The sequence below is a fragment of the Enterobacter sp. ENT03 genome (assembly GCF_019218745.1).
Lineage (GTDB): Bacteria > Pseudomonadota > Gammaproteobacteria > Enterobacterales > Enterobacteriaceae > Enterobacter_D.
Genome location: NZ_JAHUXA010000008.1, coordinates 1 through 115,343, shown reverse-complemented (window position 1 = coordinate 115,343; position 115,343 = coordinate 1). Strand labels below are relative to the sequence as shown.

At 55.3% G+C, this 115,343-nt stretch carries 103 protein-coding genes, 1 pseudogene and 1 riboswitch (1 of these 105 running past the window's edge); of the genes and pseudogenes, 52 read left to right on the top strand and 52 right to left on the bottom strand.

Features of this window, described 5'->3' with window-relative positions; translation table 11 throughout:
• The 3 genes in view from KW828_RS12450 to KW828_RS12440 are tightly spaced (at most 13 nt apart) and all read right to left on the bottom strand, a layout consistent with a single transcriptional unit that may run on beyond the window.
• Positions 1–975, bottom strand: the 5' portion of a protein-coding gene (locus tag KW828_RS12450; RefSeq protein WP_218336647.1) for a class I mannose-6-phosphate isomerase. 768 nt of this gene lie to the left of the window's left edge; only the first 975 of its 1,743 coding nucleotides appear in the window; the start codon lies at positions 973–975; the stop codon falls past the left edge of the window.
• The gene (locus KW828_RS12445) at positions 972–3,623 is read right to left on the bottom strand and encodes a glycoside hydrolase family 38 C-terminal domain-containing protein (RefSeq protein WP_218336646.1); all 2,652 of its coding nucleotides are present in this window, start codon (positions 3,621–3,623) and stop codon (positions 972–974) included. Before KW828_RS12445 ends, KW828_RS12450 begins: the two co-directional genes overlap by 4 nt.
• Before the next feature lie 13 nt (positions 3,624–3,636).
• Positions 3,637–4,581: a fructose PTS transporter subunit IIA gene (locus KW828_RS12440; RefSeq protein ID WP_218336645.1), complete on the bottom strand. Its 945-nt coding sequence runs from the start codon at positions 4,579–4,581 to the stop codon at positions 3,637–3,639.
• 214 nt (positions 4,582–4,795) lie between these two features.
• Between KW828_RS12440 and KW828_RS12435 the strand changes: the two genes are divergently transcribed.
• Both KW828_RS12435 and dapB read left to right on the top strand, forming a co-directional pair.
• Positions 4,796–5,803 carry a LacI family DNA-binding transcriptional regulator gene (locus KW828_RS12435; protein WP_218336644.1) on the top strand — a complete coding sequence of 336 codons (1,008 nt, stop codon included), beginning with the start codon at positions 4,796–4,798 and terminating at the stop codon, positions 5,801–5,803.
• A 136-nt stretch (positions 5,804–5,939) separates the two neighbouring features.
• Positions 5,940–6,761 carry a 4-hydroxy-tetrahydrodipicolinate reductase gene (dapB, locus tag KW828_RS12430; RefSeq protein ID WP_218336643.1) on the top strand — a complete coding sequence of 274 codons (822 nt, stop codon included), beginning with the start codon at positions 5,940–5,942 and terminating at the stop codon, positions 6,759–6,761.
• 47 nt (positions 6,762–6,808) lie between these two features.
• Here the strand turns inward: dapB and KW828_RS12425 are convergent, their stop codons facing one another.
• Positions 6,809–7,141 carry a hypothetical protein gene (locus tag KW828_RS12425; protein WP_218336642.1) on the bottom strand — a complete coding sequence of 111 codons (333 nt, stop codon included), beginning with the start codon at positions 7,139–7,141 and terminating at the stop codon, positions 6,809–6,811.
• Between the two features lie 73 nt (positions 7,142–7,214).
• On the opposite strand from KW828_RS12425, the gene carA reads away from it, so the two are divergent.
• From carA to folA, 6 genes are all read left to right on the top strand, one after another.
• A complete protein-coding gene (carA, locus tag KW828_RS12420) occupies positions 7,215–8,363 on the top strand; it encodes a glutamine-hydrolyzing carbamoyl-phosphate synthase small subunit (RefSeq protein ID WP_218336641.1) in 1,149 nt (382 codons plus the stop codon).
• An 18-nt stretch (positions 8,364–8,381) separates the two neighbouring features.
• The gene (carB, locus tag KW828_RS12415; protein ID WP_218336640.1) at positions 8,382–11,606 is read left to right on the top strand and encodes a carbamoyl-phosphate synthase large subunit; all 3,225 of its coding nucleotides are present in this window, start codon (positions 8,382–8,384) and stop codon (positions 11,604–11,606) included.
• Positions 11,607–11,792: 186 nt separating this feature from the next.
• Positions 11,793–12,026 carry a YgdI/YgdR family lipoprotein gene (locus KW828_RS12410; RefSeq protein ID WP_218336639.1) on the top strand — a complete coding sequence of 78 codons (234 nt, stop codon included), beginning with the start codon at positions 11,793–11,795 and terminating at the stop codon, positions 12,024–12,026.
• A gap of 142 nt (positions 12,027–12,168) precedes the next feature.
• Entirely contained in the window at positions 12,169–12,699 is a 531-nt protein-coding gene (gene kefF / locus KW828_RS12405) for a glutathione-regulated potassium-efflux system oxidoreductase KefF (RefSeq protein ID WP_218336638.1), read from the top strand.
• A complete protein-coding gene (gene kefC, locus KW828_RS12400; protein WP_218336637.1) occupies positions 12,692–14,557 on the top strand; it encodes a glutathione-regulated potassium-efflux system protein KefC in 1,866 nt (621 codons plus the stop codon). Before kefF ends, kefC begins: the two co-directional genes overlap by 8 nt.
• 91 nt (positions 14,558–14,648) lie before the next feature.
• Entirely contained in the window at positions 14,649–15,128 is a 480-nt protein-coding gene (folA, locus tag KW828_RS12395) for a type 3 dihydrofolate reductase (protein WP_072570504.1), read from the top strand.
• Between the two features lie 52 nt (positions 15,129–15,180).
• Here the strand turns inward: folA and apaH are convergent, their stop codons facing one another.
• The 6 genes from apaH to lptD are packed head-to-tail and all read right to left on the bottom strand — an operon-like array spanning position 15,181 to position 21,907.
• Positions 15,181–16,029, bottom strand: a complete 849-nt coding sequence (apaH, locus tag KW828_RS12390) for a bis(5'-nucleosyl)-tetraphosphatase (symmetrical) ApaH (RefSeq protein ID WP_218336636.1) — start codon at positions 16,027–16,029, stop codon at positions 15,181–15,183.
• Between the two features lie 4 nt (positions 16,030–16,033).
• Positions 16,034–16,411 carry a Co2+/Mg2+ efflux protein ApaG gene (apaG, locus tag KW828_RS12385; RefSeq protein ID WP_218336635.1) on the bottom strand — a complete coding sequence of 126 codons (378 nt, stop codon included), beginning with the start codon at positions 16,409–16,411 and terminating at the stop codon, positions 16,034–16,036.
• 3 nt (positions 16,412–16,414) lie between these two features.
• Positions 16,415–17,236, bottom strand: coding sequence for a 16S rRNA (adenine(1518)-N(6)/adenine(1519)-N(6))-dimethyltransferase RsmA (gene rsmA / locus KW828_RS12380; RefSeq protein WP_218336634.1), 822 nt, complete (start codon positions 17,234–17,236; stop codon positions 16,415–16,417).
• The gene (gene pdxA, locus KW828_RS12375) at positions 17,233–18,219 is read right to left on the bottom strand and encodes a 4-hydroxythreonine-4-phosphate dehydrogenase PdxA (protein WP_218336633.1); all 987 of its coding nucleotides are present in this window, start codon (positions 18,217–18,219) and stop codon (positions 17,233–17,235) included. Before pdxA ends, rsmA begins: the two co-directional genes overlap by 4 nt.
• Positions 18,219–19,505, bottom strand: a complete 1,287-nt coding sequence (surA, locus tag KW828_RS12370; RefSeq protein ID WP_218336632.1) for a peptidylprolyl isomerase SurA — start codon at positions 19,503–19,505, stop codon at positions 18,219–18,221. Before surA ends, pdxA begins: the two co-directional genes overlap by 1 nt.
• Positions 19,506–19,558: 53 nt before the next feature.
• On the bottom strand, positions 19,559–21,907 hold the full coding sequence (gene lptD, locus KW828_RS12365) for an LPS assembly protein LptD (protein ID WP_218336631.1): 2,349 nt from the start codon (positions 21,905–21,907) through the stop codon (positions 19,559–19,561).
• A 197-nt stretch (positions 21,908–22,104) separates the two neighbouring features.
• On the opposite strand from lptD, the gene djlA reads away from it, so the two are divergent.
• The gene (gene djlA / locus KW828_RS12360; protein ID WP_218336630.1) at positions 22,105–22,920 is read left to right on the top strand and encodes a co-chaperone DjlA; all 816 of its coding nucleotides are present in this window, start codon (positions 22,105–22,107) and stop codon (positions 22,918–22,920) included.
• 60 nt (positions 22,921–22,980) lie between these two features.
• Here djlA and hemW read toward each other — a convergent pair whose 3' ends face one another.
• The 5 genes from hemW to KW828_RS12335 are packed head-to-tail and all read right to left on the bottom strand — an operon-like array spanning position 22,981 to position 26,287.
• Positions 22,981–24,117: a radical SAM family heme chaperone HemW gene (hemW, locus tag KW828_RS12355; RefSeq protein WP_218336629.1), complete on the bottom strand. Its 1,137-nt coding sequence runs from the start codon at positions 24,115–24,117 to the stop codon at positions 22,981–22,983.
• Entirely contained in the window at positions 24,110–24,703 is a 594-nt protein-coding gene (locus KW828_RS12350; protein ID WP_088220757.1) for an XTP/dITP diphosphatase, read from the bottom strand. The genes hemW and KW828_RS12350 overlap by 8 nt, the downstream gene beginning before the upstream one ends.
• An 8-nt stretch (positions 24,704–24,711) precedes the next feature.
• Positions 24,712–25,002: a DUF167 family protein YggU gene (gene yggU / locus KW828_RS12345; protein ID WP_218336628.1), complete on the bottom strand. Its 291-nt coding sequence runs from the start codon at positions 25,000–25,002 to the stop codon at positions 24,712–24,714.
• Complete coding sequence (locus KW828_RS12340; RefSeq protein ID WP_088220759.1) at positions 24,999–25,565, bottom strand: YggT family protein; 567 nt, start codon at positions 25,563–25,565, stop codon at positions 24,999–25,001. The genes yggU and KW828_RS12340 overlap by 4 nt, the downstream gene beginning before the upstream one ends.
• Positions 25,566–25,573: 8 nt before the next feature.
• Entirely contained in the window at positions 25,574–26,287 is a 714-nt protein-coding gene (locus KW828_RS12335) for a YggS family pyridoxal phosphate-dependent enzyme (RefSeq protein WP_218336627.1), read from the bottom strand.
• A 16-nt stretch (positions 26,288–26,303) separates the two neighbouring features.
• Here KW828_RS12335 and KW828_RS12330 point away from each other — a divergent pair, with 16 nt between their 5' ends.
• On the top strand, positions 26,304–27,281 hold the full coding sequence (locus KW828_RS12330) for a type IV pilus twitching motility protein PilT (protein ID WP_218336626.1): 978 nt from the start codon (positions 26,304–26,306) through the stop codon (positions 27,279–27,281).
• A 4-nt stretch (positions 27,282–27,285) separates the two neighbouring features.
• On the opposite strand, the gene KW828_RS12325 is transcribed toward KW828_RS12330, so the two are convergent.
• Entirely contained in the window at positions 27,286–29,544 is a 2,259-nt protein-coding gene (locus tag KW828_RS12325; protein ID WP_218336625.1) for an FAD-dependent oxidoreductase, read from the bottom strand.
• Between the two features lie 67 nt (positions 29,545–29,611).
• Between KW828_RS12325 and KW828_RS12320 the strand changes: the two genes are divergently transcribed.
• Positions 29,612–30,310 carry an IclR family transcriptional regulator gene (locus tag KW828_RS12320; RefSeq protein ID WP_218336624.1) on the top strand — a complete coding sequence of 233 codons (699 nt, stop codon included), beginning with the start codon at positions 29,612–29,614 and terminating at the stop codon, positions 30,308–30,310.
• Between the two features lie 125 nt (positions 30,311–30,435).
• Here the strand turns inward: KW828_RS12320 and ruvX are convergent, their stop codons facing one another.
• The 13 genes from ruvX to metK all read right to left on the bottom strand — a co-directional run bounded on the left by ruvX (position 30,436) and on the right by metK (position 43,828).
• The gene (gene ruvX, locus KW828_RS12315) at positions 30,436–30,852 is read right to left on the bottom strand and encodes a Holliday junction resolvase RuvX (protein WP_218336623.1); all 417 of its coding nucleotides are present in this window, start codon (positions 30,850–30,852) and stop codon (positions 30,436–30,438) included.
• Entirely contained in the window at positions 30,852–31,415 is a 564-nt protein-coding gene (locus KW828_RS12310; protein ID WP_218336695.1) for a YqgE/AlgH family protein, read from the bottom strand. The genes ruvX and KW828_RS12310 overlap by 1 nt, the downstream gene beginning before the upstream one ends.
• 116 nt (positions 31,416–31,531) lie before the next feature.
• Entirely contained in the window at positions 31,532–32,479 is a 948-nt protein-coding gene (gene gshB / locus KW828_RS12305) for a glutathione synthase (RefSeq protein ID WP_218336622.1), read from the bottom strand.
• A 12-nt stretch (positions 32,480–32,491) separates the two neighbouring features.
• On the bottom strand, positions 32,492–33,223 hold the full coding sequence (rsmE, locus tag KW828_RS12300; protein WP_218336621.1) for a 16S rRNA (uracil(1498)-N(3))-methyltransferase: 732 nt from the start codon (positions 33,221–33,223) through the stop codon (positions 32,492–32,494).
• Positions 33,224–33,269: 46 nt separating this feature from the next.
• Positions 33,270–33,977 (bottom strand): deoxyribonuclease I, encoded by a 708-nt coding sequence (gene endA, locus KW828_RS12295; RefSeq protein ID WP_218336620.1) that lies wholly within the window; start codon positions 33,975–33,977, stop codon positions 33,270–33,272.
• Between the two features lie 84 nt (positions 33,978–34,061).
• Entirely contained in the window at positions 34,062–34,562 is a 501-nt protein-coding gene (locus KW828_RS12290) for a SprT family zinc-dependent metalloprotease (RefSeq protein WP_218336619.1), read from the bottom strand.
• A 76-nt stretch (positions 34,563–34,638) separates the two neighbouring features.
• Entirely contained in the window at positions 34,639–36,141 is a 1,503-nt protein-coding gene (locus tag KW828_RS12285) for a sugar porter family MFS transporter (RefSeq protein WP_256350141.1), read from the bottom strand.
• Between the two features lie 105 nt (positions 36,142–36,246).
• Positions 36,247–36,981, bottom strand: a complete 735-nt coding sequence (locus KW828_RS12280; RefSeq protein WP_218336617.1) for a fimbrial protein — start codon at positions 36,979–36,981, stop codon at positions 36,247–36,249.
• Positions 36,982–36,993: 12 nt separating this feature from the next.
• Positions 36,994–38,118, bottom strand: a complete 1,125-nt coding sequence (locus tag KW828_RS12275) for a CfaE/CblD family pilus tip adhesin (protein ID WP_218336616.1) — start codon at positions 38,116–38,118, stop codon at positions 36,994–36,996.
• A 20-nt stretch (positions 38,119–38,138) separates the two neighbouring features.
• Complete coding sequence (locus tag KW828_RS12270; RefSeq protein WP_218336615.1) at positions 38,139–40,874, bottom strand: TcfC E-set like domain-containing protein; 2,736 nt, start codon at positions 40,872–40,874, stop codon at positions 38,139–38,141.
• An 84-nt stretch (positions 40,875–40,958) separates the two neighbouring features.
• Positions 40,959–41,456, bottom strand: a complete 498-nt coding sequence (locus KW828_RS12265; RefSeq protein WP_218336614.1) for a CS1 type fimbrial major subunit — start codon at positions 41,454–41,456, stop codon at positions 40,959–40,961.
• Between the two features lie 77 nt (positions 41,457–41,533).
• Complete coding sequence (locus KW828_RS12260; RefSeq protein ID WP_218336613.1) at positions 41,534–42,265, bottom strand: pilus assembly protein PapD; 732 nt, start codon at positions 42,263–42,265, stop codon at positions 41,534–41,536.
• Positions 42,266–42,676: 411 nt separating this feature from the next.
• Positions 42,677–43,828: a methionine adenosyltransferase gene (gene metK, locus KW828_RS12255; protein ID WP_218336612.1), complete on the bottom strand. Its 1,152-nt coding sequence runs from the start codon at positions 43,826–43,828 to the stop codon at positions 42,677–42,679.
• Positions 43,829–44,494: 666 nt separating this feature from the next.
• Here metK and yqgB point away from each other — a divergent pair.
• From yqgB to speB, 3 genes and pseudogenes are all read left to right on the top strand, one after another.
• Positions 44,495–44,605: pseudogene (yqgB, locus tag KW828_RS21905) on the top strand (acid stress response protein YqgB); the annotation flags it as partial.
• 157 nt (positions 44,606–44,762) lie between these two features.
• On the top strand, positions 44,763–46,739 hold the full coding sequence (gene speA / locus KW828_RS12245) for a biosynthetic arginine decarboxylase (protein WP_218336610.1): 1,977 nt from the start codon (positions 44,763–44,765) through the stop codon (positions 46,737–46,739).
• Between the two features lie 94 nt (positions 46,740–46,833).
• Complete coding sequence (speB, locus tag KW828_RS12240; RefSeq protein ID WP_088220774.1) at positions 46,834–47,754, top strand: agmatinase; 921 nt, start codon at positions 46,834–46,836, stop codon at positions 47,752–47,754.
• A 127-nt stretch (positions 47,755–47,881) separates the two neighbouring features.
• Here the strand turns inward: speB and KW828_RS12235 are convergent, their stop codons facing one another.
• Positions 47,882–48,640, bottom strand: a complete 759-nt coding sequence (locus KW828_RS12235; protein WP_218336609.1) for a M48 family metallopeptidase — start codon at positions 48,638–48,640, stop codon at positions 47,882–47,884.
• 277 nt (positions 48,641–48,917) lie between these two features.
• Between KW828_RS12235 and tkt the strand changes: the two genes are divergently transcribed.
• The 7 genes from tkt to KW828_RS12200 all read left to right on the top strand — a co-directional run bounded on the left by tkt (position 48,918) and on the right by KW828_RS12200 (position 56,570).
• Positions 48,918–50,909 (top strand): transketolase, encoded by a 1,992-nt coding sequence (gene tkt / locus KW828_RS12230; RefSeq protein ID WP_218336608.1) that lies wholly within the window; start codon positions 48,918–48,920, stop codon positions 50,907–50,909.
• 303 nt (positions 50,910–51,212) lie between these two features.
• Positions 51,213–51,656 (top strand): PTS mannitol transporter subunit IIA, encoded by a 444-nt coding sequence (gene cmtB, locus KW828_RS12225; protein ID WP_218336607.1) that lies wholly within the window; start codon positions 51,213–51,215, stop codon positions 51,654–51,656.
• A 27-nt stretch (positions 51,657–51,683) separates the two neighbouring features.
• Positions 51,684–53,063, top strand: a complete 1,380-nt coding sequence (locus tag KW828_RS12220; RefSeq protein ID WP_218336606.1) for a PTS mannitol transporter subunit IICB — start codon at positions 51,684–51,686, stop codon at positions 53,061–53,063.
• Between the two features lie 23 nt (positions 53,064–53,086).
• Positions 53,087–54,364 carry a zinc-binding dehydrogenase gene (locus tag KW828_RS12215; protein ID WP_218336605.1) on the top strand — a complete coding sequence of 426 codons (1,278 nt, stop codon included), beginning with the start codon at positions 53,087–53,089 and terminating at the stop codon, positions 54,362–54,364.
• Positions 54,361–55,332: a class II fructose-bisphosphatase gene (gene glpX, locus KW828_RS12210; protein ID WP_218336604.1), complete on the top strand. Its 972-nt coding sequence runs from the start codon at positions 54,361–54,363 to the stop codon at positions 55,330–55,332. Before KW828_RS12215 ends, glpX begins: the two co-directional genes overlap by 4 nt.
• A gap of 15 nt (positions 55,333–55,347) precedes the next feature.
• A complete protein-coding gene (locus KW828_RS12205; protein WP_218336603.1) occupies positions 55,348–55,857 on the top strand; it encodes an MltR family transcriptional regulator in 510 nt (169 codons plus the stop codon).
• The gene (locus KW828_RS12200) at positions 55,854–56,570 is read left to right on the top strand and encodes a nucleoside/nucleotide kinase family protein (protein ID WP_218336602.1); all 717 of its coding nucleotides are present in this window, start codon (positions 55,854–55,856) and stop codon (positions 56,568–56,570) included. Before KW828_RS12205 ends, KW828_RS12200 begins: the two co-directional genes overlap by 4 nt.
• On the opposite strand, the gene thiQ is transcribed toward KW828_RS12200, so the two are convergent.
• The 5 genes from thiQ to KW828_RS12175 form a co-directional block, all read right to left on the bottom strand.
• Entirely contained in the window at positions 56,547–57,248 is a 702-nt protein-coding gene (gene thiQ, locus KW828_RS12195) for a thiamine ABC transporter ATP-binding protein ThiQ (RefSeq protein ID WP_218336601.1), read from the bottom strand. The genes KW828_RS12200 and thiQ overlap by 24 nt on opposite strands.
• Positions 57,232–58,833, bottom strand: coding sequence for a thiamine/thiamine pyrophosphate ABC transporter permease ThiP (gene thiP / locus KW828_RS12190; RefSeq protein WP_218336600.1), 1,602 nt, complete (start codon positions 58,831–58,833; stop codon positions 57,232–57,234). The genes thiQ and thiP overlap by 17 nt, the downstream gene beginning before the upstream one ends.
• Positions 58,809–59,792, bottom strand: a complete 984-nt coding sequence (thiB, locus tag KW828_RS12185; protein ID WP_218336599.1) for a thiamine ABC transporter substrate binding subunit — start codon at positions 59,790–59,792, stop codon at positions 58,809–58,811. Before thiB ends, thiP begins: the two co-directional genes overlap by 25 nt.
• A 33-nt stretch (positions 59,793–59,825) precedes the next feature.
• Positions 59,826–59,926: riboswitch (TPP riboswitch) on the bottom strand.
• A gap of 136 nt (positions 59,927–60,062) precedes the next feature.
• Complete coding sequence (locus KW828_RS12180; protein ID WP_218336598.1) at positions 60,063–60,554, bottom strand: GNAT family N-acetyltransferase; 492 nt, start codon at positions 60,552–60,554, stop codon at positions 60,063–60,065.
• Entirely contained in the window at positions 60,542–60,829 is a 288-nt protein-coding gene (locus KW828_RS12175) for a DUF1778 domain-containing protein (protein WP_218336597.1), read from the bottom strand. Before KW828_RS12175 ends, KW828_RS12180 begins: the two co-directional genes overlap by 13 nt.
• Before the next feature lie 447 nt (positions 60,830–61,276).
• On the opposite strand from KW828_RS12175, the gene KW828_RS12170 reads away from it, so the two are divergent.
• From KW828_RS12170 to KW828_RS12155, 4 genes are all read left to right on the top strand, one after another.
• Complete coding sequence (locus tag KW828_RS12170) at positions 61,277–61,735, top strand: hypothetical protein (protein WP_218336596.1); 459 nt, start codon at positions 61,277–61,279, stop codon at positions 61,733–61,735.
• 446 nt (positions 61,736–62,181) lie between these two features.
• Positions 62,182–63,261 carry a DNA adenine methylase gene (locus KW828_RS12165; protein WP_218336595.1) on the top strand — a complete coding sequence of 360 codons (1,080 nt, stop codon included), beginning with the start codon at positions 62,182–62,184 and terminating at the stop codon, positions 63,259–63,261.
• Between the two features lies 1 nt (position 63,262).
• Positions 63,263–64,222, top strand: coding sequence for a type II restriction endonuclease (locus KW828_RS12160; RefSeq protein ID WP_218336594.1), 960 nt, complete (start codon positions 63,263–63,265; stop codon positions 64,220–64,222).
• Between the two features lie 350 nt (positions 64,223–64,572).
• Positions 64,573–65,142, top strand: a complete 570-nt coding sequence (locus KW828_RS12155) for a DUF4142 domain-containing protein (protein ID WP_218336593.1) — start codon at positions 64,573–64,575, stop codon at positions 65,140–65,142.
• A 39-nt stretch (positions 65,143–65,181) separates the two neighbouring features.
• On the opposite strand, the gene sgrR is transcribed toward KW828_RS12155, so the two are convergent.
• Positions 65,182–66,843, bottom strand: coding sequence for an HTH-type transcriptional regulator SgrR (gene sgrR / locus KW828_RS12150; RefSeq protein WP_218336592.1), 1,662 nt, complete (start codon positions 66,841–66,843; stop codon positions 65,182–65,184).
• A 197-nt stretch (positions 66,844–67,040) separates the two neighbouring features.
• Here sgrR and KW828_RS12145 point away from each other — a divergent pair, with 197 nt between their 5' ends.
• A complete protein-coding gene (locus KW828_RS12145) occupies positions 67,041–68,219 on the top strand; it encodes a sugar efflux transporter (protein ID WP_218336591.1) in 1,179 nt (392 codons plus the stop codon).
• Positions 68,220–68,347: 128 nt separating this feature from the next.
• Here the strand turns inward: KW828_RS12145 and leuD are convergent, their stop codons facing one another.
• From leuD to leuL, 5 genes are all read right to left on the bottom strand, one after another.
• A complete protein-coding gene (leuD, locus tag KW828_RS12140; protein WP_218336590.1) occupies positions 68,348–68,953 on the bottom strand; it encodes a 3-isopropylmalate dehydratase small subunit in 606 nt (201 codons plus the stop codon).
• Between the two features lie 10 nt (positions 68,954–68,963).
• Positions 68,964–70,364 (bottom strand): 3-isopropylmalate dehydratase large subunit, encoded by a 1,401-nt coding sequence (gene leuC / locus KW828_RS12135; RefSeq protein ID WP_218336589.1) that lies wholly within the window; start codon positions 70,362–70,364, stop codon positions 68,964–68,966.
• Positions 70,365–70,366: 2 nt separating this feature from the next.
• Positions 70,367–71,458, bottom strand: coding sequence for a 3-isopropylmalate dehydrogenase (gene leuB / locus KW828_RS12130; RefSeq protein ID WP_218336588.1), 1,092 nt, complete (start codon positions 71,456–71,458; stop codon positions 70,367–70,369).
• Entirely contained in the window at positions 71,458–73,029 is a 1,572-nt protein-coding gene (gene leuA, locus KW828_RS12125) for a 2-isopropylmalate synthase (protein WP_218336587.1), read from the bottom strand. The genes leuB and leuA overlap by 1 nt, the downstream gene beginning before the upstream one ends.
• 92 nt (positions 73,030–73,121) lie before the next feature.
• Positions 73,122–73,208 (bottom strand): leu operon leader peptide, encoded by an 87-nt coding sequence (gene leuL / locus KW828_RS22130; protein WP_129361881.1) that lies wholly within the window; start codon positions 73,206–73,208, stop codon positions 73,122–73,124.
• A 630-nt stretch (positions 73,209–73,838) separates the two neighbouring features.
• Between leuL and leuO the strand changes: the two genes are divergently transcribed.
• The 23 genes from leuO (at position 73,839) to mutT (ending at position 100,957) form a co-directional block, all read left to right on the top strand.
• Positions 73,839–74,783, top strand: a complete 945-nt coding sequence (gene leuO, locus KW828_RS12115; protein WP_218336586.1) for a transcriptional regulator LeuO — start codon at positions 73,839–73,841, stop codon at positions 74,781–74,783.
• A gap of 307 nt (positions 74,784–75,090) precedes the next feature.
• Entirely contained in the window at positions 75,091–76,815 is a 1,725-nt protein-coding gene (gene ilvI, locus KW828_RS12110; RefSeq protein ID WP_218336585.1) for an acetolactate synthase 3 large subunit, read from the top strand.
• Positions 76,816–76,817: 2 nt separating this feature from the next.
• Complete coding sequence (ilvN, locus tag KW828_RS12105; protein ID WP_072570582.1) at positions 76,818–77,309, top strand: acetolactate synthase small subunit; 492 nt, start codon at positions 76,818–76,820, stop codon at positions 77,307–77,309.
• A 180-nt stretch (positions 77,310–77,489) separates the two neighbouring features.
• Positions 77,490–78,494 (top strand): catabolite repressor/activator, encoded by a 1,005-nt coding sequence (gene cra, locus KW828_RS12100; RefSeq protein WP_129361815.1) that lies wholly within the window; start codon positions 77,490–77,492, stop codon positions 78,492–78,494.
• Positions 78,495–79,101: 607 nt separating this feature from the next.
• Positions 79,102–79,560 carry a division/cell wall cluster transcriptional repressor MraZ gene (gene mraZ / locus KW828_RS12095; RefSeq protein WP_218336584.1) on the top strand — a complete coding sequence of 153 codons (459 nt, stop codon included), beginning with the start codon at positions 79,102–79,104 and terminating at the stop codon, positions 79,558–79,560.
• Positions 79,561–79,562: 2 nt separating this feature from the next.
• Entirely contained in the window at positions 79,563–80,504 is a 942-nt protein-coding gene (gene rsmH / locus KW828_RS12090; protein ID WP_218336583.1) for a 16S rRNA (cytosine(1402)-N(4))-methyltransferase RsmH, read from the top strand.
• Positions 80,501–80,866: a cell division protein FtsL gene (gene ftsL / locus KW828_RS12085; RefSeq protein WP_088220800.1), complete on the top strand. Its 366-nt coding sequence runs from the start codon at positions 80,501–80,503 to the stop codon at positions 80,864–80,866. Before rsmH ends, ftsL begins: the two co-directional genes overlap by 4 nt.
• A gap of 15 nt (positions 80,867–80,881) precedes the next feature.
• Complete coding sequence (gene ftsI, locus KW828_RS12080) at positions 80,882–82,648, top strand: peptidoglycan glycosyltransferase FtsI (RefSeq protein ID WP_218336582.1); 1,767 nt, start codon at positions 80,882–80,884, stop codon at positions 82,646–82,648.
• A complete protein-coding gene (gene murE / locus KW828_RS12075) occupies positions 82,635–84,122 on the top strand; it encodes a UDP-N-acetylmuramoyl-L-alanyl-D-glutamate--2,6-diaminopimelate ligase (RefSeq protein WP_218336581.1) in 1,488 nt (495 codons plus the stop codon). Before ftsI ends, murE begins: the two co-directional genes overlap by 14 nt.
• The gene (gene murF / locus KW828_RS12070; protein ID WP_218336580.1) at positions 84,119–85,477 is read left to right on the top strand and encodes a UDP-N-acetylmuramoyl-tripeptide--D-alanyl-D-alanine ligase; all 1,359 of its coding nucleotides are present in this window, start codon (positions 84,119–84,121) and stop codon (positions 85,475–85,477) included. The genes murE and murF overlap by 4 nt, the downstream gene beginning before the upstream one ends.
• The gene (gene mraY, locus KW828_RS12065; RefSeq protein WP_072570598.1) at positions 85,471–86,553 is read left to right on the top strand and encodes a phospho-N-acetylmuramoyl-pentapeptide-transferase; all 1,083 of its coding nucleotides are present in this window, start codon (positions 85,471–85,473) and stop codon (positions 86,551–86,553) included. Before murF ends, mraY begins: the two co-directional genes overlap by 7 nt.
• A 2-nt stretch (positions 86,554–86,555) precedes the next feature.
• Positions 86,556–87,872 carry a UDP-N-acetylmuramoyl-L-alanine--D-glutamate ligase gene (gene murD, locus KW828_RS12060; protein ID WP_218336579.1) on the top strand — a complete coding sequence of 439 codons (1,317 nt, stop codon included), beginning with the start codon at positions 86,556–86,558 and terminating at the stop codon, positions 87,870–87,872.
• Positions 87,872–89,116, top strand: a complete 1,245-nt coding sequence (ftsW, locus tag KW828_RS12055) for a cell division protein FtsW (protein ID WP_218336578.1) — start codon at positions 87,872–87,874, stop codon at positions 89,114–89,116. Before murD ends, ftsW begins: the two co-directional genes overlap by 1 nt.
• Positions 89,113–90,180 (top strand): undecaprenyldiphospho-muramoylpentapeptide beta-N-acetylglucosaminyltransferase, encoded by a 1,068-nt coding sequence (murG, locus tag KW828_RS12050; protein WP_218336577.1) that lies wholly within the window; start codon positions 89,113–89,115, stop codon positions 90,178–90,180. The genes ftsW and murG overlap by 4 nt, the downstream gene beginning before the upstream one ends.
• A gap of 55 nt (positions 90,181–90,235) precedes the next feature.
• The gene (gene murC, locus KW828_RS12045) at positions 90,236–91,711 is read left to right on the top strand and encodes a UDP-N-acetylmuramate--L-alanine ligase (RefSeq protein ID WP_218336576.1); all 1,476 of its coding nucleotides are present in this window, start codon (positions 90,236–90,238) and stop codon (positions 91,709–91,711) included.
• Positions 91,704–92,624, top strand: coding sequence for a D-alanine--D-alanine ligase (locus KW828_RS12040; protein ID WP_218336575.1), 921 nt, complete (start codon positions 91,704–91,706; stop codon positions 92,622–92,624). Before murC ends, KW828_RS12040 begins: the two co-directional genes overlap by 8 nt.
• 1 nt (position 92,625) lies before the next feature.
• Positions 92,626–93,459, top strand: coding sequence for a cell division protein FtsQ (gene ftsQ / locus KW828_RS12035; protein WP_218336574.1), 834 nt, complete (start codon positions 92,626–92,628; stop codon positions 93,457–93,459).
• On the top strand, positions 93,456–94,712 hold the full coding sequence (ftsA, locus tag KW828_RS12030; RefSeq protein ID WP_072570610.1) for a cell division protein FtsA: 1,257 nt from the start codon (positions 93,456–93,458) through the stop codon (positions 94,710–94,712). The genes ftsQ and ftsA overlap by 4 nt, the downstream gene beginning before the upstream one ends.
• Before the next feature lie 62 nt (positions 94,713–94,774).
• On the top strand, positions 94,775–95,926 hold the full coding sequence (gene ftsZ / locus KW828_RS12025; protein ID WP_088220811.1) for a cell division protein FtsZ: 1,152 nt from the start codon (positions 94,775–94,777) through the stop codon (positions 95,924–95,926).
• 100 nt (positions 95,927–96,026) lie between these two features.
• Positions 96,027–96,944 carry a UDP-3-O-acyl-N-acetylglucosamine deacetylase gene (gene lpxC, locus KW828_RS12020; RefSeq protein WP_129361820.1) on the top strand — a complete coding sequence of 306 codons (918 nt, stop codon included), beginning with the start codon at positions 96,027–96,029 and terminating at the stop codon, positions 96,942–96,944.
• Positions 96,945–97,233: 289 nt separating this feature from the next.
• Positions 97,234–97,737 carry a secA translation cis-regulator SecM gene (secM, locus tag KW828_RS12015; RefSeq protein WP_218336573.1) on the top strand — a complete coding sequence of 168 codons (504 nt, stop codon included), beginning with the start codon at positions 97,234–97,236 and terminating at the stop codon, positions 97,735–97,737.
• A gap of 61 nt (positions 97,738–97,798) precedes the next feature.
• Positions 97,799–100,504: a preprotein translocase subunit SecA gene (gene secA / locus KW828_RS12010; protein ID WP_218336572.1), complete on the top strand. Its 2,706-nt coding sequence runs from the start codon at positions 97,799–97,801 to the stop codon at positions 100,502–100,504.
• 60 nt (positions 100,505–100,564) lie between these two features.
• Positions 100,565–100,957, top strand: coding sequence for an 8-oxo-dGTP diphosphatase MutT (gene mutT / locus KW828_RS12005; RefSeq protein WP_218336571.1), 393 nt, complete (start codon positions 100,565–100,567; stop codon positions 100,955–100,957).
• Here mutT and yacG read toward each other — a convergent pair.
• Genes yacG through coaE form a run of 3 tightly spaced genes read right to left on the bottom strand, consistent with a single transcriptional unit; the run spans position 100,954 to position 102,521 of the window.
• Entirely contained in the window at positions 100,954–101,148 is a 195-nt protein-coding gene (yacG, locus tag KW828_RS12000) for a DNA gyrase inhibitor YacG (protein ID WP_218336570.1), read from the bottom strand. The two genes, mutT and yacG, sit on opposite strands and share 4 nt — an antisense overlap.
• A gap of 9 nt (positions 101,149–101,157) precedes the next feature.
• Positions 101,158–101,901, bottom strand: a complete 744-nt coding sequence (zapD, locus tag KW828_RS11995) for a cell division protein ZapD (RefSeq protein ID WP_218336569.1) — start codon at positions 101,899–101,901, stop codon at positions 101,158–101,160.
• Positions 101,901–102,521, bottom strand: a complete 621-nt coding sequence (coaE, locus tag KW828_RS11990; RefSeq protein WP_218336568.1) for a dephospho-CoA kinase — start codon at positions 102,519–102,521, stop codon at positions 101,901–101,903. The genes zapD and coaE overlap by 1 nt, the downstream gene beginning before the upstream one ends.
• Positions 102,522–102,779: 258 nt before the next feature.
• On the opposite strand from coaE, the gene KW828_RS11985 reads away from it, so the two are divergent.
• A complete protein-coding gene (locus KW828_RS11985) occupies positions 102,780–103,823 on the top strand; it encodes a GMP reductase (RefSeq protein ID WP_218336567.1) in 1,044 nt (347 codons plus the stop codon).
• Between the two features lie 32 nt (positions 103,824–103,855).
• Here KW828_RS11985 and hofC read toward each other — a convergent pair whose 3' ends face one another.
• The 4 genes from hofC to nadC all read right to left on the bottom strand — a co-directional run bounded on the left by hofC (position 103,856) and on the right by nadC (position 107,950).
• A complete protein-coding gene (gene hofC / locus KW828_RS11980; protein WP_218336566.1) occupies positions 103,856–105,058 on the bottom strand; it encodes a protein transport protein HofC in 1,203 nt (400 codons plus the stop codon).
• Positions 105,048–106,433, bottom strand: a complete 1,386-nt coding sequence (gene gspE / locus KW828_RS11975; protein WP_218336565.1) for a type II secretion system protein GspE — start codon at positions 106,431–106,433, stop codon at positions 105,048–105,050. Before gspE ends, hofC begins: the two co-directional genes overlap by 11 nt.
• Complete coding sequence (gene ppdD / locus KW828_RS11970; RefSeq protein WP_218336564.1) at positions 106,430–106,879, bottom strand: prepilin peptidase-dependent pilin; 450 nt, start codon at positions 106,877–106,879, stop codon at positions 106,430–106,432. Before ppdD ends, gspE begins: the two co-directional genes overlap by 4 nt.
• Positions 106,880–107,056: 177 nt before the next feature.
• Positions 107,057–107,950 (bottom strand): carboxylating nicotinate-nucleotide diphosphorylase, encoded by an 894-nt coding sequence (gene nadC / locus KW828_RS11965; protein WP_218336563.1) that lies wholly within the window; start codon positions 107,948–107,950, stop codon positions 107,057–107,059.
• An 88-nt stretch (positions 107,951–108,038) separates the two neighbouring features.
• Here nadC and ampD point away from each other — a divergent pair, with 88 nt between their 5' ends.
• Both ampD and ampE read left to right on the top strand, forming a co-directional pair.
• Entirely contained in the window at positions 108,039–108,602 is a 564-nt protein-coding gene (gene ampD, locus KW828_RS11960) for a 1,6-anhydro-N-acetylmuramyl-L-alanine amidase AmpD (protein ID WP_218336562.1), read from the top strand.
• A complete protein-coding gene (gene ampE / locus KW828_RS11955) occupies positions 108,599–109,453 on the top strand; it encodes a beta-lactamase regulator AmpE (RefSeq protein ID WP_218336561.1) in 855 nt (284 codons plus the stop codon). The genes ampD and ampE overlap by 4 nt, the downstream gene beginning before the upstream one ends.
• Before the next feature lie 47 nt (positions 109,454–109,500).
• Here ampE and KW828_RS11950 read toward each other — a convergent pair whose 3' ends face one another.
• The 4 genes from KW828_RS11950 to KW828_RS11935 form a co-directional block, all read right to left on the bottom strand.
• Entirely contained in the window at positions 109,501–111,054 is a 1,554-nt protein-coding gene (locus KW828_RS11950) for a glycoside hydrolase 43 family protein (RefSeq protein ID WP_218336560.1), read from the bottom strand.
• The gene (locus tag KW828_RS11945) at positions 111,047–112,504 is read right to left on the bottom strand and encodes a glycoside-pentoside-hexuronide (GPH):cation symporter (protein WP_218336559.1); all 1,458 of its coding nucleotides are present in this window, start codon (positions 112,502–112,504) and stop codon (positions 111,047–111,049) included. The genes KW828_RS11950 and KW828_RS11945 overlap by 8 nt, the downstream gene beginning before the upstream one ends.
• Positions 112,505–112,717: 213 nt before the next feature.
• Entirely contained in the window at positions 112,718–113,668 is a 951-nt protein-coding gene (locus KW828_RS11940; RefSeq protein WP_218336558.1) for a family 43 glycosylhydrolase, read from the bottom strand.
• Between the two features lie 10 nt (positions 113,669–113,678).
• Positions 113,679–115,073, bottom strand: a complete 1,395-nt coding sequence (locus KW828_RS11935) for a glycoside-pentoside-hexuronide (GPH):cation symporter (protein WP_218336557.1) — start codon at positions 115,071–115,073, stop codon at positions 113,679–113,681.
• Between the last annotated feature and the right edge of the window lie 270 nt (positions 115,074–115,343).

The window sequence follows — 115,343 nt, the reverse complement described above, 5'->3', positions numbered from 1 at the left end:
ATGCTGACCGCCGATGGTGTCGAGAAAATCAAAGCGGATCGGGAACTCTGCGCCAAAGCGGGCGTGAACTTTCTCGCCAAGCAGCGCGCGGGGTTGCAGCAGCACCAGATCCTGAGCGGGGATCTCGATCCGCACATCGCCAAACCGTAGCAACAGGCTGTTTTCCTCGGGCACGCAGTCAAAACACCAGGCATAGTTTGGTTTTGTGGGATCGAGATCGAATTGCTGTTTCATCCACTGGCCGCCCCACACGCCAGGGTCAAAAAAGGGCATCACGCGAAACGGCTGCTGCGTGGTCTGCGTAAGCCCGGCACGCAACGCCTCGCCGCTGACCAGCGCCGGGGCATCGCCTGTGGTGGTGTCGAGCAGATAATCGGCGCGTTTGAGCAACGGCGTTTTGTGACGGTCGAACACCCGCCATTCAATAAAAAAGGCGCGTTTGTAGCGGCGCAGAATGTCCTCATCGTGATTATCCACGCCCCAGTTGCCCAGCTCACCGCTGCGCATGCGCTGCTGAATTTCCCAGCGCGGCAGATCGGCGTACACCAGCACATCGCCAGGGTGCACCAGCGCCGCGCCGGGGCCATAGATCACCGTCAGCCCGTCACGGGCTTCGCTCACCTGCTTGCGCAGCGCCTGGAGTTTTTCGCTATCAAAGAATTCCACCAGCTGGTGGCAGGAGAGCACGCCAAACACCCGGTCGTCCGTCAGATGGCGCGCCAGCAGATCGTGCAGGGCCTGCGCATCCCGGCGGGCGCTCTCCACGTTAATCACCCGCGTGGCGTTAAGCGCCGGCAGCAAGGTTTCTTCCAGCTCGCGCAGCCGCACGCCGGGATAACAGTCGATCACCAGCACGCCGTCTGTCGGGCAACTGGCATTCAACGCCTCCGCGATGCTCGCCCGGCCCGACCAAGCCTGATGGTCATAGCCGTGTACGCGCACTTCCGGGTACTTCTCATAGGTCGGGCCGGTCATTGTTGTTCTCCTGTGATAATCGCCAGCGTCAGGTAATCGCCGGGGGCGATTGCCACGTCATCCCGCCACGCCGTGCGCTGGGTTTCATTTAATGACAGCTGATAAATCCGGCTGCCCGGCGGAACAGTCAGTGAACCGCTTTCTGGCTGCGGCGTGGGGTTAAACAGCCGTAGCAGGGTTTCACCGGCGCGCGTGCCGGGGCGGCACATGCTGAGGAACAGCCGCGGGTTGTCGCAGGCGATGAGCTCTGCCTGCGGCGGCAGGCCGTGGGGCGCAATCGGCAGGGTGAAGCGTTCCAGGCGCTCCTCAAAGGTATTGAGTTTTTGCAGCTGATAGGTAAGGGAGTGCTCGCGGTAAGTTTTACAGGCACTGAAAATCGCCGCCGCATCCTGCGGCCCATCCAGCAGCAGCGCATAGTCGAACGCCATTTCCTGCAACATTTGCGCATCCGGCGTTTCAACGACTTTGTTGTTGATGCCGGACGCCCGGCCAGGCCGCCACAGGGTATCGTCTTTACCGAGCAGGCCGACGCTGCGAAACAGCGTCAGGGCCAGGGTATCGCTCTCCGGCAGCACTTCGTACTCTTTAATGCCTTTGGTCATCACGCCGAAAAAGTGCTGTTCATATTGCAAATAGACCACGTTTTCCAGCGTGTAGATCGGCATCGGTTTTTCCACAAAACCCTGCTCGCGCCAGTGTGCAACGTAAGGGTTCACTGTTTCGCGGCGCAGCACGCTGAACCCCTGATCGGCCCAGGAATATCTGGGTTGCTGCACCGGGGTTTTCAGATGCACCCGGAAACGGTGCTCGGTGGCGGCGTTGATCAGCTGATGATGCACGCGCACAAAACCTTCGCCGTCGCGCAGCTCCAGCGTGGTGGCAATGGCCATTTTTTGGCGGGCGATCCCCGCCTGGCGTTCCGCCATGTTCGCTGGCAAGAGCAGTGACGAACGCAACGTCAGGCGCGATAGTGGCGCGCTGGTTTCACAGGTGACAAAGAGGAATTCGCGACAGGTTAGCGGCTGCTCCTCTGCCAGCGGCGCGAAGTCGAATTCATCGCCGTCGTCGCCGCAATCGACAAAGGTTAAGAAATCTTCCACGCGCTGGCCGGTCTGTTTGTTCTCCAGCGTCAGCACGCCACCGGCAAGGCTGATGCGGTAACGGGCGTTCTCAATCACCGGTACCTCGCATCGCGACAGCCATGCGCAGGCCCGCTTTTCCTCCACCCGCAGGGTCTGATACCCCAGCCCCGGCAGCGACGGCGGGCGAAACAGGATCTCACTGCGGTAGTAGTCAGCCACCGGTTCAAGCTTTTCCCCTGCAGCAGTGACGATCACCACCTGGCCGCCGGACAGTTTTTCCTGTTGCAGCACGGTGGTTTCCACTGTCACGCCGTTATGCGTCAGGGTGAAGTCGGTTTTTTGCGTGAAGATCACCGCACGGATAAACGAGGGCAGCGGGCTAATGTCGCAGTTAAACACCACCAGCAGATGCGCATCCTCCAGCTGGCGGGCAATCTGCGTGCTGATCTTTTTCTTCAGCACGTTAAGCAGACTCAGCGCTGAGCGCTCGACGCTGATCAGCCGGTTTTTGATGTTCTGATTCACCGCATCGGCGTTGGTAGCCTCGATGCCGTTATGGGCGTGAGCGGCGAACAGCGTTTTCCACATGCTGTCGATAACCGGCTGCGGGTAGGTCACGCCGAGGTGCGAGGCGAGGGCCATCAGCGGCTCCAGCTGATCAATCAGCAGATGTTCCGTCTGCCAGGTCTGGCGTTTGATGTCGTAGCGCGTGGAGTGACAGGTGCGGTGAATGCGCGATTTCTGGCAGGCCACCAGCTCGCCGTCAATAACGTTGCTGAAGGGCGCGTCGGCCCAGGCGTCGCGCAGATAACTTTCGTAATCGGTCAGGCGGAAGTGATACGGCATATCCAGCGCATTCAGCGCTTTTACCGTCTGCGGGAACTGCGCGTTGACCAGCACCTGATCGCCCCCGGCAGGCAGCAGCAGTTTGTCAGTGCTGCGGTTGAGATCGGTTAAGCGCGCCAGGATCGGCAGCAGCCGCTGCTGAAGGTATTCCGGGTCGCTGGACAAGAATTTCCCCGGCCCGTAGCCGAAGTACAGGCAACAGGCAGGCAGCGTTTTTTGATTCGGCGCGCGCCACAGAAAATTCAGATCGCCGTTAAGCTGGTCGGTATACACGCCGCGCTGCAATACCGCGTAGTCGATCCCCAGATCGCCGAAAATCGCCGGTAAATAGGCATGTTGCCCGAAAATATCCGGCAGATAACCGATGTTCATGGAATGCCCGAAGCGCTGTGCCGTCGCCATGCCGTACTGCAAATTGCGGATCAGGGACTCGGTGCGGATCAGCAGGGAATCGCACTGCGTGTACCACGGACCAACAAACAGCCGCCGCTGGCTAATGAGCGCCTCCAGCCGCGGGGCGTTTTCCGGGCGCACCTGTAAATAGTCGTCCAGTACCACCGCCAGCCCGTCAAAGGTGAAGGAGGGGAATGTCGGATCGCGCTCCAGCAGGTCGATGAGATAATCCATATTCTCCACCAGCAGAATATGGGAGTCTTCGCAGGTGAAATACCATTCCGCATCCCAGTGGCAGTGCGCGACCACGTAAACGTCTTTTTTCATCGTTCTCTCTCTGCTATTCAATGTGCATTTTTCCGGCGCGGATCAGCGCATAGCGCACGAAGATGTTGGCGAAGGCGATAAATGCCACCCCCGCCACCATGCCGGACAGGTAGGCGGGCAGGTTCTGCACCAGCGGCCAGCCCCAGATGGCGGGCAGCGGATACCACTGCACCGATCCCAGGGTGATGGCGGTCAGCGCGCCGATCACCGCTCCCGTGATGTTGATAGAAATGGTGATCAGCGGGTTTTTCAGCATGAAGGGGATCGCCCCTTCGCCGATGGCGAGAAAACCGAGGATCAACGAGGTGGTGCCGGTGATGCGCTGGTTTTCATCGAACACGCGCTGACGGACGATAAGGCGGTCGAGCAGCGTTGCCAGCCCGATACCAATGGGCGGGATCACGATCCCCAGCACGCGGGCGGTCAGAGGAAAGATATGATCGGCAGCGAGGCCAATGGCGATCGCCCCGGCGGATTTATTGACCGGCCCGCCGAGATCAAAGGCGGTGAGGGAGGCGATGATCGCCGCCAGCATCAGCGTACTGCTGCTGCCGTGCGCCACGATCATCTGCTCATCCATCAGCGACAGGCTGAGGGTGGAGAGCAGGCGCAGATGCCCGGCGTCATCGCCGAATGGCACCGCCAGCAAAAAGATCAGCTCCACCTGATCTTCACCGTCCAGGGTGGGCCAGTCGCACACCGGCTGGGTCACGCGCGCCACCGCAAAGGCGGGGCGGGCAACCACGGCAGATTTACCGTGAGGAATGGCGACGCCCTGTTCAAAGCCGGTTTCCGACAGCTTTTCCCGCTGCCAGACCGCCTCCAGAAATGCCGCTTTGTCGCTGACGTTGCCTTCTTCATACAAACGCTGGCACAGCCGATCCAGAATGGTCGCCCGATCGCGCCATGGCTGATCCAGCAGGATCAAGCGCTCAGATGTGATACTGCGTAATGACATAACCCCTCCCCATCAATGACGTCCGTGCCTTGCTGCGCGGGTGATCGTTAATCAGGTTAATCGATTAACTTGAAAATTGAATGCTGGTTAACGCGATTAACCCGCCAGAATCGGCATTAATGCCGCAGTTACGGCCAGGAATGTGAGGGCTATCACCGGACGATAGCTTCTGCTAGGGTTATTCGATTAACCTTAAAATGATGAGGAACAGGCGATGGCGACGATCACGCTGGCGCAGGTGGCAAAGAACGCAGGGGTATCGACGGCGACGGTTTCCATGGTGCTGCGTAACCGGGGGCGTATTTCTCAGGCTACACGCGAACGGGTGCTAAAAGCGCTGGATGAGTCGGGCTACGTTTATAACCAGACGGCGGCCAACCTGCGCAACCGCCGCAGTAATCAGGTGGGGCTGCTGCTGCACGACATCACCAATCCGTTTTATGGCGAAATGACCGCCGGGTTGAGTCACGAAATGGAGCGCCACGATCTGCTGCTGTTTCTGGCCAACAGCGAGGAATCCGGCGAGCGGCAGCAAAAGTTTGTCGATTCCCTGATGCGCAATAACGCCTGCGGCATGGTGCTGTGCGCCGCGCGGGAAACGCCGACGTCATTCTATGACGCGCTTAAGCGTCGAAATATTCCGGCGATTATGGTGGTACGCCCGGCCAGCGATCCCGATTTTGATTATGTCGGCACCGATAATTTTCTCGGTACGCAAATGGCGACCCGCCACCTGCTCAGCCTCGGACACCGGCATATTGCCTTTATCGGCGGCAACGCCAGTTCCGGTACGCGGGCGCAGCGCATCGGCGGCTTTACCAGCACGCTGCTTGCGCAGGGCATCTCGCCGGAACCGGCCTGGCTTGTGACCTCGCAGGCCAGCCAGAGCGATGGCGCGCGCGTGGCGCAGGCGCTGCTGACACAGTACCCGCAGATCACCGCGGCGGTCTGTTATCAGGATATTGTGGCCCTCGGCGTGATGCAGGCGCTGCGAAAAATGGGCCGCGAAGTGGGGCGGGATTTTGCGCTGGTGGGCTTTGACGATATTACCGAAGCGGCGCTGGTGCAGCCGGCGCTGACGACGGTGTCGGTGGCCGCAAAAGAGATTGGTCGTAAAGCCGGGGAGCTGCTGTACAGCCGCATTCAGGGTAACGATGAGCCGCCGCAGCGCATTATTTTACCCCCGGCGCTGGTGGTCAGGGAGTCGTGCGGCTTTCGCTGATCATCATGCCTTTTACTGATATTTTCCGCCGTATATCATTAAATTCTAATATCGGCGTTTTTGGCTGGTCGCCCCGCCTGGGGCTGGTTAATCTGAAAACGATTTTTAAGCATTTCATTAACAAAAGAGTCCAACTATGCAAGAGGCAAACATCCGCGTAGCCATCGCGGGAGCCGGTGGTCGTATGGGTCGCCAGCTGATCCAGGCGGCACTGGCAATGGAAGGCGTCGCGCTCGGCGCGGCCCTTGAGCGCGACGGGTCGTCCCTGCTCGGCAGCGATGCGGGTGAACTGGCAGGCGCGGGCGCATCCGGCGTCACCGTGCAGTGCGATCTTGAAGCAGTGAAAGACGATTTTGACGTCTTTATCGATTTTACCCGCCCGGAAGGCACGCTGGCGCATCTGGCTTTCTGCCGCGAGCACGGCAAAGGCATGGTGATCGGCACCACCGGTTTTGACGACGCGGGCAAAGCAGCCATCAGCGAGGCCGCGCGGGACATCGGTATTGTTTTTGCGGCGAACTTCAGCGTCGGCGTTAACGTCATGCTTAAGCTGCTGGAGAAGGCCGCCAAAGTGATGGGTGATTACACCGACATCGAAATTATCGAAGCGCATCACCGCCATAAAGTGGATGCGCCATCAGGCACGGCGCTGGCGATGGGCGAAGCCATCGCTCAGGCGATGAATAAAGATCTGAAGGATTGCGCCGTGTACAGCCGGGAAGGGTATACCGGCGAACGTGTACCGGGCAGCATCGGTTTTGCCACCGTGCGCGCGGGCGATATTGTGGGTGAACACACCGCGATGTTTGCCGATATTGGCGAGCGCATTGAGATCACCCATAAAGCCTCCAGCCGGATGACCTTCGCCAATGGTGCGGTTCGCTCGGCGTTGTGGCTCAAAGATAAACGAAACGGGCTTTTTGATATGCGTGATGTGCTTGATCTTAACAGTTTGTAGCGTTTTTTACCTGTCGTGATGTGGTTGTGGTAATCATAATCACTTGATTACATGGGGCAATAATTTATTGCCCCTTTATTTTTGGCTTTCATAGTAAATTTTAACCAAACCGGTAAAAGTGACGGTTTTCCGCCGTTTATTTGTTTCAGTAATGTAAATTTTGACCATCTGGTCTGGTTTTGCAGAGTGCTCAGTAAAAATTCCCACTTATCCTGACGCGCAAGCGTTTTCCTGCCTGATATAGCTGATCTTTTTATTGCCTTGCGCCTTCCTGTGCCGCCAGTGGCGCAAAAACATAAATAAAAATGGCTAATCGGGTAGACTTTTATCTCACCAGTCTCTAGAATGCCGCCGTTTGCCGAAAATTCGCGGGTAAGCAAATTTGCATTGATTCATGCGCTCATTATGAATTAATATGCAAATAAAGTGAGTGAATATTCTCTGGAGGGTGTTTTGATTAAGTCAGCGCTATTGGTTCTGGAAGACGGAACCCAGTTTTACGGTCGGGCCATAGGGGCAACAGGTTCGGCAATTGGGGAAGTCGTTTTCAATACTTCAATGACCGGTTATCAAGAAATCCTCACTGATCCTTCCTACTCCCGCCAAATTGTTACTCTTACTTATCCTCATATCGGTAATGTCGGCACCAATGCTGCTGATGAAGAATCCTCTCAGGTTCATGCGCAAGGCCTCGTCATCCGTGACCTGCCGCTGATTGCCAGCAACTACCGTAATACTGAAGATCTCTCTTCTTACCTGAAACGCCATAACATCGTGGCGATTGCCGATATTGATACCCGCAAGCTGACACGTCTGCTGCGTGAGAAAGGGGCGCAAAACGGCTGCATCATCGCCGGTGATAACCTCGATGCTCAGCTTGCGCTGGAAAAAGCGAAAGCCTTCCCAGGGCTTAACGGGATGGATCTGGCAAAAGAAGTGACCACCCGCGAGCGCTATAGCTGGACGCAGGGGAGCTGGACGCTTGAAGGCGAACTGCCGGAAGCCACCGCCGAAAGCGAGCTGCCGTTCCACGTGGTGGCCTACGACTACGGCGCGAAGCGCAACATTTTGCGTATGCTGGTGGATCGCGGCTGCCGTCTGACGGTTGTTCCGGCACAAACTCCGGCGGATGAGGTGCTGAAAATGAACCCGGACGGCATTTTCCTCTCCAACGGTCCCGGCGACCCGGCACCGTGCGATTACGCCATCGAGGCGATTAAAACCTTCCTTGATACCGATATTCCGGTGTTCGGCATCTGCCTCGGCCATCAGCTGCTGGCGCTGGCCAGCGGTGCCAAAACCGTGAAGATGAAATTCGGTCACCACGGCGGCAACCACCCGGTGAAAGACGTTGAAAACAACGTGGTGATGATCACAGCCCAGAACCACGGTTTTGCGGTAGACGAGTCCACCATGCCGTCAACGCTGCGCGTGACGCACAAATCGCTGTTCGACGGCACGTTACAGGGCATCCATCGTACCGACAAACCGGCGTTCAGCTTCCAGGGACACCCGGAAGCCAGCCCCGGCCCGCACGATGCCGCCCCGCTGTTCGACCACTTTATTGAACTGATCAAGACTTACCGTTCTGTCGCCAAATAATCAGGAGCCATAAAAGCCATGCCAAAACGTACAGACATAAAAAGCATCCTGATCCTTGGCGCTGGCCCGATTGTTATCGGCCAGGCCTGTGAGTTCGACTATTCCGGTGCGCAGGCGTGTAAAGCGCTGCGCGAAGAGGGTTACCGCGTCATTCTGGTTAACTCCAACCCGGCGACCATCATGACCGACCCGGAAATGGCCGATGCCACCTATATCGAGCCGATCCACTGGGAAGTGGTACGCAAAATCATCGAAAAAGAGCGCCCGGACGCGGTGCTGCCGACCATGGGCGGCCAGACGGCGCTGAACTGCGCGCTGGAGCTGGAACGTCAGGGCGTGCTGGCAGAATTCGGCGTCACCATGATTGGCGCGACCGCAGATGCCATTGATAAAGCCGAAGATCGCCGCCGTTTCGACATCGCCATGAAGAAGATTGGCCTCGATACCGCGCGCTCCGGCATTGCGCACAATATGGAAGAAGCGCTGGCGGTGGCTGCTGACGTGGGTTATCCGTGCATTATCCGTCCGTCCTTTACCATGGGCGGCACCGGCGGCGGCATCGCGTATAACCGTGAAGAGTTTGAAGAAATCTGCGCCCGCGGCCTCGATCTTTCCCCGACCAAAGAGCTGCTGATCGATGAGTCGCTGATTGGCTGGAAAGAGTACGAGATGGAAGTGGTGCGCGATAAGAATGACAACTGCATTATCGTCTGCTCCATCGAAAACTTCGACGCCATGGGCATTCACACCGGCGACTCTATCACCGTTGCGCCGGCGCAGACGCTGACCGACAAAGAGTATCAAATCATGCGTAACGCCTCGATGGCGGTGCTGCGTGAAATCGGCGTGGAAACCGGTGGCTCTAACGTCCAGTTCTCAGTGAACCCGAAAAATGGTCGCCTGATCGTTATCGAAATGAACCCGCGCGTCTCCCGCTCTTCGGCGCTGGCCTCGAAAGCCACCGGCTTCCCGATTGCCAAAGTAGCGGCGAAACTGGCGGTAGGTTACACGCTGGACGAACTGATGAACGACATCACCGGTGGTCGTACTCCGGCGTCGTTCGAGCCGTCCATCGACTACGTGGTGACCAAGATCCCACGCTTTAACTTCGAAAAATTCGTCGGTGCCAACGACCGCCTGACCACGCAGATGAAATCGGTGGGTGAAGTGATGGCGATTGGCCGCACCCAGCAGGAGTCGCTGCAAAAAGCGCTGCGCGGTCTGGAAGTGGGCGCGACCGGCTTCGATCCGAAAGTAAGCCTCGACGATCCGGAAGCGCTGACCAAAATCCGCCGTGAACTGAAAGACGCCGGTGCCGAGCGTATCTGGTATATCGCCGACGCATTCCGTGCCGGGCTGTCCGTGGATGGCGTGTTCAACCTGACCAACATCGACCGCTGGTTCCTGGTACAGATTGAGGAGCTGGTGCGTCTGGAAGAGAAAGTCGCGGAAGTGGGTATTAACGGCCTCGACGCGGATTTCCTGCGCCAGCTTAAGCGTAAAGGCTTTGCCGATGCGCGTCTGGCGATGCTGGCGGGCGTGCGCGAATCCGAAGTGCGCAAACTGCGTGAGCAGTACAATCTGCACCCGGTGTATAAGCGCGTGGATACCTGCGCGGCGGAGTTCTCCACCGACACCGCTTACATGTACTCCACCTATGAAGAAGAGTGCGAATCGAACCCGAACCCGGATCGCGACAAAATCATGGTGCTGGGCGGCGGGCCGAACCGTATCGGTCAGGGCATTGAGTTTGACTACTGCTGCGTGCACGCCTCGCTGGCGCTGCGCGAAGACGGCTACGAAACCATCATGGTGAACTGTAACCCGGAAACCGTCTCCACTGATTACGACACCTCTGACCGTCTGTACTTCGAGCCGGTCACGCTGGAAGACGTGCTGGAAATCGTGCGTATCGAGAAGCCGAAAGGCGTGATCGTCCAGTACGGCGGCCAGACGCCGCTGAAACTGGCGCGTGCGCTTGAAGCCGCAGGCGTACCGGTTATCGGTACCAGCCCGGATGCCATCGACCGTGCGGAAGACCGCGAGCGTTTCCAGCAGGCGGTTGACCGTCTGAAGCTGAAACAACCGGCGAATGCTACCGTGACGGCCATCGAAATGGCGGTTGAGAAAGCGAAAGAGATTGGCTATCCGCTGGTGGTGCGCCCGTCTTACGTGCTCGGCGGCCGCGCCATGGAAATCGTCTACGACGAAGTGGATCTGCGTCGCTACTTTATGACCGCCGTCAGCGTCTCGAACGACGCGCCGGTGCTGCTGGATCGCTTCCTGGATGATGCGGTGGAAGTGGATGTCGATGCCATCTGCGACGGCGAAATGGTGCTGATTGGCGGCATTATGGAGCACATCGAACAGGCTGGCGTTCACTCCGGTGACTCCGCCTGCTCTCTGCCAGCCTACACGCTGAGCCAGGAAATTCAGGACGTGATGCGCCAGCAGGTGCAGAAGCTGGCCTTCGAACTGCAAGTGCGCGGTCTGATGAACGTGCAGTTTGCGGTGAAAGACAACGAAGTCTACCTGATTGAAGTGAACCCGCGTGCGGCGCGTACCGTGCCGTTCGTCTCCAAAGCCACCGGCGTGCCGCTGGCGAAAGTGGCGGCGCGCGTAATGGCAGGTAAATCGCTGGCCGAGCAGGGTGTGACCAAAGAAATCATCCCGCCGTACTACTCGGTGAAAGAAGTGGTGCTGCCGTTCAACAAGTTCCCCGGCGTTGACCCGCTGTTAGGGCCAGAAATGCGCTCTACCGGTGAAGTGATGGGCGTCGGCCGCACCTTTGCAGAAGCTTTCGCCAAAGCGCAACTGGGCAGCAACTCGACCATGAAGAAAACCGGTCGCGCCCTGCTCTCGGTGCGTGAAGGGGATAAAGAGCGCGTGGTGGATCTGGCGGCAAAACTGCTCAAGCAGGGCTTTGAGCTGGACGCCACCCACGGCACCGCGATTGTGCTCGGTGAAGCCGGTATCAACCCGCGTCTGGTGAACAAGGTGCATGAAGGCCGTCCGCACATTCAGGATCGCATCAAGAATGGCGAGTACACCTACATCATCAACACCACCGCAGGCCGCCAGGCGATTGAAGATTCCAAACTCATTCGCCGCAGCGCGCTGCAATACAAAGTGCATTACGACACCACGCTGAACGGCGGCTTCGCCACCGCGATGGCGCTGAATGCCGATGCCACCGAGAAAGTGATTTCGGTGCAGGAAATGCACGCGCAGATCGGGAAGTAATTGTCACCCTGCCACCCGGTAAACGTGCGTTGCCGGGTGGCGCTTCGCTTATATCGCCCTCATGCTTTGCCCGCCACTATTTTGTATCCCATTCAGAGTGTTCTGTGTTTTCTCCCGCCCTTAGAGGTTTCAACTACAGTTAAAGCATCTGGAACGAAAATTCACTGAAAACGCGGGGAGAACACCATGCGACATAAACTTTTACTGGCTTCACTTTTTGCTGCGACTACCATGATGTCGGTTGCCGGTTGCTCATCTAACCAGGCGGTAAAAACCACCGACGGCAGCACCATCGTTACCGACGGTAAACCGGAAGTCGATAAAGACACCGGTATGGTTTCTTACAAAAACGCTGCAACGGGTCAGACAGAACAAATCAATCGTGACCAGTTGAAAGGCATGAGCGAACTGGATAACTGATCCATCCTGAGGTTACCAGAGCGCCCTGTTGCCGCAATGCAACGGGGCGTTGCTTTGTAAACGAATTGTAGGTTTTCGCTGTTAGCGCAACGATTAACTGTCTACACTCAGGGCTTAAAAGTCCCCTGCAGACAGGTTATCCATGATCCTCATTATTTATGCTCATCCCTATCCGCGGCATTCGCATGCGAACAAGCGGATGATCGAGCATGCCGCCACGCTCGATGGCGTCGAGATCCGCTCCTTATACGAACTTTACCCCGATTTTGATATTGACATCGCTGCTGAACAGGCTGCGGTGGAACGTGCCAATCTTATCGTCTGGCAGCATCCGATGCAGTGGTACGGCGTACCGCCGCTGTTAAAACTGTGGATGGACAAAGTGTTGTCTCACGGCTGGGCCTACGGTGAGGGCGGTCACGCGCTACACGGCAAACAGCTGCTTTGGGCAGTCACTACCGGCGGCGGTGAACATCACTTCGAACTGGGGGGGCATCCGGGGTTTGACGTGCTCTCGCAGCCGCTCCAGTCGACGGCGCTGTATTGCGGCCTGCAATGGCTGCCGCCTTTTGCCATGCACAATACCTTCGTTGAAGATGACGAAACCCTTCAGGCGCAGGCGCGCCACTACAAACAACGTCTGATGGACTGGCAGGAGACACATCATGGATAGTCATACGCTGATCCAGGCGCTGATCTATCTGGGATCCGCCGCGCTTATCGTGCCGGTCGCCGTGCGCCTCGGCCTCGGCTCGGTGCTCGGTTATCTCATCGCGGGTTGCATCATTGGCCCGTGGGGATTACGGCTGGTGACGGATGCGCAGTCGATTTTACATTTCGCGGAAATCGGCGTGGTGCTGATGCTGTTTGTCATCGGCCTTGAGCTGGATCCCCGCCGACTGTGGAAGCTGCGCGCCTCGGTATTTGGCGGCGGCGCACTGCAAATGCTCACCTGCGGGCTGCTGCTCGCTGGCTTTTGTATCGCGCTGGGCTTGCGCTGGCAGGTAGCGGTGCTGATCGGCCTGACGCTGGCGTTATCGTCCACCGCCATTGCCATGCAGGCGATGAACGAGCGTAACCTGATGGTTTCGCAGATGGGACGCAGCGCCTTTGCCGTGCTGCTGTTCCAGGACATCGCGGCCATCCCGCTGGTGGCGATGATCCCGCTGCTGGCGGTCAGCGGTGAAGCGACGACCGCCAGCGCCTTCATGCTTTCGGCGCTAAAAGTGGTCGGCGCGCTGGCCCTGGTGGTGCTGATTGGCCGCTATGTGGCGCGTCCGGCGCTGCGCTTTGTGGCACGATCCGGCCTGCGGGAAGTATTCAGCGCCGTGGCGCTGTTCCTGGTGTTTGGCTTCGGCCTGTTGCTGGAAGAAGCCGGATTGTCGATGGCGATGGGCGCGTTTTTGGCCGGGGTGTTGCTGGCCAGCTCCGAATATCGTCATGCGCTGGAGAGCGACATCGAACCTTTTAAAGGCTTGCTGCTGGGGCTGTTTTTCATTGGCGTCGGCATGTCCATCGATTTTGGGACGCTGGTCAGTCATCCGCTGCGTATCGCGGTGCTGCTGCTGGGCTTCCTGATGATCAAAACGCTGGTGCTGTGGTTGATCGCCCGCCCGCTTAACGTGCCAGGAAAACAGCGCCGCTGGTTCGCTGTGCTGCTGGGGCAGGGGAGTGAGTTTGCGTTTGTGATCTTCGGCGCGGCGCGGATGGCCAACGTGCTGGATCCGGAATGGGCGAAAGCGCTGACGCTGGCGGTGGCGCTGTCGATGGCCGCGACGCCGATCCTGCTGGTGCTGCTGACGCGGCTGGAAAGCGCGGCGGTCGGTCAGCCACGTGAGGCGGATGAAATTGATGAAGAACAGCCGCGGGTGATCATTGCCGGGTTTGGTCGTTTCGGGCAGATCGCCGGGCGTCTGTTGCTCTCCAGCGGCGTGAAAATGGTGGTACTGGATCACGATCCTGACCACATCGAAACGCTGCGTAAGTTTGGCATGAAGGTGTTTTACGGCGATGCCACGCGGGTGGATCTGCTGGAATCTGCCGGGGCGGCGAAAGCGGAAGTGTTTATCAACGCCATCGACGATCCAAAAACCAATCTGCAACTGACGGAGCTGGTGAAAGCGCATTTCCCGCACCTGACGATTATCGCCCGCGCCCGCGACGTCGATCACTACATTCGTCTGCGCCAGGCTGGTGTCGAAAGACCGGAGCGTGAAACCTTCGAAGGTGCGCTGAAACTGGGCCGTATGGCGCTGGAAGGATTAGGGCTGGGGCAGTATGAAGCGCGCGAGCGCGCCGATCTGTTCCGCCGCTATAATTCACAGATGGTGGAAGAGATGGCGGACGTCGACAATGACACCCAGTCGCGCGCGGCGGTGTATAAACGCACCAGTGCGATGCTGAGCGAGATCATCAGCGAAGATCGCGCGCACCTGTCGCTGATTCAGCGCCATGGCTGGCAGGGCACGGAAGAGGGAAAACATACCGGCGATCCGCGGGATGAACCGGCAGTGAAGCCATCAGCAGAATGAAAAATTTTATCATTCTTTACCCTGTCGCCAGTCGACGTGAGAATGCGCTTTACGTATAGTGGCGACAATTTTTTGCACCGGGATACATTCAATGATCAGTCTGATTGCGGCGTTAGCGGTAGATCGCGTTATCGGCATGGAAAACGCCATGCCGTGGAACTTGCCTGCCGATCTCGCCTGGTTTAAACGCAATACCTTAAATAAACCTGTGGTGATGGGCCGTCTGACCTGGGAGTCCATCGGACGCCCGCTGCCGGGACGTAAAAATATCGTCATCAGCAGCAATCCGGGGACTGACGATCGTGTGCAGTGGGTGTCGTCTGTGGATGAGGCGATTGCCGCCTGCGGCGACGCGGAAGAGATTATGGTGATCGGCGGCGGTCGGGTTTACGAGCAGTTTCTGCCGAAAGCTCAGCGTCTGTATCTGACCCATATTGATGCAGAAGTGGAAGGGGATACGCATTTCCCGGACTACGAGCCGGACGACTGGGAATCCGTTTTCAGCGAGTTTCACGACGCCGACGCGCAGAATTCCCACAGCTACTGTTTTGAGATTTTAGACCGCCGGTAAAACCACTCTCACTCTGACCCTCTCCGTTGGGAGAGGGCAGGGTTGAGCGGGGTCAGAACGACGCCGCTTCGTTCTCGCCCAAATCCAGCTGGCGATTCGACGGCTGTGCGAAATATGTTTTATCTTCCCAGCGCAGACAGGTCAGTACCCCGCCCCAGCAGCAGCCCGTATCCAGCGCATAAACGCCTTCCGGCGCGCCTTTTCCTTCCAGCGATGCCCAGTGACCAAAGGCCACGCTGTACTCGTCCGTCACCGGGCCAGGAATGGCAAACCACGGCTTGAGCGGCGCAGGGGCGTTCTCCGGCACGTCTTTACAGTACATATCCAGCTGCCCGTTCGGGAAGCAGAAACGCATGCGGGTAAAAGCATTGCTGATGAAGCGTAAACGCGCCAGCCCCGCCAGCTCCGGCGTCCAGTTGTTCGGCATGTCGCCGTACATGGCATCGAGGAATAACGGGTAGGTGTCGCTGGCCAGCACGGATTCGACGTCTCTGGCACAGGCGATCGCCGTTTCCAGATCCCACTGTGGCGTAATGCCCGCGTGCGCCATCACCAGCTTTTTCTCTTCGTCCACCTGCAACAGCGGCTGACGACGCAGCCAGTTGATTAGCTCGTCGGCGTCCGGCGCTTCCAGCAGCGGGGTAATGCGATCTTTCGGCTTGTTACGACTGATGCCCGCATACACGCCCAGCAGATGCAGGTCGTGGTTGCCCAGCACCATGCGCACGCTGTCGCCGAGTGATTTCACAAAGCGCAGCACTTCCAGCGATGCCGGGCCGCGCGCCACCAGATCGCCCGTCAGCCACAGTGTGTCCGTCTGGGGAGAAAACTGTACCTGCTTTAATAATGCGATCAGTTCATCGTAGCAACCGTGAATGTCGCCAATAAGGTATGTAGACATGTGATTAATGAATCAGTGTTGGAACGGCGAGTCGGAAAACCGGGATGGCAATGCGGAAGGCATTCCCCTGAGCATCGATCATTTCATAATGACCCTGCATGGTGCCCAGCGGCGTTTCAAGCACCGCGCCGCTGGTGTACTGATAGTCGTCGCCGGCGTCGATATGCGGCTGTACGCCAACGATACCTTCGCCCTGGACTTCGGTTTCACGGCCATTGCCGTTGGTGATAAGCCAGTATCGCCCGAGCACTTGCACAGGCGTCCGCCCCAGATTTCGTATGGTTACGGTGTAAGCAAAGACATAACGTTCAAGCTCCGGTGCTGACTGAGACTCGATGTAAACGCTCTGTACCTGAACACATACGCGGGGCGAATTGATCATGACTTAACTCTCCTTCGGCGGCGCATTATCAATAAGGTAATTCGCCAGCTGGCAGTATTGCGCCACAGAGATGTTCTCTGCACGGGCGCCAGGGTCAATACCCAGTGAGGTGAGCACCTCTACGCTGAACAAATTACCGAGGCTGTTACGGATCGTTTTACGACGCTGGTTAAACGCTTCGGTCGTGATACGGCTCAGCACGCGAACCTCTTTTACCGGATAAGGCGGCGTGGTGTGCGGCACCAGTCTGACGACCGCAGAATCCACTTTCGGCGCTGGCGTAAAGGCGGTCGGCGGCACTTCAAGTACCGGGATCACCTGGCAATAGTACTGCGCCATCACGCTTAACCGACCATACGCTTTACTGTTTGGCCCTGCAACCAGGCGATTTACCACCTCTTTTTGCAGCATAAAATGCATATCGGCAATGGCACCAGTATAGCTAAACAGGTGGAACATCAACGGCGTGGAGATGTTATACGGCAGGTTACCAAAGACGCGCAAAGGCTGGCCGAGGGTCGTCGACAGCTCCGCGAAGTTCATCGTCATGGCATCTTGCTGATAAATCGTCAGTTTAGGCGCCAGGAACGGATGCGTTTGCAGACGGGCCGCCAGATCGCGATCCAGCTCGATCACGGTCATTTTATCCATGCGCTCGCCGACCGGTTCGGTCAGCGCGCCAAGGCCGGGGCCGATTTCGACCATTGCCTGACCGGGTTTGGGGTTGATCGCCGAAACGATACTGTCGATCACAAAGTGATCGTTGAGGAAGTTTTGCCCGAAGCGTTTGCGGGCAAGATGGCCCTGATGGACTCTCGTATTCATTGAGTATTAATAATCATTTTGATGGCGAGATTAAGCGCCGTAATAAAACTGCCGACCTCGGCTTTCCCCTGGCCTGCCAGTTCAAGGGCAGTACCGTGGTCAACCGAGGTGCGAATAAAGGGCAGGCCGAGCGTAATATTTACCCCGCGGCCAAAGCCCTGGTATTTTAGCACAGGCAGGCCCTGATCGTGGTACATCGCCAGCACCGCATCAGCGTGGTCGAGATATTTGGGCTGGAACAGCGTGTCGGCGGGTAATGGACCGCTGAGGTTCATCCCCTGCGCCCGCAGTTCCTCGAGGACCGGAATAATGGTGTCGATCTCTTCCGTGCCCATGTGACCGCCTTCCCCGGCGTGCGGGTTCAGGCCGCAGACCAGCACGTGTGGTTCACGGATGCCGAACTTCGTGCGCAGATCGTGGTGCAGAATGGTGATCACATCGCGCAGCAGCGACGGGGTGATCGCGTCTGCCACCGCTTTAATCGGCAGGTGCGTTGTTGCCAGCGCGACGCGTAATTCTTCCGTCGCCAGCATCATCACCACTTTGCTGGCCTGCGCGCGTTCTTCAAAGAACTCGGTGTGACCGGTAAAGGGCACGCCAGCGTCGTTGATGACGCCTTTGTGTACCGGCCCGGTCACCAGCGCGGCAAATTCGCCGTTCAGGCAGCCGTCGCAGGCTCGTGCAAGGGTTTCCACCACATAGGCACCGTTCGCCACGGACAGTTGACCCGGTATGACGGGTTCACGCAGCGCCACAGGTAACAGCGTTATGGTACCGGCGCGTTGCGCCTGCGGGGGATTGTCGGGTTGCCAGGGGAGCAGAGAAAGCGACAGACCGAGCTGGGAGGCCCGGTCTGTGAGAAGTTCTGCGTCGGCGCAGACCACCAGTTCCATCGGCCAGTCGCGCTGGGCGAGCTGGACGACGAGGTCGGGGCCAATCCCGGCGGGTTCGCCGGGAGTGATAACGACACGCTGCACGTTCATTAGTTGCTCAGAATTTTCACGTAAGCGCTGGCGCGTTGTTCCTGCATCCAGGCTGCGCCTTCTTCTGACATTTTACGGTTCATCAGCATGCGGTACGCACGATCTTTCTGCGCCGCATCGGTTTTATCAACGTTGCGGGTATCCAGCAGTTCGATCAGATGCCAGCCGAATGAGGAGTGAACCGGTCCGCTGATCTGGCCTTTGTTAAGTTTCGTCAGCGCATCGCGGAACGCCGGATCGAAAATGTCCGGTGCAGCCCAGCCCAGATCGCCGCCCTGATTAGCGGAGCCTGGATCCTGAGAGAACTCTTTCGCTGCATTGGCAAAGGTGGTTTTGCCACTCTTAATGTCGGCGGCGATCTGTTCAATCTTCAGACGGGCCTGTTCGTCGGTCATGATCGGCGACGGCTTAAGCAGAATGTGACGCGCATGAACTTCGGTCACGGAAATGTTCTGGCTCTGACCACGCAGATCGTTCACTTTCAGGATATGGAAGCCCACACCGGAACGAATTGGACCGATAATGTCGCCTTTCTTCGCCGTGCTTAACGCCTGCGCAAAAATAGACGGCAGTTCCTGAATGCGGCCCCAGCCCATTTCGCCGCCTTTCAGCGCCTGCTGGTCGGCAGAATAGGTGATCGCCAGTTTACCGAAGTCATCACCGCCACGCGCTTGCTCAACAATAGAGCGCGCCTGGCTTTCCGCTTCGTTCACCTGATCGGCGGTCGGGTTTTCCGGCAGCGGGATCAGGATGTGGCTCAGGTTCAGCTCGGTGCTGGCATCGTTCTGATTGCCAACCTGCTGCGCCAGGGATTCCACTTCTTGCGGCAGAATCGTCACGCGACGGCGCACTTCGCCGTTACGCACTTCGGAGATCAGCATCTCTTTGCGGATCTGGTTACGGTAGGTGTTGTAGTTAACCCCATCGTAAGCCAGACGGCTACGCATCTGATCGAGCGTCATATTGTTCTGTTTCGCGATGTTTGCGATCGCCTGATCGAGCTGCTCGTCAGTGATCTTGACACCCATTTTGGTGCCCATCTGCAAAATGATTTGATCCATGATCAATCGTTCAAGGATCTGGTGACGCAGCGTGTTGTCATCCGGTAATTGCTGACCCGCCTGGCCGGCATTGAGTTTCACAGACTGCATCAAACCATCAACGTCACTTTCTAAGACCACGCCATTATTGACGACGGCAGCGACTTTATCGACAACCTGTGGCGCAGCGAAACCGGTGTTCGCAACCATAGCGAGACCGAGCAGCAGCGTTTTCCAGTTCTTCATACTTTTTCCATTTCCATTAACCGCAATGCGGATTACGTTGCAAATCAACGACATTACAAAGTAGAACGATAAGGCAGAATGTTCGAACGCAGCATCTGCTGAGTGCCCAGACCGTAGTTAGAGCTCAGGCCGCGCAGTTCGATGTTAAAGCCGATAACTTTATCGTATTTGCTCTGGTTGTTTTGATTATCCCAGCCGTTCAGCTTGCGTTCATAGCCAACGCGAATAGCGTAACAGCAGGAGCTATATTGCAAACCGACCATCTGGTCTGCCGGTTTGCTGGTATTGGTATCAAAATAGTACGCGCCGACAACTGACCAGCGGTCAACGATCGGCCAGCTTGCTGCACCGCCAACCTGCGAGATGCCTTTATTATACTGCTCAGACGTCGCAAAGTTCGGTAACGTTGCCTGGATATACTCCGGGCTGGCGTAGCGATAGCTCAGCTGTAACACACGGTCTTCGTCACGACGGTATTCCGCCGTTGCGCTGCTGGTCGCCACGTTGTCGAGACGTTTATCGTACTGCAGTCCGCCACGCAAACCCCAGCGATCGGTGATGCGCCAGTAAGTGTCGCCCGCCCAGACCAGCGAACCGGTGTTGTTATCTTTTTCCCAGTTAATATTGTCATCCCCGGTACGGGATTCTGAGAAATAGTAGATTTGACCAACAGAAACGTTAAAACGTTCAACCGATTGATCATCATAAATGCGCGACGTAACGCCAGTGGTGATTTGGTTGGCGGAGGCTATGCGGTCCAGGCCGCCATAGGTCCGATCGCGGAACAGACCACTGTAGTCAGATTGCAGCAGCGATGAATCATAGTTCTGGATATTGCTCTGGTCACGATAAGGGACATAAAGATACTGCGCACGCGGCTCCAGCGTCTGGGTGTAGTTTTCCGCCCAGTTCATATCGCGCTCGAACACCATTTTGCCGTCAACTTTAAACTGCGGCAGCACACGACTTACCGAGCTTTCAAGTTCTGTATTTCTTGCGGCGTTGTAGTCGTCATAGTTACTTTGCTGGTAATGGGTCGCCATCACCTTCGCTTCGGTGTTCAGACTTCCCCATCCGTTCGACAGCGGCAGGCTAATCGTCGGTTCGAGGTGGACACGCGTGGCTTCCGGCATATTGTCTTTAGTGTTCACGAAGTGAACCGCCTGAGCATAAACACGGGTGTCAAAGGGGCCGACATCGTTCTGATAATAGTTCACGTCCAGCTGTGGCTGGGCGGAATAGGAACTGCGGTTTTGCGTATCAAAGACCTGGAACTGCTTGGTTGACACCGTGGCATTGAAGTTTTCAATACCATAGCCGACGCTGAATTTTTGCGTCGCGTACCCATCGGTACTGGAACCGTACTTAGAATCAAAGTCGTTAAAGTACGTCGGATCGCTAACTTTTGTATAGTCAGCGCTGAAACGCCACACCTGATCCACTACCCCGGAATGTTGCCAGTAGAACAACCAACGATGACGATCGCTCTCGGTCGGGTTTTCGTCCTGATACACATCATCAGACGGCAGATAATCAAACTCGATCAGGCCAGCACCTGCTTTCGTCAAATAGCGGAACTCGTTTTCCCACTGAATATTGCCACGCTTGTGAATATAGTGCGGCGTGATGGTGGCATCGAAGTTCGGCGCGATGTTCCAGTAATACGGCAGGTAGAACTCAAAATAGTTCGTGGTAGTGTATCGGGCATTCGGGATCAGGAAACCTGAACGACGTTTGTCACCGATCGGCAACTGCAAATAGGGGCTGTAGAACACTGGCACCGGACCGAGCTTAAAGCGCGCGTTCCAAATCTCCGCAACCTGCTCTTCGCGGTCATGGATCACTTCCGAGCCCACCACGCTCCAGGTATTTGAACCCGGCAGACAGGAGGTAAAGGTGCCGTTATCGAGAATGGTATAGCGGTTTTCACCACGCTGTTTCATCAGGTCGGCAGTCCCACGACCCTGACGTCCCACCATCTGATAATCGCCTTCCCAGACGTTGGTATCTTTGGTATTCAGATTCGCCCACGCTTTCGGACCTTTCAGAATGACCTGGTTATCGTCGTAATGTACGTTACCCAGTGCGTCGACGGTGCGCACGGGATCGGCCTGGCCTTCCGCCACCTGCTGATGCAGCTGCATCTCATCGGCCTGCAAACGGCTGTTACCCTGCTGGACATCAACCTTGCCGGTAAAGACGGCATCGTCAGGGTAATTGCCTTTCGCATGATCTGCGTTAATGGTGACGGGCAGAGCGTTAGTATCCCCTGTCACCAGAGGGCGGTTATAGCTCGGTACGCCCAGCATACACTGCGAGGCAAGATCGGCCGCCTGTCCGTACTGGCTGTACAGAGCAGAGGCAATCATCGTGGCCAGAAGGGTGGGAATACGTTTATTCATACGTTGTATTTGTTGTTCCGTCATCAGTGGCTTTACGGCTTGCAAACAGTCAGAGACTAACTTACTCACCTTCGCAGCGCTAGTGTTAATCCTGCCCGTAATCGAGCCTGCTAAAGAAGGCTGTGCCTGTGCACGGCATAGAATGACGGGTATGATAATGCAAATTTTAGCCGACGGCATGACGATTTGGGGAGTATATGCAGTATTGGGGAAAAGTGATTGGTGTCGCCATCGCCTTATTGATGGGCGGGGGCTTCTGGGGCGTGCTCCTCGGGCTATTGATCGGGCATATGTTTGACAAGGCACGCAGCCGTAAAATGGCGTGGTTTGCGAATCAACGTGAACGTCAGTCGCTCTTTTTTGCCACCACCTTTGAGGTGATGGGCCATTTAACCAAATCCAAAGGCCATGTGACGCAGGCTGATATTCAGGTGGCGAGCCTGTTTATGGATCGTATGAATCTGCATGGCGACTCACGTGCCGCCGCGCAGCAGGCGTTTCGCGTCGGTAAAGCGGATAACTATCCGTTGCGTGAGAAAATGCGTCAGTTCCGCAGCGTCTGCTTTGGGCGTTTCGATCTGATACGGATGTTTCTGGAAATTCAGATCCAGGCGGCGTTCGCAGACGGCTCGCTGCATCCCAACGAGCGTGAAGTGCTGTACGTGATTGCCGAAGAGCTGGGCATTTCCCGCATGCAGTTCGACCAGTTCTTACGCATGATGCAAGGCGGCGCGCACTTTGGCGATGGCTACCAGCAGCAACAGTCTGGCGGCGGCTGGCAACAAGCGCAGCGCGGACCCACTCTGGAAGACGCCTGCAATGTGCTGGGGGTGAAACCTGACGCCGACGCTACCACCATCAAGCGCGCCTATCGTAAGCTGATGAGCGAGCACCACCCGGATAAGCTGGTTGCCAAAGGGCTGCCGCCGGAAATGATGGAGATGGCGAAGCAAAAAGCGCAGGAGATCCAGAAAGCCTACGAGCTGATCAAAGAAGCAAAGGGATTTAAATAAGCAGGCAGGCGTTCCCCTCACCCTGACTCTCTCCCGATGGAAGAGGGCCGGGGTGATAGACTATTCCGCCAGAAACAGTTCCAGCAGGGAATTGAGGAACAGCTTACCCTGTTCGGTGATCTGCCAGCAGGTTGCCGACTCGCTCAGATAGCCACGCGCAATGGCCTTATCGATTTGCGGGCGGATAACCGCTTCATCAAGACCGGTGTAGCGCGTAAACTCCGCGCGCGGCGCGGCTTCCAGCAGGCGAAAGCGGTTCATAAAGAACTCGAAAGGTTTATCTTCTGCCGCGACATCATGCTGCTTATCAAGGTACGTACCCTGCATATAGCCGCGCGGATGGCGCGTTTTGGCGGTACGTAAAATCCGCCCGTCCGGGAAAGTCACTTTGCCGTGCGCACCGCAGCCAATGCCCAGATAGTCACCAAAGCGCCAGTAGTTAAGATTATGCTGGCACTGATAGCCCGGCTTCGCGTAAGCCGAGGTTTCATACTGCACATACCCCGCAGCCGTCAGCAGCTTGTCACCCTGTTCAAAAATATCCCACAGCGAATCATCATCCGGTAATACCGGCGGACGCGAACCAAACAGCGTGCCAGGCTCAATGGTCAGCTGATACCAGGAAAGATGCGGCGGGTTGAGGGCAATCGCCTGGCGCAAATCATCCAGCGCTTCTTCCAGCGATTGATCCGGCAGACCATGCATCAAATCGAGGTTAAAACTGCGCAGCCCCAGCCCGGCGGCGAGATGCGCCGCCCGTTTTGCTTCTTCCGGCCCGTGAATACGGCCCAGACGACGCAGCTTCTCATCGCTAAAGCTTTGCACGCCAATAGAAATACGATTAACGCCCGCCCGCTGGTACTCAACAAAGCGGTCTGCTTCCACCGTGCCGGGGTTAGCTTCCATGGTAATTTCAGCATCAGCGGCGAGGTTCAGACGCGCCCGCACGCCATCAAGCAGGGTTTGCATCGCCGGGCCGGAGAGCAGGCTCGGCGTTCCGCCACCGATAAAAATGGTCTTCACTTCACGATCCTGCGCATAGGCCACGTCGGCATCCAGATCGCGTAGCAGATGCGCCACATAGTCATCGTGCGGCACTTCGCCCTTTAACGCATGCGAATTGAAATCGCAGTACGGGCATTTCTGCACGCACCAGGGAATGTGAATATAAAGACTCAGAGGTGGCAAATTAGCCATTACGCAGCGCTTCCAGTAACAGTTTCAGCGCCTGACCACGATGGGAAATGGCGCTCTTTTCTTCGCGGGTAAGTTCCGCAGCGGTTTTGCCCAGCGAAGGGACAAAGAAAATCGGATCGTAACCAAAGCCGCCGCTTCCGGCCTGCTCGCGGGTGATCACCCCCTGCCAGCTGCCGTGACACACCAGCGGCGTTGGATCGTCAGCATGGCGCATATACACCAGCACACAATGGAACTGCGCCTGGCGTTTGTCGTCCGGTACGTCCTGTAATTCTTCGAGCAGCTTTTCGAGATTCTGCTGATCGCTGGCATCAACGCCGGAAAAACGCGCGGAATAGATCCCCGGCGCGCCGCCCAGCACGTCGACGGCCAGACCGGAGTCATCGGCCAGCGCCGGTAAACCCGTCACTTTCGCCGCATGGCGGGCTTTGATGATCGCATTTTCAATAAAAGTCAGGCCAGTCTCTTCGACGGAATCGACGCCGAGTTCAGTCTGCGCCACCACATCGAGGCCGAAATCATTCAACAGCGAGGCAAGCTCGCGCACCTTACCGGCGTTACCGGTAGCGAGAACAACTTTTTGCATAGCGGATCCTAATTCAGTAATGCCGCGACGTCAGTCGGGATAGTTTGCGGATGAATAATTCTAACCTGCTTATGGCGGCCCAGTTCGCCTTTTTCAATCACCACCTGGCTTTTGGCGACGCGGAACTGTTTGGCGAGATATTTCACCAGATGCGCATTGGCCTGGCCGTCCACCGGCGGGGCAGTGATGGCGACTTTTACTTCGTCGCCATGCAGCCCGACAATCGCATCCCGGCTGGCTTTCGGCTGAATATACAGCCGTAAAACCAGCCCGTCTTCACAGGTGCTGACGGCACTCACAACGCCATCCACAGCCCTGGCAGCAGCATGTCGCCGGTTGACTGCAACACTTCGGCGATACCCATATTGAGCACATACAGCAACAGCACGAGGATCATCGGTGAGAAATCAATACCGCCCATGGAAGGCAGCAGGCGGCGGATCGGGCGCAACAGCGGATCCGCCAGCTGCATCAGCACGAATTCAACCGGGCTACGCCCCTGGCTGACCCAGCTCATGATCGCCATCGCCAGCAGCACCCAGAAAATCAGCAGACCGATGGTTTTAAGCAGGATCAGCACGGCGGCGATCCAGATAATGGGCTGGAAGGTCACCACCATAAACAGCACGATGGCTTTCAGCACGCAAAGCAAAAACGCCACCAGCAGGGAGGCGCTGTCAATCGGGCCCATCGCCGGGATCACCCGACGCAGCGGCCCCACCACCGGCTGGGTCACTTTAACGATAAACTGCGACAGTGGATTGTAAAAATCCACGCGGGCACACTGCATCCAGATGCGCAGCAACAGGATCATCGTATAGAGCTCAATGACCGTCGAGAGCAGGAAAGTCAACGTCTTCATGGCGTTCCTCAGTTTTCCTTATTTTTTGTGTAATCGCGCGCACCAAAGATAGCGGTTCCGATGCGCACCATAGTGCTGCCTGCCGCGATAGCGGCGTCCATATCGTCCGACATCCCCAGTGAAAGGGTATCGACGGTGGGATAACGCGCTTTGAGCGCGTCAAATGCTACAGCCATTTGCCGTGCCACCGCAAACTGCCTTTCATAATCTGACGCAGGGGCCGGGATCGCCATTAGCCCGCGCAGGCGCACGCCGGGCAATTCCGTCACCTGTGCCGCCAGCGCATCCAGCTCGCTCAAGGCGATGCCGGACTTGCTTGCTTCGTCACTAATGTTTATCTGGATCAGGATGTTAAGCGGCGCGAGCGTCGCCGGGCGCTGCTCGCTAAGGCGGCTGGCAATGCGCAGACGATCCACCGTATGACACCAGTCAAAATGCTCTGCCACCAGACGGCTTTTGTTGGACTGCAACGGGCCGATAAAGTGCCACTCCAGACCGCTGACGCCTGTCTCCTGAAAGTGCAGGATCTTGTCGACGCCTTCCTGAACGTAATTTTCGCCAAACGCGCGCTGGCCCGCAGCGACCGCTTCTGCGACCGCGCTCGCAGGTTTGGTTTTACTCACTGCAAGCAACGTAACTTCTTCTGAAGCACGGCCGCAACGTGTTGCCGCCGCTGAGATTTTATCCCGGACCTGTGCCAGGTTATGCGCTATATCGTTCATATTTCCAGGAGGCTTTATGGATATGGAAGAGATCGTGGCCCTTAGTGTAAAGCATAACGTCTCGGATCTACACCTGTGCAGTGACGGCCCGCCGCGCTGGCGACGGCAGGGCAGGCTGGAGGCTGCGCCTTTTCCACCGCCGGATCCCGACGCGCTGTTACAGGCCGCTCTGGATGAGCAGCAGCGTGAGGAGTGGCGCACCCGGCGGCAGGTGGATTTTGCCCTTTCGCTGACCCACCATCGTCTGCGTGCCAGCGCGTTTCGCCATCATCGCGGCACCTCGCTGGCGTTGCGCCTGTTGCCGGATCGTTGCCCGACGCTGGCAGCGCTGGAGACACCGCCGCTTCTGAACACGCTGCTGGCACGGGAAAACGGTTTGATCCTGGTGACCGGAGCGACGGGCAGCGGTAAATCTACGACGCTGGCGGCGATGGTCGACGCGCTTAATCACTCGCTGCACGGCCATATTCTGACGCTGGAAGATCCGGTGGAGTTTGTGCATCAGAGCGTGCAATGCCTGATCCAGCAGCGGGAAATTGGCCCGCACTGCGGCTCGTTTGCCGACGGGCTACGGGCCGCGCTGCGGGAAGATCCCGATGTGATTTTGCTCGGCGAGCTGCGCGATAGCGAAACCATCCGTCTGGCGCTGACGGCAGCGGAGACCGGGCATCTGGTGCTGGCCACGCTGCACACCCGCGGTGCGGCGCAGGCCATCGAGCGGCTGGTGGACACCTTTCCGGCGCAGGAAAAAGATCCGGTGCGCAGTCAGCTGGCGGGCAGTTTACAGGCGGTGCTGGCGCAAAAGCTCGAAGCCGACAGGCAAGGGGGACGGGTGGCGCTGTTTGAACTGCTGGTGAATACGCCGGCGGTGGCGAATCTTATCCGCGAGGGGAAAAACCACCAGTTGCCCGGCATGATGCAGACCGGACAACAGGCGGGCATGCTGACCTTTGCCCAGAGCCACCAGCAGCGGGTGGCGCAGGGCAGGCTGTAGTGGCTCAGCGTACGTTCAGGGAATACACGGCGGGCAGCGCACCGGCGGTGGCGACGATCTCCAGACGCAGGCGCTGGGCGGTTCGCGGCGCGTCAAAATGGTGTTCGCACACAGAGCGGTGATTATTATGCACTTCAGCAAGCAGCTGCTCATCGGCCCACAGACGATAATGGGTGATGCAGTGCGGCGTCACGGCCTGGTGATGGCCCATCTGCACCGTCTCCATGGCGTTATCAAAATCGTGATCCTGCACAAGCGTCAGATGCCGGAATGCGTGCGGTGCGGGCCACTGCCAGGTGACCTGCGGCGCAGGATCCTGCGCGTCGGGCACCCAGGCGTTGCTGTATTGCTCCGGGCGCAGCCGTCCGTTGAGCAGATTATCCGGGCTGAAACAGCGCAGCGGCGGATCGAGTTGCAGGGCGGGCATCACCTGATGCGGACGGCGGCGCGGCAGCCAGAAGTCAAACTCATCAACGCCGTAATCGCCGTCGGCGACCTGGCGGGTCTGCTTCGCGACGCGGGCATTCAGGCTGTTAAAGACGGTCATCACTCCCGGCAGCGCTGCATCGGTGAGTGCGATCTCAACATCGTCGTGCGCCTCAAAGGCGACGAAAACATACTGATCGCGGTCGCTCTGCCAATTGAAGGTGCAACAGTGCTCGTCCTCACCGGCGACATGCAGCACGCACTGGTCGTAATGGAGTTCCGGCGTGAAGTTGCCCGAACGGGCGCTGCCCATCAGCGTCACATTCACCGTCCGGCGCTGGCGGGCGCGCAGGGTAACCGTGACTTCCGGCAGCGATGCCCCGGCTTTAACGGGGAGCAGCAGCGCCATGCTGGCAGAAAGCGACTGCCACGCGCCGTTGGGCGGCAACTGACTGAGCTGATATTCGCTGCTGGTGGAAACGCTGGCACCTGCTGCCGGGTCGGTCAGTTGCTGGCGTGGGATGTAACAGCCGGTGGCCTGCAAATGCTGCTGGAGCGCGCCAATATTGTCGTGATCGGCAAGCTGACGCGGGGTGAATCCCTGCTGGTGACACAGCGCGGCGGCGCGGCCCACCACTTCCCCCAGCAATCCGCAGGTACACATCACGCGGGCGCTGCCAAAGGCGACGTGGGTGGCGGAAATCAGACGTCCCGTTAAGAACAGGTTATCCAGTGAGCGGCTGTAAAGGCTGCGATAGGGAATGGTATAGGTGCCTTTGCTGTGAAACTGTCGACAGCCGTCGTGGGTGCTGTACACCCCGTCAGCCGGATGTAAATCAATTGACCAGCCGCCGTAGGCCACGGCGTCGTAGTGGTCGCGCTGCTCAATAATGTCCTGCTGGCACAGCAGATGGTCGCCCACAAAGCGACGGCTTTCGCGCTTGCCGGGGATCGCGCCGACCCATTCAATGGTCATGTTGGCCGCTTCCGGGAACTGGCCGGAGTTTTTAATATGATCCCAGACGCCCCAGACGATTTTCCACAGTTCCCATTTGATGTCCTCGCTTTCGTGCACGGTGTCGAGCCGTCCACCCCATTCCAGCCACCACAGATCGCAGCCGTTCAGCGTCGAGGTCAGCCGCTTATAGCGCGGGATGGCGGTAATGTCAGGCAGCGCGAACGAGGGCGGAATAAACTGCACCGGGCCGTCGGTCTGTTTGGTGTAGAAATAGATCGAATGCCCGAGCTTGTGGCCGAAGTTATCGCCAGGAGCCATTTTTTCCCCCAGCTCCGCCATCTCTTCAGCGCCTTCCCGATACTCTGCGCCTGCCAGATAACCCAGCACGCCATCGCCGGTGGCATCACAAAACTGGCTGGCAGCCACCTCATAAAAGGTTTCGTTGATCGGGTTAAAGGCTTTGACCTGGTGAATGCTCTGCTGAGACGCCTCCACTTCAAACACCGCGGTGTTAAGCAGCAGCGTCAGCCCTGGCTGGCTTTTCGCCAGATCCAGCAGCACCAGATCGAACATCACCGGGTTGCCCTCTTTGTTGCGCCAGAGGTTCTCTTCGAGGATCTCGCCCATGATGCCGCCTTCCCGCGACCAGCGGTTATTGTTGCCCATGTGCGAGGTGGCACCGTTAGCCCACAGCCGCACTTCGCTGGACGCGTTACCCCCCAGCACCGGCCTGTCCTGGATCAGAACCACCTGTAGTCCGTCCCGCGCTGCGGCCAGCGCGGCGCAGAGTCCGGCAAGCCCGCCACCGGCCACCAGCAGGTCGGTTTTCAGCTGCACCGTGGGAAAGGTTCTCGCATCACGCTGGGGAAAGATTTTCATTATCTTGTTTCCTTTTGTTCTGACGGTAAAATCGACGTTCTGAACGCAAAATGGAATGGGTGCCGCTATGTCGTCTCAACCGAATCAAAGTCTGATTGACGGCATCCGCTGTCTGCAATACCTCGTCTCCAGCGGTCGTGCTATAGGCTGTCGCGAGCTTGCGCGCCTGATGGGTATCAACACCACCCGCGTTAACCGTCTGCTGATGACCATGGCGTCTATTGGCCTGACGATGCAGGACGAACAGCGGCGCTATCTTCCCGGCCCCGGTATTCACGCGCTGGCGGCCCAGGCCATTCGGGGGTCGGCCCTGTTTTCCCAGGCGCTGCCGTTACTGGAGCGCCACGCCCCCAAAGACATCGTGGTGGCGATGGGCGTGCTCTGGGAGGACCAGGTGATTTACATCTATCACTCCAGTCCCGACCGACAGGGCAGTCAGGCGCTGGCGGGCTTCCATATGCTGCCCGCCTGGCAATCGGTCATTGGCATGTCGCTGCTGGCGGCGGAAAGCGACGAGACGCTGACCGCGCGTTTTTCACCGGAACAGTGGCAACTGCTTGGCCCCCATGTGGCGCAGCAGCGCTCACGCGGACATGTGATCTGGCATCACGAGGACGGCGAAGTCTCCATGGCCCGCCCGCTTGGTTTACACTCGGCGGCGCTGGCGTTTGCCGGCATGTGGCAGCCTGCGGATGACCAGATCGCCGCCCGTCTGGACGCGCTAAACCAGCTCTGTATCCAGCTCACGCAAAAGAGTGAGCAATGAATCAGGGATACACTGTTTCTTTTATAGATACACTCTGCGAAATGCAAAAAGCATGGCCGCAAAGTGTGAGGGGGATCGAGGGAATTGTCCCCGCTGGCGTTTATGCGCCGCGGGGAAGGGCGGGATCAGTAGTGTTGTTCGAAGTAACTTTCGAGGATGATCACCGCTGAGGCGGAATCCACATTCCCTTTGGTGAGCGAGCGGAAGCCGCCGTGCTCAAACAGCCCGGAGCGGGCTTCAACGGTGCTCAGACGCTCGTCGTGCAACTGGATCTTCACGCCGAAACGGCCGTGGATCTTATTGGCAAAGTTACGCGCCCGGGCGGTCAGCGGCTGCTCGGTGCCGTCCATGTTTAACGGCAGGCCCACCACCACTTCATCCGGCTGCCACTCTTTCAGCAGTTTTTCAATCAGCTTCCAGTCCGGCGTGCCGTCCTGCGCTTTGATGGCGGTTAGTGGCCGTGCAGTGCCGGTAATGCGCTGGCCAATCGCCACGCCGATACTTTTCGTTCCGAAATCAAATGCCAGTAATGTGCCGCTCATCAGGCATGCCCCGCAACGCCAGGCATGGTGGAAATATCAATGCCGATAAGTTTTGCGGCCTCGCGCCAGCGATCGGCAATCGGCGTTTTGAAGAGGATATTCTGGTCTGCGGGGGCCGTCAGCCAGGCGTTATCGAGGATCTCCTGCTCCAGCTGGCCTTTGTCCCAGGAGGAGTAACCCAGCGCCACGAGGACGTCTGTCGGCTGGTCATCGGTGCCTAAGGTTTCCAGCACATCGCGGGAAGTGGTGATCACCGTGTTATCGGAAATGCGGATGCTCGAGGCAAATCGGGACGGCGGCGTATGCAGAATAAAGCCGCGATCTTCCGCCAGCGGGCCGCCGAGGAATACCGGTTTATCCAGGCGGATCGCCGGATTGCGCGACTCCGGCTGAATTTTAAGTTTCTCAAGCACACCCTCAACCTTGAGGTTTTCCAGCGGCTTATTGATGATGATCCCCATCGCACCTTCATCGTTGTACTCGCAGATGTAGACAACAGCACGACGGAAGATGGGATCCTGGAGAGCAGGCATGGCAATCAGAAAGTGATGCTGTAAATTTATTGTCAAGGTTCTGTTTCCGGTTCAAAAAAGCAGCAAGCGACCAGTATGCGGGGAAAGCAGCGTGCTGTCACTAGTCAGACACAGGCGGGTTCCCTCCCGCCGGATGGCGATGCAGGTTACTGACCGAGACGCTTTTCGATGGCGTCCATCAGCATTCCGGTGATGGAGATCGGGAAGACGGCTTCGATTTCACGAATGCAGGTCGGGCTGGTGACGTTGATTTCGGTCAGGCGGTCACCAATGATGTCGAGGCCCACAAAAATCAGCCCTTTGGCTTTCAGCGTCGGGGCGACGCGGCGGGCAATATCCCAGTCGCTGTCGCTGAGCGGACGCGGCTCGCCACGACCACCGGCGGCCAGATTGCCACGGGTTTCACCGCCCTGCGGAATACGCGCCAGGCAGTACGGTACCGGCTCGCCATCCACCACCAGTACGCGCTTGTCGCCGTCTTTGATCGCGGGCAGATAGTTTTGCGCCATGCAGTAACGGCTGCCCAGCTCGGTCAGCGTTTCGGCGATCACCGGCAGGTTAGGATCGCCTTCTTTCACGCGGAAAATCGAGGTGCCGCCCATGCCATCCAGCGGTTTTAGGATGATGTCGTGATGTTTTTCCCAGAACGCTTTCAGCTGTGCCTTGTTGCGGGTAACCAGCGTTTCCGGGGTCAGATCGGCAAACCAGGCGGTGAACAGCTTTTCGTTACAATCGCGAAGGCTCTGCGGCTTGTTGACGATCAGCGTGCCTTTTTCTTCCGCGCGTTCAAGGATATAGGTGGCGTAGATAAATTCGGTGTCGAACGGCGGATCTTTACGCATCAGCACGACGTTAAGGGACGCCAGGTCAATATCCTGCTCGCTGCCAAACTCGTACCATTTATCGTAGTTTTGCTCAACGGAGAGCAGACGCGTGCGGGCGCGGGCTTCACCGTTGATCAGGTAAAGATCCGCCATTTCCATATAATGCAGCTCGTAGCCGCGACGTTGTGCTTCCAGCAGCATAGCGAAGCTGGAATCTTTCTTGATGTTGATGTCTGCGATGGGATCCATCACGATGCCGAGCTTGATCATTCTTCTTCTCCTTTACCCCAAATCGCCGAAGCGCACTTGCAGTGCAGTAATCGCGGTGAGCGCGGTCGTTTCAGTGCGCAAAACACGTGGTCCCAACAGAATATCAGTAAACTGGTAACGTGCGGTCATGGCGATTTCCTCGGCGGACAACCCGCCTTCCGGGCCGATCAGCAGACGAATACGGCTTACTGGTAACGGCAGCGTGTTAATGCTGGCGCTGGCGCGCGGATGTAAATTCAGCTTAATGCCCTCGTCAGGCTCGGCGCACCAGGCTTCCAGGTCCATCGCCGGACGGATTTCCGGGATCACATTGCGACCACACTGTTCACAGGCAGCGATGGCGATTTTCTGCCACTGCTGGATCTTCTTGTTCAGGCGTTCAGCATCCAGTTTAACGCCGCAGCGCTCAGAAAAAAGTGGCGTAATGAGGCTTACCCCCAGTTCGATCGATTTCTGGATGGTGAATTCCATTTTTTCGCCGCGGGACATCACCTGGCCCAGGTGTATATGCAGCGGCGATTCGCGATCGTCGGTTTCCCCTGAGAGAACGCTGACCTCAACGCTTTTTTTATCCGCGCGAAGGATTTCTGCGTCAAACACCTGGTTACTGCCGTCGAACAGCTGTACCTGCTGACCGGCGGTCATGCGCAGTACGCGCCCCACATGGTTGGCGGCGTCATCGTTCAGCGCCACCTGTTGTCCGACAGTTAATGATCCAGGGTGAAAAATGCGGGGTTTACGCATGCTCTGCACGTCCGTTTAATCGTTCAATAATACCCGCCAGTGTAAGTTAGCTCTTTTGTGCCTGACAAGCGCGCAGCACGTAAGGGTTATGATGCCCCTGCACGGCGGCGATACGACGGTCGCGCTCGCATTCCCAGCTGGTCACCGGATAGAGTTTATCCCACGCGGTGAAAAGCTGCGTCTGCTGACGGGACAACGTAAGCTGATACTGGTCGCGCATGTAGAACCAGGTGCGTGCGATAGCGCCTCTGGCGCGGGCAGGCGGCTCCGCCAGCTTCGCTTTAAAGTCGATTTTCATCGGGCACTGGCCGTACTGACCTTCGCCGCCGTTCCACTGGCTGTACATGAAGTTGCCGCGATCGCCGTTCACTTCGCCTACGGAAGGTTGCAGGTTATGCATATCGCTTTCCATCTGGCGATAGACCGGATCTTTGCTGCAATTTTTGCGGCCGCCGTCTTGCCAGCACTGGCGCTGATGGCCGAACTGCCAGGCGGGCACAACGTGTTCCCACTCGACGCGACTGGCGCGGTTTTCGTTTTTACGCACTTTATAGCCACAGGACGCCAGATCGACGATGCCTTTTTTACCCTGCCAGGTAATTTTGCAGCCACAGTAAAAATCACCGGGCGCGTCGGCGTTCACTTTGACGCTCGCGGCTTTTGCCTGCGAGAAATTGTTGATACTCCCGGCAATACCGGGAAAGGAAACGCTGCCAGCCAGTAAAAGGGCAGCAAAAGCAAGATGACGGGACATAGCCTGCTCCATATCTGAGTGTGTCCGCACCCTAGCGAAAGCGGTTGTCAGATGCAATCAGTCAGAGCATAAAAGTTCCGAAAATCAGGCCTCCGCCACCAGCGGCTCGCCACAGTGTACGCAACGATAGACGGCTTCACCGCGCAGGATCTTATTGTGGCGGCGCACAGTGAGCTGGTGCTGCTGACACTGGCAACGATAGGGGAAGGTATTGCGACGCACCGACGCCAGTTCAAACTGATGAGTGCGTCGCGCCGGAACGCCGAGCACGCTTTCCATCATCCATTTCCACTCTTTGCCGTGCGGCGGCACGCGGCCAAAATGCTTCCACACCAGCAGATGCGCCAGTTCATGGGGCACCACCTCATCAATAAAAGCCTGCTGATTTTCCATCAGCAGCACGGCATTCAGGCGGATCTCATAGCTTTCCAGCCACGCAGTACCGGCGGCGGTTCCCCGTTGCTGGTACACCAGCGCAGGTTCGGGATAATCGCGGTTGAGTTTCTGATTTGCGAGGGCAAGCTTATCGCGCAGGCTGCGCATTACGGCCTGTTGAATGGCGATGGGGAGGCGGGTGGTTTTCATAACGGCAGAGAATAGTGCGCGGCAAAGGCAAGTGCAAGAAGGGCGTTGCCGGGTGGCAACGCCCTGAGGCGAACAATCAGTCGTGAGAGCCAATCTCGCGAAGTTTGCGGCCTTTCATCAGGTTGCGCTCGATATGCTCCAGCGACACATGCTTGGTTTCCGGCACCAGCCAGAGCGTCAGCACGATAAAGAACACGTTCAGACCTGCATACACCCAGAAGGTGTTGGCGTTGCCCAGGGTGTTGAGCATGGTCAGGAAGGTCGCACCGACGATCATGTTAGCGATCCAGTTGGTGGCGGTAGAGCAGGTAATACCGAAATCGCGGCCTTTCAGCGGCTGGATCTCCGAACACAGTACCCAGATCAGCGGACCCGCACTCATTGCAAAACCAACGATGAACATCAGCAGCATACCGACAGCCACATACTGCTCAGTCGGGGTATCAATGCCCACATGCATCATGGTGCCCAGTACGCCCATGCCGACCGCCATCACCAGGAAGCCCAGCGTCAGGGTCGGTTTACGGCCCCAGCGATCCACCAGACCGATGGCGATAAAGGTCGCCAGGACGTTGGTCACACCGACGATAACGGTGCCCCACATCTGCTCGGTGGTATTGGAATAACCCGCCAGCTCAAAAATTTTCGGCGCGTAATACATGATCACGTTCATACCGGTGAACTGTTGCATCACCTGCAGCAGGATGCCGAGGAACACGGCGCGGCGGAAGTTGCTGTTTTCTTTAAACAGCGCCCAGCCGCTCTGCTTAACCTGCAGGCTTTCACGGATCTCATCCAGTTCGTTTTTTGCTTCTGCACTGGTGTCGCGCAGGCGCAGCAGCACGCGCTCGGCATCATGGAAGCGGCGTTTAGCGGCGTACCAGCGCGGGCTGTCCGGCAGGAAGATCACGCCAATCAGCAGCAGGATGGCCGGGATGATGATCACGCCCAGCATCCAGCGCCATGCGCCGCTGTAGCTGAAGGCGGTGTCAGACAGATACGCCCCCAGAATACCGATGGTGATCATCAGCTGGTACATGGAGATCATGCTGCCACGGATTTTTTCCGGCGCGATCTCAGACAGGTACAGCGGTGCGGTATAAGAGGCCACGCCGACCGCAAGGCCGAGCAGGACGCGGGAGAGGATCAGCACTTCGACGTTTGGCGCGGCGGCTGAGAACAACGAACCGATAACAAAGAGTACAGCACCAATCATCAGGCTCTTTTTACGCCCGAGACGGAATGACAGCCAGCCGCTACCCACAGCACCTACGGCCGCCCCGAACATCATGGAGCTGACCACCCATTCTTGTGTGTGCGGGCTAATTTTAAACTCATCGGTAATGAAGGGCAGCGCCCCTGCGATGACACCAATATCAAGGCCAAACAGCAGGCCAGCCAGTGCGGCGAGGAAACAGACAAAGAAGGTCATTGCCTTATTTGATCGTCCCTTTTTTTTATTGTCAGGCATGATGCCCTCCCGTGAATTATCTGTCTTATCGAGGTCATTAATTGCTATGCAGACGACGTAAATGTAATCGCTTACACAATTGTCAAGAAATGTGAGTCTCGTAAACATAGCACTAAGGGTGGGCAGGGCAAGACGTGGATCATGTTTTCAGACTAAACCGAACGGGTGGTCATGCGGGACTCCGTTACGCCATGAAATCGTTTTCATAGGGACTCAATTGACGGCAATATTGAGGGTCGCACGTTCGCCGGTCTCTTCGTTAAGGTGCTCCAGCGACAGGGTGCCGCGGGTGAACGTCGCGAGGCCAGGCACGGTGGGTTTCCAGGCTTGTCCGGCATAAATATTTTTTTTCACCTGCGTCCAGCGGCAGACCTTGTCGTGGCACAGTCCGATGCGCTGTAGCGCAATATGTACATTTCCACGGTTCAGTAACTCCCCCGTCGCAGGCTGATAATGCATGGCGATAACGGGCTGAGCGGGTGGGACCATCACCACAACGCCCCAGGCCAGCGTAACGGCAAGATCGGTCGCCCATGTCGTGGCGGTTTCCGGACGATGCCATTGTTCCGGTGTCATTGACTGAAACCAGACCCGGTAGATTTTTTCCTGTTGGGGCGTATCCAGGTTGATAAAGCGGATTGTCTGGCTGTTGCCCGCCGGAAGCGCAAATTTAACCGGTGTCACCACCAGACTATCTTGTTGTCCCAGCCTGACCGGGATCTCTTTTTCCTGCGCCGTGCCGGGATGGCTAATTTCCACGGCTCTGCCCTGTATATATTCGGCGTCCGTGCTTTTTGAAGTAATAGTGACCTGGCCCGCGTAACGTGGCGTCACCTTAATCTTCATCGGTTCAACCTGAATAGCAGCCAGCAAGCTGGCTGAGGCGAGCAGACAGCCGGTAAGCACTAACGCACGGTACACATTTATTCGCAGCGTTATTCGCAGCATTGAAAACCCCTTTTACAGTTGAGGCGTGAAATTAATACGCAGCGTTCCGCGATAGCGTCCGGCAGATTTACTGCTGATGCTGAATTCAGGCGTTTCCAGTTTTAAGGGGGCCGGGATGCAAATCACCGGCTGCGGAATATTGGGTAAATGCACCTGGCGAATTTGCGCCTGATTTAAATTATCCAGCGTAAGATCTTCTCCGCGTCTGACCGGCAAAGACGTGTTGTCGGTGGGGGAACGCAGACTGAGCGTGTAATCGATCCGGTCCTGAATATTCTGTGCATCGCCGCCTTCCCGGTAGACGGAAAACAGCGCGCTGTCTCTGCCTGCGGCTGCGCCGGTATCCTGGAAATTCAACACGAAGCTGCTGCTGTTACCGCCGTAACCATCGTATAAACACATATCCAGATTGGTCATACCGCGCAATTTGCTGTGATTGACCTGGGTACCTGGCAGCGGGCGTAAATTTAAATCGATCTGCGGCTGCGCTTCACCAAATTCAGGCAGATAAATAGCCTGGTTGCTGTTGTCTGTGACGTTAAGCGTAATGTCTGCCTGCCAGTTATATTTTGTACTGTCATGGTTGCTGTGTAGCGTAATATTAAGCCTGGCTTTCCATATGCCGCCTACCGGTATTTTTTTAAGTTCGTCGGGGGCGATATGAATATCCAGCGCGACCCCGGAAGTATAAGTGGATCCACAAATATTTTGCCCGCTGGCGTTCATGGGTTTTTCATCCCCATATCGTCCCCCTTCGCTGCCGCAATAATCGGCTGGCACCCATTCTGAACGCCGTGTAGCCGAAAGTTTTATTACTTGCGACGCACCGCTGCGCTGTTCGACAAATTTTTGGGAAATCACCATATTCCATTCCCCGTTATGCGCGACACGTGTTGGACACATTCCATGTTCAGGATCGGTTTCAGAATTACAGGTCCAGAAATTTAGCCCCCATTTGCTTTTATTGTTGGTATCGTAGCCGCCGGAGGTGTCATCCCAAATTGATAATTTGGCAATGGCTCCCGAGCGGTCATAGGTGGTTGAGACGGCAATGTCTTGCGCCGTGGGGGGCAAGATGTTTGCCCAGGTAACGCGGGCAAAGCATATCAGCAATATCAGGGCTGTTAATTTTTGCATTCTGTTCATCGGGATGCTGCTCATTGAGATTCTGTTGAAGAAAGCGTTGCCTGTTTCCGGGCGGAAACAAGTTCTTGTATTTTGGCGGGTAACAACGCATTGGCTTGTGCGGTACAGACGGTTTTTCCGACATAACGCACCACATCTCGGGCGGTCTGGATGGTGACCGGGCAGCGATAAATCGCGTTGCCCTGCTGCACATATAACGTTTTCGCCAGGTGATTGAATGTCGCGCTAAAGCCGCCATCCTCCGCGCCATCAAACAGCGAGGCGTTAAGCATGGCCTGGGGCACTAATGGGCTGCCGTCCGTCATCACCAACTGGCCGACAAAGGTGTACTGCGATTCCACCGTCACGTCGCGGATCTTCATTTTTCCCGGTAACAGGAACAACGGCTGGCTGCCGGCACCGGCTGAAATGCTTGACTGGCTGCCTTCGCTGAGTTCGCGGCTTTCATTGACTGACACGCGGCTTTGCTCAAAACCACCCACCGGGAACAGCGCTTTGCTGTCGGGGGACAGTTTGGCGAACCCGCCGCCATCGACGGCGACATCCACCAGGGCATCGCTGTTGTGCGTGTCTTCTTCTTCATCTTCTGCAGGATTTTTTACCCGCACAGCCACCGCGCCGCCTGGCGTACCGTTGCCGCCCGGTCCCCAGTAGAGGCCGGATCGGGAAAGCGCCAGCGAGGAGCTGTAACTCCCGGAAACCGAGGTCTGATGCGTTTTCAGTTGATTGTCATAACTATCAGAAAGGGTCAGGTTGCTTTCACCATAGCGGCCATTCAAACGCCCGTGGATAGCGGCATTCGTGTTATCCGTATTGGTACCACCAACATCAATCCCCAGCTCACGATCGTTGCGGTTGCCCCAGTCCCAGTTCTGGCTGGCGTTATAGGTGACTTCGCTGCCCCCGGACTGGCTGTGGCGATAATCAGAGCTTAACGAGGTGCTGCTGCGTATCTGCGCGGCATTGTTGGTGGCGTGCGTCAGGCTGAAGCCGGCATAGACCCCATTATCGTTATCCTGACTGTTGTTGCTCTGTCGGTGATAGCCCCCAAAGCGCGTGGTTAACAGCATGCTATTTATACTGAACGTTTTATTGAGGCTAAGCTGCCAGGTTTCAGACGTCGTTTGTGCGCGGGTATTGTTAATCAGCGCGTCGTCAAAAGGCTGACTGGCGTCATACCAGCCTGGGCTGGAATAGAAGCTTTCATTTTTGTTCAAGGTGTAACCAATGGACGTCGACCAGCTTTTTACCGGTACCGAAAGGGTGGCGCTCAGGGAGGTATAGCAGCCGATGTCAGCGTATGCATCCGGCTGCGCATTGCCTGCGGTGCAGCTTTTGCCCTGCGCATCATCACGATAGAGGCTAAACGAAAAGCCGTCGTTATAGCTGATCTGCTGCTTATTCCCGCTGGAGCCTTCGCTACCTTTGAAATAGCTGACCTCGCTACTGAGCACGCCGTCAATGAACGCGCCATGGAAGCCGTGCGTCCATTGCAGGCCAGCTTCGCCGTAATTTTCGCCCGCAATACTGGCAAGGCCGGTGGTCGAGGTGAATTCGGCAAAAAGAGGGATTTTAAGTCCAGCCTGTAAAACCGTATCTCGCGGTTCATCGCTGTCATCGCGGTCGCTATAGGCCGCGGTCGTGGTTGCGGTTTCGCCAAGCTGTAAAAACCATTGTAAATAGCCGTCGCTCAGTTGCCCCGTTTTTGTAAAGGGCTGGATTTCGCTGCGCACAAACTGGTTATTTTCATAAATATTCAGCGTGACGGCATAGCTGCCAGCCGGGAACGTCGAGGTATCAAGGGTGTTTGAACCGCTGTCTAAATAGAAGGTGCCCAGTAACTGATTACCGCGAAAAGCATCCACACGGGATTTAGTCGCTAACAGTACCAGCAGCGGCGAGCCTTTACTGGCTTCCTGAGCGTTAAGATAACTTAGCGTGGTGCCAACTCGTATTCCGTCGATGGCATCGAGCGGCAGGAGCGCGAAGTTAATATTTCCGCCGAGGTTGCTGGAGAGATCGCGGGCATCCATGCGCCCGGCCTGCACGTAATGACGTACACCCAGACCCTGCCGGTAGTACAAATCATTGATGTTTATCGTCTGGCTATTGCCGTAATCGCCTTTCCAGGTGTTGAGCGCCCAGTCCACACCCAGATAACTGTTGCTTAATACGCCCAGCGAGCCGGAACCCTGTACCGAAAAATTTTGTGAGTCCTGCTGGGACGACATGTTAATCAGCTGCTGGTGGATAAAGGCATTTTCCGTCTGCCGGGTTGGGGTATAGTAGAGCGCTTTTTTATCTGCTTCGGGCAGCAATAATTTGCTGGCAAAAATATCGACGGCGTTATTATTTTCATCATAAATAATCGCCAGGCTATCGGTGTCTAAATACCCGCAACCCGCTGCGTTGGCATTGCTGCTACAGGCAAGATTACCGTGACGCGCGAGCGGCGCAGACAATAGCTGTAATGCCTGCTGATATAATGGCGAATCTGATGGCTGCTGGAAATTAAGCGCTTTAATCAGTGCCTGGGGATCTTTAAACTGAACGCTGTCGAGTGTGACCGTCGCTTCAAATAACCCTGTGGACTGGCCGAGAAACTTTACGTCAAGCCAGGTATCCTGGCCGGTGACTAATTCCTCAAAACCTTCCGGAACCGTGCTTTGTGAAAAAACGGGTTGGGAAAGTGATAAAATAAATAGAGCCAGACAAGGAAATAGTGATTTCCATAATGCTGAAAACATATCCTTATCTCTGTTGTTCGAAAGAAATATCGACCTGCAAGCAGGTCGATATAGGTTAGTAAGACATCGTAATAGCTGGCTGTATTATTCGGTAGCCTGGGTCAGAACAATACTGACAATCCCACTGTAGTTAGCGGAAGGCAGTACAGCCTGAGTCGCCTGGCTAATGACCAGCGGCTGGATAATAGAGCCGTTGATGCTGTCACCATTCGGGAACAGCGTGGCGGCAGCCACGGTCACAGGTGCCGTCGTCAGCACACTGTTGCCGAACTTCACGTTCAACGGAACTGCGGGTTGTGCGCCAACGGTATCCGTTAATTGTGCGGTGCCTGCCAGGCTAATTTTGATGTCTTTTGCTGCATCGTTAGTAAAAATTTTGGTCTGCTGAGTCACTGGCTGCAAACCAGTACCCGGCATATAGCCCATCGTCAGTGTTGAAGGTAAAACCGCCCCTGTTTCAGTCGTCAGATCCAGGGTGGCATCAACATTTGCCGTTACCGTAATATCTTTCTGTACTGCCATAGCGTTAGCAGCCAGGCCCATAATTATAGCAACCAGCATTGGTTTGATGAAAGTTTTCATATATATCCTTAAGTTTGAATGTGCATATCAATATGCGCTTAAATTAAACCGACAAATGGGAGTTACTTTACTGCTTACTACTTAAGAAATTCCTTTTCGCCAGAGGTGTTATCTACCCAGTTGGTATACTTAATCCGTACAGCGGCATACTTTTTCCCGTTAAATATTTCAGCGGGTAAAGCACGTTGCTGTCCTGGATAGATAGCTTTTTTAACCTCTTTGCTCCATGTACATCCAGCATCGGTATTCACCTCAGGGCAAATACCGATACTCGAAACTTTGATATGTATATTTCCGGTGTTCGCTAACTGGAAATTAACCGGGTTATAGGTGAATTCAATTTTTGGTTGGGCTGGCGGCACGGAAACCAGTAAACCCCAAATCATATTAACGCCTAAATTTGCTTGTTTTTCACTTTGGCCTGCGTTTTGATCGAGGCTATTCACGCTTTCAAAATAGACGCGATAGAGCGTTTCCGTCTGCACGGGCTGCATATTGACGAGGCGGATGACTCGTGTGGCGCCAGGCGATAACGCAAATTTTGCAGGTGCGACCATCAAACCCTTTCCCGCCGTCGAATTAACGACGACCTCATTTTCTTGTGCAGTACCAGGATTATTAATTTTTTTAATTAATGTTTTCACAAATTCTGTTTTATCAGCATTTGTGAAGACATTAATCTGCGCATTTCCATGGCTGTCCAGTTTTGTCGCAATCGGGTAAATGGTCACCCCGGCTATCGTGTCGCCAGAAAAGATGGCTAAGAGCGACACCAGGGCAAGTATTTTATATTCATGAGATCTATTCATTGTTTACGTCGATAGAGAATAAAATAAATAACATTGTTTGTTAATGCGGCAGAGAATAGCTACGGCTGATGATTGCGTCAATCCATCACCGGTGAAGTATAAATATTAAAAATAGGACAAGTGATTTTTTATAACATTTGATGTTTTTTTAGATTATTTTAAATAATTGATTGTTCAGGTTTTTACTTGCTAGTTGTATGTCTTTTTGTTGCAATTTATTTGATGATTTCACAATAGTTAGAAATACTTAAAAATAAATTTAATTTATAAATGATTATTCTGGCAATGGCAATTGAGTGAGGATTTTCTCACTTAAGTGATTAATTTATAAAATGTATTAAAATTGCGGGCAAAAAAAATCCGGCTAAAAGCAGCCGGACTTATTAAAGACCTTAATAAGGCAAGTCGGTGTTATAAACCCGCAGCTTCACGCAGCACAGCGGCTTTGTCGGTCTTTTCCCATGGGAAATGTTCGCGACCAAAGTGACCGTATGCGGCGGTTTCTTTGTAGATCGGGTGCAGCAGATCCAGCATCTGGATCAGACCATACGGACGCAGGTCGAAGAATTCACGTACCAGCAGTGTCAGCTGCTCGGAAGCGATTTTCTCGGTGCCAAAGGTTTCCACCATGATGGACGTCGGCTCGGCCACGCCAATCGCGTAGGACACCTGAATCTCACAGCGATCCGCCAGACCCGCCGCCACGATGTTTTTCGCAACATAACGTGCCGCGTAGGCCGCAGAGCGGTCAACTTTCGACGGATCTTTACCAGAGAACGCGCCGCCACCGTGACGCGCCATGCCGCCGTAGGTATCAACGATGATCTTACGACCGGTCAGGCCGCAGTCACCCATCGGGCCGCCGATAACAAAACGGCCGGTCGGGTTGATGAAGAATTTGGTGGACGCGTTCAGCCACTCTTGCGGCAGAACCGGCTTGATGATCTCTTCCATCACGCCTTCCTGCAGGGCTTTCTGATCAATATCTTCCGCATGCTGCGTGGACAGCACTACGGCATCGATACCGACGATTTTGCCGTCGTCATACTGGAAGGTGACCTGGCTTTTTGCATCCGGACGCAGCCACGGCAGGGTGCCGTTTTTACGCACTTCAGCCTGACGCTGCACCAGACGGTGGGCGTAGGTGATCGGCGCTGGCATCAGCACGTCGGTTTCGTTGGTTGCATAACCAAACATCAGACCCTGGTCGCCCGCGCCCTGTTCCAGCGGATCGGCACGGTCAACGCCCTGGTTGATGTCCGGAGACTGCTTGCCAATCGCGCTCAGTACGGCGCAGGAGTTGGCGTCAAAGCCCATATCGGAATGGACATAGCCGATGTCGCGCACGGTTTTACGCGTGATTTCTTCGATGTCGACCCATGCGCTGGTGGTGATTTCGCCACCGACCAGAACCATCCCGGTTTTCACATAAGTTTCGCAGGCGACGCGTGCTTTCGGATCCTGTTCGAGGATCGCGTCCAGTACGGCATCGGAAATCTGGTCAGCGATTTTATCAGGATGTCCCTCTGAGACAGACTCTGATGTAAAAAGGTGTTTTGCCATGTTCTAAGTCACCCTGGGGTAATGGTATAAGCTCAAACTCTGTGCCGGGGCCGTCGAGGCGGCATGCAGGTAAATGACACAGGAAGTCTAAGTGTTAATCTGTATAGATGGATTAACATCTGGACGGCTATTTTAGGTCAATTCTTGAGCCTATTTCCAGCCTTTTTTGAGATTCGTCGCATTCTTGAATTCGCGCTGGCGGCGAATTTTACTTATATCGTTGCCGGAGCTGCTTTTTTATTTTGCATTTTCACCCCTTTGACGGTATAAAACGCCGCACGCGGCTTATACCTCTGCGGCACGTTAAGTCGGGGTATAAAAAAAGCGCACGACAGCTGTTCGTGTCGCCACTTCCAGCCGGGTTGAGCAGTTAAATTCGCTTGGGCTTATCGCTGACCCTTTCCGGCTAGCGTGGAGGTGATACCAGATAATGAACCGTTGTTTACCGCTAAATCTGCCATGCCGTCCGGCTGTGCATCTGTCTCCCGCTACTCATATATCTTCATTGCAATCCTGCCGATGTTTAACCCATCTCGGTGCTTCTCAGGACTCCAGAGCCGGTAAGGCCCTGTAATACCTGAACAAGGGCGCTCCTGTCGATCAGGGGTTTTCTCGTGGTTTCGCTGAACCGTCATCATCTGGTTCGGGCACGTGTTATAGAATGATATGAACAAGAAACCGGTCGCGCAGTCGGCGTGTCAGCAGAGTCTGCTGGATACACAGTCTGTTTATGGGTTGTTATCGCAGGGTTACGCTGCGATAGTAGTCAACTGTTTTATACCCTTCGTCTTTCATGCTGCAGGGGCGTTAGCTTTCCTCGCTCCCCCCAGTCACGTACTACAAGTACGCTCCTGGGGATTCGCTGCGTTGCTGCCTTCCTGCAACATGAAATCCATTGGGTATACACTTTTTAGACAACAAGTTGAGGTTCGCTATGTCTGACGACATGTCTTCGCCATCCCCTTCGTCAGCAGGCGAACAGGGTGTACTACGTTCCATGCAGGAGGTAGCCATGAGCTCCCAGGAAGCCAGCAAAATGCTGCGCACTTATAATATTGCCTGGTGGGGCAATAACTACTACGACGTCAACGAACTGGGCCATATCACCGTTTGCCCGGATCCTGACGTACCCCAGGCGCGCGTTGATCTTGCTGAACTGGTAAAAGCCCGTGAAGCGCAGGGGCAACGTCTGCCTGCACTGTTCTGCTTCCCGCAGATCCTGCAGCACCGCCTGCGCTCGATTAACGCTGCCTTCAAGCGTGCGCGCGAATCCTATGGCTACAATGGCGACTACTTCCTGGTCTACCCGATTAAGGTTAACCAGCATCGTCGCGTCATTGAGTCCCTGATCCACTCCGGCGAACCGCTGGGTCTGGAAGCCGGTTCCAAAGCGGAACTGATGGCGGTGCTGGCCCATGCCGGTATGACCCGCAGCGTGATCGTCTGTAACGGTTATAAAGACCGCGAATACATTCGTCTGGCGTTAATCGGTGAAAAGATGGGCCACAAGGTCTATCTGGTGATCGAGAAGATGTCCGAGATCGCTATCGTACTGGACGAAGCCGAGCGTCTGAACGTCATCCCGCGCCTTGGCGTGCGTGCGCGTCTGGCCTCCCAGGGCTCCGGTAAATGGCAGTCCTCCGGCGGTGAAAAATCCAAATTTGGCCTCGCGGCAACCCAAGTGCTGCAACTGGTGGAAATCCTGCGGGAGCGTGGTCGTCTGGACAGCATTCAGCTGCTGCACTTCCACCTCGGCTCGCAGATGGCGAACATTCGCGACATCGCTAACGGCGTGCGTGAATCTGCCCGTTTCTACGTTGAACTGCATAAGCTGGGCGTGAATATACAGTGCTTCGACGTGGGTGGTGGTCTGGGCGTGGACTATGAAGGTACGCGCTCGCAGTCCGACTGCTCCGTCAACTATGGCCTGAACGAATACGCCAACAACATTATCTGGGCGATTGGCGATGCCTGTGAAGAACACGGCCTGCCGCATCCGACGGTGATCACCGAGTCTGGCCGCGCCGTCACCGCGCACCATACCGTGCTGGTGTCGAATATCATCGGCGTGGAGCGTAACGAATACACCGAGCCGACTGCGCCGTCTGAAGACGCGCCGCGCGCGCTGCAAAGCATGTGGGAAACCTGGGGCGAAATGCACCAGCCGGGTACCCGCCGTTCGCTGCGCGAATGGCTGCATGACAGCCAGATGGATCTGCATGATATTCACGTCGGCTATTCATCCGGCGCGTTCTCGTTGCAGGATCGCGCCTGGGCGGAACAGCTTTACCTGAGCATGTGTCATGAAGTGCAGAAGCAGCTGGATCCAAGCAACCGCGCCCATCGCCCGATTATCGATGAGCTGCAAGAACGTATGGCGGATAAGATTTACGTCAACTTCTCGCTGTTCCAGTCGATGCCAGATGCATGGGGTATCGATCAGCTGTTCCCGGTGATGCCGCTGGAAGGACTTAACCAGGCGCCGGAGCGTCGTGCCGTGCTGCTGGACATTACCTGTGACTCGGATGGCGCTATCGATCACTATGTGGATGGTGACGGTATTGCCACCACCATGCCGATGCCGCAGTACGATCCGGAAAACCCGCCGCCGCTGGGCTTCTTTATGGTGGGCGCGTATCAGGAAATTCTCGGCAACATGCATAACCTGTTCGGTGATACCGAAGCGGTGGACGTGTTTGTCTTCCCGGATGGCAGCGTGGAAGTTGAGCTGTCAGATGAAGGCGATACCGTCGCCGATATGCTGGAATACGTGCAGCTGGATCCGAAAACGCTGTTAACGCATTTCCGCGATCAGGTGAAACAAACCGATCTGGATACGGATCTGCAACAGCAGTTCCTCGAAGAATTCGAAGCCGGACTGTACGGGTATACCTACCTGGAAGACGAGTAATCGACGCCCGCTTCACCCTTCATCCCTTTCTCGTCGGGTTTAACGACGCGGAGGGGATTTTTTTTATATCGACTCTACGAAAGAGGTCACAAACATGAGCACCTTAGGTCATCAGTACGATAACTCTCTGGTATCTAACGCCTTTGGTTTTTTACGCCTTCCGATGAACTTCCAGCCGTATGACAGTGATGCTGACTGGGTGATCACCGGTGTGCCTTTTGATATGGCGACCTCTGGTCGTGCCGGTGGCCGTCACGGTCCGGCGGCGATTCGCCAGGTTTCCACCAACCTCGCCTGGGAGCACAACCGTTTCCCGTGGAACTTCGACATGCGCGAGCGCCTGAACGTCGTCGACTGCGGCGATCTGGTGTATGCCTTCGGCGATGCGCGCGAAATGAGCGAAAAATTACAGGCCCACGCGGAAAAACTGCTGGCTGCCGGTAAACGTATGCTCTCCTTCGGCGGTGACCACTTCGTGACGCTGCCGCTGCTGCGCGCCCATGCGAAACACTTCGGTAAAATGGCGCTGGTGCATTTCGATGCGCACACCGACACCTACGCGAACGGCTGCGAGTTCGACCACGGCACCATGTTCTACACCGCACCGAAAGAAGGTCTGATCGATCCGCATCACTCCGTGCAGATCGGTATCCGTACCGAGTTTGATAAAGACAACGGCTTTACCGTGCTGGATGCCTGCCAGGTGAACGATCGCAGCGTGGACGACATTCTCGCCCAGGTGAAGCAGATCGTTGGCGATATGCCGGTCTACCTGAGTTTTGATATTGATTGCCTGGATCCGGCCTTCGCACCGGGCACCGGTACGCCGGTGATTGGCGGGCTGACATCCGATCGCGCCATTAAACTGGTGCGCGGTCTGAAAGACCTGAACATCGTGGGTATGGACGTGGTGGAAGTAGCACCGGCTTACGATCAGTCTGAGATCACGGCGCTGGCCGCTGCGACGCTGGCGCTGGAAATGCTGTATATCCAGGCCGCCAAGAAGGGCGAGTAATCGGGCTATTTTACTCGCCATTATGGGCCAGGGCAGTGCTCGCCATCCTCACGTACTACGTGTACGCTCCGGTGGCTGTGCGCTGTCCTGACCCAGACTGGCTTCGCCAATTACGCCCGAAATAGATTTATTTGATGCCGTCTGCCGCCATACGGTCGCGAATATGCTGCGCACGCGCTTCGGAAGCCGGGTGATCATCAAACATCGAACTCTGACGTCCTGCTTCCAGTTTTGACAGCTTCTCAAAGCTGGTGGCCAGACCGGCCGGGTTGATGCCGCGTTTGCGCAACAGATCGTAAGAGTAGTCATCCGCTTCGGCTTCCTGACGCTGGGAGAACTGGGAGTTGACCAGTTTTTCACCCAGATCGCCAAGCTGCGACTGCGACAGGCTACCCACTACGCCACCGGCAGATGCCGCCGCCACGCGCACGGCGTTGGTGCCTAGCGCCACCTGCATGCCGCGTTTAACATGGCCAAGCGCCACGTGACCCATTTCATGGCCAATGACCGCTTCAACTTCATTGTCGTTCATCATATCCATCAGGCCGCTGTAAACGCGGATGCAGCCGTTCGCCATCGCGAAAGCGTTCACATCTTTAGTCTGGTAAACCTTGTAGTTCACCGCCTGACCATTAATGTTATCGCCTAATGCGTTGGCGATTTTCGCCAGACGCTGACTGTAAGCACTGCTCGCCGGGGCGATAGTCGCTTTGCTGTCCATCTCTTTACAGGCTTCATTGCTTAATGCAATCACCTGCTGATCGCTTAATGAGTACGCCTGGAACGCTTCTGCGCCGGAGCTCATCAGGCCGTTAGAATCCATGTTCTGGCAGCCGGTCAACGCCGTTGCCACACCCAGAGCCAGCAATGCTGTGCGAATCTTCATGTCTTATCTTCCGCAATGATTAATGCATGTTTTGATAGTCGCCACGCCTGAACGAAGCGGGCAGGTGCGCTGAGTATAAAGAAAATTACGCGAGGGCGGTGAGCGTTTGCGCAACTTGCGAGCGTGATCCAGAGATTTCTGAAGCGGCAAAAGGATGCTCCATGTACATGAGTTGCCGCTTGGGTTACATTGTTGTCACTTTTTTCCGGCGTAGCCCATTCCGCGCTGTAGTCAAGTCGCCAGGGCATGGCCTTTAACAGTCCGATCTGGAGTCAAAATGTCCTCACGTAAAGAGCTTGCCAACGCTATTCGTGCGCTGAGCATGGACGCAGTACAGAAAGCCAAATCCGGTCACCCGGGCGCCCCGATGGGCATGGCAGACATCGCCGAAGTCCTGTGGCGCGATTTCCTGAACCATAATCCACAAAACCCGTCCTGGGCTGACCGCGACCGCTTCGTGCTGTCTAACGGCCACGGCTCCATGCTGATTTACAGCCTGCTGCACCTCACCGGCTACGACCTGCCGATTGAAGAGCTGAAAAACTTCCGTCAGCTGCACTCCAAAACTCCGGGTCACCCGGAAGTGGGCTACACCGCTGGTGTGGAAACCACGACTGGCCCGCTGGGGCAGGGTATTGCTAACGCAGTCGGTATGGCTATCGCTGAGAAAACCCTCGCGGCGCAGTTTAACCGCCCGGGCCACGACATCGTCGACCACTACACCTACGCGTTCATGGGCGACGGCTGCATGATGGAAGGCATCTCCCACGAAGTTTGCTCTCTGGCAGGTACTCTCGGCCTGGGCAAACTGGTGGCGTTCTATGATGACAACGGCATCTCTATCGACGGCCACGTAGAAGGCTGGTTCACCGATGACACCGCAGCACGTTTCGAAGCCTACGGCTGGCACGTGGTGCGCGGCGTGGACGGTCACGATGCTGACGCGATCAAACGCGCCATCGAAGAAGCCAAATCGGTTACCGACAAACCGTCCCTGCTGATGTGCAAAACCATCATCGGTTTCGGTTCACCAAACAAAGCTGGTACCCATGACTCCCACGGTGCGCCGCTGGGCGACGCTGAAGTGGCGCTGACCCGCGAACAGCTGGGCTGGAAACACGCCGCCTTCGACATCCCGCAGGACATTTATGCCCAGTGGGACGCGAAAGAAATGGGCGCGGCGAAAGAAAAAGCATGGAACGAGAAATTTGCTGCCTATGCGAAAGCTTTCCCGCAGGAAGCCGCTGAATTCACCCGTCGTATGAAAGGTGAAATGCCGGAAGATTTCGCCGCAAAAGCGAATGAATTCATTGCCAAACTGCAGGCAAACCCGGCTAAAATCGCCAGCCGTAAAGCATCCCAGAACGCCATCGAAGCCTTCGGCCCGTGGCTGCCAGAATTCCTCGGCGGCTCCGCAGATCTCGCACCAAGCAACCTGACCATCTGGTCTGGCTCGAAAGCGATTAACGAAGACGCCGCAGGCAACTACATCCATTACGGCGTGCGCGAATTCGGTATGACCGCCATCGCTAACGGTATCTCTCTGCACGGCGGTTTCGTGCCGTACACCTCCACCTTCCTGATGTTTGTGGAATATGCCCGTAACGCGGTGCGTATGGCGGCGCTGATGAAACAGCGTCAGGTGATGGTTTACACCCACGACTCCATCGGTCTGGGCGAAGACGGCCCGACGCACCAGCCGGTCGAGCAGATCGCGTCTCTGCGCGTCACACCGAACATGAGCACCTGGCGTCCGTGTGACCAGGTTGAATCCGCAGTCGCGTGGAAATATGGCGTTGAGCGTCACGACGGCCCGACCGCTCTGATCCTCTCCCGTCAGAACCTGGCGCAGCAGGAGCGTACCGAGCAGCAACTGGCAGACATCGCCCGTGGTGGTTATGTGCTGAAAGACAGCGACGGCCAGCCGCAGGTGATCTTCATCGCCACCGGTTCCGAAGTTGAGCTGGCAGTGGGCGCATGGGAAAAACTGACGGCCGAAGGCATCAAAGCCCGCGCGGTTTCCATGCCGTCTACCGATGCGTTCGACAAGCAGGATGCCGCCTACCGCGAATCCGTGCTGCCGAAAGCCGTGTCTGCGCGTGTAGCAGTTGAAGCGGGTATCGCTGACTACTGGTACAAATACGTGGGCCTGAACGGCGCTATCGTTGGCATGACCACCTTCGGTGAGTCTGCCCCGGCAGAGCTGCTGTTTGAAGAGTTCGGCTTCACAGTCGATAACGTGGTAAGCAAAGCTAAAGCTCTGCTGTAATCGTTGTTGCTAAGAAACGGGTCGCTCAGGCGGCCCGTTTTTTTGTATGATGAATATCACAAAATTTAACCAACGCAACCCTAATAAAGTGATATGCATTGCATATATAAATTTTTATATTTATCTGTATTTTAGATGTTGATCACTTTTATGCTGTTGCTTATTCTTAACTTCTTAATTTATAAGAAATTAAGAATGAGCATTTTCCTCATTCCCCGCTATTTCCCCTGTTTGCTTTAACAAAACGCTGCGAGTATTTTATTTGTACCGTTCAACGGTATCTGAAATAAAACAGGAGGCAGTATGCGGTTAAAGGATTATTTCCCGGAGGGCGCTGTCAAAATAAAGGAATCGGCAAGCGACTGGCAGCACGCTATCGATTTATCTATGGCAGCACTACTTGCTCTTGGATATATTCGTGATGATTATATTAAATCGATTAAAGAGGCTACATTAAACAACGGTCCTTATTATATGCTGGCACCTGGCATTGCCATGCCCCATGCAAGACCGGAGTGTGGCGCGTTAAAGACGGGGGTGTCATTAACGTTACTCAGACAACCTGTACTTTTTGATGTAAATAATGATCCGGTTAAAGTATTAATAGGTCTGGCAGCATTCGATTCCGATTCGCATATTAACGCCATTCAGGCGTTAAGCGAGTTGCTTTGTGATGAAGGTAATATACAAAAACTGCTTAACGCGCAAAGCGAAAAACAGATTAAAGATATTCTATCTCTCGTCTGACGAGTCTCTCCTTTACAGGAAAATATTATGGAACATAAGTCTGCTCGTGCAAAAGTCCAGGCTTTTGGCGGATTTTTGACGGCCATGGTCATCCCCAATATCGGCGCATTTATTGCCTGGGGTTTTATTACTGCATTATTTATTCCTACCGGCTGGATGCCGAATGAACAATTCGCCAGAATCGTCGGTCCGATGATTACTTATTTGTTGCCCGTGATGATAGGTTCAACCGGCGGGGCGCTTGTTGGCGGTAAGCGTGGCGCGGTGATGGGCGGCATCGGCAGTATTGGTGTCATTGTCGGCGCTGATATTCCGATGTTTCTGGGCGCGATGATCATGGGGCCGTTAGGCGGCCTGATGATTAAGAAGATCGACAAAGCACTGGAAAATCGCATACCCGCAGGCTTTGAGATGGTCATTAATAACTTCTCTCTGGGGATTGCAGGCATGGCGCTGTGCCTGCTGGGATTTGAAGTTATCGGGCCGGCGGTGCTGATTGCCAATAACATGGTCAGAGAAAGCATTGAGTCGCTGGTTCATGCTGGCTACCTGCCGTTGCTTTCCGTAATCAATGAACCGGCGAAGATCCTGTTCCTGAATAATGCCATCGATCAGGGGGTTTACTATCCACTGGGAATGCAACAGGCATCGGAAGCCGGGAAATCCATTTTCTTTATGGTGGCCTCGAATCCAGGGCCTGGGCTAGGGCTACTGCTCAGCTTTACCCTTTTTGGCAAAGGCATGGCGAAGAAATCAGCGCCTGGCGCGATGATTATTCATTTCCTCGGTGGGATCCATGAGCTCTATTTCCCGTATGTGTTGATGAAACCCTTAACCCTGATCGCCATGATTGCCGGGGGCATGAGCGGAACCTGGGTATTTACGATGTTAGACGGTGGACTGGTGGCTGGCCCAAGTCCGGGATCCATTTTCGCTTACCTGGCATTAACACCGAAAGGGGCTTTCTTCGCCACTATTACGGGGGTCGCAACAGGAACCGTAGTGAGCTTTATTATTACGTCCTTTATTTTGAAAATGGATAAGAGTGGTGAAGCGGAAAGTGAAGATACCTTTACTGATTCTGCTGATGCCGTGAAAACCATGAAGCAGGAAGGCGCGTTTTCATATCGTCATGTCAAACGCATCGCTTTTGTCTGTGATGCCGGTATGGGATCCAGCGCCATGGGCGCGACGACATTTCGTAAGCGGCTGGAAAAAGCGGGGTTAACCATAACTGTCATGCATTATGCCATCGAAAATGTCCCGGCAGATGCCGATATTATTATCACCCACGCCAGCCTTGAAGGACGCGTTAAACGGGTAAGTAATAAACCGTTAGTGCTGATAAAAAACTATATTGGCGACCCGCACCTTGACGAGTTATTTAGCCATTTGACCGCAAAATAGTCATTCTGACTTCTGGAGTCGATATGAAAACGAAAGTTGCTGCGATATACGGCAAGCGGGACGTACGCATCCGTGAATTTGAACTGCCCGCAATTACAGAAAATGAACTGCTGGTCAGCGTTATTTCCGACAGTGTGTGTCTCTCTACCTGGAAGGCGGCTTTATTGGGCAGCGAGCATAAGCGTGTCCCGGAGGATCTGAAAAATCATCCGGTGATCACCGGACACGAATGCGCAGGTATTATCGTTGAGGTGGGAAAAAATCTCTCTGATAAATATAAGAAAGGGCAGCGTTTTGTTTTACAGCCCGCAATGGGATTACCGTCTGGCTATTCTGCCGGCTACAGCTACGAATATTTTGGCGGTAACGCTACCTATATGATTATTCCCGAAGTGGCGATTAATCTGGGTTGTGTATTACCGTATGACGGCGATTATTTTGCCGCTGCATCCCTGGCTGAGCCGATGTGCTGCATTATTGGTGCCTACCATGCCAATTACCACACCACACAATATGTTTATGAACACCGCATGGGCATCAAGCCCGGAGGCAATATCGCGCTGCTGGCCTGCGCCGGGCCGATGGGTATTGGCGCTATAGACTACGCCATTAACGGCGGTATCAAACCGGCACGTGTTGTGGTGGTGGATATCGACGAAAAACGTCTGGCGCAGGCGCGTAAACTGCTGCCCGTCGAATTAGCGGCGGCGAAAGGCATCGAACTTATTTATGTCAATACGACAGGCATGGATCATCCGGCGACGGCGCTTCGCGCCCTGACCGGTAATACCGGCTTTGATGACGTCTTCGTTTATGCGGCGGTACCCGCCGTGGTTGCGATGGCCGATGAACTGCTGGCTGAAGACGGTTGCCTGAACTTTTTCGCTGGGCCAACGGACAGCAACTTCAAAGTGCCGTTTAACTTCTACAACGTGCATTACAACCGCACGCATGTGGTCGGCACGTCTGGCGGTTCCACGGATGATATGAAAGAAGCCATTGCGCTTAGCGCCAGTGGGCAACTCCAGCCGTCATTTATGGTGACACATATCGGCGGGCTGGATGCGGTGCCGGAAACGGTGCTGAACCTGCCGGATATTCCCGGCGGCAAGAAACTTATCTACAACGGCGTGACGATGCCTTTAACGGCGATTGCTGATTTTGCAGAAAAGGGCAAAACCGATCCACTGTTTAAAGTGCTGGCGGAGAAGGTCGCGGAAACGCACGGCATCTGGAATGCGCAGGCGGAAAAATACCTGCTGGCGCACTTTAACGTGGACATCGGGGAGGCGGCGCAATGATGGCTCTGGCGTGGCCGCTGCTACGTATTACGGAACAGGCGGCACTCGCTGCCTGGCCGCAAACCGGTTGTGGCGACAAAAATAAAATCGACGGGCTTGCTGTCACCGCGATGCGGGATGCGCTCAATACGCTCGCTATGCAAGGTCGCGTGGTCATTGGCGAAGGTGAAATTGATTGTGCGCCGATGCTGTATATTGGCGAAAGCGTGGGGACGGGCACCGGGCCTGCGGTGGACATTGCGGTCGACCCTATTGAAGGCACCCGCATGGTGGCGATGGGGCAAAGTAATGCGCTGGCGGTGATGGCGTTTGCACCATCGGGCAGTCTGTTTCATGCGCCAGATATGTACATGAAAAAGCTGGTGGTGGGCCGACAGGCGCGCGGTGTGCTTAACCTCGCGTTGTCCCTGACCGATAATCTTCGTAACGTGGCGGAGGCGCTGGGTAAACCCCTGGCTTCGCTGCGCATGGTGACGCTCGATAAGCCGCGTATGCGTCCTGCAATTGAAGAGGCGATGCAGCTGGGTGTCAAAGTGTTCGCCCTGCCGGATGGGGATGTGGCCGCAAGCGTACTGACCTGTCATCCCGATACTCTGTTTGACGTGATGTACACCATTGGCGGTGCGCCGGAAGGGGTGATTTCTGCCTGTGCCGTTAAAGCATTAGGGGGCGATATGCAGGTGGAACTTATCGACTTTTGTGAAGCGAAAGGGGATGCGCCTGCGCATCAACACATTGCCCGGCGCGAGCGTCGTCGCTGTGCGGAGATGGAGGTCAGGGTAAATCACCTCTATTTACTGGATGACCTGGTGAAGCAGGACGACATTCTGTTTTGCGCCACAGGCGTGACCGACGGTGATTTGCTGAAAGGCATTCGTGATCACGGGGGCAGATTGCAGACCCAAACATTACTCATCAATGGCGCAGAGCGAACGTGTAATATAATAGATTCCCTGCATTGCTGGTGATCTAACGAGAAACGAATGACGACGCTGACAGAAGATGATGTGCTGGAGCAACTTGAGATCATGGAGGACTTACGCGCCTTTATGGTTACGGCGAATGACATTTTGTTGCGTGCCATCCGTCATTTTTTGCCGTCGTTATTCGTTAACAATGATGCAGAAATCGTCGAATACGCCGTAAAACCGCTGCTGGCGCAAAGTGGTCCGCTGGATGATGTTGATGTCGCGATCCGTCTGATTTATGCGCTGGGGAAAATGGATAAATGGCTGTATGCCGATATTATGCATTTTTCCCAGTTCAGCCAGTATCTGGCGGAGCTGGCGCACGTTCCCGGCTATGGGGATGAGGTTGTCTGGGATTTCATCAGCAACATGAACAGCATCACCACCAATACGTCGCTGTATAACGCGCTGAAAGCGATGAAATTCGCGGATTTTGCCGTTTATTCAGAGGCGCGGTTTAGCGCGATGGTCAAAACCGCGCTGGCGCTGGCAGTAACGACGATCGTAAAGGAACTTACGCCGTGAAAATAACGCTCCACATCAATGGACTGACAACCACCGCCAGCTATGACGAGGCGGAAATTGAAACCGTGCATAAACCACTATTACGCCGCCTGGCGGAACTTACCTCCGCGCATCACCGGACGATTGTTTTTCTCAGCGCGCCACCGGGAACCGGCAAGTCTACGTTAACCACATTCTGGGAATACCTCTGCGCGCAGGATCCGGCGTTGCCGGAGCTACAGACGCTGCCGATGGATGGCTTTCATCACTATAACGACTGGCTGGAGGCGCATCAGCTTCGCGGCGACAAAGGCACGCCTGCGACCTATGACGTTGACAAGCTGGCGCAGGCATTAGCGCGCATCCGCCGCGGCGAGGGGAACTGGCCGCAGTATGATCGCCAGCGCCACGATCCGGTTGAAGATGCTATCGCCGTAACGGCACCGCTGGTGATCGTCGAAGGCAACTGGCTGCTGCTGGACGACCCCCGCTGGCAGGCCGTGCGGCAGTATTGCGATTTTTCAATCTTCATTCGCGCGCCGCAGTCAGCGTTAACCGCGCGGCTGGTGGCGCGCAAAATGGCCGGAGGTTTAAGCCGGGCGCAGGCAGAAGATTTTTATCAGCGCACCGACGGGCCAAATGTTGTCACCGTGCTGACTCACAGCCAGGCGGCAGACGTGACGCTCATAATGGACGAGAGCGGGAAGCTGTTACTGCGCGGCGATCCCCAGTAATGCCGAGGCGGGCGACTGCCCGCTCACCAGCGCCTGCGTGCTGCCGTCCCAGGCAATGCGCCCGTCGGCGATCACCAGCGAGCGCGGGGCGATGCGCAGCGCATCTTCCACACTGTGCGACACCATCAGCAGCGTCAGGTTCTGGCGCTGACACACCTCGTTAACCAGCACCAGCATCTCCTGACGCAGCGCCGGATCAAGCGCGGAAAACGGCTCATCCAGCAGCAATACCGGCTGTTCGCGTACCAGACAGCGCGCCAGCGCCACACGCTGACGCTGCCCGCCGGAAAGCTGCCCGGGCAGGCGATCGAGCAGATCTTCCAGCCCCATCTGCGCGGCAATGGCCGCCAGGGTGGCGCGCTGGGCGTCGTTAAGTTTTAAGCCGGGATGCAGCCCCAGACCAATGTTCTGCCGCACCGTCAGATGGGTGAACAGGTTGTTTTCCTGGAACAGCATCGACACCGGGCGGCGCGACGGCGGCGTACGCGTATAATCCTGGTTTTCCAGCACAATGGTGCCGCTGTCCGGCTGTAAAAATCCGGCGATCAGATTCAGCAGCGTGCTTTTCCCCGCGCCGCTCGGCCCGAGGATCGCCACCTGTTCACCCCGCTCGATAGTCAGCGTAAAGCGCATGGGCAGGTGATGGTAAAGCCAGGTGGTATCAGTCAGTTTTAGCATGGCGACCCGGAAGTTTTTCAATCACGGTGAACAGGATAAAGCACAGCGCCAGCAGCAGCAGCGCCGTCACGGCCCCGTCCTGGCTGCGATAAGAGCCGATTTGCTGATAAAGGTAAAACGGCAGCGTACGGAAATCGTCATTGCCGAACAGCGCCACGACGCCGAAATCGCCAATCGACAGCACACAGGCAAACGCCAGCGCCTGCGCCAGCGGACGTTTCAGCGCGCGCAACTCCACCACGCGCAGCCGTTGCAGCCCCGCCAGGCCGAGAGACTGGCACAGCAGCGTATAACGGGCGGCGACATCGCGCATCGGGTTTTCCAGTACTTTGAGCGCGTAGGGGATGGCCATCAGCGCGTTAGTAAAAATCACAATGCCGTCAGCGGAGTCCGGCAGGCCGGTGGCGTTGTTAAGCAGTAAAAAGAAGCCGGTTGCCAGCACAATCCCGGGCATCGCGAGGATCAACATGCCGGACAGCTCCAGCGCCTGTCCGGCGAAGGGCTGCTGGCGGGCGCGCAGTTCGCGGCTGCTCCACAGCAGCATCATGGTCAGGATCACACACAGCACCCCGGCGCACAGCGCGATGCGCAGCGAGGTCCAGGTCGCCTGCCACAGCACCGGCTGCGCCAGTACGTCCAGCAGACTGCGGTTGAATCCCCCGACAATGACCGCGATCAGCGGCGGCAGCAACAGCAACAGGGCGAGCACGATCAGCGTGCTATCGGCAAGTCGGCGGAACAAGCTGTCCTGCGGATCGCGCCAGCCGGTGATGTGATTTGTGCCGACGGCAATGGCTTTGCTCAGCCGCTGGCTTAACAGCACCAGCCCGAGGCAGCAGATCATCTGCACCAGCGCCAGCAGCGCCGCGCGGCCCGGTTCAAAGTCGTAACTTAACGCCTGATAAATTGCCAGCTCAATGGTGGTGGCCTGTGGCCCGCCGCCCAGCGACAGCACCGTCGCAAAGCTGGCAAAGCAGAGCATAAAGATCAGCGCCGCCACCGGCGGGATTTGCCGCCGCAGCCAGGGCCATTCAACAAAGCGGAAAAACGCCCAGCCGCGCATCCCGAGCTGGGCGGCAAGCTGGCGCTGCTCGCCGGGGATCTGCTCCAGCGCCTGTAACAGCAGGCGGGTCGCCATCGGCAGATTAAAAAAGACGTGGGCCAGCAGGATCCCTTGCAGGCCATAAGGCGAAAACGTCCAGTGCGATCCGAAAATCTGCGCCAGCCAGCCCTGACGCCCATAGACGCTGAGAATGCCGAACACCGCCACCAGCACCGGCAAAATCAGCGTCATGGCGCACAGGCGTAACAGCATTTGCCGCCCCGGAAAGCGGCGGCGGTACAGGGCGCGGGCAAGAAAAATCGCCGGAACCACCGACAGCAGGGCCGACAAAAACGCTTGCCAGAACGAGAAGCGCACCACGTGCCACAGATAACTGTCCTGCCACAGCGCGGCGACGTCCGTTACCGGCGCATTCAGCCACAGCGCAAAAAAGGCCGCCAGCGCCACCGCCACCATCAGCGTGGCCGCGGCAGCACCGGGCAGCAGCCAGCCGGGGATTAACGGCTGACGGCGCGTTGCCATGCACTGATCCAGTCGGCACGCTTCGCGGCAACATCCTGCGGGGAGTATTCCAGCGTGGTGGCCGGTTTCACCAGTTGGTCAAAGCCCGCGGGCAGCGCCACGCTGGTTACCGGATACATCCAGTTGCCGGTGGCGATGGTGTTCTGGAACGCCGGCGTCACCATAAATTTCAGGAACTTATCTGCCAGCTCCGGCTGCTTGCTGGCGGCAGTGCGGGCGGCAACTTCCACCTGCAAATAGTGCCCTTCGCTAAAGCCCGCCGCGGCGTAGTTGTCTTTCTTCTCTTCAATAGAGTGATACGCCGGGGAGGTGGTGTAGCTCAGCACCAGGTCGCTTTCGCCTTTCAGGAACAGGCCGTAAGCTTCGCTCCAGCCTTTGGTGACGGTGACGGTTTTGGCAGCGAGTTTTTGCCAGGCGTCCGGGGCGTTATCGCCATAGACTTTTTGCATCCACAGCAAGAGGCCGAGGCCTGGCGTGCTGGTGCGCGGATCCTGGTAGATCACACGCCATTTCTGATCGCTTTCCACCAGTTCTTTCAGGCTTTTCGGCGGATTTTTCAGTTTGTTTTTGTCATAGACGAAGGCGAAATAGCCGTAATCGAACGGCACAAAGGTGTCGTTTTTCCAGCCGCCCGGCACCTTGACCGCATCATTTGGGATGTCGCTCTTGGCGAACAGTTTAGTTTGCGTGGCGGCTTCCAGCAGGTTGTTATCCAGCCCCAGCACCACGTCGGCTTTGCTGTTTTTGCCTTCCATGCGCAGACGGTTGAGCAGCGAGACGCCATCTTCCAGCGCCACCAGTTTTAGCTCGCAGTTACAGTCTGCTTCAAAAGCTTTTTTAACTTTCGGGCCAGGGCCCCAGTCAGCGGCAAAGGAGTCGTAGGTGTAAACGGTGAGCACAGGTTTGGCAAAGGCGGGCGCGGCAATCAGCAGCAGGAACGGCAGACATTTTTTTAACACTTTGCACCTCAATAAAAGAGAGTGGCAAAGGACTTGAGCGGTAGCCTCAAATCCCTTCGCCGGCGTTATCCGGATCAGGTTCGACGGGTATTTTCTCAGCACACGCGTGTCGCGCAGCACCCCGTTGAGCACGGCGCTAGTGTAATGATTTTGTTGCCGGGCAGCAATGAGGGATGGCGGGGGCGAGGCCCGGGCAGAAACACGCTGTGCGTTACTGATGATTTACAGTTACGGAGTTGAACAAATCTGGCGCAGGGAGCTTGTGCTGGCCTAAAGGATTTCGGGTAAGCGGAGGAAAAGTGTATTTTCCTGCGTATTCGAAACTACAAAGCCATGATGCAGGTAGAAGTTTTTCGCCGCGTCTGAGAGGGCATGAACCATAATTGCGCGCACACCTATGTTTTCAGCCACACGATAAATGCGTAAAACGGCATCATGAAGTAAATCCGCGCCCAGACCTTTGCCGTGGTAACTCGCATCGACTGCAAGACGTGCCAGGATAATGACAGGGATAGGCTCAGGCATGTTTCGCCGTAAGCTGCCGGGCGCAATGGCGTGAGTCACGCTACCGGTAGCCAAGGAGTAAAATCCCACCACCTGTGACGTCTTTCCCCGGCATACCACAAATGTTCTGGCCGCACCGGTAGAGTGATTTTTTAATCCCCGGTGCCTGATCCATTCATCCAGTACTGCTTCCCCACAATGGAACTCAGAAAGAATATGTGAAGCGTTAAGTGGTTGCGGTGCAGTTACTTTTCCCACTGGGGTTTTCTCGCCAGTAGTGCATCCAGCGCCGGATTAGCGGTGACCGGGGCGTCCAGCATAGTGATAAATTCAGCGTATTGCTCGTCATTAAGATTGAACATCCGACGATCAAGGATGACGTTTTCAGCGGCCTGACAAGCTGTCTCAAGTATAAAATCAGTCCGTGATTTATGAAGAATACTGGCAGCGGTATCGATTAGCGCTCTCTGCGCTTCTTTAGCCCTAATATTGAGCTGAACATCTGATTTCATGGTGACCCCGTTGTATAGCAAGTGATATACAAATTTTAACCTTAACGTATAGCAAACGCTATACGCTGGTGCATATTACTTTCTCTGTACTGATTTAACATCAAACCACATGCTGTTGGAGTTGCCGCCCATAGTTAAGGGCAGGTTTTAAAGGCCTTTGCGAGGCGCGCCGCAAATCGTACTGACAAATCCGCTTGCCGTTGATCGTGTCTGACAGTAGCATCTTCCCGCACCTGCAAAATCAGGTGCCGGGATTGGTCTCCTGCATATCATACCTGCGACATATGACGCGTAAGCGTCTTTCTTATGTCGTGCGTTTGGCTACATCTCTATGGTGGGCTGGACGGGGGCGCTGCAAGGCGCGCCGGTGTCGGTATGGCCGGTAAGACCAACTCCGTTCAGTCCACCACCCGTAAGATTGGTCTCTTCGGTGGCGGAATATACATTCACATACCGGAGGCTGCCCTTATGGCTACGACCCTCAACCAGACTCACCCGCTTCTTACCGTTCCCTTCACCGCAGACACGGATTTCACCGTGCTGGCGGATCACTGCGAGCATTTTGCTGAGGCGCTGATCGAAAGCGACGATCCGGCGCTATGCCTCGCTATGTGTGGACGGCTCAACGCCTGCCTGATGCTGCTGCAACCCACGCTCAACGAGGTTATTCCACCGCATCTGGTTTCATCGCTGACGGTGGATACGCCACCCGATGAACTCCCGCATTTCGAACCGGAATCTGATCTGCTGTGTGAGTACTGCCTGACCTTAACGCGTCTGTTGAACAGTCAGTCATTACCGCCGGATATGGAGAAAATCCTGACCGGGCTGTTGTGTGAACTGGTGTGGTATTTCACCGATATTATGAAAGCGCCGCGCTGGGTGCGGAGTGGCGGCGGTGTACCAGCAAAAGAGATAATCTTATAGAAGCGCAGCATGATAATCCCCACTGACAGGTGGGGGCTTAAATTACAAATTCATTCACGGTAAAAATATTGCATGCCGGGGATGATTTAAATCCCCGTTAGTATTAATAAACCATTACCCTCTTTACTCACCGTTTGAGCGCAAATTTAAATCTAGAGATAAGAACCACACTTGCATGATATAAATAAAAGAAAGAGCCTGTCCGATTGTGGGTAAATATCTTCGGGTTTAAACACCTAATATTCAATGCAAAAATAGATTGTATTATATCTCATATGTTGTATTATATGTTTCATGTGAATTTTTTATAATGGTAGGGTATGGGGGGTGTTTCTAACCTCCATTTAATTAAAGCAACTGTATATATTTTTAAAAAAATCATGTTGCTGACTTACCTAAGTGTTAGCTTGAAATATGATTTATCTAAACGATAACCTTGGTGATTTATGAGTTTCTTTAATAATGAGTTATGTGTAAATGGGAAATTTCAGGCAGGCGTTTTTCCTAAAACTCGCTATCAGGGTAGTAAATATAAATTAACAAAGTGGATAGAAGATTCCTTGTCTACCATAGAATTTGAGACAGTGCTTGATGCTTTTTCCGGTACTTCTTCTGTGGGGTATATGTTCAAAAGCATGGGTAAGTCTGTTATTGCCAACGATAAACTGCAGTTTAATTATCAAATTGCAAAGGCATTCATTGAAAACCCCTCGGTCACGCTTGATGAGAAAGATTTAGAGTTTGTTCTAAAAAAAGATCCGTCCTTTGTTTATAACAATATTATAAGTAATAATTTTGAAGGAATATATTATCTGCCCGATGAGAATATATGGCTGGACGTCGTCGTGCAAAATATCCATAGAGTAAGCGATGAATATAAAAAAGCGTTATTATTTTGGGCATTGTTTCAATCCTGTCTGTCTAAAAGGCCCTATAATCTATTTCATCGTAATAATTTAAATGTCAGAACTGCTGATGTAAAAAGAACTTTTGGTAACAAAGCTACCTGGGATAAGCCTTTTGAAGCCCATTTTCTAAATTTCGTTACGCAGGCAAATTTGGCTGTTTTCGATAATCATAAAAAAAATAAAGCTGTCAATTATGATGTTATCGATATATGCCCTGATAAAATAAATGCTGATTTGGTTTATTTCGATCCGCCTTACGTACCCCAAAAAGGAAGTCTGACCATGTACATGGATTTTTATCATTTCCTTGAGGGAATTACTTCTTATGATTGTTGGGAATCGAAAATAGATCACTCGAGTAAAAACAAAACAATATTAAAGGTGAAATCTGCATGGGAAGACAGGAAGCTTATTTCAACGGAGTTTTTTAAATGTCTGGAGACATTTAAGGAGAGTAAAATTGCTATATCTTATAGGGAGGATGGCATTCCTAATATTGATGATATAGTCCTTTTTTTAAAATTCTTGGGTAAAGCTGTAGACGTTAAACATGTAGATTATAAATATGCATTATCAAAAAAAACTAATGTCAGAGAAGTTTTAATTGTAGGGGTTTAATATGGATTTCCATGATAGATTTGTTGAGTTTTTGCCGGAATTAAAAAAAGCTTTGACTGTTGAAGGAACTACTGATTGGTCAGTTAAAGGCTTTATTGATACTTACAGGAATATATACTCTATCACGACCGATACCAAAGTTATATCTAAAGTAATAGAAATAATGATATTCCCTTACCTGCTGCGATTTGCTAAGGAGAATAATTTAAAGATTAGGTTGCCTCCTCATCAGAATTATTATCCTGATGTTACGTTTATAGACTCTGAAGGAAACAAGTATGCTATTGACTTAAAAACGACATACAGGATTACCGATGACTCTGTTAACGGTATGACGTTGGGCGCGTTTACGGGTTACTTTAGAAACAGGTCATCATACAAAAATGCACTTTTTCCCTATGAAGTTTATAAAAAACATTATGTTCTGGGGGTTATCTATTCTCGTAGTGACATAGATAGTATAACCAACTTGTTGATCGAAAAGGGGTTTAAACTTACCAGCTCGAAACGTAAGCTCTTGATTACATACATGAACAACGCAGACGATGATAACTGGAACTTATTGGCTAGTGGGTATTCAGAGAATATTTCAGAATACAGAAGTCAAATAGATTCTTATTTGGTTGATGAGCTTGAATCTTATACTTTAGATAATTTTGAAGGAATAGTCTCGGTTGCAAGAAGGTTCGAGTTCTTTTTTCAAGAGAAATGGAAGCTCGCAGTTGATCGGCCCGGAAGTGGTAATACAAAAAACATTGGTTCCGAGACGCTAATTAAAAGGCTTATGAATGGAGAAGGGCTTTTTTTTAGAGAGTATGGTGACAAAGGTGAAGTGGAGTTTGATAAATACTGGATGCAATATCAAACTAAAGATATGGCCAGAATATTGGGGCAAGACGAGCCAATCTATAAAAATCTACAGACTTTTAAGCTCTGGTTACTTTCCCTGCAGAAAACTTAACGTAGCGAAAGAATGAGAATATCGTTTAAGGAGTATAAGGGCTACGGTGGTGCAAATCAGGCTGATTTAAAAAGAAGCCCCAGCGTATTCATGCGCGATCCAAGCATACTGCGCTGACCATTGTTGGTCAGCCAGTTGTAGTATCGCGCGGTTCGCCAGCAAAAGCTTAACCATCACTCTTTCCGCACCCTTTCTCCCCTCATTTTCTGCTGCCCTTTGTAAGATTGGTAACTAAAACTGCTGTATCTGACCGTTCGACTATACTCAATTGTGCCGTTGTCAGTTACGCAGGAGGCTGCGCGCAGATAATTACCTCACATCACCCTACCCATGACCCTCTGGAGAATCACATGCAAAAGAGCAAAACCTTGAAAGGACTGCTGGCCGTATCAGCAGTGGCAGCGATGTTCACCACCCTCGGCGTGCAAGCCCAGACGCAGACGAGCAGTGCAACGGGTGACGCCGCCAGCCAGACCGCATCGGGCACGAAGCTCAGCTCCGGCGATGAAAAAGCTGTGAAGGATATGGCACAGGCCAATATCAATGAAATTGCAGCGGGTAAGCTCGCGCTGAGCAAGGCGCAAAGCAGTGACGTCAAAGCCTACGCGCAGAAGATGGTTGACGATCATGGCGCGGCCCTGACCAAAGTCCAGGCGGTCGCTAAAGAAAAAGGGGTAACACTGCCGACGGTGCCGGATGCCGAGCACAAGGCGATGGCCGCGAAGCTGGAAAAACAGAGCGGCGACGACTTTGACAAAATGTATATGGAAAACGCCGGAACGAAAGACCACAAGATGGTGCTGTCGAAGCTACAGAGCGACGCTAAGATGATCAAGGACCCGGATGTGAAGGCGCTGGCCGACGCGCACACGCCGGTCGTTGAGCAGCACCTGAAGTCTGCCGAGCAGATGACGAAGTAAACGGGTCATTCGCTGGGCCAGGGTCCACCGACATTCTCCTCACGGATCCGGCGGTGCAAACCAGGCGGATTTAAAGTCAAACCATCCCAGCGTATTCATGCGTAATCCACGCATACTGCGCTGACCGTTGATGGTCAGCCAGTGGTGGATCAACGGCACAATCGCGCGGTTCGCCATCAGTTGCTGGCACCAGGTCGCCAGATTCATGTCGCCTGCGCGCCAGTGCGCGGCATCCTGTTGCCAGTCGCGGGGAATGCACTGCTGGATCAGCGGCACTTCGTATAAATGCGTGAACAGCGAGAAATCGAGCGGCAGCGTGAAGTTGGCGCTGTTGAGCCAGATGTCGCTGGTCACCTCGCCGCTGTGCCACTCCTCGTACTCCACTTCCCGGATTTCCAGCCGCACCTGGTGCTGCGCCAGCAGGGCGATCATCGAGCGGGCAATAACTTTGTGCTCCTGATGTTCCCGGTAGTAGGTCAGCGTGAGGGACTCCAGCCCGGCAGGTTTTTCGATTTCGCTGCCGCCCGGTCGCGCGTGGTGCCAGCGCGGCAGCAGACCGTACGCCGGAAACCAGAAGCGCTGATAGTGCTCGTCGCCGTGATACAGCAGGCTGGCGGGGGAGAGCACATGGCTGATCCAGTCCCGGACCGCCGGGTTGTTGCCCCTGGGCGTGCGGGCATCAAACAGCAGATAATAGCAGCCCTCTTCAAGGCGGCTCTCGACGGCTTTTTCACCCTCGCCGGGGCCTTCCAGCGTCAGGCCGCCGCTGGGATCGTCGTTCACTTCCGGCAGCACCCAGACGTTCACTTCATCAATAAGCGCGCGAAAGCCAAAGTAGTCGTCAAAGGCCTGGATCTTCAGCTGGCTGTTGTTGTTACGGGTGACGGCATAGGGGCCGGTGCCGACCGGCAGGCTGGCGAAACTGCTCATCGACTGCCATTCATGTGGCAGGATCATCGACTGCACATGGCCTAACAGCCACGGTAGCCAGCTGTCCGGCTCGGCGAGATGAATGTCCAGCGTCCACGGCGTGGGGGAGACGATCTGCGTGATATGCGAATAGAGCGGAAAGGCGTTGATGCGCTCAAGGGAGGTGATGACGTCGCGCATTTCCAGCTCGCGCCCGTGGTGAAAATGAATGCCGGGCCGCAGATAAAATCGCCAGTGCAGCGGGGAAAGTTGCTGCCAGTGATGGGCAATATCTGCTTCCAGTTCCCCGTTTTCCTCATTTACGCGCGTCAGGGCGCTGAAGATCTGGCGGGCGATATGGGATTCGGAGCGTCTTAACGCCGTGCCGGGCAGCAGATTGCGCAGCGGGCGGTAATAGAGCACGCGCAGAATGTGGCGGCCCTGGCGAAAACTGCGCCCCAGGTGCGACACCAGCATCTGACGCACGGCGGTTTTGTCGCCCACCAGTTGCACCAGCTGATCGATGCGATCCTGCTCCAGCAGATCTTCCGCCCGCTGCTGTTGTAGCGCCAGTCCGGTATAAAGAAAGGTAAGGCGTGAGCGCTTACCCCGTCCGGCTTCCGCTTCCCAGGTGAGCCAGCCACGTGCCTGCATGGTGTTGAGCAGGGTACGCATATGGCGGCGCGAACAGCTCAGCAGTTCGGCCAGTTCGCTCAGCGTGGTTTCCTGAGTCGCGCCGTCGCAACACTGCCACAGACGGATGAATTGTTGTTGCAGACGACCTGACGACATAAAAGGGGAACTCCTGACGAAAACTCATCAATTTATTAATCCCTATATTAAGCCAATACTGAACGTCGTTGGAAGCGGGGAGGGCTGTTACAGCATTCGCTTCCAGCATGTGTGACTGAGTATTGGTGCTAATCGCCACGCCAGCAGGTATTATCTGCTGGCTTTTTTCATTGTTTGCGCGCTCAAAAGGACGAATTATGCTGTGGCTTATGACGATGGGCAGACGTCTGAACGGGGTCTATGCCGCGTTTATGATCGTTGCCTTTATGATGGGGATCGCCGGCGCCTTGCAGGCACCGACGCTCAGTCTGTTTCTCAGCCGTGAGGTCGGCGCGCAGCCGTTCTGGGTCGGTCTGTTTTACACCGTCAACGCCATCGCCGGGATCCTGGTGAGCCTGTGGCTGGCAAAACGATCCGACAGCCGGGGCGATCGCCGCAAACTGATCATGCTGTGCTGCGCCATGGCCATCGGCAATGCGCTGCTGTTTGCTTTCAACCGCCACTATTTAACGCTGATAACCTGCGGCGTGCTGCTGGCCTCCATCGCCAATACCGCCATGCCGCAGCTGTTTGCCCTTGCGCGTGAATATGCTGATAACTCGGCGCGCGAAGTGGTGATGTTCAGCTCGGTGATGCGTGCGCAGTTGTCGCTGGCGTGGGTGATTGGCCCGCCGCTGGCCTTTATGATCGCGCTGAATTACGGCTTTACCACCATGTTCTGCATCGCCGCCGGGATCTTCGCCGTCAGCCTGGCGCTGATTGCGCTGATACTGCCGTCGGTGGCGCGGGTGGAGCAGGCGGCTGATGTGCCGGTCACCCGCGTCAGCGGCTGGGGCGACAAAAACGTGCGCCTGCTGTTTATCGCCTCCACGCTGATGTGGACCTGCAACACCATGTACATCATCGATATGCCGCTGTGGATCAGTGCCGATCTGGGGCTGCCGGATAAGCTGGCGGGGATACTGATGGGCACGGCGGCAGGGCTGGAAATCCCGGCGATGATCCTCGCCGGTTTCTACGTGAAACGGTTCGGTAAACGTCGCATGATGACCCTTGCGGTAGCGGCGGGCGTGCTGTTTTACATCGGCCTGATTTTCTTCCACAGCCAGGTGGCGCTGCTCGCCCTGCAACTGTTTAACGCCATTTTCATCGGCATTGTCGCCGGGATCGGCATGCTGTGGTTCCAGGATCTGATGCCGGGCCGCGCGGGATCGGCGACCACGCTGTTTACCAACAGTATTTCCACCGGCGTGATTTTAGCCGGGGTGATCCAGGGGGCGCTGGCGCAAAGTTATGGTCACGGGGTGGTGTACTGGGTGATTGCCGGGATTTCTGTGGTGACGCTTGGCATTACCAGCCGGGTGAAGGACGTGTAGTCTGGTGGAATGTGCCGGGTGGCGGCTGCGCCTTACCCGGCCTACAACTTCACGCGTAGGCCCGGCAAGCTTGCGCCGCCGGGCAAGAATGGTAGGCCGGATAAGCAAAGCGCCATCCGGCAACGGGATCAGCGCATAAACGCCGGTTGTTTTGCTTCGTAAGTCGCAATGGCGTCGTTGTGCTGCAAGGTCAGGCCGATGCTGTCCAGCCCGTTCAGCATGCAGTGGCGGCGGAAGGCGTCGATATTGAAGCGGTAGGTTTTATCTCCGGCCTTCACTTCCTGCGCTTCCAGATCCACTTCAAAGGTGATCCCCGGATTTGCCTTCACCTGTTCAAACAGTTCATCCACTTCGGCATCGCTTAATGTCACCGGCAGCAGCTGGTTGTTGAAGCTGTTGCCGTAGAAGATGTCGGCGAAGCTCGGGGCGATCACCACTTTGAAACCGTAGTCGGTCAGCGCCCAGGGGGCGTGTTCACGGGACGAGCCGCAGCCAAAGTTTTCCCGCGCCAGCAAAATCGACGCGCCTTTGTAAACCGGGAAGTTCAGCACGAAGTCCGGGTTGGGCTGTTGCCCTTTGTCATCCAGGAAACGCCAGTCATTAAACAGATGCGCGCCAAAGCCGGTGCGGGTCACTTTCTGCAAAAACTGCTTCGGGATGATCGCGTCGGTATCGACGTTGGCGGCATCCAGCGGAACCACCAGGCCGGTATGTTGAATAAATTTCTCTGCCATGATGGTGTCCTTATTTCAGGTTGCGAATGTCAGCGAAGTGACCGGTGACGGCAGCGGCTGCCGCCATGGCCGGACTTAACAGGTGCGTGCGTCCGCCGCGTCCCTGACGTCCTTCGAAGTTACGGTTGCTGGTAGAAGCACAGCGCTCGCCGGGGTTCAGGCGGTCGTTGTTCATCGCCAGACACATGGAGCAGCCCGGCAGACGCCATTCAAAACCGGCTTCGATGAAAATCTTGTCCAGCCCTTCCGCTTCCGCCTGGGCTTTCACCGGGCCGGAACCTGGCACTACCAGCGCTTGTACGCCTGGTGCGACTTTGCGCCCGCGGGCGATGTCGGCGGCGGCGCGCAAATCTTCAATGCGTGAGTTGGTGCAGGAGCCGATAAACACTTTGTCGATCGCCACGTCGGTCAGCGGCACGCCCGGTTTCAGCCCCATATAGGCCAGCGCTTTTTCAGCGGAGGCGCGTTCGACCGGATCGGCAAAAGAAGCCGGATCGGGAATAATATCGTTCACCGAGATCACCTGGCCGGGGTTCGTTCCCCAGGTTACCTGCGGGGCGATCTCTTCAGCGCGCAGGGTGACCACGCGGTCAAATTGCGCGTCATCATCGGTTTTGAAGGTGGACCAGTACGCCACCGCTTCGTCAAAATCCTTGTCTTTCGGCGCGTGCAGACGGCCTTTCACGTAGTTAAAGGTGGTTTCATCCGGCGCGACCAGGCCCGCTTTCGCACCCATCTCAATCGCCATGTTGCACAATGTCATGCGGCCTTCCATGCTCAGGGCGCGGATCGCGTCGCCGCAAAACTCCACCACATAGCCGGTGCCGCCGGCGCTGCCGGTTTTGCCGATGATCGCCAGCACGATGTCTTTCGCGGTGATCCCCGGCGCCGCCTGGCCGGTGACTTCAATCTTCATGGTTTTCGCGCGGCCCTGTTTCAGGGTCTGCGTCGCCAGTACGTGTTCCACTTCTGAGGTGCCGATGCCGAACGCCAGCGCGCCAAAGGCACCGTGGGTGGCGGTGTGGGAGTCGCCGCAGACGATGGTCATGCCCGGCAGGGTGATGCCCTGTTCCGGCCCCATCACGTGCACGATCCCCTGATACGGGTGGTTCAGATCGTAAAGTTCGACGCCGAAGTCGTTGCAGTTCTTGATCAGCTCCTGCATCTGGATACGCGCCATTTCGCCGGAGGCATTAATGTCTTTGGTCTGCGTGGAAACGTTGTGATCCATGGTGGCGAAGGTTTTACCCGGCTGACGTACCGGGCGCTTGTGGGCGCGCAGGCCGTCGAACGCCTGTGGTGAGGTCACTTCGTGCACCAGATGGCGGTCGATATACAGCAGCGGGGTTTCGTCTGGCGCTTCGTAGACAACGTGCGCATCAAACAATTTTTCATACAAGCTCTTAGCCATGATCACACCCCTTCGGAAACATAACGGGCAATAATGTCGCCCATTTCATCGGTACTGACAGCGGCAGCGCCGTGGGCCAGGTCGCCGGTACGCACGCCTTCTTCCAGCGCGCGGTTAATGGCAACTTCAATGGCCGTGGCGGCCTCGTTCGCGTCCAGGCTGTAGCGTAACAGCAGCGCCAGCGACAGGATCTGCGCGATCGGGTTGGCGATATTTTTCCCGGCGATATCCGGCGCGGAGCCACCGGCCGGTTCGTACAGACCAAAGCCCTGCTCGTTCAGGCTGGCGGACGGCAACATACCCATTGAGCCGGTGATCATCGCGCATTCGTCAGAGAGGATGTCGCCGAACAGGTTGGAGCACAGCAGGACGTCAAACTGCGACGGATCTTTAATCAGCTGCATGGTGGCGTTATCGATGTACATATGCGCCAGTTCAACGTCCGGGTATTCCTGCGCGATTTCGTTAACGATTTCACGCCACAGGATCGACGACTGCAAGACGTTCGCTTTATCGATGGAGGTCACTTTGTGGCGGCGTTTACGCGCCGATTCAAAGGCGATACGCGCGATGCGTTCGATCTCAAAACGATGATACACCTCGGTGTCGAACGCTTTTTCGTGCTGACCGCTGCCTTCGCGGCCCTTCGGCTGACCAAAGTAGATGCCGCCGGTCAGTTCACGCACGCACAGGATGTCGAAGCCGTTCCCGGCAATATCGGCACGCAGCGGGCAGAAAGCTTCCAGCCCCTGGTACAGCTTTGCCGGACGAAGGTTGCTGAACAACTTAAAGTGTTTGCGCAGCGGCAGCAGCGCACCGCGCTCTGGCTGCTGGGCTGGCGGCAGGTTTTCCCATTTCGGGCCGCCGACGGAGCCGAACAGCACCGCATCGGCCTGCTCGCAGCCTTCGACCGTCGCCTGCGGCAGCGGATTGCCGTGGCGGTCAATGGCGATACCACCCACATCGTAGTGGCTGGTGGAAATACGCATGTCAAAACGGTTACGGATCGCGTCCAGTACTTTCAGGGCTTGCGCCATCACTTCCGGGCCAATACCGTCGCCCGGCAAAACTGCAATATGATAATTTTTAGACATCACACGGTTTCCTGATTGTTTTCTTTAATGGCTTTGCGTTGCAGTTCTTTTTCGACTTCGTTAGCACGCCAGATATTGTTCAGCACGTGCACCATGGCTTTGGCGGAGGATTCGACGATATCGGTGGTCAGACCCACGCCGTGGAAACGACGCCCGTTATAGTTCGCCACGATGTCCACCTGGCCCAGCGCGTCTTTGCCGTGACCTTTGGCGGTTAACTGGTATTTCACCAGTTCGATGTTGTAGTCGGTAATACGGTTGATCGCCTGGTACACCGCGTCAACCGGGCCGTTACCGTTAGCGGCTTCGGCTTTGACGTCATCGCCGCAGACCAGCTTCACGGAGGCGGTGGCAATGGCGTTGGAGCCAGACTGCACGCTGAAGTAATCCAGACGGAAATGCTCCGGCTCTTCCTGCTGCTTGTTAATAAAGGCTAAGGCTTCCAGATCGTAGTCGAATACCTGGCCTTTTTTGTCTGCCAGCTTCAGGAAGGCGTCGTACAGGTTGTCCAGGTTGTAGTCGCTTTCTTTATAACCCATTTCGTCCATGCGGTGCTTCACCGCGGCACGGCCAGAGCGGGAGGTCAGGTTCAGCTGCACCTGGTTCAGACCGATGGATTCCGGGGTCATGATTTCGTAATTGGAACGGTTTTTCAGCACGCCGTCCTGGTGGATACCGGAGGAGTGGGCGAAGGCGCCGGTGCCGACAATCGCTTTATTGGCCGGGATCGGCATGTTGCAGATCTGGCTGACCATCTGGCTGGTGCGCCAGATTTCCTGATGATTGATGCGGGTGTGCAGCTTCATGATGTCCTGGCGCACTTTGATCGCCATGATCACTTCTTCCAGTGAGCAGTTACCGGCACGCTCGCCGATACCGTTCATTGCGCCTTCTACCTGACGCGCACCGGCGTTTACCGCAGCGATGGCGTTACCCACCGCCAGACCCAAATCGTCATGGGTATGCACGGAGATAATGGCCTTATCAATGTTTGGCACGCGTTCATACAGGCCGCTAATGATATTGGCGAATTCGAAGGGCATGGTGTAGCCGACGGTATCAGGAATATTAATGGTTCTGGCCCCGGCGTTAATCGCCGCTTCCACCACGCGCGCCAGGTCTTCAATCGGCGTGCGGCCTGCATCTTCACAGGAGAATTCCACATCGTCGGTGTAGTTACGGGCGCGTTTAACCATGTAGACCGCGCGCTCAATGACTTCATCCAGCGTGCTGCGCAGCTTGGTGGCGATGTGCATTGGGGAGGTAGCAATAAAGGTATGAATACGGAAGGCTTCCGCGACTTTCAGCGACTCCGCCGCCACATCAATATCTTTCTCAACACAGCGCGCTAAGGCACAGACGCGGCTTTTTTTCACCTGGCGGGCGATGGTCTGCACGGATTCGAAATCGCCAGGGGAAGAAACAGGGAACCCGACTTCCATGACGTCAACACCCATACGTTCCAGCGCCAGTGCGATTTGCAGTTTTTCTTTCACACTCAGGCTTGCCTGTAATGCCTGTTCACCGTCACGTAACGTGGTATCGAAAATAATGACTTGTTGCTGGCTCATGGTTTAGGTCCTTGTCTGTCTGAGGGCGCTTTGCTACGAGCATAAAAAAACCCGCGCAATAGCGCGGGTTCGTTATTCTACCGGGAGATGACTTAATTCTGTGTGTCGCCCACCAGTCCACCGCGCAATGAAGATGCGTTTAGTAGTAGTAGACCGGCGAAACGAATGTGACGAATCATGTGTCATGCTCCAGATGAATACAATATACCTCTAGTGGTACTGGATACGTTATGTGATGTCAACCCCCGCTTCGGCAAATCACCTTTTTTAACCGCGTCTGCTGACTGGCGAGATGAGGTAATTGTGCTGTATGCGGCAGCTAAGCCAGTGACATCTTTTTTGGGGAAAATGGTGCGTTTGCATTTTGTGACAAATGCACATGACTGTTTATGTTTACTTGTAAAACGACATGATAAGAACCCCGTTTGTATCACCATGATTTTACATTACTTGTTTCTGAGCCTGGTTTTATCTTAACGTTTTATTGTTAACTATTTTGTTGGTTATGTTAATTTGCCAAAGCGTCATTGTTTTGAGTTAAGAAATACTAAAACAGATCTTAAATAAAAGTGGTTATGAATATTCACGGTATGTATGTTTTTATTTGCCGCAACTTGCATGATGAATGTATTGATCGCAAATCAGCCAGATTGATTACTAAATTTAATCTCTTGACTCATCAATAAATCTTTATGTATTCCTATTTTGTAAAAATCTTCTTTTTCTTGTTTCATATGCATGGTAAATAATATTTCACGAAATTATTACTGCATAAGTAAAGGGAGGTTGGCGTGACAGTGGAGTTCAATATGCCAGAAGAAAACATTATCAATATTAATCCATCCGAAGCGACGAAACCAAAGCTGCGAATGGTCGACCTTAATTTACTCACGGTATTTGACGTGGTGATGCAGGAGCAAAATATCACCCGCGCCGCGATGCATTTGCAGATGTCGCAACCCGCGGTCAGTAACGCCGTTGCCCGTCTGAAAGTGATGTTCGATGATGAACTGTTTGTCCGCTATGGTCGCGGCATCCAGCCAACCGCCCGCGCTTTCCAGCTGTACGGCTCAGTTCGTCAGGCGTTGCAGCTCATTCAGAATGAACTGCCAGGCGCGGGTTTTGAACCCATTAACAGCGCGCGGGTGTTTAATTTATGTGTTTGTAGCCCTCTGGATAATTATCTGACGTCGGTGATTTATAATCGCGTCGAAGAAATGGCCCCGAATATTCATTTAGTCTTCAAATCTTCCCTCAATCACAATACGGAACATCAACTGCGCTATCAGGAAATTGAGTTCGTGATTGGTTACGAAGAGTTTCGTCGCCCGGAGTTTTCCTGTATTCCACTGTTTAAAGACGAAATGGTGCTGGTCGCCAGTAAAAAACATCCGCGCCTGATTGGACCATTAAGAGAAAGTGATGTGTATAACGAAGAACATGCGGTTGTCGCACTGGATCGTTATGCCTCATTTAGCCAGGCCTGGTATGACACGCCAGAAAAACAGCGCTGTATCGCTTATCAAGGGATGGCATTAATTAGTGTTCTGAATGTGGTATCGCAAACGCATCTGGTCGCCATTGCCCCGCGCTGGTTAGCGGATGAATATGCCGATAAATTAGAACTCCAAATTTTGCCGTTACCGTTGAAACTTAATAGTCGCACCTGTTTCCTTTCCTGGCATGAAGCGGCAGGGCGCGATAAGGGCCATCAATGGATGGAGGAGTTGTTGGTTTCCGTTTGCCGTCGTTAAGGATCAGTATCGGTATAGTGTCAGATTTATTCTGCTAAAAATTCATAATGCGATATTTTCTACTAATGCATTTTTAACGTGGCCGTCAGCGCGGCGTTAAAAATGCATGATTACCTGTCACACTCCGCTTTACCGTGATGATGAGTCATCGTCTTTACTTATCATGGTGTATTCTTCTTTTTAACCTTCGCCGACCTCTTAATTCTACTTCCTGATGACCGTCGGGCTAAACGTTTGCCAATTGCCTGCCTCATTTTGAGCGGTTAAGGTGATCCTCAAATAACAAAATAATGCCTGGAGGCAAACCATGGAGATGTTGTCTGGAGCCGAGATGGTCGTCCGGTCGCTTATCGATCAGGGCGTAAAGCAAGTATTCGGTTATCCCGGAGGCGCCGTCCTTGATATTTATGATGCCTTACATACGGTAGGGGGCATTGATCATGTGCTGGTGCGCCATGAGCAGGCGGCGGTGCATATGGCGGACGGGCTGGCACGTGCGACCGGGGAAGTCGGGGTCGTGCTGGTGACCTCAGGGCCGGGTGCCACTAACGCCATTACCGGTATCGCTACCGCGTATATGGATTCCATTCCGCTGGTGGTGCTGTCCGGTCAGGTGGCGACCTCGCTCATCGGCTATGATGCTTTCCAGGAGTGCGACATGGTGGGGATCTCCCGCCCGGTGGTAAAGCACAGTTTCCTCGTCAAGCAGACGGAAGACATTCCCGGTGTGCTGAAAAAAGCGTTCTGGCTGGCGGCGAGTGGCCGTCCGGGGCCGGTGGTGGTCGATTTGCCAAAAGACATCATGAACCCGGCGAACAAATTCCCCTATGTCTGGCCCGAGTCGGTCAGCATGCGCTCTTATAATCCGACCACCCAGGGCCACAAAGGCCAGATCAAACGCGCGCTGCAAACGCTGATCGCGGCGAAAAAGCCGGTGGTCTACGTCGGCGGCGGGGCGGTGAATGCGGCCTGTGAAACGCAGCTACGCACGCTTATCGAAAAGCTCAACCTGCCGGTGGCCTCGTCGTTAATGGGGCTGGGGGCGTTCCCGGCAACACATCGTCAGGCGCTCGGCATGCTGGGTATGCACGGCACCTACGAAGCCAACATAACGATGCATCACTCTGATGTCATTTTTGCCGTCGGCGTGCGTTTTGACGATCGCACCACTAACAACCTGATGAAGTACTGTCCCAACGCCACCGTGCTGCACATCGACATCGATCCCACGTCCATTTCCAAAACCGTGGCGGCGGATGTGCCTATTGTCGGCGATGCGCGGCAGGTGCTGGAGCAGATGCTGGACCTGTTGGCGCAGGAAGAGAGCAGTCAGCCGCTGGACGATATTCGCGACTGGTGGCTTCAAATCGATCAGTGGCGCGCCCGTCAGTGTCTTAGATATGACACCAGCAGCGAAAGCATTAAACCACAGGCGGTGATCGAAACCATCTGGCGCTTAACCCAGGGCGAGGCGTATGTGACCTCCGACGTCGGCCAGCATCAGATGTTTGCCGCACTTTATTATCCGTTTGATAAGCCTCGTCGCTGGATCAACTCCGGCGGCCTCGGCACCATGGGCTTTGGCCTGCCCGCGGCGCTGGGCGTAAAAATGGCGCTGCCGGACGAAACGGTGATCTGCGTGACCGGCGACGGTAGCATCCAGATGAACATTCAGGAACTCTCCACCGCGCTGCAATACGAGCTGCCGGTGCTGGTGCTGAACCTGAACAATGGTTATCTGGGGATGGTGAAGCAGTGGCAGGACATGATTTATTCGGGTCGCCACTCCCAGTCGTACATGACCTCGCTGCCTGACTTCGTGCGCCTCGCCGAAGCCTACGGCCATGTCGGGATACGCATCACGCAGCCCGCCGAGCTGGAAAGTAAACTGGCCGAGGCGCTTGCGCAGGTACGCAATAATCGCCTGGTGTTTGTGGATGTGATTGTCGACGGCAGTGAACACGTTTATCCGATGCACATTCGCGGCGGCGGCATGGATGAGATGTGGTTAAGCAAAACGGAGAGGACCTGATTATGCGCCGGATATTATCTGTGTTACTGGAAAACGAATCCGGGGCGTTGTCCCGCGTGATTGGCCTGTTTTCCCAGCGCGGCTATAACATTGAAAGCCTGACCGTGGCTCCCACTGACGATCCCACGCTCTCCCGCATGACCATTCAGACGGTGGGCGATGCTAAAGTGCTTGAGCAGATCGAAAAGCAGCTGCACAAGCTGGTAGACGTACTGCGCGTCAACGAACTGGGGCAGGGCGCGCACGTTGAGCGCGAGATCATGCTGGTGAAAATCCAGGCCAGCGGATACGGACGCGAAGAGGTGAAACGCAACGCCGAGATCTTCCGCGGGCAGATCATTGACGTGACGCCGTCGATTTACACGGTTCAGCTCGCCGGCACCAGTGACAAGTTGGACGCCTTTCTCGCCACCATCCGCGATGTCGCCAAAATTGTTGAAGTGGCACGCTCCGGCGTCGTGGGTCTGTCGCGCGGCGATAAGATCATGCGTTAAGGCGATAGCGTCAGCATAATTCCCGGCCCGACACTCGTTGTCGGGCTTTTTTTTGCGAATACCATTGAAACCATGCGCGAAAGCGGTTGCCGCAGTGACTTTTCTGCGTTTAGATGTTATGGAATTTAACCTATATCCTCAAAAAGGTTATGGAGTATCTTTTTTTCTTGAGAGGCAATTGTGAAACTGGATGAAATCGCCCGGCTAGCCGGCGTCTCGCGTACCACAGCGAGCTATGTCATCAACGGTAAAGCGAAGCAGTATCGTGTCAGCGATAAAACCGTCGAAAAAGTCATGGCCGTTGTCCGTGAGCATAACTACCATCCGAATGCGGTAGCGGCCGGGCTGCGTGCAGGACGTACGCGATCGATTGGGCTGGTGATCCCCGATCTGGAAAACACCAGTTATACGCGGATTGCAAACTATCTGGAGCGCCAGGCGCGGCAGCGCGGTTATCAATTACTGATTGCCTGCTCGGAAGATCAGCCGGATAACGAAATGCGTTGTATTGAACATCTGCTGCAACGTCAGGTCGATGCCATTATCGTCTCCACCTCATTACCCCCCGAGCATCCTTTTTATCAGCGCTGGGCCAACGACGCCTTCCCGATTGTCGCCCTTGACCGTGCGCTGGATCGTGAACACTTCACCAGCGTGGTCGGTGCCGATCAGGACGACGCCGAAATGCTCGCCGCAGAGTTGCGAACTTTCCCGGCTGAAACGGTTCTGTATTTAGGCGCGCTGCCGGAGCTGTCGGTGAGCTTTCTGCGTGAGCAGGGTTTCCGCACGGCATGGAAAGATGATCCCCGTGAAGTGCAGTACCTCTATGCCAACAGTTATGAGCGGGAAGCTGCCGGTCAACTGTTCGAAAAATGGCTGGAAACACATCCGATGCCACAGGCACTGTTCACCACCTCTTTTGCGCTGTTACAGGGCGTGATGGACGTCACGCTGCGCCGGGACGGCAAATTGCCGTCAGATCTGGCTATCGCTACCTTTGGCGACCACGAACTGCTCGACTTCCTGCAGTGCCCGGTGCTGGCTGTGGCGCAACGTCACCGGGATGTGGCAGAGCGCGTGCTGGAGATCGTGCTGGCCAGCCTGGATGAACCGCGCAAGCCGAAGCCAGGCCTGAGCCGTATTCGCCGTAACCTTTACCGCCGCGGCGTGTTAAGCCGTATTTAACCTGTATTTAAAGGCAGCTGCGGCTGCCTCTTCTCTTCCTGTTTCCTTAATTAATAACCTTCCCTTAAGAATCGGATTAATCCATGAAAATGCCAGGGACGTTAATATGGCGGCCACTAAATGATTTGTTAGCCGCGTTAAACCCTAATAAGAAGTAAGTATTCGTTTATTTTGAATTGTTTTGTTACATCCATATCTCATTTGCTGAATTAACAGCCACTTTTCATCGCCTCTTTTTTTAATTGCGCTTATGGCAGCGGAGCCGTGCTACACATAGCCTCAACGGGTGCTGTCATCTGGATGCAATATCGCTTAAAATGCCGCCCGCGTCGCAAACTGACACTTTATATTTCAACGCTGATAAGAAAGTGTGAGGCAACGCTCGTGAGGATATTGGGTTTATTTTCTTACAAATATTCATGACGTTAATTTGCAGCGCAGGGTGGGCAAAATTTCCCCAACGCTGATTACCGTCATTAACAGGAATGCTTTTAATCCTGTTAGCGTCAGTGCTGGCTTGACAAGCTTTTCCTCCGCTCCGTAAACTCCCTCAGTGGAGAATTGTGGGATAAAGTGGTGAAAAGCGTCAGGGTGAGGTGAAGCTGGCATGTTCCGTGGGGCAACATTAGTCAATCTCGACAGTAAAGGCCGGCTCGCTGTGCCTACCCGTCATCGGGAATTTCTGGTCGAGCACGCTTCTGGTCAATTGGTTTGTACCATTGATATTCATCACGCCTGTCTGCTGCTTTATCCTCTCCCTGAATGGGAAATTATTGAGCAAAAATTATCGCGTTTGTCGAGCATGAACCCGCTGGAGCGACGTGTGCAGCGCTTATTGCTGGGCCACGCCAGCGAATGCCAGATGGACAGCGCGGGCCGTTTACTGATACCGCCCGTTTTACGGCAACACGCCGGACTAAACAAAGAAGTGATGCTGGTCGGGCAGTTTAATAAATTTGAACTGTGGGATGAAACGACCTGGTATCAACAGGTCAGGGAAGATATCGACGCTGAGCAATCTGGTGCTGAACAACTTTCAGATCGATTGCAGGATTTGTCTCTATAACGATGATGGATAATTTTAAACACACTTCAGTCCTGCTGGATGAAGCCGTTAATGGCCTTAATATTCAGCCGGACGGCATTTACATCGACGGCACCTTTGGCCGCGGTGGGCACTCACGCCTGATCCTTTCTCAACTGGGGGCGGAAGGTCGCTTACTGGCTATCGATCGCGATCCTGAAGCGATTGCTATTGCCAACACCATTGATGATCCGCGTTTTTCTATTGTGCATGGTCCCTTTTCCGCACTGGCAGACTACGTCGCCGAGCGCGGGCTGACCGGCAAGATTAACGGCATTCTCCTTGATCTGGGCGTTTCTTCTCCGCAGCTTGACGATCCCGAACGTGGTTTCTCGTTTATGCGCGATGGTCCGCTGGACATGCGCATGGATCCCACGCGCGGCCAGTCAGCTGCCGAGTGGCTGCAAAAAGCGGAAGAAGCCGACATCGCCTGGGTGCTGAAAACCTTTGGTGAAGAACGCTTCGCTAAACGTATTGCCCGCGCCATTGTCGAGCGTAACCGTCTCGATCCGATGACCCGCACCAAAGCGCTGGCGGAAGTCGTTGCTGCCGCTACGCCGATTAAAGATAAGTTCAAACACCCCGCGACCCGTACCTTCCAGGCGGTGCGCATCTGGGTTAACAGTGAGCTGGAAGAGATTGAGCTGGCGCTAAAAAACTCGCTCGACGTGCTGGCCCCGGGAGGCCGGCTTTCCGTCATAAGTTTCCACTCCCTTGAAGACCGTATTGTGAAGCGTTTTATGCGTGAAAACTGCCGCGGTCCGCAAGTGCCGGCGGGATTACCGATGACGGAAGCGCAACTCAGTAAGCTGGGTGGCCGTTATCTGCGAGCCTTAGGCAAGTTGATGCCGGGCGATGAAGAAGTGGCCGAGAATCCACGTGCCCGTAGTTCAGTTCTGCGTATTGCAGAGAGGACGAACGCATGATCGGCAGAGTGACAGAGACCTTCAGCAAAGTTAAAGAATCGTTAGGAAGCACCGAGCGCCATGCCTTGCCTGGCGTGATCGGCGACGATCTTTTGCGGTTTGGGAAACTGCCACTCTGTCTGTTCATTTGCATCATTATCACGGCGGTCACGGTGGTCACCACCGCGCACCACACGCGCTTACTCACCGCACAGCGCGAACAGCTGGTGGTAGAGCGTGATGCGCTGGACATCGAATGGCGCAACCTGATCCTTGAAGAGAACGCGCTCGGCGATCACAGCCGGGTTGAGCGGATCGCGACAGAAAAGTTGCAGATGCAGCATGTCGATCCTTCGCAAGAAAATATTGTAGTGCAAAAATAAGGATTTACCCGACGCATGAAAGCAGCGGCGAAGGCACAAAAACCGAAACGCCAGGAAGAACAAGCCAACTTTATCAGTTGGCGTTTTGCGTTGCTTTGCGGTTGCATTTTACTGGCGCTGGCATTTTTGCTGGGGCGCGTAGCATGGTTGCAGATCATCAACCCGGATATGCTGGTGCGACAGGGCGATCTGCGCTCGTTGCGCGTACAGGAAGTCTCCACCTCGCGCGGGATGATCACCGACCGTTCAGGCCGCCCGCTGGCGGTGAGCGTACCGGTCAAAGCGATCTGGGCCGATCCGAAAGAGCTGCATGACGCAGGCGGCATTTCACTGGATAACCGCTGGAAAGCGCTCTCCGATGCGTTGAACATGCCACTTGATCAGCTCGCGGCGCGGGTCAATGCCAACCCGAAAGGGCGCTTTATCTATCTGGCGCGTCAGGTCAACCCGGATCTGGGCGACTACATCAAAAAACTCAAGCTGCCGGGCATTCACTTACGTGAAGAGTCACGCCGCTACTATCCTTCCGGGGAAGTCACCGCTCACCTCATTGGTTTTACTAACGTTGACAGCCAGGGTATTGAAGGCGTCGAAAAAAGCTTTGATAAATGGCTCACCGGCCAGCCGGGTGAGCGTATTGTGCGTAAAGACCGCTACGGTCGTGTGATCGAAGACATCTCTTCTACCGACAGCCAGGCGGCCCACAACCTGGCGCTGAGTATTGATGAACGCCTGCAGGCGCTGGTTTATCGTGAACTGAATAACGCCGTCGCCTTTAACAAAGCCGAATCAGGCAGCGCGGTGCTGGTGGACGTGAACACCGGTGAAGTGCTGGCGATGGCGAACAGCCCCTCTTACAACCCGAACAATCTCACCGGCACGCAGAAAGATGTCATGCGTAACCGCACCATCACCGACGTCTTCGAACCTGGCTCGACCGTCAAACCTATGGTGGTGATGACGGCGCTACAGCGCGGCGTGGTGCGGGAAAATACGGTGCTTAATACCGTGCCTTATCGGATTAATGGCCACGAAATCAAAGACGTGGCGCGTTACAGCGAATTGACCCTCACCGGGGTATTGCAGAAGTCGAGTAACGTCGGTGTTTCAAAGCTGGCGTTAGCGATGCCGTCCTCAGCGCTGGTAGAAACTTACTCGCACTTTGGACTGGGAAAGGCGACCAATTTGGGGTTGGTCGGAGAACGCAGTGGCTTATATCCTCAAAAACAACGGTGGTCTGACATAGAGAGGGCCACCTTCTCTTTCGGCTACGGGCTAATGGTAACCCCGTTACAGTTAGCGCGAGTCTACGCAACGATTGGCAGCTATGGCGTTTATCGTCCACTGTCGATTACCAAAGTTGATCCCCCGGTGCCGGGCGAACGTATCTTCCCGGAATCCATTGTGCGCACGGTGGTGCACATGATGGAAAGCGTGGCACTGCCTGGCGGCGGTGGCGTGAAAGCGGCGATCAAAGGCTACCGCATCGCCATCAAAACCGGCACAGCGAAAAAAGTCGGTCCGGACGGGAAGTACATCAATAAATACATTGCTTACACCGCAGGCGTTGCGCCCGCCAGCCAGCCGCGTTTCGCGCTGGTGGTGGTGATTAACGATCCGCAGGCGGGTAAATATTACGGTGGCGCCGTTTCCGCGCCGGTGTTCGGTGCCATCATGGGCGGCGTTCTGCGCACCATGAACATCGAACCGGATGCGCTGGCGACGGGCGAGAAAAGTGAATTTGTGATTAATCAAGGCGAGGCAACAGGTGGCAGATCGTAATTTGCGCGACCTACTCGCTCCGTGGGTATCAGCACTGCCTGCGAGAGCACTTCGGGAAATGACACTCGACAGCCGCGTGGCGGCGTCGGGCGATCTCTTTGTGGCCGTGGTTGGCCATCAGACGGACGGGCGTCGTTATATCCCGCAGGCGATTGCACAGGGTGTTGCCGCTATTATTGCCGAAGCGCAGGGTGAAGCCACCGACGGCGAGGTGCGTGAAATGCACGGCGTGCCGGTGATCTACCTGAGCCAGCTTAATGAACGCCTCTCCGCGCTGGCGGGGCGTTTTTACGATGAGCCGTCAGATCGGTTGTGCCTGATTGGCGTTACTGGCACCAACGGTAAAACCACCACCACGCAGCTGATCGCCCAGTGGGGCCAGTTGCTCGGCGAAACCAGCGCCGTGATGGGCACCGTCGGTAACGGTTTACTCGGCAACGTCATTCCTACTGAAAACACCACCGGCTCTGCGGTCGATGTGCAGCATGTGATTGCTGGTCTGGCAGAGCAGGGCGCGACGCTGGCCGCGATGGAAGTCTCTTCCCACGGTCTGATCCAGCACCGTGTAGCGGCGCTCAAATTCCGCGCCAGCGTGTTTACCAATTTAAGCCGTGATCACCTTGATTATCATGGTGATATGGAACATTACGAAGCCGCGAAATGGCTGTTGTTTTCCGCGCACCAGTATGGCGAAGCCATTGTAAACGCCGATGATGAAGTGGGCCGCCGCTGGCTCGCCAAACTGCCGGATGCGGTTGCCGTGTCGATGGAAGACCACATCAATCCGAACTGCCATGGGCGCTGGTTAAAGGCGACTGACGTGAAATATCACGACAGCGGCGCGACCATCTGTTTTGACTCCTCCTGGGGCGAAGGCGAAATTGAAAGCCGTCTGATGGGCGCGTTTAACGTCAGCAATTTACTGCTGGCGCTGGCAACGCTGCTGGCGCTGGATTTCCCGTTGAGTGAACTGCTGAAAACCGCCCCGCGTCTGCAACCCGTTTGCGGTCGTATGGAAGTGTTCACCGCGCCGGGTAAACCGACCGTGGTGGTGGATTACGCTCATACGCCGGATGCGCTGGAAAAAGCCTTACAGGCAGCGCGTCTGCACTGCACCGGTAAACTGTGGTGCGTGTTTGGCTGCGGCGGCGATCGCGATAAAGGCAAACGTCCACTGATGGGCGCTATTGCCGAGCAGTTCGCCGACATCGCCGTGGTGACCGACGACAACCCGCGTACCGAAGAGCCGCGTGCCATTATCAACGACATTCTGGCCGGTATGCTGGACGCAGGCCATGCCCGTGTCGTGGAAGGCCGCGCGGAAGCAGTAACCAATGCCATTATGCAGGCCAAAGAGAATGACGTGGTGGTGCTGGCGGGCAAAGGACATGAAGATTATCAGATTATTGGCACCAACCGTCTGGATTACTCGGATCGCGTGACGGCTGCCCGTCTGCTGGGAGTGGTCGCATGATTAACGTAACGTTAAGCCAGCTTGCCGGGATCCTGAATGGCGAACTGATCGGTGCGGATCGGACTATTGATGCGGTGACGACCGACACGCGAAAACTGACGCCCGGCTGCCTGTTTGTGGCCCTGAAAGGCGAACGTTTTGACGCGCATGATTTTGCCGCGACCGCCAAAGACGGCGGCGCAGGCGCGCTGCTGGTGAGCCGCAAGCTGGAATGTGATTTACCGCAGCTGCTGGTGAAAGACACCCGTTTAGCCTTTGGTGAACTGGCCGCCTGGGTACGTCAGCAGGTGCCAACGCGCGTTGTCGCGCTGACCGGCTCTTCCGGCAAAACCTCGGTTAAAGAGATGACCGCGGCGATCCTCAGCCAGTGCGGCAACACACTTTATACCGCCGGCAATCTGAATAATGACATCGGTGTGCCGATGACCTTGCTGCGCCTGACCCCGGAGCATGAATTTGCGGTGATCGAACTGGGTGCCAACCACCAGGGCGAAATCGCCTGGACGGTGGGGCTGACCCGCCCGGAAGCGGCGCTGGTGAACAATCTGGCCGCCGCGCATCTGGAAGGTTTTGGATCGCTGGCCGGTGTGGCGAAGGCCAAAGGTGAGATCTTCACCGGGCTGCCGCAAAACGGCGTGGCGGTCATGAACGCGGACAATAACGACTGGCTTAACTGGCAGAGTGTGATTGGCGATCGTAAAACCTGGCGTTTTTCCCCGAATGCTACCAACAGCGACTTTACTGCCACGAATATCCATGTGACCTCTCACGGTACGGAATTCACCTTACAGACGCCGACCGGCAACGTCGACGTGCTGCTGCCGCTGCCGGGTCGTCATAACATTGCTAATGCGCTGGCTGCGACCGCGCTGTCTATGGCGGTGGGCGCGACGCTGGAGGCGGTGAAAGCCGGTCTGGCACAGCTGAAAGCGGTTCCGGGGCGTTTGTTCCCGATTGCGCTGGGTGAAAACCAGCTGCTGCTGGATGACTCCTATAACGCCAACGTCGGCTCCATGACCGCCGCCGCGCAGGTGTTGTCTGAAATGCCGGGCTACCGCGTGATGGTGGTAGGCGATATGGCCGAGCTTGGCGCAGAAAGCGAAGCCTGCCATGCGCAGGTTGGTGCCGCCGCGAAAGCCGCCGGCCTTGATCGGGTCCTGAGCGTCGGCACAGCCAGTAAAATCCTTAGCGACGCCAGCGGTGTGGGCGAGCATTTTAGCGATAAGTCTGCCGTCGTGACGCGCCTTAAGGCGCTGATTGCAGAACATCAAATTATCACCATTCTGGTGAAAGGTTCACGTAGTGCTGCCATGGAAGAGGTAGTACACGCATTACAGGAGAATGGGACATGTTAGTGTGGCTGGCCGAGCATCTGGTCAAATATTATTCTGGCTTTAACGTCTTTTCCTATCTGACGTTTCGCGCCATTGTCAGCCTGCTGACCGCGCTGTTCATCTCGTTGTGGATGGGCCCGCGCATGATTGCCCGTCTGCAAAAACTCGCTTTTGGTCAGGTCGTCCGTAACGACGGCCCAGAATCGCACTTCAGTAAACGTGGTACGCCAACCATGGGCGGGATCATGATCCTGACCGCGATTGTGATTTCCGTACTGCTGTGGGCCTATCCGTCCAACCCCTACGTCTGGTGCGTACTGGTGGTGCTGGTGGGTTACGGCATCATTGGCTTTGTGGATGACTACCGCAAAGTAGTACGCAAAGACACTAAGGGGCTGATTGCCCGCTGGAAGTATTTCTGGATGTCGGTGATTGCCCTGGGCGTGGCGTTCGCGCTGTACCTCGCCGGTAACGACACACCAGCCACGCAGCTGGTGGTGCCGTTCTTCAAAGACGTGATGCCGCAGCTGGGCCTGTTCTATGTGCTGCTGGCCTACTTCGTGATTGTCGGCACCGGCAATGCGGTCAATCTGACCGACGGCCTGGATGGCCTTGCCATCATGCCTACGGTGTTTGTCGCCGGGGGATTTGCGCTGGTAGCCTGGGCCTCCGGTAACATGAATTTCGCCAACTATCTGCACATTCCTTATCTGCGTCATGCCGGTGAGCTGGTGATCGTCTGTACGGCTATTGTCGGCGCAGGCCTTGGCTTCTTATGGTTCAACACTTATCCGGCGCAGGTCTTTATGGGTGATGTGGGTTCGCTGGCGCTGGGCGGCGCGCTGGGCATTATCGCCGTGCTGCTGCGTCAGGAGTTCCTGCTGGTGATCATGGGCGGCGTCTTTGTGGTGGAAACCCTGTCGGTGATCCTGCAGGTCGGCTCGTTTAAATTGCGCGGCCAGCGAATTTTCCGCATGGCACCAATTCATCATCATTACGAACTGAAAGGCTGGCCGGAGCCGCGCGTGATCGTGCGCTTCTGGATTATTTCGCTGATGCTGGTCCTGATCGGACTGGCAACGCTGAAGGTGCGTTAATCATGGCAGATTACCAGGGCAAAAAAGTCGTCATCATCGGGTTAGGTTTAACCGGCCTGTCCTGCGTGGACTTTTTCCTTGCGCGCGGTGTGACGCCGCGAGTGATGGACACGCGCGTGTCGCCGCCGGGGCTGGATAAGCTGCCGGAAACGGTGGAACGCCATCTTGGTAGTCTGAACGACGACTGGCTGCTGGCCGCCGATCTGATTGTCGCCAGTCCGGGCATGGCGCTGGCGCATCCATCGCTTAGCGCGGCTGCGGATGAAGGCGTGGAGATTGTCGGCGACATCGAACTGTTTTGCCGTGAAGCGCAGGCGCCCATCGTCGCCATTACCGGATCAAACGGGAAAAGCACCGTCACCACCCTGGTGGGCGAGATGGCGAAAGCCGCGGGCATGGATGTTGGCGTCGGCGGAAACATCGGCTTGCCTGCGCTGATGCTGCTGGACAGCGCCTGTGAACTGTACGTGCTGGAACTGTCGAGCTTCCAGCTCGAAACCACCTCCAGCCTGCACAGCGTGGCAGCGACGATCCTCAACGTCACCGAAGATCATATGGATCGCTATCCGTTTGGCTTACAGCAGTACCGCGCGGCGAAACTGCGGGTCTATGAAAATGCGAAAGTCTGCGTGGTGAACGCCGACGATGCACTCACCATGCCGGTACGCGGTGCGGATGAGCGCTGTATCAGCTTTGGCGTAGATGTGGGCGACTATCACCTCAACCGCCAGCAGGGGGAAACCTGGCTGCGCGTGAAGGGTGAAAAAGTGCTGAACGTAAAAGAGATGAAGCTCACCGGACAGCATAACTACACCAATGCGCTGGCCGCGCTGGCGCTGGCGGATGCCGCAGGCATTCCACGTGCCAGCAGCCTGAAAGCGCTGACCACCTTCACCGGCCTTGCGCACCGCTTCCAGCTGGCGCTGGAGCATAATGGCGTGCGCTGGATCAATGACTCCAAAGCCACCAACGTCGGCAGCACCGAAGCGGCGCTGAACGGCTTGCAGGTGGCCGGCACACTGTATTTACTGCTTGGTGGCGATGGCAAATCGGCGGATTTCACGCCGCTGACGTGTTACCTGACGGGCGATCGTGTTCGCCTGTACTGCTTTGGTCGCGATGGCGCGGAACTTGCCGCGCTACGTCCGGATATTGCCGTGCAAACGGAAACCATGGAACAGGCGATGCGCCTGATCGCGCCGCAGGTGAAAGCCGGCGATATGGTGCTGCTGTCTCCCGCCTGCGCCAGCCTCGACCAGTTTAAGAATTTCGAACAACGGGGTGATGTCTTTACCCGTCTGGCGAAGGAGTTAGGCTGATGCGTTTATCGCTCCCGCGCCTTCGACTGCCGCGCCTGCCGGGGATGGGTATCCTTGGCTGGATTGGCTCGGCGCTTCGCGGCTGGGTGATGGGGTCACGTGAGAAAGACACTGACAGTCTGATCATGTACGACCGCATGCTGCTGTGGCTCACGCTTGGCCTTGGTGCGGTCGGGTTTATCATGGTGACCTCAGCGTCGATGCCGGTCGGCCAGCGTCTCACCAACGATCCGTTTTTCTTCGCCAAGCGCGATGCGCTGTACCTGTTCCTGGCGTTTTGTCTGGCGGTGATCACGCTGCGGCTGCCGATGACGTTCTGGCAGCGCTACAGTTCGGCGATGTTAATTCTCGCCATTATCATGCTGCTGCTGGTTCTGGTGGTGGGCAGCTCGATCAACGGGGCATCGCGGTGGATTGATTTAGGCCTGATGCGTTTCCAGCCTGCGGAGTTTACCAAGCTGTCGCTGTTCTGTTATCTGGCGAACTACCTGGTGCGTAAGGTTGATGAAGTGCGAAATAACCTGCGCGGCTTCTTAAAACCGATGGGCGTGATCCTCGTGCTGGCAGTGTTACTGCTGGCGCAGCCTGACCTCGGTACGGTGGTGGTGCTCTTTGTTACCACGCTGGCGATGCTGTTTCTGGCCGGTGCCAAGCTGTGGCAGTTCATCGCCATTATCGGCATGGGCATTTCCGCGGTGGTGCTGTTGATCCTCGCCGAGCCGTACCGTATCCGCCGTGTGACCTCGTTCTGGCGTCCGTGGGACGATCCGTTCGGTAGTGGGTACCAGCTTACCCAGTCGCTGATGGCATTTGGTCGCGGTGAATTATGGGGGCAGGGTCTGGGGAATTCGGTACAGAAACTGGAATATCTGCCCGAAGCGCATACTGACTTCATCTTCGCCATTATCGGTGAGGAACTGGGTTATATCGGTGTGGTACTGGCGCTTTTGATGGTATTCTTCGTCGCTTTCCGCGCCATGTCCATCGGTCGCAAGGCGCTGGAGATCGATCAGCGTTTTTCCGGTTTCCTGGCCTGCTCGATCGGCGTCTGGTTTAGCTTCCAGGCTTTAGTTAACGTCGGGGCAGCGGCCGGTATGCTGCCAACCAAGGGTCTGACGTTACCGCTGATCAGTTACGGTGGTTCCAGTTTGCTGATTATGTCGACGGCGATCATGCTGCTGTTACGTATTGATTATGAAACGCGTCTGGAAAAAGCCCAGGCGTTTACACGAGGTGTTCGATGAGTGTTCAGGCGAAGCGATTAATGGTGATGGCTGGCGGTACCGGTGGACATGTGTTCCCGGGGCTGGCAGTTGCGCATCATTTAATGGCTGAGGGCTGGCAGGTTCGCTGGCTGGGCACCGCCGATCGTATGGAAGCGGATTTAGTGCCGAAACACGGTATCGAGATCGATTTTATCCGCATTTCCGGCCTGCGCGGGAAAGGCGTAAAAGCATTGCTGCTGGCGCCCTGGCGTATTTTCAACGCCTGGCGTCAGGCGCGCGCCATTATGAAACGCTTTCGTCCGGACGTGGTGCTGGGGATGGGCGGCTATGTGTCAGGCCCCGGTGGGCTGGCAGCCTGGTCGCTGGGCATTCCCGTGGTGCTGCATGAGCAGAACGGTATTGCCGGGCTGACCAACAAGTGGCTGGCGAAAATCGCCAAAACGGTGATGCAGGCATTTCCGGGGGCTTTTGCTGACGCGGAAGTGGTCGGCAACCCGGTGCGTACCGATGTACTGGCGCTGCCGTTGCCGCAGGATCGCCTGGCCGGACGTGAAGGGCCGGTGCGGGTGCTGGTGGTAGGCGGCTCTCAGGGCGCACGTATTCTGAACCAGACCATGCCGCAGGCAGCGGCGAAGCTCGCTGATCGCGTCACTATCTGGCATCAGAGCGGCAAAGGCGCGCAGCAGACCGTTGAACAGGCGTACGCGGAAAACGGTCAGCCGCAGCATAAAGTTACCGAATTTATTGACGACATGGCCGCCGCTTATGCCTGGGCCGATGTTGTGGTCTGCCGTTCCGGCGCGTTGACCGTGAGCGAAATTGCCGCTGCGGGGTTACCGGCGCTGTTTGTGCCGTTCCAGCATAAAGATCGGCAGCAGTACTGGAATGCCCTGCCGCTTGAAAAAGCGAGCGCGGCAAAAATCCTCGAACAGCCGCAGTTTACCGTCGATGCCGTGGTAGAGACGCTGGCGGGCTGGGATCGCAAGACATTATTAATGATGGCAGAGCGCGCACGTGCCGCCGCCATCCCGGATGCAACCGATCGGGTTGCCAAAGCAGTATGCCTTGCTGCACAGGCATAAACATCGCGACGCCTTTTGCGTCGCACGAATTTTAGAAGTCGATGGCGTTTAGAGAATGAATACACAACAACTGGCGAAACTGCGTTCTATCGTGCCCGAGATGCGTCGCGTCCGGCACATTCACTTTGTTGGCATTGGTGGTGCCGGTATGGGCGGTATTGCTGAAGTGCTGGCCAACGAAGGCTATCAGATCAGCGGATCCGATCTGGCACCCAATCCGGTAACGCAGCAGTTGTCTTCCCTCGGCGCGACTATCTATTTCAATCACCGCCCGGGAAACGTGCTGGATGCGAGCGTGGTGGTGGTGTCGAGCGCTATTACTCCGGATAACCCGGAGATTGTCGCCGCACATGAAGCGCGTATTCCGGTGATCCGCCGTGCCGAAATGCTGGCGGAATTAATGCGTTTTCGTCACGGCATCGCCATTGCCGGTACGCACGGTAAAACCACCACCACGGCGATGGTGGCCAGTATTTATGCGGAAGCAGGTCTGGATCCGACCTTTGTTAACGGCGGTCTGGTGAAAGCCGCGGGTGTGCATGCGCGCCTGGGGCACAGCCGTTATCTCATCGCCGAAGCCGATGAGAGCGATGCGTCGTTCCTGCATTTGCAGCCGATGGTGGCGATTGTCACCAATATCGAAGCCGATCATATGGATACCTACCAGGGCGACTTCGAAAATTTAAAGCAGACGTTCATTAACTTCCTGCACAACCTGCCGTTTTATGGTCGTGCGGTGATGTGCGTCGACGATGGCGTGATCCGCGAGCTGCTGCCGCGGGTAGGGCGTCAGACGACAACCTATGGCTTCAGCGACGATGCGGATGTGCGTATTGAAAACTATCGCCAGACCGGGCCGCAGGGTCACTTTACGCTGTTGCGCCAGGACAAGCCTGAGCTGCACGTGACGCTGAATGCGCCAGGTCGCCATAACGCCCTTAATGCGGCGGCGGCGGTAGCGGTTGCGACAGAGGAAGGTATCGACGATGCCGCGATCTTGCGCGCGCTGGAGAGCTTCCAGGGCACCGGTCGTCGTTTCGATTTCCTCGGTGAATTCCCGCTTCAGACGGTGAACGGGAAAGAAGGTACGGCGATGCTGGTTGATGATTACGGTCATCACCCGACAGAAGTGGACGCGACTATCAAAGCCGCACGCGCGGGCTGGCCGGATAAAAATCTGGTGATGATCTTCCAGCCGCACCGTTATACCCGAACCCGCGATCTGTATGACGATTTCGCCAATGTGCTGTCGCAGGTAGATACCTTGCTGATGCTGGATGTCTACGCCGCGGGTGAAGCATCTATCCTTGGCGCGGACAGCCGTTCGCTGTGCCGGACCATTCGCGGACGCGGCAAAATCGACCCGATCCTCGTGCCGGATCATGCTCAGGTCGCCGCGATGCTGGCACCGGTCCTGACCGGCAACGATCTGATTCTGGTCCAGGGCGCAGGCAATATCGGCAAAATCGCCCGTAGCCTTGCTGAAAGCAAACTGAAACCGCAAACCCAGGAGGAAGAACATCATGGCTGAGAAAGTTGCCGTCCTCTTCGGGGGAACCTCTGCTGAGCGTGACGTATCGCTGAATTCCGGCGCGGCAGTGCTGGCCGGTCTGCGCGAAGGGGGCATTGATGCCCATCCCGTGGATCCGCGCGATACCGACGTCACGCAGTTAAAAGCCCTGGGTTATCAGAAAGTGTTTATTGCCCTGCATGGTCGTGGGGGAGAAGATGGCACCCTACAGGGATTGCTGGAGCTGATTGGCCTGCCTTATACCGGCAGCGGCGTGATGGCGTCGGCGATCTCCATGGACAAACTGCGCAGCAAATTGTTGTGGCAGGGCGCGGGTTTACCGGTCGCCCCGTGGGTGGCGCTAACCCGTACCGCGTTCGAAGCGGGTCTTGATGACGCTGTGCTGGAACAAATTTCTGCGCTGGGCTTACCGCTGATTGTTAAGCCAAGCCGCGAAGGATCAAGCGTGGGCATGTCTAAAGTCACCGAAGCCAGTGCATTGCTGGATGCATTGACAATGGCTTTTCAACATGATGAAGATGTTCTTATTGAAAAATGGCTCAGTGGCCCGGAATTCACGCTGGCTGTGCTCGGTGAAGAAATATTACCGTCAATTCGCATCCAACCCGCTGGAACCTTCTATGATTATGAGGCGAAGTATCTCTCTGATGAGACACAATATTTCTGTCCTTCCGGTTTAGAAGCAAGCGATGAGTCGCATTTACGCGATCTGGTGCAAAAAGCATGGACCGCGTTAGGCTGTCAGGGCTGGGGTCGAATTGATGCCATGCAGGACAGCGACGGTCAGTTTTATCTTCTTGAAGCGAATACCTCGCCGGGCATGACCAGTCACAGTCTGGTGCCGATGGCGGCGCGCCAGGCGGGAATGAGTTTCTCGCAGCTGGTTGTAAGAATTTTGGCATTGGCGGACTGATATGTCGCAGGCGGCACTGAACACGCGCAACCAGAGTGAAGAAGAGGTTATCTCTTCACGGCGGAATAATGGAACGCGACTGGCAGGGATTATTTTCCTGCTTACGGTGCTGTGTACCGTGTTGGTAAGCGGTTGGATGGTTCTTGGTTGGATGGATGATGCGCAGCGTTTACCCCTCTCCAGACTCGTGGTGACAGGGGAACGGCATTTCACGCGTAACGATGATATTCGTCAGTCCATACTGGCGCTGGGATCGCCTGGCACCTTTATGACGCAGGACGTTAACATCATCCAGAGCCAGATCGAGCGTCTGCCGTGGATCAAGCAGGCGAGCGTTCGTAAGCAATGGCCTGATGAATTGAAGATTCATCTGGTTGAATACGTGCCAATAGCGCGGTGGAATGATCAGCACATGGTCGATGCCGATGGAAATTCGTTCAGCGTACCGGGCGATCGCGTCAGCAAAGAGGGATTGCCTCTGCTGTACGGTCCTGAAGGGAGCGAAAACGAAGTCCTGCAGGGCTACCGTGATATGGGCAAAGAGCTCGCGAAGGATAAGTTCACGTTGAAGGAGGCGGCCATGACCGCGCGGCGCTCCTGGCAACTGACGTTGAACAACGATATTAAGCTCAATCTTGGGCGGGGCGATACGATGAAACGCCTGTCCCGCTTTGTTGAACTGTACCCGGTGCTTTTGCAGCAGGCGCAGACCGAAGGTAAAGAGATTAGCTACGTTGACTTGCGCTATGACTCAGGCGCGGCGGTCGGATGGAAACCGGCTCCCATTGAGGATCCTAATCAGCAACAGAATCAGGCACAGGCAGAGCAACAATGATCAAGGCGACGGACAGAAAACTGGTAGTTGGACTGGAGATTGGCACCGCAAAGGTTGCCGCTTTAGTAGGGGAAGTTCTGCCCGACGGTATGATCAATATCATTGGTGTGGGCAGCTGCCCGTCCCGTGGTATGGATAAAGGTGGGGTTAATGACCTGGAGTCCGTGGTTAAATGCGTGCAGCGTGCCATTGACCAGGCAGAATTAATGGCAGACTGCCAGATTTCGTCAGTGTACCTGGCGCTCTCTGGTAAACACATCAGCTGCCAGAATGAAATTGGTATGGTACCGATTTCAGAAGAAGAAGTGACGCAGGAAGACGTTGAAAACGTCGTGCATACTGCCAAATCTGTGCGCGTACGGGACGAGCACCGTGTCCTGCATGTCATTCCGCAGGAGTACGCCATTGATTACCAGGAAGGGATCAAGAACCCGGTGGGGCTGTCTGGCGTACGTATGCAGGCAAAAGTGCACTTGATCACATGTCACAACGATATGGCGAAAAACATTGTTAAAGCCGTTGAACGTTGTGGCCTGAAAGTTGACCAACTGATCTTTGCCGGACTGGCATCCAGTTATTCTGTGTTGACTGAAGATGAACGTGAACTGGGTGTCTGCGTTGTCGACGTTGGCGGTGGTACAATGGATATTGCCGTCTATACCGGTGGGGCGTTACGTCACACAAAAGTGATCCCTTATGCAGGGAACGTCGTCACCAGCGATATCGCGTATGCCTTCGGTACGCCGCCGAGCGATGCCGAAGCGATCAAAGTGCGCCATGGCTGCGCGCTCGGCTCCATCGTCGGTAAAGATGAGAGCGTGGAAGTACCCAGCGTAGGCGGTCGTCCGCCACGCAGCCTGCAGCGTCAGACGCTGGCAGAAGTGATTGAGCCACGGTACACCGAACTGCTCAATCTGGTAAACGAAGAGATTTTACAGTTGCAGGAGCAGCTTCGTCAGCAGGGTGTGAAACATCATCTGGCGGCGGGGATTGTGTTGACAGGCGGTGCCGCGCAGATCGAAGGCTTAGCCGCCTGCGCACAGCGCGTGTTCCATACGCAGGTGCGTATTGGGGCGCCGCTGAATATTACCGGACTTACGGATTATGCCCAGGAGCCGTATTATTCCACGGCGGTTGGGTTGCTTCATTACGGGAAAGAGTCCCATTTGAGTGGTGAAGCAGAAGTGGAAAAACGTGTGTCAGTCGGCTCGTGGATCAAACGACTCAACAGCTGGCTGCGAAAAGAGTTTTAATTTTTTCAGAGACCGGAGAATATTAGCGGTCTCAGGCGACAGGCACAAAACGGAGAGAAATTATGTTTGAACCTATGGAACTGACCAACGACGCGGTGATTAAAGTCATCGGCGTCGGTGGTGGCGGCGGTAACGCCGTCGAACACATGGTGCGCGAGCGCATCGAAGGTGTGGAATTCTTCGCGGTGAATACCGACGCGCAAGCGTTGCGTAAAACGGCGGTGGGTCAAACCATTCAGATTGGCGGCGGCATCACTAAAGGTCTGGGCGCAGGCGCTAACCCGGAAGTCGGCCGCAATGCGGCAGAAGAAGATCGTGAAGCACTGCGTGCGGCGCTCGATGGCGCAGACATGGTGTTTATCGCAGCGGGCATGGGCGGCGGTACCGGTACCGGTGCAGCGCCAGTGGTGGCTGAAGTAGCAAAAGATTTGGGTATTCTGACCGTTGCTGTCGTGACCAAGCCTTTCAATTTCGAAGGCAAGAAGCGTATGGCATTCGCGGAGCAGGGTATCACCGAGCTGTCCAAGCATGTGGACTCGCTGATCACCATTCCTAACGACAAACTGCTGAAAGTGCTGGGGCGCGGTATCTCCCTGCTGGATGCGTTTGGCGCGGCGAATGACGTATTAAAAGGCGCCGTGCAGGGTATCGCTGAACTGATCACCCGTCCGGGTCTGATGAACGTTGACTTTGCAGACGTGCGCACCGTGATGTCCGAAATGGGCTATGCGATGATGGGCTCTGGCGTGGCCAGTGGCGAAGATCGTGCAGAAGAAGCGGCAGAAATGGCGATCTCCAGCCCGCTGCTGGAAGACATCGACCTGTCTGGAGCACGTGGCGTGCTGGTTAACATCACCGCTGGCTTCGACCTGCGTCTGGATGAATTCGAAACCGTAGGTAACACCATTCGTGCCTTCGCTTCCGATAACGCGACCGTGGTAATTGGTACGTCGCTTGATCCAGAAATGAACGACGAGCTGCGCGTGACTGTTGTCGCGACCGGTATCGGCATGGATAAGCGTCCTGAAATCACCCTGGTGACCAACAAACAAACGCAGCAACCGGTTCTGGATCGCTACCAGCAGCACGGTATGGCACCGCTGACTCAGGAACAAAAACCGGCAGCAAAAGTGGTTAACGACAATACGCCGCAGACCACGAAAGAGCCGGATTATCTGGATATCCCGGCGTTTCTGCGCAAGCAGGCCGATTAAGAATTGGCTGGAAGTTGGGCATCTCCGCTCTTTGTGCTAAACTGGCCCACCGGTTGTGTAGTACAATCTGGTTGGATAGGTAATTAGGCGAGATAATACGATGATCAAACAAAGGACTCTTAAACGTATCGTTCAGGCGACTGGCGTCGGTTTACATACCGGCAAGAAAGTCACACTGACGCTACGCCCTGCGCCGGCAAACACCGGGGTCATCTATCGTCGCACTGACTTGAATCCACCGGTAGATTTCCCGGCCGATGCCAAATCTGTGCGTGATACCATGCTCTGTACTTGCCTGGTGAACGAGCATGACGTACGTATTTCTACCGTAGAGCACCTTAACGCCGCGCTGGCGGGGCTGGGTATCGACAACATTATGATTGAAGTCGACGCGCCAGAAATCCCGATCATGGACGGCAGTGCTGCTCCGTTCGTTTACCTGCTGCTTGATGCCGGTATCGACGAACTGAACTGCGCGAAGAAATTCGTTCGCATTAAAGAGACGGTTCGCGTCGAAGATGGCGATAAATGGGCTGAATTTAAACCGTACAATGGTTTCTCGTTGGACTTTACCATCGACTTCAACCATCCGGCGATTGACTCCAGCAACCAGCGCTATGCGATGAACTTCTCTGCCGATGCGTTCATGCGTCAGATTAGCCGTGCACGTACCTTCGGTTTTATGCGTGATATCGAATATCTGCAGTCCCGCGGTTTGTGCCTGGGCGGTAGTTTCGATTGTGCCATCGTCGTTGACGATTATCGCGTACTGAACGAAGACGGTCTGCGTTTTGAAGACGAATTCGTACGTCATAAAATGCTGGATGCGATTGGCGACCTGTTCATGTGTGGTCACAATATCATCGGTGCATTTACCGCGTACAAATCCGGTCATGCGCTGAACAACAAACTGTTGCAGGCAGTCCTGGCAAAACAGGAAGCCTGGGAATATGTGACGTTCCAGGACGAGGCAGAAATGCCGCTGGCGTTCAAAGCACCGACAATGGTTCTGGCTTAACAGCCCACACCATTATTAAAATTCGACTGGTTAACCTGGCACTCTCTCCGGTCAGGGGCGCCAGTCGTTTTTGTTTTTAACTGCCGGTTTTCGATGCTTCTTCCTGTCTGCCGTGTGCTATATCTACTTCAGCATTTTTCCTGGTGCGTTCGCCGCTTTCTTAAGCAGATTTACGCCGTCCATCTCCTCATTACTGCTGTCGTATCCCGGCATTAGTGGTAATATTTGGGCGCACAAAAACCAATACACAATAAACCTGTGCAGGTTTGCATCAATTCAGGTGAGGTAAGTGAGCGGATTACTGACGCGCTGGCGACAATTTGGCAGACGCTACTTCTGGCCGCATCTCTTGTTAGGGATGGTCGCGGCGAGTCTCGGCCTCCCCACGCTCAATAATAATGCTGACGCGACTCAACCTGCAAAAACCGCCGCCAGTAATCACGATCGCCTCAACCCGGTAAACTTCACCAGCCTCGCGTTGCTGGAAGCAAATCGTCGTCCCAGTTTTACCGTCGATTACTGGCATCAGCACGCCATCCGCACCGTTATCCGCCATCTCTCATTTGCGATGGCACCTCAGGCGCTTTCTGTCGCGGAAGAACCGTTACCCATTGAAGCGCATCATCGCGCGCTGCTGGATACGCTGAATGCTTTACTGACCCAGGAGAGAAAACCTCCGGTCATCGTTCGTCAGTACGTCACTGCCTCATCTTTCTCCCCGGCGGCATTTACCGTCTCTGCCTGGCTAAGCCAGGTGCAGGGGATCCGCGCTGGACCTCAACGCCTCAGCTGATCTTTTCTGGTATTTTCCTTTTTTAGTAGACTCCGCGAAGCGGGGCGTTTGAGATTTTATTATGCTAATCAAATTATTAACAAAAGTTTTTGGTAGTCGTAACGACCGTACCCTGCGCCGTATGCGCAAAGTAGTGGGTGTGATTAACAGCATGGAACCGGCAATGGAAAAGCTCACCGATGATGAGCTGAAAGCCAAAACCGGTGAATTCCGTGCGCGTCTGGAAAAGGGTGAGACCGTTGAAAGCCTGATCCCGGAAGCCTTTGCGGTAGTACGTGAAGCGAGTAAACGTGTATTCGGTATGCGTCACTTTGACGTGCAGTTGCTGGGCGGTATGGTGCTCAATGAACGCTGCATCGCAGAAATGCGTACCGGTGAAGGTAAAACCCTGACCGCAACCCTGCCGGCTTACCTGAACGCTCTGAGCGGTAAAGGCGTGCACGTGGTTACCGTCAACGACTATCTGGCGCAGCGTGATGCTGAAAACAACCGTCCGCTGTTTGAGTTCCTCGGTCTGACGGTAGGCATCAACCTGCCCAATATGCCAGCGCCAGCGAAGCGCGAAGCTTATGCCGCTGACATCACCTACGGCACCAACAACGAATACGGCTTCGACTACCTGCGCGATAACATGGCATTCAGTCCAGAAGAACGCGTGCAGCGTAAACTGCACTACGCGCTGGTGGATGAGGTGGACTCCATCCTTATCGATGAAGCCCGTACGCCGCTTATCATCTCCGGCCCGGCTGAAGACAGCTCCGAGATGTACATGCGCGTGAATAAAATCATTCCAAATCTGATCCGCCAGGAAAAAGAAGACTCCGACACCTTCCAGGGTGAAGGGCACTTCTCGGTGGATGAGAAATCCCGCCAGGTAAACATCACTGAGCGCGGTCTGGTGCTGGTGGAAGAACTGCTGGTAAAAGAAGGCATTATGGAAGAGGGTGAGTCGCTGTACTCTCCGGCGAACATCATGCTGATGCACCACGTTACCGCTGCGCTGCGTGCGCACGTGCTCTTTACCCGCGACGTTGACTACATCGTCAAAGACGGCGAAGTCATCATCGTTGATGAGCACACCGGTCGTACCATGCAGGGCCGTCGCTGGTCCGATGGTCTGCACCAGGCGGTAGAAGCTAAAGAAGGCGTGCAAATCCAGAACGAAAACCAGACGCTGGCGTCCATCACCTTCCAGAACTATTTCCGTCTGTATGAAAAACTGGCCGGTATGACCGGTACCGCTGACACCGAAGCCTTTGAATTTAGCTCCATTTATAAGCTGGATACCGTGGTGGTGCCGACCAACCGTCCGATGATCCGTAAAGATATGCCGGATCTGGTCTACATGACCGAAGCGGAAAAAATTCAGGCTATTATCGAAGACATTAAAGAGCGTACCGCGAACGGCCAGCCAGTGCTGGTGGGTACCATCTCTATCGAAAAATCAGAAGTGGTATCCCACGAGCTGGAAAAAGCCGGTATCAAGCACAACGTGCTGAACGCCAAATTCCACGCCAACGAAGCCGCTATCGTCGCGCAGGCCGGTTATCCGTCAGCAGTGACCATCGCCACTAACATGGCGGGTCGTGGTACGGATATTGTGCTGGGCGGTAGCTGGCAGGCAGAGCTTGCCGAGCTGGAAGATCCAACGCCAGAGCAGATCGCGCAGCTTAAAGCCGACTGGCAGGTGCGTCACGATGCCGTACTGGCGTCCGGTGGCTTGCACATCATTGGTACTGAGCGTCACGAATCCCGTCGTATCGATAACCAGCTGCGTGGCCGTTCTGGTCGTCAGGGTGATGCGGGTTCTTCTCGTTTCTACCTGTCGATGGAAGATGCGCTGATGCGTATTTTTGCCTCTGACCGTGTGTCGGGCATGATGCGTAAACTGGGGATGAAGCCGGGCGAAGCTATCGAACACCCATGGGTGACCAAAGCCATTGCCAACGCTCAGCGTAAAGTGGAAAGCCGTAACTTCGATATTCGTAAGCAGCTGCTGGAATATGATGATGTGGCGAACGATCAGCGTCGTGCGATTTACTCCCAACGTAACGAACTGCTGGATGTGTCCGACGTAAGCGAAACCATCAACAGCATCCGCGAAGATGTCTTCAAGGCAACCATTGATGCGCACATTCCACCGCAGTCGCTGGAAGAAATGTGGGACATCCCGGGTCTGCAGGAACGTCTGAAAAACGACTTCGATCTTGATTTGCCGATTGGCGAGTGGCTGGATAAAGAGCCAGAGCTGCACGAGGAGACCCTGCGTGAGCGTATTCTGACTCAGGCGATTGAAGTCTATAAACGCAAAGAAGAAATCGTCGGCACCGAGATGATGCGCCACTTCGAAAAAGGCGTGATGCTGCAAACGCTGGATTCCCTGTGGAAAGAGCATCTGGCAGCGATGGATTACCTGCGTCAGGGCATCCACCTGCGCGGATACGCGCAGAAAGATCCGAAGCAGGAATACAAACGCGAATCCTTCGCCATGTTTGCGGCGATGCTGGAATCACTGAAGTATGAAGTGATCAGCACCCTGAGCAAGGTGCAGGTGCGCGAGCCGGAAGAAGTGGAAGAGATGGAGCAGCAGCGTCGTCAGGAAGCTGAACGTCTGGCGCAGATGCAACAGCTCAGCCATCAGACCGACGAAGCAGAAGCTGCAGAAGCGCTGGCTGCCCAGACCGGCGAACGCAAAGTGGGCCGAAACGATCCCTGCCCGTGCGGTTCCGGCAAGAAATTCAAACAGTGTCATGGCCGTCTGAACTGATCCGGTAACGACCACCACAAAAGGCGCAGATAACTGCGCCTTTTTTATGGAGCGAACTTAATGAAAGTACTGCATATTTCAGCGGGCATTATCCGCAACGCGCAGGGCGAAATCTTTATTACTCAACGTGCCGCCGACGCGCATATGGCGAACAAAAAAGAGTTTCCCGGCGGTAAGATCGAAGCGGGAGAAACGCCGGAACAGGCGCTGGTGCGCGAGCTGGAAGAGGAAGTCGGGATCGTTGTTACCAGCGCGCAGCTGTACGAGCGACTGGAGTACAGCTACCCGGAACTGCATATCACGTTGTGGTTCTATCTGGTCGAAGGCTGGGAAGGCGAACCCTGGGGCAGAGAAGGTCAGCCGGGCGGCTGGATTGCGCAGCAGGCGCTGAATGCAGACGATTTCCCGCCCGCAAATGCCCCTATTGTCGCCCGGTTACACCAGGAGCCTTAAAGCTTCTCTTCACTCCAGTCATCGCTGTCATTAAGCTCGCCGGCACTCGGAATGCGTTTTTCTTCCGCCGCCCACTCACCGAGATCAATCAGCTGGCAGCGCTTCGAACAAAACGGGCGAAACGGACTGACGTCGCCCCAGACAACTTTTTTCCCGCAGGTCGGGCAGTTTACAATCATGACTTCAGACATATCAGTTCCTTAACAGCAAGCCAGTTCAAAATCCAGACGTTCAGGGATGACGCCATTCTCGCTGTCCAGTGGCAGAAAGCGAATGGCGAAGCGGCTTTTATGGCCGGAAATTTGTGGATAGAGTGCATCCGCCAGGGCGATATGCAGACGCAGTAAATCGGCATCATCGCCGTTATCCTGGTAAAAACCATGCAGGCTGGTCTGCTTACGGAATGGCGCGGAATTACGGACTAAATCGAGGATCAGGGTTAACGTCTGGGTCAAAGGTTGCAGACTATTAAGCCAGATGCTGACCTGCTCGTCCCGCTGCGACTGAGGCAGATGCAGCCACAGGTGCAGCGTCGGCAAATCAAAGCTACAGCAGCCGCCAGGAATGCTCAGGCGCTGGCGTACCAGACCAATCAGCTTATCTTCCCGCAGTAACTGACCAATGCGCGGGGCAGACATCAGCAGTGTGCTGCACTGGCGAAGCTGTTCACTCAGGGCGGCGATCCGCTCCTGATCCACGCCCGGTACTTCAATCCAGGCTTTCAGCTTACGCTGCTGGCGCTCCAGCTCTTTCAATAATTCTGTGCGCACTTCACCGCGCTCGAACACATCCAGCAGATCGCCGATATTACGGAAAAAATGCAGCGCATCGGTTGAATCGGCGATAGGTAAACGGCATGACAGCTGCTGGATCAAAAATTCAATGCGCAACCAGGTGCGCATTTTCTCGTTAAGCGGGTGTTCAAAGAGGACGTGGGTGTGCATTAAGGTTTTTCCTGTGAAACGGCCTGCGCGGCGTAGCGTAGGTACGCGGTATGCAGGCGGGCAACATCCGATGCCACAGCATCTGGTGCGCCATTATTGTCAATAACATCATCAGCGACGGCCAGGCGTGCTTCTCGCGTCGCTTGTGCGGCGAGAATATGTTCGGCATGTTCGCGTGTTACGCCATCGCGCTGCATGGTGCGAGAGAGTTGTATTTCCGGCGAGACATCCACCACCAGCACCCGATCGGCTTTGGTATGTAACTGATTTTCGACCAATAACGGAACGACCCATAAGACGTAAGGCGATGTCGCCTGCGCAATCTGGCGCTGGGTTTCCTGGTGAATTAACGGATGCAGTAATGCGTTAAGCCAGGCTTTGTCTGCCGGGGAGGAAAAAATGCGTTCGCGCAGTACGCGACGATTTAACGTCCCGTCGGCGTTAATCACTGTGCTGCCGAAGTAGTTGCCAATGGCGGCCAGGGCCGGCGTACCCGGCTCAACGACCTGGCGGGCGATAACATCAGCGTCTACAACGTTAACCCCACAGCGGGAGAAAGCGTTTGCAACAGTGGTTTTGCCACTGCCAATACCCCCGGTTAAGGCGACCGTATACCCCATAACGCAACATCCCAAAATGGTCAGCCAGACGACCGGTCAATTTATTTTGTTCGTAAATCAATCGGTTGTAATTTGTACAGAAAACGGCGAGTCAGATGCGGCGAAACAGGCCAGTTTTCCAGGTAAATTTATAGGATTGTAGCGTAAAAAAAGAGAATTTCGCAGTCTTGCGCAGACCTATTTAGTGCGTATGATAGCGTCACTGGAGTTGTGTGTTTGACAGTTTGCTTTTATCGCCATTAACCCCAGGACCCCTACATGCGTATCGAAGAAGATTTGAAGTTAGGTTTCAAAGACGTCCTTATCCGCCCTAAACGTTCTACCCTCAAAAGCCGTTCCGATGTTGAACTGGGACGCGAGTTCACCTTTAAGCATTCAGGTATGGCCTGGTCTGGCGTGCCGATTATTGCCGCCAATATGGATACCGTCGGCACTTTCGCGATGGCAAAAGCACTGGCTTCATTCGACATTCTGACGGCAGTACATAAACACTATTCCGTGGCCGACTGGCAGGCATTCGCTGAGCGTGAATCCGATGCAGTGTTAAAACACGTAATGGTGTCCACCGGCACCTCTGATGCGGATTTCGACAAAACCCGTCAGATCCTTGCCCTGAATCCAGCCCTGAACTTTATTTGCATTGATGTGGCAAATGGTTACTCCGAACATTTCTCGCAGTTTGTGACCAAAGCGCGCGAAGCATGGCCGAATAAAACCATCTGCGCAGGTAACGTAGTGACCGGCGAAATGTGTGAAGAGCTGATCCTCTGCGGCGCGGATATCGTCAAAGTAGGTATTGGCCCAGGTTCCGTCTGTACCACCCGTGTGAAAACTGGTGTGGGCTATCCACAGCTGTCTGCGGTGATCGAGTGTGCTGATGCAGCGCATGGTCTGGGCGGTCAAATCGTCAGCGACGGCGGCTGCACTGTACCGGGTGACGTGGCGAAAGCCTTCGGTGGCGGCGCAGATTTCGTGATGCTCGGCGGTATGCTGGCGGGCCATGATGAAAGCGGCGGCACTGTAGTGGATGAAAACGGCGAGAAATTCATGCTGTTTTACGGCATGAGCTCTGAGTCCGCGATGAATCGTCATGTTGGCGGCGTAGCAGGCTACCGTGCAGCCGAAGGTAAAACCGTGAAGCTTCCGCTGCGTGGCCCGGTTGAATACACCGCGCGTGATATTCTCGGCGGCCTGCGTTCTGCCTGCACCTACGTGGGCGCGTCCCGTCTGAAAGAGCTGACCAAGCGCACCACGTTTATCCGCGTGGCGGAGCAAGAGAACCGCGTCTTCAACAGCCTCTGATGCGGCTGCTGGCGCGGTTCGCTGCGCCAGCCTTATCCCATCCCGCTCATCGCATCCCCCAGATGGAACACCGGCAGATACATCGCCACCACCAGCGTACCAATAATTAATCCCGTCACGATCAGCATGATCGGCTCCAGCAATGCGGCCAGGTTATCCGCCAGATGCTGCGTCTTTTCACTGTGATAGCGGGCCAGATCCCCCAGCATGGTATCCAGCGCCCCTGACGCTTCGCCGGTTCTCACCAGCTGTACGCAGAGCGGGGTAAATTCGCGGCTGTTTTTCAGCGCCTGCCATATCGGCGTTCCCTGAGTGATCTCCTGATGCACGTTATGCAGTACGTCCCGCCAGTACGGGCAGGGCAGCGTGTTTTCCACACTTTCCAGCCCCTGCAAAAAGGCGATACCGGCGTTTTGCGTCAGTGCGAGTACGGTAAAAATCTGACTGAGCTTTTGCCCACGCAGTAGGGCACCGACCACCGGACAGCGCAGCAACAAGCGTTGACGATAGCGTAACCAGCCCGGCTTTTTACGCAGTCTGCACAGCGCGAGCAGTATCACGATGAAAAGTATCAGCACCGCCGCACCGCACTGATGTATCACGTCTGCCATGGCCATCACGCCGCGCGTTAACGCTGGCAGCGGCGCGTTAAAGGTGCGGTAGATGGCAGCGAACTCCGGCAGCACCAGATAGACCATCGCCAGCACAATCAGCACCGCCAGCGATAACACAATCAATGGATAACGCAGGGCTTTTTTAACCTTCGCCGCCAGTAGCCGCTGCGCTTTTTGCTGGTCCGCCAGTTCAAAACAACAGCTATCGAGTTTACCCGTCAGCTCGCCGGTGTGGATCAGGGCAACGTACAGCGGGGGGAACGCCTGTGGCCACTGCTGTATCGCTGCCGAAAAGGGCGTGCCCTGTTCCAGTTCCTCCGCCATATGTTGCAGCAGTGCCTGCCATTGGGGGCGCGGATGCTGTCCGGCTAAAAGCCGTAACGCCTCCGGCAGCGTCAGCCCCGCCTGCAACAGCGTGGCTAACTGGCGGATCAGCTCCATGCTTTGCGTTCCTCGCCAGACATGGGGGCGCACCGGGCAGCGTCTGAGCTGTAAGAGATGGACAGTGCGGCGTTGTAATGTCATTGCCACGCTGACGCGATCTTCACCCCACAGCAACCCCTCCTGCAGATCCCCCGCCTGATCCAGTCCGCGCCACTGCCACAGCGTGTTAATCGGCATGGGGAATACCCAGTACCCGCAGCAGCTCTTCCTGGGTGGTCAGTCCTTGTTCGACGGCCAGACAGCCGCTCTCGAACAGCGTGGTCATACCCGCCTCGCGTGCTTTGCATTGAATATCACTGGCTGTCGCACCGGCGGCGATAGCCTGCCGCAGTGCCTTATTCATCGGCAGCACTTCAAACAGCGCGATTCTGCCGTAAAAACCGTGATAGCACTGATCGCAGCCGGTGGATTGCCACTGTGGCAACGGGCTCGGCCATAGCGATGCCGGGATCAGCGTGTCGCTCTGCGTTTTTGTCCGGCAGTGGGGGCAGAGTTTGCGCACCAGCCTTTGCGCCACCACCAGCGATAACGCGGAGGCGAGCATCCACGGTGCCACGCCCATTTGCTGAATGCGCGTCAGGGTTTCGCTGGTGGAGTTGGTGTGCAGCGTCGACAGCACCAGATGTCCGGTCTGCGACGCTTTAATGGCGATCTCCGCGGTTTCGCCATCGCGGATCTCACCCACCATCACAATATCCGGATCCTGCCGCAGCAATGCGCGCAGTACGCTCTGAAAGCTCAGGCCCGCACGCGGATTGATCTGCGTCTGGTTAAGCCCCGCCAGCGGGATCTCAATGGGATCTTCCACGCTGCAAATGTTCACCTCAACGTGATTGCGCGTTTGCAGGGCGCTGTAGAGCGTCACCGTTTTGCCGCTGCCGGTTGGCCCGGTCACCAGCAGTAATCCCTGGGGTTTGCTGAGGGCGGTCTGAAACTGTGCCAGCTGATCCGGCAGCATGCCGAGCTGTGACAGATCCAGCGCCTGATTGACCTGATGCAGCAGACGCAGAACGACTTTTTCACCGTAGCGGCAGGGCAGAGTAGCAATGCGAAAGGAGATGGCTTTGCCACCGAGCGTCACGGTGAATTGACCGTCCTGCGGCAGGCGGCGCTCAGCGATGTCCAGATTGCCCAGCACTTTCAGACGCGCCACGAGGGTTTTCGCCATTGCCGGTGACACCAGTGGTAGTGCGTGCAACACGCCGTCCACCCGTAAACGGATACGAAAATCACTGTCGCCCGGCTCAAAGTGAATATCTGATGCCCGTAGCGTTAATGCCTGTTGCAGGGTGTGATCGAGAAAGGCTGTCGCCGTGGCGCTGTCCTGCGGCACCGCAGCCAGTTGCGGGGCAGAGAGACGTTGCCGGTATTTTTCCATCTCCTCCGGCGTCCAGCATGCGATGTCGATACGCTTTTGGGTGGCGAAGCGCAGCGCGGCCAGCAGATCTGCCGGGGCATCGCCCGGCACGGCGATGCGGATCCGCGCTTCGTCAATCTCCAGTAGCAGCGCGTTGTGGCGCTGACACAGGCCGATTAGCTGTTCCTGTTTCATTTCGCCCCCTGTTCACCGCTAAAGCGAAACACCTCTTCGCAGGCCTGCTTGAGCGCGCCATCGTCCTGCACGGTGCACAGCCGATCCCAGCCCGTCATGCCGCTGCTGTTATTCCACTGTGGCGTGAGGGTAACGCCAAGCCCGGTCAGGCTTTCCTGGCCGGTGAGCGCCACCACCCCTTTTGCCACGCTCATGGCGGAGACGTAGCGCGTAGTGGTGGGTGAGGGAATGCCATTGCTGCCCCCGTCGCAGACCGCCACGCCGCCATGATCGAGGGCGCAAAGTTCAATCGCTGTCCGGTAGGGGATGAAGGTTTGCAGCATGTCCGTTAACGCCGCTTTGCGCAGGTAATTCTGATAGGCAGGAATGCTGATGGCGCTGAGGATGGAAATGATGCCGATAACCACCATTAACTCAATTAAGGTAAATCCTTTTTGCGTGTACATAGTGTGAGCTCCTTGATGACCTGGAGCGACTGTGGCAGTAACGGCGGGGCGGTGCGAGGGGATAAAATTCGTCTGAGAAGACGGCTTCAGAAGATGTTGTACTTGTTGCAAAAGCCGACACGGTTAATGCGAGCGGCTACGGAAAATTGCCCGGCGGGTCGCGCCGGGCAAACAGTCTCAGCGGAAACGCATCGACAGATCCAGCGCCTGTACATGCTTAGTCAGCGCCCCCACCGAGATGTAATCCACGCCGGTGTCGGCAAATTCGCGGATCGTTTCTGCGGTGACATTACCGGACACTTCCAGTCGCGCCTGGCCGTTGGCGCGTTTTACCGCTTCGCGCATTTGATCGGTGTCGAAGTTGTCGAGCATGATGATGTCGGCACCCGCTTTCAGCGCGTCATCCAGCTCTTCCAGGGTTTCGACTTCCACTTCCACCGGCACGTCAGGGTGCAGCCAGAAGGCCTTTTCCACGGCCTGACGCACGCTGCCCGCAGCGATAATGTGATTCTCTTTGATCAAAAACGCATCCGACAGCCCAAGGCGATGGTTCGCGCCGCCGCCGCACAGGACGGCATATTTCAGCGCTGTGCGCAGCCCCGGCAGGGTTTTGCGCGTGTCCAGCAGCTGCGTTTTGGTGCCTGCCAGTAGCGCCACGTAGCGGCTGACCACGCTGGCGACGCCGGAGAGCGTTTGCACAAAGTTAAGCGCCGTGCGCTCGCCGGTCAGCAGTACGCGGGAAGGACCGTCCAGTTCAAACAGCGGTTGATTCGCAGTGATGGCATCGCCATCGGCGACGTGCCATGTCAGGGTCACATCGTCGCCAGCCAGCTGAATAAACACTTCTTCAACCCAGCGTTTGCCGCAGAAAATGCCGTCTTCACGGGTGATCACTACCGCATGAGCACGGTCGTCTGCGGGCAGCAATTGTGCGGTAATATCATTGTTCGCATCCACCTCACCACCGAGATCTTCCCGCAGCGCAAGCGCCACGGCAGCAGGGATGTCGAGGTTGATACGTTCTAACAGCGCGTCACGTCGATGGTCGGGGTTGTAGCGGCGAGGCGGCATGATAAAACTCCAAAAAGGGGAACGAATCAAAAGATTGAAACATGCTACTCTGAACCGTGTATCAGCACCATATCTTAGGAGATCCTGCATGCTGTTAAACAAGGGCTGGCTGGTGGATGCGCGTCATGTGCCTTCGCCGCACCATGATTGCCGCCCGGACGATGAGACCCCCTCGTTACTGGTTGTGCATAATATTAGTCTGCCGCCCGGACAATTTGGCGGGCCATGGATTGATGCGCTGTTCACCGGTACGCTGGATCCGCAAGCCGATCCTTTCTTCGCGGAGATTGCCCACCTGCGGGTGTCGGCGCACTGCCTGATCCGTCGCGATGGCGAAATTGTGCAATATGTTCCTTTTGATAAACGCGCCTGGCATGCGGGCGTTTCATGCTATGCGGGCCGTGAGCGGTGCAATGATTTTTCGATTGGCATTGAGCTTGAGGGAACGGATACCATCCCCTATACCGAGGCGCAATATCAGCAGCTGGCGGCCGTGACGCGAACGTTGATCGGGCTTTATCCGGCGATTGCTGACAATATAACCGGGCACAGCGATATTGCACCTGAGCGTAAAACCGATCCCGGCCCGGCTTTTGACTGGGCGACATTTCGTGCTCTGGTCACCCCCTCGTCAGATAAGGAGATGACATGACGTTGTTTACCATGCTGTTGGTTTTGATTGCCGAGCGTCTGTTTAAACTCGGCGAGCACTGGCAGCTCGATCACCGCCTTGAAGTGCTGTTCCGCCGTATCCGCCATTTTTCCATGCTCCACACGCTGGGAATGACCGCGCTGGCGATGCTGGCGACGTTTCTGGTATTACGCGCCCTCTATGGCCTGTTTTTCAACGTGCCGCTGCTGGTGGTGTGGATCATGCTCGGGCTGTTGTGTATCGGCGCGGGCAAGGTGCGATTGCACTACCATGCCTATCTGAAAGCCGCCGCCCGCGGCGATGCCCATGCGCGTGATGCGATGGCCAGCGAACTGACCATGATCCATGGCGTGCCGCCAGACTGCGATGAGCGCGAGTTTTTGCGCGAACTGCAAAACGCTCTGCTGTGGATTAACTTCCGCTTTTACCTCGCGCCGCTGTTCTGGTTTATCGTCGGCGGTACCTGGGGGCCGGTGACGCTGGTGGGATATGCGTTTTTACGCGCCTGGCAGTCATGGCTGGCGCGTTATATGACGCCACCGCAGCGCCATCAGTCAGGCATCGATGCCATTCTGCATGTGCTGGACTGGATCCCGGCGCGGCTGGTAGGCGTGGTGTATGCGCTGATTGGTCATGGTGAAAAGGCGCTTCCGGCCTGGTTTGCGTCACTTTCCGATCGCCATACGTCGCAGTATCAGGTGTTAACGCGACTGGCGCAGTATTCGCTGGCGCGTGAGCCGCATCTGGACCGCGTCGAAACGCCAAAAGTAGCGGTGTCGATGGCGAAGAAAACGTCGTTTGTGGTAGTCGTTGTGGTGGCGCTGCTGACGATTTACGGGACGCTGGTGTAAGCCTCCTGGTCGATAAACAAGCCAGCGCCATAGCGCTGGCTTGTTTATCACTTTATCTCAACGTGAAAATGCGAGTAGTACGCCTTCCCTGCAGGATCGCCACTCGAGCGGGACGCGGCAAAGATGCCTAATTTCGCGCCCACCCATTTGCCTTTTCCGGCGGCGAAATGCGGGGTTACCTCATGCCATTCTGCGCCGTTGCCACTGTAGCTGAACCAGCAAAGTCCGCCCGCCGCAACCTTGACGCGAAGCCACAGTGGAGTCGTGGTCGGCCAGTCGGTAATATCACGTTGTTGCTGATGCAAAATCCCTGAGTCACTCATCCAGGCGCTGTGAAGAATCAATATTAGCTGACCGGCACGCTGTTCAAGCGCCAGGGTGGCATAACGTTCGCCATACACTATCAGACCGCTCATCTCGCCCTGCTGCTGAAGCCCAGCATTCAGGCATGTTGTGGCGCTAAATTCCCGGGCCGGAAACTTTTGCAGTAACAGATTCGGCTGAGCATACAATGCCAGTCTGCCCTGGTATTCAGGCATCGGTACACAACTGAGGGTAAGGTGACCTTCCGCTGTTTGCTGTAACCAGTGTGGTTGAGGGTGCGCCTGCCATTGCCATTGCAACCCCGGACGGCCTTCAGGAAAGTCATCGCTGGTTTGCGGGCACTGAAAACCCTGCGGGTGCTGCGCCACCGACGGCAGGACATGTTCCATAGCTGGTTGACCAATGCCTTGCGCATTGTGTTCGACACCCAGACGTGGCCAGTCATCTTCTTGCCAGTGCATCGGCTGTAAGTGAACAATTCGCCCATAGAGATCGGCATCCTGAAAATGTACAAACCAGCACTCGCCATTTTCCAGTTCGACGTAGCCCCCCTGATGCGGACCATTGACGCTCGTTTTCCCCTGCTGTAAAAGGACGCGCGCTTCCCAGGGGCCGCTAAGGTTGCGGGCGCGTAACACTGCCTGCCAGCCCGTTTCTACTCCGCCTGCCGGGGCAAAGATGTAATACCAGTCGTTACGTTTGGTGAACTTCGGGCCTTCGAGCGTCGGCTGATCCAGCGCCCCGTCGTAAATAATTTGTCCTTCGTCCAGAAGTGAGCGTCCATCCGGTGACATCTCCACAAGCTGCAACTGATGTTTTTTACCGCTGCGACTGTGCGCGAAAGCATGTACCAGCCAGGCACGCCCGTCGGCATCCCACAGTGGGCAGGGATCGATCCAGCCCTGCGCCTTTTTCAGGCAGTGGGGCGTGCTCCACTGACCGCGAGGATCGTCGGTAAACGACATAAATATTCCTTCGTCCGGTGTACTGAAAAAGACCCAGAATTTACCGTTATGGTAGCGGATTGAAGGTGCCCAGACGCCCTTACCCGGCTGAACGGTATCGTAAGTGGAATTATCAAAGTTTGAAAAGACATGATTAATGATCTGCCAGTTAACCAAATCGCGCGAATGCAGCACGGGTAACGCGGGAAAATGATTAAAGCTGGATGACACCATATAAAAATCGCTACCGACATGAACAATATCGGGATCGGAATAATCAGCATGGATCACGGGATTACAATAATAACCTGGACGAGCAGCGTAATCAGGCATGATGGTTTCCTCCGTTCGCAGTTAAAGGTTGGGGGGTACTGCCAGTAGTTACCGGAGAATGTTCATCTGCCGTCTCATTTATATCATTTTGGCGCTGCGCTAAATCGTACTGGATTTGGCTCATCATTTTATCATCAAGTTTATAAAAATAGGCCAGGCCGTAAAGGATCAGATAAGAGAGAGAAGGACCGATAGTTAATAAGCCGATAATGCCATGCGTTGCCAGCGATGTTTGGGTAGGAACTCCCGCCTGATAGCCAAACCAGCCCAACGAAAAACCAACAAATGCACCCGCGACCGCCATGCCCATTTTAAGCGCAAATAAGTTTCCGGAAAAAGACAGGCCTGTAATACGGCGACCAAATTTCCATTCGCCATAATCAGCAGCATTAGCCATCATATTCCATTTGAAAGGTTGATACATTTGATGGAAAAAACCGACCAGGAAATAGAGTGGGAACACGACTACCAGCCAGTTCGGCGGAATGAAGAACATCACTACGCCAATCAACACCAGAAGAAGGTTAATATTTTTAAACAGTGAGACTGCACGATAACGCTGGGCCAAATATCCCGCCACAATACTGCCGATAATCGTGCCCACGACGCTTGTGGAGACAAAAGCGGATTTCATCGCCGTTCCCGCCGCGCTCTCCACGCCGCCGAGCATCAGGTACGTGGCATAATAGAGCGTGGCTGCGCTGCGCATCACGCCTGCCATGCTAGAGAAAAAGGTGATGATAGCCACGATGCGCCATTGATCGTTTGCCAGCAGAATGCGCAAGTCTTCCATTACGCTGCCGTTGTTTTCTGTGCCGGGCCGGATGCGCTCTGAAGTGCTAAAGAAGCAGTAAAAAAGCATGATGACGGCGAGGGTTCCCATAATTGCCATAGTGGCCTGAAAGCCAAACTGTTTATTTTCTTTACCAAGCCAGTCAACTAAAAATAATGTGGCGACCGAGACGACTAATCCGGCCAGGGAAGAAATGGTAAAGCGGTAAGATTGCGCAGACAGGCGGTCTTTTTCATCGGCGGTAATTACACCGCCCAGCGCACAATAGGGAATATTGATAAAGGTGTAGCAGAGCATCAGTAAGGTGTAAGTAATATAGGCGTAGAGTAATTTTCCTGATTGACCGAAATCAGGTGTGGTGAAAGTCAATACCGCCAGAACCGCATAAGGAATGGCAAACCAAATTAACCATGGGCGAAAATGCCCCCATCGTGTACGGACCCGATCGGCAACCAGACCGGTTAATGGGTCGGTAACAGCGTCCAGAATACGTGTTACCAGAAACATTACTCCAACCGCTGCGGCAGAAAGTCCATAAATGTCAGTATAAAAATAAGTTAAGAACATTGTGACGGAAGAATATACGATACCGCAGGCAGCATCGCCCATGCCGAAGCCAATTTTCTCGGCGACGGATAATTTCCTGACTGTGTTCAATTTTTTTCTCCAGACAGTAGTGTGTATATTTTTTACTGTATGGACTGGGCATTTGTTTCGCTATTATGATATTTATCTTGGTTGTTATGTTTTTAACCAATTGAGAAGGTTGTCACATAACTTTGTGGTAATTGGTCTGACATGATTGGGGGTGGTTTTACAGCTGTTATACCAGAGTGAAAAGCCCTTCAGAGAAGGGCCTGAAGCGTTGTGTTACCGTGTATCCGCCGGTGGCACCCCAAAGTCCGGCATGCCGTCCTCTTTCCACTGGATCACTTTCAGACGCGTATGACGATTCGGATCGTAGAGCGGATCGCCCTCGATCTCCGTGTAGTTGCGCGCATGGTAAACCAGCACGTCTTCGCCTTCCGGCGTTTGTGTAAAGCTGTTATGCCCCGGCCCGTACTGGCGATTTTTATCGCTGGTCACAAACACCGGCTGCGGCGATTTATGCCAGTTTTGCGGGTTCAGCGGGTCGGCATGAATATCGATCCACAGCAGGCCAAGACAGTAGTTCTCATCGGTGGCGCTGGCGGAATAACTGACAAATAACCGATCGCCGTGGAACAGCACCGCCGGACCTTCGTTGACCTTAAAGCCGCGGCATTCCCAGTCAAACTCCGGTTTGCTTAACATCACCGGCCTGCCCTTAATCGTCCAGGGATTTTCCAGCTCTGCCAGATACAGGTTCGAGTTGCCGTCAATGGCCGGATCTTTTTGCGCCCACAGATACCACTGTTTGCCCTGATGGTTAAACGTGGTCGCATCCAGACAGAAAGAGTCCAACTGCGTTTTTATCTGCCCTTTTTCCGTCCAGTGGCCGGTCAGCGGATCGGCGTCGGCGCACTCCAGCACGAACATGCGGTGCTGGAACATATTTAGTGCATCCAGATCGTGAGTGTGTGTGGCAGCAAAGTAGAGATACCACTTGCCGTCAAGATGATGCAGCTCCGGCGCCCAGATGAGCTGGCTCATCGGGCCGCTGGCGGGTTTATGCCACACCACCGTCGCAGGTGCCTCGCGTAATCCTTCGAGCGTGCTGGCGCGGCGGATTTCCAGCCGATCGTATTCCGGTACTGAGGCGACAAAGTAGTAAGCATTATCGTGGTGCAGAATAAAGGGATCGGCGCGCTGTTCGATAAAGGGATTAGGCCACGTGTTCATCAGGCTTTCCTTATGGTTTAACCGGGTGATGTGAAGCCGTCTCGCTCAGTTCCCGATAGTTAGCGCGACGTTTTTCCAGATCGCTCTGGATCTGTTTCATGGTTTCACGGTCGACTTTTAACAGACGTACCACGCCCGCGGTGATCAAATAGCCCACGCCCGGAATGACGCTGAACAGCAGCACGATGCCGTTGATGGCGCTCGGGCTTTGCGCTTTCGCGCCCGCGTCGTAGCCATACCAGGAGAGCAGGAAGCCGACCATCGCTCCCGCCACCGCCAGACCCACTTTCAGGAAGAACAGATTACCGGAGAAGCTGATGCCGGTAATGCGTTTACCGGTTTTCCACTCGCCGTAATCATCCACGTCCGCCATCAGCGACCAGTGCAGCGGAGAGGGGATTTGATGAATGATATTGAGCAGGAAATAGAGCACCACGATAAGCGTGGTCGCCTGCGGATCGAGGAAGTAGAAGCCGCCAGAGAAAATCGCCAGCACGATGTTAGTCCAGAAGAAGACCTGCAATTTACACCAGCGGTCGGTCAGCACTTTGGCCAGCATGCTGCCGATCATCATGCCCACCACGCCGAGACTGATAAACAGCGTGGCGAAATGGGTGCTTTGTCCCATGACCCAGGTGACGTAGTACATGGTCGCCGCCATGCGGATGAAGCCAGGGCAGACGTTGCACAGCGTCAGCAGCAAAATGCGTACCCACTGGTCGTTTTTCCAGACGTCTTTAAAGTCTTTTTTCAGATCATCGTTGGTAGGGACGGCAGGCTTAACACGCTCGCGCACCGTCGCAAAGCAGTAGAGGAACATACACATGCCGATAAACGCCAGCACCGTCATCGCCATCTGGTAGCCTTTGGCTTTATCTTCGCCGCCAAACCACTCAGCCATAGGCAGCAGCGTCAGCGACAGCAGCAGGGTGGCGATCCCCACCATCACAAAACGGTAAGACTGGCAGGCCACGCGCTCTTTGGGATCGTTGGTGATAACGCTGCCGAGAGAGCAATAAGGGATGTTGATGGCGGTATAGGTCAGCGACAGCAGGAAGTAGGTGATGAAGGCATAGATAACTTTGCTGTTATAGGTCCAGTCCGGCGTGGTAAACATCAGCACGCTGAACACCGCATAAGGGACGGCAATCCATAACAGCCATGGACGAAATCGCCCATATTTGCTTTTGGTGCGATCCGCCAGCGCCCCCATGATCGGGTCAGTTACGGCGTCAATAACACGGATAGAGAGCAGCAACACGCCCACCAGCGCCGGGGCAAGACCAAATATGTCCGTATAGAAATAATTCACAAACAACATGATAGCGCCAAAGATGATATTACATCCGGCGTCGCCCATTCCGTAGCCGATCTTTTCTTTGACTGACAGTTTCGCGTTGTCCATCGACAATTCTCCCGTTGAGATATGGAGAGAATTATTCGCGCGCTATGGGGTTTTTGCGTTGCAGGTTTACGTCAAAGACATGGAGAAAACAGCTATTCGCGGGAAAGTGTGAACCAGGTAACAGGGAAAAACCCTCTCCCGGCGGGCTGAGGTATCCCCAGAAAAATGAAAGGCACGATGAAGTGTGATCTACTGGTTGCGCTAACAATACAGAAGAGACCTCATCGTGCCTTTACAGACAGTTTGCCACAAATTTTTCTCCTCGTCCTT

What these genes read in the sequence shown, in the direction of transcription:
- KW828_RS12290 (WP_218336619.1), bottom strand. Translation starts at nt 34,562, where the DNA reads ATGAAAACCACCCGCCTCCCCATCGCCATTCAACAGGCCGTAATGCGC.
- hofC (WP_218336566.1), bottom strand. Translation starts at nt 105,058, where the DNA reads ATGCCGATTAACACGCTGTGGCAGTGGCGCGGACTGGATCAGGCGGGG.
- ftsW (WP_218336578.1), top strand. Translation starts at nt 87,872, where the DNA reads ATGCGTTTATCGCTCCCGCGCCTTCGACTGCCGCGCCTGCCGGGGATG.
- KW828_RS12145 (WP_218336591.1), top strand. Translation starts at nt 67,041, where the DNA reads ATGCTGTGGCTTATGACGATGGGCAGACGTCTGAACGGGGTCTATGCC.
- mraY (WP_072570598.1), top strand. Translation starts at nt 85,471, where the DNA reads ATGTTAGTGTGGCTGGCCGAGCATCTGGTCAAATATTATTCTGGCTTT.
- gshB (WP_218336622.1), bottom strand. Translation starts at nt 32,479, where the DNA reads ATGATCAAGCTCGGCATCGTGATGGATCCCATCGCAGACATCAACATC.
- KW828_RS12165 (WP_218336595.1), top strand. Translation starts at nt 62,182, where the DNA reads ATGAGTTTCTTTAATAATGAGTTATGTGTAAATGGGAAATTTCAGGCA.
- ftsL (WP_088220800.1), top strand. Translation starts at nt 80,501, where the DNA reads ATGATCGGCAGAGTGACAGAGACCTTCAGCAAAGTTAAAGAATCGTTA.
- murC (WP_218336576.1), top strand. Translation starts at nt 90,236, where the DNA reads ATGAATACACAACAACTGGCGAAACTGCGTTCTATCGTGCCCGAGATG.
- KW828_RS12155 (WP_218336593.1), top strand. Translation starts at nt 64,573, where the DNA reads ATGCAAAAGAGCAAAACCTTGAAAGGACTGCTGGCCGTATCAGCAGTG.
- gspE (WP_218336565.1), bottom strand. Translation starts at nt 106,433, where the DNA reads ATGAAACAGGAACAGCTAATCGGCCTGTGTCAGCGCCACAACGCGCTG.
- ilvI (WP_218336585.1), top strand. Translation starts at nt 75,091, where the DNA reads ATGGAGATGTTGTCTGGAGCCGAGATGGTCGTCCGGTCGCTTATCGAT.
- lpxC (WP_129361820.1), top strand. Translation starts at nt 96,027, where the DNA reads ATGATCAAACAAAGGACTCTTAAACGTATCGTTCAGGCGACTGGCGTC.
- KW828_RS12435 (WP_218336644.1), top strand. Translation starts at nt 4,796, where the DNA reads ATGGCGACGATCACGCTGGCGCAGGTGGCAAAGAACGCAGGGGTATCG.
- KW828_RS12325 (WP_218336625.1), bottom strand. Translation starts at nt 29,544, where the DNA reads ATGAAAATCTTTCCCCAGCGTGATGCGAGAACCTTTCCCACGGTGCAG.
- rsmH (WP_218336583.1), top strand. Translation starts at nt 79,563, where the DNA reads ATGATGGATAATTTTAAACACACTTCAGTCCTGCTGGATGAAGCCGTT.
- KW828_RS12040 (WP_218336575.1), top strand. Translation starts at nt 91,704, where the DNA reads ATGGCTGAGAAAGTTGCCGTCCTCTTCGGGGGAACCTCTGCTGAGCGT.
- folA (WP_072570504.1), top strand. Translation starts at nt 14,649, where the DNA reads ATGATCAGTCTGATTGCGGCGTTAGCGGTAGATCGCGTTATCGGCATG.
- KW828_RS11985 (WP_218336567.1), top strand. Translation starts at nt 102,780, where the DNA reads ATGCGTATCGAAGAAGATTTGAAGTTAGGTTTCAAAGACGTCCTTATC.
- lptD (WP_218336631.1), bottom strand. Translation starts at nt 21,907, where the DNA reads ATGAATAAACGTATTCCCACCCTTCTGGCCACGATGATTGCCTCTGCT.
- KW828_RS12170 (WP_218336596.1), top strand. Translation starts at nt 61,277, where the DNA reads ATGGCTACGACCCTCAACCAGACTCACCCGCTTCTTACCGTTCCCTTC.
- ftsQ (WP_218336574.1), top strand. Translation starts at nt 92,626, where the DNA reads ATGTCGCAGGCGGCACTGAACACGCGCAACCAGAGTGAAGAAGAGGTT.
- carB (WP_218336640.1), top strand. Translation starts at nt 8,382, where the DNA reads ATGCCAAAACGTACAGACATAAAAAGCATCCTGATCCTTGGCGCTGGC.
- rsmE (WP_218336621.1), bottom strand. Translation starts at nt 33,223, where the DNA reads ATGCGTAAACCCCGCATTTTTCACCCTGGATCATTAACTGTCGGACAA.
- endA (WP_218336620.1), bottom strand. Translation starts at nt 33,977, where the DNA reads ATGTCCCGTCATCTTGCTTTTGCTGCCCTTTTACTGGCTGGCAGCGTT.
- ampD (WP_218336562.1), top strand. Translation starts at nt 108,039, where the DNA reads ATGCTGTTAAACAAGGGCTGGCTGGTGGATGCGCGTCATGTGCCTTCG.
- leuD (WP_218336590.1), bottom strand. Translation starts at nt 68,953, where the DNA reads ATGGCAGAGAAATTTATTCAACATACCGGCCTGGTGGTTCCGCTGGAT.
- murF (WP_218336580.1), top strand. Translation starts at nt 84,119, where the DNA reads ATGATTAACGTAACGTTAAGCCAGCTTGCCGGGATCCTGAATGGCGAA.
- KW828_RS12320 (WP_218336624.1), top strand. Translation starts at nt 29,612, where the DNA reads ATGTCGTCTCAACCGAATCAAAGTCTGATTGACGGCATCCGCTGTCTG.
- surA (WP_218336632.1), bottom strand. Translation starts at nt 19,505, where the DNA reads ATGAAGAACTGGAAAACGCTGCTGCTCGGTCTCGCTATGGTTGCGAAC.
- leuB (WP_218336588.1), bottom strand. Translation starts at nt 71,458, where the DNA reads ATGTCTAAAAATTATCATATTGCAGTTTTGCCGGGCGACGGTATTGGC.
- leuA (WP_218336587.1), bottom strand. Translation starts at nt 73,029, where the DNA reads ATGAGCCAGCAACAAGTCATTATTTTCGATACCACGTTACGTGACGGT.
- ftsI (WP_218336582.1), top strand. Translation starts at nt 80,882, where the DNA reads ATGAAAGCAGCGGCGAAGGCACAAAAACCGAAACGCCAGGAAGAACAA.
- KW828_RS12350 (WP_088220757.1), bottom strand. Translation starts at nt 24,703, where the DNA reads ATGCAAAAAGTTGTTCTCGCTACCGGTAACGCCGGTAAGGTGCGCGAG.
- KW828_RS12265 (WP_218336614.1), bottom strand. Translation starts at nt 41,456, where the DNA reads ATGAAAACTTTCATCAAACCAATGCTGGTTGCTATAATTATGGGCCTG.
- murG (WP_218336577.1), top strand. Translation starts at nt 89,113, where the DNA reads ATGAGTGTTCAGGCGAAGCGATTAATGGTGATGGCTGGCGGTACCGGT.
- pdxA (WP_218336633.1), bottom strand. Translation starts at nt 18,219, where the DNA reads ATGAACGTGCAGCGTGTCGTTATCACTCCCGGCGAACCCGCCGGGATT.
- speB (WP_088220774.1), top strand. Translation starts at nt 46,834, where the DNA reads ATGAGCACCTTAGGTCATCAGTACGATAACTCTCTGGTATCTAACGCC.
- KW828_RS11940 (WP_218336558.1), bottom strand. Translation starts at nt 113,668, where the DNA reads ATGAACACGTGGCCTAATCCCTTTATCGAACAGCGCGCCGATCCCTTT.
- secA (WP_218336572.1), top strand. Translation starts at nt 97,799, where the DNA reads ATGCTAATCAAATTATTAACAAAAGTTTTTGGTAGTCGTAACGACCGT.
- nadC (WP_218336563.1), bottom strand. Translation starts at nt 107,950, where the DNA reads ATGCCGCCTCGCCGCTACAACCCCGACCATCGACGTGACGCGCTGTTA.
- KW828_RS12440 (WP_218336645.1), bottom strand. Translation starts at nt 4,581, where the DNA reads ATGTCATTACGCAGTATCACATCTGAGCGCTTGATCCTGCTGGATCAG.
- kefC (WP_218336637.1), top strand. Translation starts at nt 12,692, where the DNA reads ATGGATAGTCATACGCTGATCCAGGCGCTGATCTATCTGGGATCCGCC.
- KW828_RS12235 (WP_218336609.1), bottom strand. Translation starts at nt 48,640, where the DNA reads ATGAAGATTCGCACAGCATTGCTGGCTCTGGGTGTGGCAACGGCGTTG.
- djlA (WP_218336630.1), top strand. Translation starts at nt 22,105, where the DNA reads ATGCAGTATTGGGGAAAAGTGATTGGTGTCGCCATCGCCTTATTGATG.
- kefF (WP_218336638.1), top strand. Translation starts at nt 12,169, where the DNA reads ATGATCCTCATTATTTATGCTCATCCCTATCCGCGGCATTCGCATGCG.
- KW828_RS12160 (WP_218336594.1), top strand. Translation starts at nt 63,263, where the DNA reads ATGGATTTCCATGATAGATTTGTTGAGTTTTTGCCGGAATTAAAAAAA.
- KW828_RS12285 (WP_256350141.1), bottom strand. Translation starts at nt 36,141, where the DNA reads ATGTTTACGAGACTCACATTTCTTGACAATTGTGTAAGCGATTACATT.
- thiQ (WP_218336601.1), bottom strand. Translation starts at nt 57,248, where the DNA reads ATGCTAAAACTGACTGATACCACCTGGCTTTACCATCACCTGCCCATG.
- ruvX (WP_218336623.1), bottom strand. Translation starts at nt 30,852, where the DNA reads ATGAGCGGCACATTACTGGCATTTGATTTCGGAACGAAAAGTATCGGC.
- sgrR (WP_218336592.1), bottom strand. Translation starts at nt 66,843, where the DNA reads ATGTCGTCAGGTCGTCTGCAACAACAATTCATCCGTCTGTGGCAGTGT.
- metK (WP_218336612.1), bottom strand. Translation starts at nt 43,828, where the DNA reads ATGGCAAAACACCTTTTTACATCAGAGTCTGTCTCAGAGGGACATCCT.
- KW828_RS12410 (WP_218336639.1), top strand. Translation starts at nt 11,793, where the DNA reads ATGCGACATAAACTTTTACTGGCTTCACTTTTTGCTGCGACTACCATG.
- leuL (WP_129361881.1), bottom strand. Translation starts at nt 73,208, where the DNA reads ATGATTCGTCACATTCGTTTCGCCGGTCTACTACTACTAAACGCATCT.
- leuO (WP_218336586.1), top strand. Translation starts at nt 73,839, where the DNA reads ATGCCAGAAGAAAACATTATCAATATTAATCCATCCGAAGCGACGAAA.
- thiP (WP_218336600.1), bottom strand. Translation starts at nt 58,833, where the DNA reads ATGGCAACGCGCCGTCAGCCGTTAATCCCCGGCTGGCTGCTGCCCGGT.
- mutT (WP_218336571.1), top strand. Translation starts at nt 100,565, where the DNA reads ATGAAAGTACTGCATATTTCAGCGGGCATTATCCGCAACGCGCAGGGC.
- KW828_RS12260 (WP_218336613.1), bottom strand. Translation starts at nt 42,265, where the DNA reads ATGAATAGATCTCATGAATATAAAATACTTGCCCTGGTGTCGCTCTTA.
- coaE (WP_218336568.1), bottom strand. Translation starts at nt 102,521, where the DNA reads ATGGGGTATACGGTCGCCTTAACCGGGGGTATTGGCAGTGGCAAAACC.
- tkt (WP_218336608.1), top strand. Translation starts at nt 48,918, where the DNA reads ATGTCCTCACGTAAAGAGCTTGCCAACGCTATTCGTGCGCTGAGCATG.
- zapD (WP_218336569.1), bottom strand. Translation starts at nt 101,901, where the DNA reads ATGCACACCCACGTCCTCTTTGAACACCCGCTTAACGAGAAAATGCGC.
- KW828_RS12205 (WP_218336603.1), top strand. Translation starts at nt 55,348, where the DNA reads ATGACGACGCTGACAGAAGATGATGTGCTGGAGCAACTTGAGATCATG.
- leuC (WP_218336589.1), bottom strand. Translation starts at nt 70,364, where the DNA reads ATGGCTAAGAGCTTGTATGAAAAATTGTTTGATGCGCACGTTGTCTAC.
- KW828_RS12335 (WP_218336627.1), bottom strand. Translation starts at nt 26,287, where the DNA reads ATGAACGATATAGCGCATAACCTGGCACAGGTCCGGGATAAAATCTCA.
- KW828_RS12275 (WP_218336616.1), bottom strand. Translation starts at nt 38,118, where the DNA reads ATGCAAAAATTAACAGCCCTGATATTGCTGATATGCTTTGCCCGCGTT.
- KW828_RS11950 (WP_218336560.1), bottom strand. Translation starts at nt 111,054, where the DNA reads ATGCCTGATTACGCTGCTCGTCCAGGTTATTATTGTAATCCCGTGATC.
- KW828_RS12270 (WP_218336615.1), bottom strand. Translation starts at nt 40,874, where the DNA reads ATGTTTTCAGCATTATGGAAATCACTATTTCCTTGTCTGGCTCTATTT.
- ppdD (WP_218336564.1), bottom strand. Translation starts at nt 106,879, where the DNA reads ATGTACACGCAAAAAGGATTTACCTTAATTGAGTTAATGGTGGTTATC.
- murD (WP_218336579.1), top strand. Translation starts at nt 86,556, where the DNA reads ATGGCAGATTACCAGGGCAAAAAAGTCGTCATCATCGGGTTAGGTTTA.
- KW828_RS12280 (WP_218336617.1), bottom strand. Translation starts at nt 36,981, where the DNA reads ATGCTGCGAATAACGCTGCGAATAAATGTGTACCGTGCGTTAGTGCTT.
- ftsA (WP_072570610.1), top strand. Translation starts at nt 93,456, where the DNA reads ATGATCAAGGCGACGGACAGAAAACTGGTAGTTGGACTGGAGATTGGC.
- KW828_RS12220 (WP_218336606.1), top strand. Translation starts at nt 51,684, where the DNA reads ATGGAACATAAGTCTGCTCGTGCAAAAGTCCAGGCTTTTGGCGGATTT.
- hemW (WP_218336629.1), bottom strand. Translation starts at nt 24,117, where the DNA reads ATGGCTAATTTGCCACCTCTGAGTCTTTATATTCACATTCCCTGGTGC.
- yacG (WP_218336570.1), bottom strand. Translation starts at nt 101,148, where the DNA reads ATGTCTGAAGTCATGATTGTAAACTGCCCGACCTGCGGGAAAAAAGTT.
- apaH (WP_218336636.1), bottom strand. Translation starts at nt 16,029, where the DNA reads ATGTCTACATACCTTATTGGCGACATTCACGGTTGCTACGATGAACTG.
- ilvN (WP_072570582.1), top strand. Translation starts at nt 76,818, where the DNA reads ATGCGCCGGATATTATCTGTGTTACTGGAAAACGAATCCGGGGCGTTG.
- KW828_RS11935 (WP_218336557.1), bottom strand. Translation starts at nt 115,073, where the DNA reads ATGGACAACGCGAAACTGTCAGTCAAAGAAAAGATCGGCTACGGAATG.
- dapB (WP_218336643.1), top strand. Translation starts at nt 5,940, where the DNA reads ATGCAAGAGGCAAACATCCGCGTAGCCATCGCGGGAGCCGGTGGTCGT.
- apaG (WP_218336635.1), bottom strand. Translation starts at nt 16,411, where the DNA reads ATGATCAATTCGCCCCGCGTATGTGTTCAGGTACAGAGCGTTTACATC.
- glpX (WP_218336604.1), top strand. Translation starts at nt 54,361, where the DNA reads ATGATGGCTCTGGCGTGGCCGCTGCTACGTATTACGGAACAGGCGGCA.
- speA (WP_218336610.1), top strand. Translation starts at nt 44,763, where the DNA reads ATGTCTGACGACATGTCTTCGCCATCCCCTTCGTCAGCAGGCGAACAG.
- KW828_RS12215 (WP_218336605.1), top strand. Translation starts at nt 53,087, where the DNA reads ATGAAAACGAAAGTTGCTGCGATATACGGCAAGCGGGACGTACGCATC.
- mraZ (WP_218336584.1), top strand. Translation starts at nt 79,102, where the DNA reads ATGTTCCGTGGGGCAACATTAGTCAATCTCGACAGTAAAGGCCGGCTC.
- rsmA (WP_218336634.1), bottom strand. Translation starts at nt 17,236, where the DNA reads ATGAATACGAGAGTCCATCAGGGCCATCTTGCCCGCAAACGCTTCGGG.
- ampE (WP_218336561.1), top strand. Translation starts at nt 108,599, where the DNA reads ATGACGTTGTTTACCATGCTGTTGGTTTTGATTGCCGAGCGTCTGTTT.
- cmtB (WP_218336607.1), top strand. Translation starts at nt 51,213, where the DNA reads ATGCGGTTAAAGGATTATTTCCCGGAGGGCGCTGTCAAAATAAAGGAA.
- ftsZ (WP_088220811.1), top strand. Translation starts at nt 94,775, where the DNA reads ATGTTTGAACCTATGGAACTGACCAACGACGCGGTGATTAAAGTCATC.
- KW828_RS12330 (WP_218336626.1), top strand. Translation starts at nt 26,304, where the DNA reads ATGGATATGGAAGAGATCGTGGCCCTTAGTGTAAAGCATAACGTCTCG.
- KW828_RS12445 (WP_218336646.1), bottom strand. Translation starts at nt 3,623, where the DNA reads ATGAAAAAAGACGTTTACGTGGTCGCGCACTGCCACTGGGATGCGGAA.
- KW828_RS12340 (WP_088220759.1), bottom strand. Translation starts at nt 25,565, where the DNA reads ATGAAGACGTTGACTTTCCTGCTCTCGACGGTCATTGAGCTCTATACG.